Annotated in this window: 85 protein-coding genes, 5 tRNA genes and 1 pseudogene; 66 read left to right on the top strand and 25 right to left on the bottom strand. The window is 70.6% G+C overall.

Annotated elements, in window-relative coordinates; genetic code table 11:
• Positions 1-136: 136 nt before the first annotated feature.
• The 8 genes from ACWC5O_RS37290 to ACWC5O_RS37255 all read right to left on the bottom strand — a co-directional run bounded on the left by ACWC5O_RS37290 (position 137) and on the right by ACWC5O_RS37255 (position 10,664).
• Entirely contained in the window at positions 137-718 is a 582-nt protein-coding gene (locus ACWC5O_RS37290; RefSeq protein WP_071369867.1) for a GTP-binding protein, read from the bottom strand.
• On the bottom strand, positions 699-1,268 hold the full coding sequence (locus ACWC5O_RS37285) for a DUF742 domain-containing protein (RefSeq protein ID WP_450592453.1): 570 nt from the start codon (positions 1,266-1,268) through the stop codon (positions 699-701). Before ACWC5O_RS37285 ends, ACWC5O_RS37290 begins: the two co-directional genes overlap by 20 nt.
• 96 nt (positions 1,269-1,364) lie before the next feature.
• On the bottom strand, positions 1,365-1,778 hold the full coding sequence (locus ACWC5O_RS37280; protein WP_004983065.1) for a roadblock/LC7 domain-containing protein: 414 nt from the start codon (positions 1,776-1,778) through the stop codon (positions 1,365-1,367).
• A gap of 10 nt (positions 1,779-1,788) precedes the next feature.
• The gene (locus ACWC5O_RS37275; RefSeq protein ID WP_450592454.1) at positions 1,789-5,061 is read right to left on the bottom strand and encodes a sensor histidine kinase; all 3,273 of its coding nucleotides are present in this window, start codon (positions 5,059-5,061) and stop codon (positions 1,789-1,791) included.
• Positions 5,062-5,438: 377 nt separating this feature from the next.
• Positions 5,439-6,014 (bottom strand): GTP-binding protein, encoded by a 576-nt coding sequence (locus tag ACWC5O_RS37270; protein WP_067301226.1) that lies wholly within the window; start codon positions 6,012-6,014, stop codon positions 5,439-5,441.
• Entirely contained in the window at positions 5,995-6,393 is a 399-nt protein-coding gene (locus tag ACWC5O_RS37265; RefSeq protein WP_019058642.1) for a DUF742 domain-containing protein, read from the bottom strand. The genes ACWC5O_RS37270 and ACWC5O_RS37265 overlap by 20 nt, the downstream gene beginning before the upstream one ends.
• A gap of 110 nt (positions 6,394-6,503) precedes the next feature.
• Positions 6,504-6,917 (bottom strand): roadblock/LC7 domain-containing protein, encoded by a 414-nt coding sequence (locus tag ACWC5O_RS37260; protein ID WP_003973453.1) that lies wholly within the window; start codon positions 6,915-6,917, stop codon positions 6,504-6,506.
• A gap of 9 nt (positions 6,918-6,926) precedes the next feature.
• Positions 6,927-10,664, bottom strand: coding sequence for a nitrate- and nitrite sensing domain-containing protein (locus ACWC5O_RS37255; protein WP_450590924.1), 3,738 nt, complete (start codon positions 10,662-10,664; stop codon positions 6,927-6,929).
• A 570-nt stretch (positions 10,665-11,234) separates the two neighbouring features.
• Between ACWC5O_RS37255 and ACWC5O_RS37250 the strand changes: the two genes are divergently transcribed.
• The 3 genes from ACWC5O_RS37250 to gltX all read left to right on the top strand — a co-directional run bounded on the left by ACWC5O_RS37250 (position 11,235) and on the right by gltX (position 13,865).
• Positions 11,235-11,429, top strand: coding sequence for a hypothetical protein (locus ACWC5O_RS37250; RefSeq protein ID WP_450590926.1), 195 nt, complete (start codon positions 11,235-11,237; stop codon positions 11,427-11,429).
• Positions 11,430-11,602: 173 nt separating this feature from the next.
• Positions 11,603-12,388 (top strand): fumarylacetoacetate hydrolase family protein, encoded by a 786-nt coding sequence (locus tag ACWC5O_RS37245; protein WP_450590928.1) that lies wholly within the window; start codon positions 11,603-11,605, stop codon positions 12,386-12,388.
• Positions 12,381-13,865, top strand: a complete 1,485-nt coding sequence (gene gltX / locus ACWC5O_RS37240) for a glutamate--tRNA ligase (protein ID WP_450590929.1) — start codon at positions 12,381-12,383, stop codon at positions 13,863-13,865. The genes ACWC5O_RS37245 and gltX overlap by 8 nt, the downstream gene beginning before the upstream one ends.
• Before the next feature lie 64 nt (positions 13,866-13,929).
• On the opposite strand, the gene ACWC5O_RS37235 is transcribed toward gltX, so the two are convergent.
• Positions 13,930-14,214 (bottom strand): hypothetical protein, encoded by a 285-nt coding sequence (locus ACWC5O_RS37235; protein ID WP_450781168.1) that lies wholly within the window; start codon positions 14,212-14,214, stop codon positions 13,930-13,932.
• 257 nt (positions 14,215-14,471) lie between these two features.
• Here ACWC5O_RS37235 and ACWC5O_RS37230 point away from each other — a divergent pair, with 257 nt between their 5' ends.
• The 6 genes from ACWC5O_RS37230 (at position 14,472) to ACWC5O_RS37205 (ending at position 15,756) form a co-directional block, all read left to right on the top strand.
• Positions 14,472-15,203 carry an HAD family hydrolase gene (locus tag ACWC5O_RS37230; RefSeq protein WP_450590931.1) on the top strand — a complete coding sequence of 244 codons (732 nt, stop codon included), beginning with the start codon at positions 14,472-14,474 and terminating at the stop codon, positions 15,201-15,203.
• Between the two features lie 91 nt (positions 15,204-15,294).
• A tRNA-Gln gene (locus ACWC5O_RS37225) sits at positions 15,295-15,366 on the top strand.
• Positions 15,367-15,387: 21 nt separating this feature from the next.
• Positions 15,388-15,460 (top strand) — tRNA-Glu (locus ACWC5O_RS37220).
• A gap of 29 nt (positions 15,461-15,489) precedes the next feature.
• A tRNA-Glu gene (locus ACWC5O_RS37215) sits at positions 15,490-15,562 on the top strand.
• 21 nt (positions 15,563-15,583) lie between these two features.
• A tRNA-Gln gene (locus ACWC5O_RS37210) sits at positions 15,584-15,655 on the top strand.
• 28 nt (positions 15,656-15,683) lie between these two features.
• A tRNA-Glu gene (locus ACWC5O_RS37205) sits at positions 15,684-15,756 on the top strand.
• A gap of 53 nt (positions 15,757-15,809) precedes the next feature.
• On the opposite strand, the gene ACWC5O_RS37200 is transcribed toward ACWC5O_RS37205, so the two are convergent.
• Complete coding sequence (locus tag ACWC5O_RS37200; protein ID WP_450590932.1) at positions 15,810-16,454, bottom strand: MerR family transcriptional regulator; 645 nt, start codon at positions 16,452-16,454, stop codon at positions 15,810-15,812.
• Between the two features lie 83 nt (positions 16,455-16,537).
• Here ACWC5O_RS37200 and ACWC5O_RS37195 point away from each other — a divergent pair, with 83 nt between their 5' ends.
• Positions 16,538-17,047: a DUF4188 domain-containing protein gene (locus tag ACWC5O_RS37195; RefSeq protein WP_450590933.1), complete on the top strand. Its 510-nt coding sequence runs from the start codon at positions 16,538-16,540 to the stop codon at positions 17,045-17,047.
• 88 nt (positions 17,048-17,135) lie between these two features.
• On the opposite strand, the gene ndgR is transcribed toward ACWC5O_RS37195, so the two are convergent.
• Positions 17,136-17,852, bottom strand: a complete 717-nt coding sequence (gene ndgR, locus ACWC5O_RS37190) for an IclR family transcriptional regulator NdgR (RefSeq protein ID WP_009320373.1) — start codon at positions 17,850-17,852, stop codon at positions 17,136-17,138.
• A gap of 207 nt (positions 17,853-18,059) precedes the next feature.
• On the opposite strand from ndgR, the gene leuC reads away from it, so the two are divergent.
• The 4 genes from leuC (at position 18,060) to ACWC5O_RS37170 (ending at position 21,354) form a co-directional block, all read left to right on the top strand.
• Complete coding sequence (gene leuC / locus ACWC5O_RS37185) at positions 18,060-19,484, top strand: 3-isopropylmalate dehydratase large subunit (protein WP_450590934.1); 1,425 nt, start codon at positions 18,060-18,062, stop codon at positions 19,482-19,484.
• A gap of 5 nt (positions 19,485-19,489) precedes the next feature.
• Positions 19,490-20,083 carry a 3-isopropylmalate dehydratase small subunit gene (gene leuD, locus ACWC5O_RS37180; RefSeq protein ID WP_450590935.1) on the top strand — a complete coding sequence of 198 codons (594 nt, stop codon included), beginning with the start codon at positions 19,490-19,492 and terminating at the stop codon, positions 20,081-20,083.
• A gap of 265 nt (positions 20,084-20,348) precedes the next feature.
• Positions 20,349-20,579 carry an SCO5555 family protein gene (locus ACWC5O_RS37175; RefSeq protein WP_386576520.1) on the top strand — a complete coding sequence of 77 codons (231 nt, stop codon included), beginning with the start codon at positions 20,349-20,351 and terminating at the stop codon, positions 20,577-20,579.
• A gap of 136 nt (positions 20,580-20,715) precedes the next feature.
• Positions 20,716-21,354, top strand: coding sequence for an HU family DNA-binding protein (locus ACWC5O_RS37170; RefSeq protein WP_145883470.1), 639 nt, complete (start codon positions 20,716-20,718; stop codon positions 21,352-21,354).
• 69 nt (positions 21,355-21,423) lie between these two features.
• On the opposite strand, the gene ACWC5O_RS37165 is transcribed toward ACWC5O_RS37170, so the two are convergent.
• Together ACWC5O_RS37165 and cofC are read right to left on the bottom strand one after the other, a co-directional pair.
• Positions 21,424-21,627 (bottom strand): hypothetical protein, encoded by a 204-nt coding sequence (locus ACWC5O_RS37165; protein WP_450590936.1) that lies wholly within the window; start codon positions 21,625-21,627, stop codon positions 21,424-21,426.
• A gap of 203 nt (positions 21,628-21,830) precedes the next feature.
• Entirely contained in the window at positions 21,831-22,469 is a 639-nt protein-coding gene (gene cofC, locus ACWC5O_RS37160; RefSeq protein ID WP_450590937.1) for a 2-phospho-L-lactate guanylyltransferase, read from the bottom strand.
• A 199-nt stretch (positions 22,470-22,668) separates the two neighbouring features.
• On the opposite strand from cofC, the gene ACWC5O_RS37155 reads away from it, so the two are divergent.
• The 3 genes from ACWC5O_RS37155 (at position 22,669) to ACWC5O_RS37145 (ending at position 25,764) form a co-directional block, all read left to right on the top strand.
• Entirely contained in the window at positions 22,669-23,529 is an 861-nt protein-coding gene (locus tag ACWC5O_RS37155; RefSeq protein ID WP_450590938.1) for a lysophospholipid acyltransferase family protein, read from the top strand.
• Positions 23,526-24,536, top strand: a complete 1,011-nt coding sequence (locus tag ACWC5O_RS37150; RefSeq protein ID WP_450590939.1) for an NAD(P)H-dependent glycerol-3-phosphate dehydrogenase — start codon at positions 23,526-23,528, stop codon at positions 24,534-24,536. The genes ACWC5O_RS37155 and ACWC5O_RS37150 overlap by 4 nt, the downstream gene beginning before the upstream one ends.
• A 70-nt stretch (positions 24,537-24,606) precedes the next feature.
• Positions 24,607-25,764 (top strand): D-alanine--D-alanine ligase family protein, encoded by a 1,158-nt coding sequence (locus ACWC5O_RS37145; RefSeq protein ID WP_450590940.1) that lies wholly within the window; start codon positions 24,607-24,609, stop codon positions 25,762-25,764.
• A 15-nt stretch (positions 25,765-25,779) separates the two neighbouring features.
• Here ACWC5O_RS37145 and ACWC5O_RS37140 read toward each other — a convergent pair whose 3' ends face one another.
• Positions 25,780-26,295, bottom strand: a complete 516-nt coding sequence (locus ACWC5O_RS37140) for a DUF3515 domain-containing protein (RefSeq protein ID WP_450590942.1) — start codon at positions 26,293-26,295, stop codon at positions 25,780-25,782.
• A 20-nt stretch (positions 26,296-26,315) separates the two neighbouring features.
• Complete coding sequence (locus ACWC5O_RS37135; RefSeq protein WP_450590943.1) at positions 26,316-26,549, bottom strand: Lrp/AsnC family transcriptional regulator; 234 nt, start codon at positions 26,547-26,549, stop codon at positions 26,316-26,318.
• A 207-nt stretch (positions 26,550-26,756) separates the two neighbouring features.
• Here ACWC5O_RS37135 and ACWC5O_RS37130 point away from each other — a divergent pair, with 207 nt between their 5' ends.
• Both ACWC5O_RS37130 and thiD read left to right on the top strand, forming a co-directional pair.
• Positions 26,757-27,722: a thiamine-phosphate kinase gene (locus tag ACWC5O_RS37130; RefSeq protein ID WP_393480440.1), complete on the top strand. Its 966-nt coding sequence runs from the start codon at positions 26,757-26,759 to the stop codon at positions 27,720-27,722.
• Positions 27,719-28,528 carry a bifunctional hydroxymethylpyrimidine kinase/phosphomethylpyrimidine kinase gene (gene thiD / locus ACWC5O_RS37125; protein ID WP_450590945.1) on the top strand — a complete coding sequence of 270 codons (810 nt, stop codon included), beginning with the start codon at positions 27,719-27,721 and terminating at the stop codon, positions 28,526-28,528. The genes ACWC5O_RS37130 and thiD overlap by 4 nt, the downstream gene beginning before the upstream one ends.
• Positions 28,529-28,619: 91 nt before the next feature.
• Here the strand turns inward: thiD and rpmB are convergent, their stop codons facing one another.
• Entirely contained in the window at positions 28,620-28,805 is a 186-nt protein-coding gene (gene rpmB / locus ACWC5O_RS37120) for a 50S ribosomal protein L28 (protein ID WP_009190838.1), read from the bottom strand.
• A gap of 256 nt (positions 28,806-29,061) precedes the next feature.
• Here rpmB and ACWC5O_RS37115 point away from each other — a divergent pair, with 256 nt between their 5' ends.
• The gene (locus ACWC5O_RS37115; protein ID WP_450590947.1) at positions 29,062-30,756 is read left to right on the top strand and encodes a DAK2 domain-containing protein; all 1,695 of its coding nucleotides are present in this window, start codon (positions 29,062-29,064) and stop codon (positions 30,754-30,756) included.
• A gap of 12 nt (positions 30,757-30,768) precedes the next feature.
• Here the strand turns inward: ACWC5O_RS37115 and ACWC5O_RS37110 are convergent, their stop codons facing one another.
• Positions 30,769-33,705, bottom strand: a complete 2,937-nt coding sequence (locus ACWC5O_RS37110) for a tetratricopeptide repeat protein (RefSeq protein ID WP_450590948.1) — start codon at positions 33,703-33,705, stop codon at positions 30,769-30,771.
• A complete protein-coding gene (locus ACWC5O_RS37105; protein WP_450590949.1) occupies positions 33,705-35,531 on the bottom strand; it encodes an HSP90 family protein in 1,827 nt (608 codons plus the stop codon). The genes ACWC5O_RS37110 and ACWC5O_RS37105 overlap by 1 nt, the downstream gene beginning before the upstream one ends.
• A 201-nt stretch (positions 35,532-35,732) precedes the next feature.
• On the opposite strand from ACWC5O_RS37105, the gene recG reads away from it, so the two are divergent.
• The 8 genes from recG to mutM all read left to right on the top strand — a co-directional run bounded on the left by recG (position 35,733) and on the right by mutM (position 43,011).
• A complete protein-coding gene (gene recG / locus ACWC5O_RS37100) occupies positions 35,733-37,934 on the top strand; it encodes an ATP-dependent DNA helicase RecG (RefSeq protein WP_450590950.1) in 2,202 nt (733 codons plus the stop codon).
• A gap of 104 nt (positions 37,935-38,038) precedes the next feature.
• Complete coding sequence (rsmD, locus tag ACWC5O_RS37095; protein WP_450590951.1) at positions 38,039-38,626, top strand: 16S rRNA (guanine(966)-N(2))-methyltransferase RsmD; 588 nt, start codon at positions 38,039-38,041, stop codon at positions 38,624-38,626.
• A gap of 26 nt (positions 38,627-38,652) precedes the next feature.
• Positions 38,653-39,132: a pantetheine-phosphate adenylyltransferase gene (gene coaD, locus ACWC5O_RS37090; RefSeq protein ID WP_450591010.1), complete on the top strand. Its 480-nt coding sequence runs from the start codon at positions 38,653-38,655 to the stop codon at positions 39,130-39,132.
• Positions 39,133-39,189: 57 nt separating this feature from the next.
• Positions 39,190-40,281, top strand: a complete 1,092-nt coding sequence (locus ACWC5O_RS37085; RefSeq protein ID WP_450590952.1) for a cell division initiation protein — start codon at positions 39,190-39,192, stop codon at positions 40,279-40,281.
• A 131-nt stretch (positions 40,282-40,412) separates the two neighbouring features.
• Entirely contained in the window at positions 40,413-41,057 is a 645-nt protein-coding gene (locus ACWC5O_RS37080; RefSeq protein ID WP_450590953.1) for a YceD family protein, read from the top strand.
• 2 nt (positions 41,058-41,059) lie between these two features.
• Positions 41,060-41,233: a 50S ribosomal protein L32 gene (gene rpmF, locus ACWC5O_RS37075; RefSeq protein ID WP_003951102.1), complete on the top strand. Its 174-nt coding sequence runs from the start codon at positions 41,060-41,062 to the stop codon at positions 41,231-41,233.
• A gap of 8 nt (positions 41,234-41,241) precedes the next feature.
• Positions 41,242-42,066, top strand: coding sequence for a ribonuclease III (rnc, locus tag ACWC5O_RS37070; protein ID WP_450590954.1), 825 nt, complete (start codon positions 41,242-41,244; stop codon positions 42,064-42,066).
• Between the two features lie 87 nt (positions 42,067-42,153).
• Positions 42,154-43,011 carry a bifunctional DNA-formamidopyrimidine glycosylase/DNA-(apurinic or apyrimidinic site) lyase gene (gene mutM, locus ACWC5O_RS37065; RefSeq protein WP_450590955.1) on the top strand — a complete coding sequence of 286 codons (858 nt, stop codon included), beginning with the start codon at positions 42,154-42,156 and terminating at the stop codon, positions 43,009-43,011.
• 56 nt (positions 43,012-43,067) lie between these two features.
• Here the strand turns inward: mutM and ACWC5O_RS37060 are convergent, their stop codons facing one another.
• Complete coding sequence (locus tag ACWC5O_RS37060) at positions 43,068-43,460, bottom strand: winged helix-turn-helix transcriptional regulator (RefSeq protein ID WP_450590957.1); 393 nt, start codon at positions 43,458-43,460, stop codon at positions 43,068-43,070.
• 132 nt (positions 43,461-43,592) lie between these two features.
• Here ACWC5O_RS37060 and ACWC5O_RS37055 point away from each other — a divergent pair, with 132 nt between their 5' ends.
• The 4 genes from ACWC5O_RS37055 to ACWC5O_RS37040 all read left to right on the top strand — a co-directional run bounded on the left by ACWC5O_RS37055 (position 43,593) and on the right by ACWC5O_RS37040 (position 46,102).
• A complete protein-coding gene (locus tag ACWC5O_RS37055) occupies positions 43,593-44,177 on the top strand; it encodes a flavodoxin family protein (RefSeq protein WP_450590959.1) in 585 nt (194 codons plus the stop codon).
• 317 nt (positions 44,178-44,494) lie between these two features.
• The gene (locus tag ACWC5O_RS37050; RefSeq protein ID WP_450590961.1) at positions 44,495-44,902 is read left to right on the top strand and encodes an SseB family protein; all 408 of its coding nucleotides are present in this window, start codon (positions 44,495-44,497) and stop codon (positions 44,900-44,902) included.
• A 370-nt stretch (positions 44,903-45,272) separates the two neighbouring features.
• Complete coding sequence (locus ACWC5O_RS37045) at positions 45,273-45,683, top strand: VOC family protein (RefSeq protein WP_387692121.1); 411 nt, start codon at positions 45,273-45,275, stop codon at positions 45,681-45,683.
• A complete protein-coding gene (locus ACWC5O_RS37040) occupies positions 45,623-46,102 on the top strand; it encodes a tyrosine-type recombinase/integrase (RefSeq protein WP_450781166.1) in 480 nt (159 codons plus the stop codon). Before ACWC5O_RS37045 ends, ACWC5O_RS37040 begins: the two co-directional genes overlap by 61 nt.
• Positions 46,103-46,122: 20 nt before the next feature.
• Here the strand turns inward: ACWC5O_RS37040 and ACWC5O_RS37035 are convergent, their stop codons facing one another.
• On the bottom strand, positions 46,123-47,244 hold the full coding sequence (locus tag ACWC5O_RS37035; RefSeq protein WP_450590964.1) for a CAP domain-containing protein: 1,122 nt from the start codon (positions 47,242-47,244) through the stop codon (positions 46,123-46,125).
• 187 nt (positions 47,245-47,431) lie between these two features.
• On the opposite strand from ACWC5O_RS37035, the gene ACWC5O_RS37030 reads away from it, so the two are divergent.
• The 4 genes from ACWC5O_RS37030 (at position 47,432) to ACWC5O_RS37015 (ending at position 53,834) form a co-directional block, all read left to right on the top strand.
• A complete protein-coding gene (locus tag ACWC5O_RS37030) occupies positions 47,432-47,713 on the top strand; it encodes an acylphosphatase (protein WP_450590966.1) in 282 nt (93 codons plus the stop codon).
• Between the two features lie 382 nt (positions 47,714-48,095).
• Positions 48,096-48,299, top strand: a complete 204-nt coding sequence (locus ACWC5O_RS37025) for a hypothetical protein (protein ID WP_023546484.1) — start codon at positions 48,096-48,098, stop codon at positions 48,297-48,299.
• A gap of 246 nt (positions 48,300-48,545) precedes the next feature.
• Complete coding sequence (locus tag ACWC5O_RS37020; protein ID WP_450590967.1) at positions 48,546-52,214, top strand: AAA family ATPase; 3,669 nt, start codon at positions 48,546-48,548, stop codon at positions 52,212-52,214.
• A 201-nt stretch (positions 52,215-52,415) separates the two neighbouring features.
• On the top strand, positions 52,416-53,834 hold the full coding sequence (locus ACWC5O_RS37015) for a sugar porter family MFS transporter (RefSeq protein WP_450590969.1): 1,419 nt from the start codon (positions 52,416-52,418) through the stop codon (positions 53,832-53,834).
• Between the two features lie 196 nt (positions 53,835-54,030).
• Here the strand turns inward: ACWC5O_RS37015 and ACWC5O_RS37010 are convergent, their stop codons facing one another.
• Together ACWC5O_RS37010 and ACWC5O_RS37005 are read right to left on the bottom strand one after the other, a co-directional pair.
• Positions 54,031-55,002 (bottom strand): LLM class flavin-dependent oxidoreductase, encoded by a 972-nt coding sequence (locus tag ACWC5O_RS37010; protein ID WP_450590971.1) that lies wholly within the window; start codon positions 55,000-55,002, stop codon positions 54,031-54,033.
• A gap of 53 nt (positions 55,003-55,055) precedes the next feature.
• Positions 55,056-55,855, bottom strand: a pseudogene (locus ACWC5O_RS37005) (cytosine permease); the annotation flags it as partial.
• 305 nt (positions 55,856-56,160) lie between these two features.
• Between ACWC5O_RS37005 and ftsY the strand changes: the two are divergent.
• Complete coding sequence (ftsY, locus tag ACWC5O_RS37000) at positions 56,161-57,372, top strand: signal recognition particle-docking protein FtsY (protein ID WP_450590973.1); 1,212 nt, start codon at positions 56,161-56,163, stop codon at positions 57,370-57,372.
• 90 nt (positions 57,373-57,462) lie between these two features.
• Here ftsY and ACWC5O_RS36995 read toward each other — a convergent pair whose 3' ends face one another.
• Positions 57,463-58,125, bottom strand: coding sequence for a bifunctional DNA primase/polymerase (locus tag ACWC5O_RS36995; RefSeq protein ID WP_450590974.1), 663 nt, complete (start codon positions 58,123-58,125; stop codon positions 57,463-57,465).
• A gap of 457 nt (positions 58,126-58,582) precedes the next feature.
• Here ACWC5O_RS36995 and nsdA point away from each other — a divergent pair, with 457 nt between their 5' ends.
• The 6 genes from nsdA (at position 58,583) to ftsH (ending at position 68,276) form a co-directional block, all read left to right on the top strand.
• Positions 58,583-60,067: a transcriptional repressor NsdA gene (gene nsdA, locus ACWC5O_RS36990; RefSeq protein ID WP_450590976.1), complete on the top strand. Its 1,485-nt coding sequence runs from the start codon at positions 58,583-58,585 to the stop codon at positions 60,065-60,067.
• Between the two features lie 343 nt (positions 60,068-60,410).
• The gene (locus ACWC5O_RS36985; RefSeq protein ID WP_450590978.1) at positions 60,411-61,754 is read left to right on the top strand and encodes an ammonium transporter; all 1,344 of its coding nucleotides are present in this window, start codon (positions 60,411-60,413) and stop codon (positions 61,752-61,754) included.
• Positions 61,751-62,089, top strand: coding sequence for a P-II family nitrogen regulator (locus ACWC5O_RS36980; protein WP_030990174.1), 339 nt, complete (start codon positions 61,751-61,753; stop codon positions 62,087-62,089). Before ACWC5O_RS36985 ends, ACWC5O_RS36980 begins: the two co-directional genes overlap by 4 nt.
• A 26-nt stretch (positions 62,090-62,115) precedes the next feature.
• Entirely contained in the window at positions 62,116-64,617 is a 2,502-nt protein-coding gene (locus ACWC5O_RS36975) for a [protein-PII] uridylyltransferase (RefSeq protein WP_450590980.1), read from the top strand.
• Positions 64,618-64,700: 83 nt separating this feature from the next.
• The gene (ffh, locus tag ACWC5O_RS36970; protein WP_450590982.1) at positions 64,701-66,251 is read left to right on the top strand and encodes a signal recognition particle protein; all 1,551 of its coding nucleotides are present in this window, start codon (positions 64,701-64,703) and stop codon (positions 66,249-66,251) included.
• Between the two features lie 90 nt (positions 66,252-66,341).
• Complete coding sequence (gene ftsH / locus ACWC5O_RS36965; RefSeq protein WP_450590984.1) at positions 66,342-68,276, top strand: ATP-dependent zinc metalloprotease FtsH; 1,935 nt, start codon at positions 66,342-66,344, stop codon at positions 68,274-68,276.
• Here ftsH and ACWC5O_RS36960 read toward each other — a convergent pair.
• On the bottom strand, positions 68,273-69,133 hold the full coding sequence (locus ACWC5O_RS36960) for a class I SAM-dependent methyltransferase (protein WP_450590986.1): 861 nt from the start codon (positions 69,131-69,133) through the stop codon (positions 68,273-68,275). The two genes, ftsH and ACWC5O_RS36960, sit on opposite strands and share 4 nt — an antisense overlap.
• A gap of 522 nt (positions 69,134-69,655) precedes the next feature.
• Here ACWC5O_RS36960 and ACWC5O_RS36955 point away from each other — a divergent pair.
• From ACWC5O_RS36955 to ACWC5O_RS36875, 17 genes are all read left to right on the top strand, one after another.
• Entirely contained in the window at positions 69,656-70,258 is a 603-nt protein-coding gene (locus tag ACWC5O_RS36955) for a hypothetical protein (RefSeq protein ID WP_450590987.1), read from the top strand.
• Positions 70,259-70,603: 345 nt separating this feature from the next.
• Positions 70,604-71,023, top strand: coding sequence for a 30S ribosomal protein S16 (gene rpsP / locus ACWC5O_RS36950; protein WP_030649062.1), 420 nt, complete (start codon positions 70,604-70,606; stop codon positions 71,021-71,023).
• Between the two features lie 5 nt (positions 71,024-71,028).
• Positions 71,029-71,268, top strand: a complete 240-nt coding sequence (locus tag ACWC5O_RS36945; RefSeq protein WP_003973401.1) for an RNA-binding protein — start codon at positions 71,029-71,031, stop codon at positions 71,266-71,268.
• Between the two features lie 82 nt (positions 71,269-71,350).
• Positions 71,351-71,893 (top strand): ribosome maturation factor RimM, encoded by a 543-nt coding sequence (rimM, locus tag ACWC5O_RS36940; RefSeq protein WP_450590989.1) that lies wholly within the window; start codon positions 71,351-71,353, stop codon positions 71,891-71,893.
• A complete protein-coding gene (trmD, locus tag ACWC5O_RS36935; protein ID WP_450590990.1) occupies positions 71,893-72,726 on the top strand; it encodes a tRNA (guanosine(37)-N1)-methyltransferase TrmD in 834 nt (277 codons plus the stop codon). Before rimM ends, trmD begins: the two co-directional genes overlap by 1 nt.
• 135 nt (positions 72,727-72,861) lie before the next feature.
• Positions 72,862-73,212, top strand: a complete 351-nt coding sequence (gene rplS, locus ACWC5O_RS36930; RefSeq protein ID WP_055704359.1) for a 50S ribosomal protein L19 — start codon at positions 72,862-72,864, stop codon at positions 73,210-73,212.
• A gap of 45 nt (positions 73,213-73,257) precedes the next feature.
• A complete protein-coding gene (lepB, locus tag ACWC5O_RS36925) occupies positions 73,258-73,953 on the top strand; it encodes a signal peptidase I (RefSeq protein ID WP_450590991.1) in 696 nt (231 codons plus the stop codon).
• The gene (gene lepB / locus ACWC5O_RS36920) at positions 73,946-75,097 is read left to right on the top strand and encodes a signal peptidase I (RefSeq protein ID WP_450590992.1); all 1,152 of its coding nucleotides are present in this window, start codon (positions 73,946-73,948) and stop codon (positions 75,095-75,097) included. The genes lepB (ACWC5O_RS36925) and lepB (ACWC5O_RS36920) overlap by 8 nt, the downstream gene beginning before the upstream one ends.
• Positions 75,021-75,911, top strand: a complete 891-nt coding sequence (gene lepB / locus ACWC5O_RS36915; protein ID WP_450590993.1) for a signal peptidase I — start codon at positions 75,021-75,023, stop codon at positions 75,909-75,911. Before lepB (ACWC5O_RS36920) ends, lepB (ACWC5O_RS36915) begins: the two co-directional genes overlap by 77 nt.
• A 65-nt stretch (positions 75,912-75,976) precedes the next feature.
• Positions 75,977-76,759: a signal peptidase I gene (lepB, locus tag ACWC5O_RS36910; RefSeq protein ID WP_450590995.1), complete on the top strand. Its 783-nt coding sequence runs from the start codon at positions 75,977-75,979 to the stop codon at positions 76,757-76,759.
• Complete coding sequence (locus ACWC5O_RS36905; protein ID WP_450590996.1) at positions 76,749-77,273, top strand: NUDIX hydrolase; 525 nt, start codon at positions 76,749-76,751, stop codon at positions 77,271-77,273. Before lepB (ACWC5O_RS36910) ends, ACWC5O_RS36905 begins: the two co-directional genes overlap by 11 nt.
• Positions 77,274-77,329: 56 nt before the next feature.
• Positions 77,330-77,638 carry a DUF2469 domain-containing protein gene (locus tag ACWC5O_RS36900; protein ID WP_003965949.1) on the top strand — a complete coding sequence of 103 codons (309 nt, stop codon included), beginning with the start codon at positions 77,330-77,332 and terminating at the stop codon, positions 77,636-77,638.
• A 58-nt stretch (positions 77,639-77,696) separates the two neighbouring features.
• Complete coding sequence (locus ACWC5O_RS36895) at positions 77,697-78,092, top strand: YraN family protein (protein ID WP_450590997.1); 396 nt, start codon at positions 77,697-77,699, stop codon at positions 78,090-78,092.
• A gap of 1 nt (position 78,093) precedes the next feature.
• A complete protein-coding gene (locus tag ACWC5O_RS36890) occupies positions 78,094-79,719 on the top strand; it encodes a YifB family Mg chelatase-like AAA ATPase (RefSeq protein WP_450590998.1) in 1,626 nt (541 codons plus the stop codon).
• Complete coding sequence (gene dprA / locus ACWC5O_RS36885) at positions 79,716-80,876, top strand: DNA-processing protein DprA (RefSeq protein WP_450590999.1); 1,161 nt, start codon at positions 79,716-79,718, stop codon at positions 80,874-80,876. The genes ACWC5O_RS36890 and dprA overlap by 4 nt, the downstream gene beginning before the upstream one ends.
• Positions 80,877-81,139: 263 nt before the next feature.
• Positions 81,140-81,982: an RNA polymerase sigma factor WhiG gene (whiG, locus tag ACWC5O_RS36880; protein ID WP_145883421.1), complete on the top strand. Its 843-nt coding sequence runs from the start codon at positions 81,140-81,142 to the stop codon at positions 81,980-81,982.
• 64 nt (positions 81,983-82,046) lie between these two features.
• Positions 82,047-82,604 carry a TetR/AcrR family transcriptional regulator gene (locus tag ACWC5O_RS36875; RefSeq protein ID WP_450591012.1) on the top strand — a complete coding sequence of 186 codons (558 nt, stop codon included), beginning with the start codon at positions 82,047-82,049 and terminating at the stop codon, positions 82,602-82,604.
• Between the two features lie 155 nt (positions 82,605-82,759).
• Here the strand turns inward: ACWC5O_RS36875 and ACWC5O_RS36870 are convergent, their stop codons facing one another.
• Positions 82,760-83,323, bottom strand: coding sequence for a murein hydrolase activator EnvC family protein (locus ACWC5O_RS36870; RefSeq protein WP_450591000.1), 564 nt, complete (start codon positions 83,321-83,323; stop codon positions 82,760-82,762).
• A gap of 271 nt (positions 83,324-83,594) precedes the next feature.
• Here ACWC5O_RS36870 and rpsB point away from each other — a divergent pair, with 271 nt between their 5' ends.
• The 6 genes from rpsB to ACWC5O_RS36840 all read left to right on the top strand — a co-directional run bounded on the left by rpsB (position 83,595) and on the right by ACWC5O_RS36840 (position 88,969).
• Complete coding sequence (gene rpsB, locus ACWC5O_RS36865) at positions 83,595-84,485, top strand: 30S ribosomal protein S2 (RefSeq protein ID WP_450591002.1); 891 nt, start codon at positions 83,595-83,597, stop codon at positions 84,483-84,485.
• A gap of 175 nt (positions 84,486-84,660) precedes the next feature.
• Positions 84,661-85,497 (top strand): translation elongation factor Ts, encoded by an 837-nt coding sequence (gene tsf / locus ACWC5O_RS36860; RefSeq protein ID WP_450591003.1) that lies wholly within the window; start codon positions 84,661-84,663, stop codon positions 85,495-85,497.
• Positions 85,498-85,700: 203 nt separating this feature from the next.
• The gene (gene pyrH, locus ACWC5O_RS36855; RefSeq protein ID WP_450591005.1) at positions 85,701-86,459 is read left to right on the top strand and encodes a UMP kinase; all 759 of its coding nucleotides are present in this window, start codon (positions 85,701-85,703) and stop codon (positions 86,457-86,459) included.
• Between the two features lie 184 nt (positions 86,460-86,643).
• Entirely contained in the window at positions 86,644-87,201 is a 558-nt protein-coding gene (gene frr / locus ACWC5O_RS36850) for a ribosome recycling factor (protein WP_450591006.1), read from the top strand.
• The gene (locus ACWC5O_RS36845) at positions 87,201-88,364 is read left to right on the top strand and encodes a phosphatidate cytidylyltransferase (protein ID WP_450591007.1); all 1,164 of its coding nucleotides are present in this window, start codon (positions 87,201-87,203) and stop codon (positions 88,362-88,364) included. Before frr ends, ACWC5O_RS36845 begins: the two co-directional genes overlap by 1 nt.
• Before the next feature lie 155 nt (positions 88,365-88,519).
• Positions 88,520-88,969, top strand: a complete 450-nt coding sequence (locus ACWC5O_RS36840; RefSeq protein WP_450591008.1) for an SRPBCC family protein — start codon at positions 88,520-88,522, stop codon at positions 88,967-88,969.
• Positions 88,970-89,096: the final 127 nt, after the last annotated feature.

Below are 89,096 nucleotides of genomic sequence, written 5' to 3'. Positions count from 1 at the left end.
AAAACGCTCGGCTGGGAAACCCCAGCCGAGCGCCTCGCTAAGCTCCTGGCCACAGCCAGTTGATCACTGTGTTGCAACGACCCCTGGAATTCGCCGTGCGGGGAGGGCCCTTCGGCAAGGCAGTCGGCCGGCTCGGCTAGCGCAGGCGCGCCATCAGCGCGTGCTCCACGAGGGTGATCAGCGCACTCTTGGCGTCCGCGCGGTGGCGGGCGTCCGTCGTGATGATCGGGGTGTCGGGGCCGATCTGCAGCGCCTCGCGCACCTCGTCCGGCTGGTACGGCTGGTTGCCGTCGAAGCCGTTGAGGGCGATGACGAAGGGCAGGCCCGAGTTCTCGAAGTAGTCGACCGCGGGGAAGCAGTCGGCGAGGCGGCGGGTGTCGACCAGGACGATCGCGCCGATGGCGCCGCGCACCAGGTCGTCCCACATGAACCAGAAGCGGTCCTGACCGGGCGTACCGAAGAGGTACAGGATCAGGTCCTGGTCCAGGGTGATACGGCCGAAGTCCATGGCCACCGTGGTGGTGGTCTTGTCTCCGGTGTGGGTGAGGTCGTCGATGCCTGCCGAAGCGGACGTCATGACGGCCTCTGTGCGCAGCGGGTTGATCTCCGAGACGGCGCCGACGAACGTGGTCTTGCCCACGCCGAAGCCGCCCGCCACCACGATCTTCGCGGAGGTGGTGGAGCGGGAAGGACCGCCGCTAGAGCTTGCGAAGTCCACTGAGCACCCTTTCGAGCAGTGTCACGTCTGGCTGGCCACCGGCGTTCTCGTCGCCGCCGGGCTGATGGATGGCGACCAGGCCCGCCTCCGCCAAGTCGGCGACGAGGATCCTGGCCACGCCGAGGGGGATCGTGAGCAGGGCCGAGACCTCGGCCACCGACTTGATCTCACGGCACAGGTTGCAGATCCGCTGATGCTCGGGCAGCTGGCCCTGCATCTGGTGCGGCTGCGCGGTGGTGTGCACCAGTGCCTCGATGGCGAGCTGGTAGCGCGGGCGGGTCCGGCCGCCGGTCATGGCGTACGGACGCACCAGGGGGTTGTTGGAAGCCGTGGCCGGCGCCGGCTCGGGGCGGCGCTGGGGCTGTACCGGCTGGATACGCGGGGCCGGCGGCTGGTCGTACGGCGACGGACCGGGGCCCTGCGGCGCGTACGGCTGCCGGTGGCTCGGGGCGGAGGGGAAGTTGTACCGGTTCGCGGAACCGTCGCCCTGCCCCTGGGCAGGGCCGTACGACCAGTTGCCGCTATTCGAACCGCCTGGGGGTGTTGCCACTTTCTCTCCTCCTCCGACCGTGCCGGGCACCCATCCCTGTGGAGCCGCGTCCCGAAACCTTACGGCCCCGGGACGCGTATACGCACCGTTCGTCTGTTAGTTGAGAAGGCTTCCCTGGAGCTCCGCACGGAGATCCGGGGTGAGGACCGTGCCCGCGCGGTCCACCAGAAGGGCCATCTCGTACCCGATGAGGCCGATGTCCGCCTCCGGGTGGGCCAGAACCGCGAGTGACGAACCATCAGAGATGGACATGATGAACAGGAATCCCCGCTCCATCTCCACAACCGTCTGGTTCACGCTGCCCCCCTCGAAGATCCGGGAGGCGCCTGCCGTCAGAGACGTCAGACCGGAGGCGACGGCCGCGAGCTGGTCGGCGCGGTCGCGGGGGAAGCCTTCGGACATCGCCAGAAGGAGTCCGTCGGCGGAGACCACCACCGTGTGGGACACCCCCGGGGTGTTGTCCACGAAGTTGGTGATCAACCAGTTCAGGTTCTGTGCCGCCTGGCTCATCGGGCTCACACTAACGCTCCTGGTTGTAGGTGCTGTCAGGACCACTGTGTTGATTTCTAGTGGCCTGGCCGTTCGTTTCACTGCCTGCGCTGCGTCCGCGCTGGACGCCCCGACGCAGGTTGCTCAGCCTGCCCCGGACGTCCTCCGGGGCGCGGGAGACCTGTGGGCCTCCCTGAGGGGTGCTCTCGGCGGTGCCCTCGACCAGGTTGGCCTTGGGTACCCGCCGCGGCAGGCCGGAGGCGGTGACCCCGCCTGCCTTGGGCTTCCGGAGCTGCGCGGCCTGCTGCCAGCGCTCGTCGTTCGCCGAACGCCAGCCGCTGTCGCCGTTCTGTCCCGGGGAGTTGCCCGGTGCGGGAGTCGGCGCTTCCTGCTGCACGCGTGCCGTGCCGTTGGTGGCGCTCGAGCCGTTGGAGCCGCTCGCGGCGGATCCGCGGCGGGGCAGCCCGGCGTCGGTCAGCTGGTGGGCGGCGGGAGTGGCCGGTCCCGGACGGTCGAAGCCTACGCGGTTCCGCTCATCTGCGTCACCGGCCTGCGCGGATTCCGTTTCCGGAGCGTACTGGGCCGGATAGCCGTTCTGGTAGGCGTCCTGCTGCGGCCAGTCGTCCTGGTAGGACGGGCTCTCGTAGGAGTCGAACCCGTCGGACGCGGAGGCGTGCGCGGGCGCGTGCTCGTCCTGAGCGGGCTCCGAATACGCGGGCTCGGGGTAGCCGCCGCCGTTCTGGGCGAAGCCGTCGCGCTGCGGCAGACCGCCGTTCGGCGCGTAGTACTGGTCGTCGTACTGCTCCTCGTACGAGGTGTGCTGCTGCTCCTCGTACGTCTGCTCCTGGTACGCCTGCTGCGGCTGCTCCTGGTACGCCGGCTGCTCGGTGTAGCCCGTGCTGCTGCCGTCGTAGCCCTGCTGCGCGTCGAACTCGTCCTGGTACGCGGACTGCTCGGTGGTCTCCTGCGGCTGGCCGTGGTTCTGGGACTCCAGAGCCGCCCGGCGCCCCTCGCGCATCAGGGAGCGGCCGACGGGGTCCAGCCCGCGGATGTCGTCGGGGACGTCGACGTAGCGGCTGTCGTCGAAGCCCAGCTCGGCAGCGGTGCGCATGGGCGCCACCTGGCCGAAGTTCTCACCCCCGAACTGCTGCTCCGGGATGATCTGGGAGACCGTGAACTCCTCGCGGTCCAGCGGCGCCTCGCCGCCACCGCCGTGCGTGATCGCGTCCGGCAGCATGACCAGGGAGGTGGTACCCGCCTGCTCGCCCGAGGGACGCAGCTGCACGCGGATGCCGTGCCGGTCGGACAGCCGGCCGACCACGAACAGGCCCATGCGCTGCGAGATCGCGGCGTCCACGGTCGGCGGGTTGGCCAGCTTGTGGTTGATGTCCGCGAAGTCCTCGGCGGTGAGGCCGATGCCCTTGTCGTGGATCTCGATCATCACGCGGCCGTCGGGGAGACGGGTCGCGGTGACGCGGACCTTGGTCTGCGGAGAGGAGAACGTCGTGGCGTTCTCCAGCAGCTCGGCCAGCAGGTGCACGAGGTCGGTCACGGCGCGGCCGTGGATCTCGGCCTCCGGGACGCCGGACAGCTCGATGCGCTCGTACTGCTCCACCTCGGAGGAGGCGGCGCGCAGGACGTCGACCAGCGGGACCGGCTGGTCCCAGCGGCGGCCGGGCTCCTCGCCGGCGAGGACCAGGAGGTTCTCGCCGTTGCGGCGCATACGGGTCGCCAGGTGGTCCAGGCGGAAGAGGTTCTCCAGCTGGTCCGGGTCGGCCTCGTTGTTCTCCAGGTCGGTGATCAGGGTCAGCTGGCCCTCGATCAGTGACTGGTTGCGGCGCGACAGGTTGGTGAAGATCGCGTTGATGTTGCCCCGTAGCAGGGCCTGCTCGGCGGCGAGCCGGACAGCCTCGCGGTGGACCTGGTCGAAGGCGCGGGCGACCTCGCCGATCTCGTCGGTCGAGTTGATCGGGATCGGTGCGACGCGGGTGTCGACGCGGCCGGGGTCGGTGCGCGAGAGCTGGTCGACCAGCATCGGCAGACGCTGCTCGGCGATGCCGAAGGCGGCATTGCGCAGCTGGCGCATCGAGCGGCTCATCTGGCGGGCGACGGTACCGGCCAGGATGAACGCGAGGAGCAGGGCGACGACGACCACGGCGCCGGTGATGATCGCGGAGGTCTTGGCGTCGTCGGCGATGCTCGACGCCTCGCTCACGGCCTTGTCGGCCATGTCCGACTCGATCGTGCGGTAGGCGTTGAACTTGAGGGTGTTGACCGCCCACCAGTTCTCCGCGCTGATGCCGCGCAGAGCGAGCTGCTGGCGCGCGGCGGGAGCCGTGGAGTCCAGCATGGCGAGCGCCGCGATCATCTTCTTCGGGTCCGGCGGCGGCACGTAGTTCGGGTTCTTGGCCTTGGCCTGCTGGGCCATGGTCGCGGCCTTGGTCTGGATGTCCTTCTTCAGCTGGTCGAGCTTGTCCGCGTCGGCCTGGGTACCACCGCCCAGGTACTCCTCGACGGCGATGCCCTCGAGGTAGGCGTACGAGGACAGGGACACACGCTGGCTCGCCAGGTTCGGGGCGTCCGGACCCGGTTTCTCCAGGATGTGCATGCCGATGGAGCGCTCCAGCGACAGTGCCGCCTTGGTGAGCGAGATGGCGTAGACCGTACGGCCGTAGGAGGTGATGTTTCCGGTGCCGAGACCCAGCTCGTTGGCGAACTCCATGAGCGGGTGGGCGACCTTGACATAGCCCTCCTCGGTCTGCACACCGGTGAACTTGGAGGTGTACGCACCGGCGCGCAGCGTCTGCAGGAAGGGCTCGGCCTGGCGGAACAGCGTCAGCCGGCGCTTGAGGCCGGACTTGTTCGGCATGTTCTGCGCCGCGTCGTCGAAGGCCTGGGCGGCGCGGTCGGTGGCGGCGCGGGCCTGCTTGACGGTCGGGGACTGGCTCTTGCCCCTCAGCAGGGGAGTGGCCGTGATGTCCCGCTCGTTGTAGAGAGCGTCGGCGTACGACAGCGAGGCCCGGACCAGACGGGCGGTGTTCTCCGCGTCCTGAGCGTCCTGCCAGGTGTCGATCGAGTTCTTCACCTGGAAGCCGCCCATGACGAGACCCACCGCCACGGGTATGAGCAGAATCGCGTTCAGCCTGGTCGGCACGCGCCAGTTGCGCGGGGAGAAACGGCTGCCGCTCTTCGCGGGAGTGGCCGCCGGCTCCGAGCCGGGCACAGGGGTGGGCGCCGCAGCGCGCGGCGGCGGGGTGAAGTTGCCCCGCGCCGACGGCTCGGGACCGTTCTTGCTTCGCCTCACTCGACCAACAACCTCTCGGCGGTCGGCACCTTCGTCGTGCCGCAGTCTCTCAGAGCCCCGTTCGTCATCGACCACTAGGTACGTCTTTGACTATTGGGCAGTTCAGGCATTCCAGCACGTGGACCAGCGCACTTCCAAACAGTGGAAACCTCCGAACGGTGCTCTTGTAAGCCCTAGATAAAACGGTCATAAAGAGCGAGCCCCGCCAAAAGGCGGGGCGTTTGTGAGCACAGTGGTACCGCTCGACCGCGTCGCGTGGTGATACCGGGTGATTCCTCTGCCGAACTGTTATGAACAGCGGAGCCGACCGTGTCAAAGGCCACAGTCGGCTCCGATGGCATTACGACAACTGCCGTACGGCACGTTGTACTTGGGTGCTACCGCAGGCGGGCCATCAGGGCGTGCTCCACGAGCGTGATCAGCGCACTCTTGGCGTCCGCGCGGTGGCGGGCGTCCGTCGTGATGATCGGTGCGTCCGGTCCGATCTGCAGGGCCTCGCGCACCTCGTCGGGGGTGTACGGCTGCTGGCCGTCGAAGCCGTTGAGGGCGATGACGAACGGCAGACCGCTGTTCTCGAAGTAGTCCACGGCCGGAAAGCAGTCCGCGAGGCGCCGGGTGTCCACGAGCACCACCGCGCCGATCGCGCCGCGCACCAGGTCGTCCCACATGAACCAGAAGCGGTCCTGGCCCGGCGTACCGAAGAGGTACAGGATCAGGTCCTGGTCCAGGGTTATACGGCCGAAGTCCATGGCCACCGTGGTGGTGGTCTTGTCCCCGGTGTGGGTCAGGTCGTCGATGCCCGCCGAAGCGGACGTCATGACGGCCTCCGTGCGCAGCGGGTTGATCTCCGAGACGGCGCCGACGAACGTGGTCTTGCCCACGCCGAAGCCGCCCGCCACCACGATCTTCGCCGAGGTGGTGGCCCGGCCCGCGTCAGAGCTTGCGAAGTCCACTGAGCACCCTTTCGAGCAGCGTCACGTCCGGAGCGCCGCCGTTGTTCTCGTCGCCACCCGGCTGGTGAATGGCGACCAGGCCGGCCTCGGCGAGGTCGGCCACCAGGATCCGGGCCACGCCGAGCGGCATGGCCAGCAGCGCCGACACCTCCGCGACCGACTTGACCTCACGGCACAGGTGGCAGATGCGCTGGTGCTCCGGGAGCAGTCCCATGAGCGCTGCCGGGTCGGCCGTGGTGCTGATCAGCGCCTCGATGGCGAGCTGATAGCGCGGCCGGGTCCGGCCGCCGGTCATCGCGTACGGACGTACCAGCGGCTGGTCGCCCTCATCCCCGTACGGCTCCGCGTACGGATCATGAGAGGCGGTGGGCGGGGTCATGAATCCTCCGGGCGGGACAGCAAGTCGGTCAGTCAAGCCGTCGGAAGGGGCCGGTGGGGGGATTGTGACGGCCGGACGGTGTTTTCGTGAGGTGGGTGGTGCCGGGCGGGTCAGTGGAGCAGACTGCCCTGGAGTTCGGCGCGCAGGTCCGGGGTGAGTACCGCACCCGCGCGGTCGACGAGCAGTGCCATCTCGTAGCCGACGAGGCCGATGTCGCACTCCGGGTGGGCCAGGACCGCGAGGGACGACCCGTCCGAGACGGACATCAGGAAGAGGAAACCACGCTCCATCTCGACGACCGTCTGTGCCACGTTGCCGCCCTCGAAGATCCGGGACGCCCCGGCCGTGAGGGAGGTCAACCCGGAGGCGACGGCGGCGAGCTGGTCGGCGCGGTCCCGCGGGAAGCCTTCGGACATCGCCAGCAGAAGGCCGTCGGCGGAGACCACCACCGTGTGCGACACCCCGGGGGTGTTGTCCACGAAGTTGGTGATCAACCAGTTCAGGTTCTGTGCCGCCTGGCTCATCGGACTCAACTAACGCTCCTGCTGGTGAGTGGGGTTCGGGTAGCTGCCGGTCTGGCCGTTGCCGACCTGACGACCCTGTGCGATACCCCGACGGAGATTGGTCAGCCGGCCGCGTACGTCGTCAGGCGCACGCGAGACCTGCGGACCGGCTTGGTGCTGTTGCTGCTGAGCCGTGCCCGGGACGAGGTTCGCCCGGGGCACCCGGCGCGGCAGGCCGGAGGTGGTGATGCCACCCGCCGCGGGCTGCCGGACACGCTCCGCCTGACGGACGAGTTCGTCGTTGGGCGAGGTGCGCCAGGTGCCGGTGGCGGGAGAGCGCTGCGGAGCGGGCGCGGGCGCCTGCTGCTGCGGGGCCGGGGACGGAGCCGGCGGGTTGTCCGGCTGCCGCTCCGGCTGGTTGCCGTGGAACCAGTTGGTTTCCAGCGTGTCGTACAGCGGGGTACGGCTGTCGACCGGACCGGTGGCCGGCGGCAGCGCCTCCGGCTCCCGGCGGGCCGGACGCTGCTGCGGGGCCGGCGGGCGCGAGGCACCGAAGTCGCCGCGGTTGCCCTGCTGGGGTCGCTCGGACTGGCCGGTGTTCGCCGGGCTCTGGCCGGGGCGGCCGGGCAGCGCGTGCCGGCCGGTGGAGCTGCCGTCGAAGCCGGCGTCGTAGGCCTGCGGGGCCGCGAACTGACCGGTGCTCTGCGGGTCCTGCTGCCCGGGCGCCGACGTGCCGAAGACGTCGGAGCGGACGAACCCGTTGTTGTCCTGCTGGCCGAACTGGCCGTTGCCCTGCTGGGTGCCGGGACGCTGGAACTGGCCCGTCGAGCTGCTCGTGCCGTTCAGGTCCGGGCGCGGGAACTGGCCCGTGGAGCCGTTGGCGCCGAAGTCCGGGCGGGGGAACTCGCCCGTGGCCGCCGGGCCCTGCGCGTCGATACGGGGTATCTCCGCGGTCGTGCCCGGGCTCTGCCGGTCGTCGACGCGCGGCATGCGCGAGGTCTGCGCCGGGTCCTGCTCGTCGTGGCCGCGCGGGGCGTCCAGCGAGGCGCGTGACATCGGGGCCTGGGCGTTGTCGCTCCAGCCCTGGGTGCGCGAGGGCGGGTTGCTGCCGGGCAGCTCGGCCCGCGGACCGCCGAGCGGCGGCAGCTGCGGCTGACGGCCCTGGTCGGAAGCGCCCGCGCCACCGCGCGGCTGCGCCGGACCACGGCTGCCGAAGGCGTCCTGCTGCGATCCGCCGAGGCCCGCGGACTGCGTGCCCTGCGTGGCACCCGGGCCGCCGAAGCCGCCCGCACCCGCACCGGCCGGCGTCTGCCGGCCCTGCTGCGGGGCCCCCGGACCCTGCGGACCACGCGCGCCGCCCGGCGCACCGGGACGGCCGCCCTGGCCGGCGCCGGGCAGCGCGGCCCGGGGACCCTGGGCGGAGCCGACCTGGCCGCGCGGGGAGGGACCGGCGCCGAGGAGGCCGCCACCGGACGGGGCACCACCGAGGGCACCGCCCGAGCCGTTGCCGCCGTTGTTGCGGCGGGCGGCGGCGGCACCGGCCGCGGCCTGCGCGGCGGCCGGACCACCGGTCGGCGCGGGAGCGCCGGGCTTGCCCGTGGGCTTCTTGCCGCCCTGGGCGACGTCGACGGGGAGCATGACCAGCGCGGTCGTACCACCGGAGTCGGAGGGGCGCAGCTGGATGCGGATGCCGTGGCGCTGGGACAGACGACCGACCACGAACAGACCCATGCGGCGGGACACCGAGACGTCCACGGTGGGCGGCGAGGCGAGCCGCTCGTTGATCGCCGCGAGGTCCTCGGGGGAGAGGCCGATACCGGTGTCGTGGATCTCGATCAGCACGCGGCCGTCGGGCAGCGCGTGACCGGTGACCTTGACCTTGGTCTGCGGCGAGGAGAAGGAGGTGGCGTTCTCGAGCAGCTCGGCGAGGAGGTGCACGAGGTCGTTGACCACGCGGCCGGCCACTTCGGTGGTCGGCACGGCGGCCAGCTCGATGCGCTCGTACTGCTCCACCTCGGACGCGGCGGCGCGGAGCACGTCGACCAGCGGGACCGGGCGGGTCCAGCGGCGGCCGGGCTCCTCACCGGCGAGAACGAGGAGGTTTTCACCGTTACGGCGCATACGCGTCGCGAGGTGGTCGAGCTTGAACAGCGAGGACAGCTGGTCCGGGTCGGCCTCGCGGGACTCGAGCTCGGAGATCAGCGACAGCTGGCGCTGGATCAGACCCTGGGAACGGCGCGAGAGGTTGGTGAACATCGCGTTGACGTTGCCCCGCAGCAGGGCCTGCTCGGCGGCGAGGCGGACCGCCTCGCGGTGCACGTCGTCGAAGGCCGCGGCCACCTGGCCGATCTCGTCCCGGGAGTGCACACCGACCGACTCCACGGACGTGTCGACGTCCTGCGGGTCGGACTCGGACAGCTGCTTGACCAGCTCGGGCAGACGGTCCTGGGCGACCTTGGTGGCGGTCTCCTGAAGACGGCGCAGCGAGCGGATCATGGACCGGGCCACGACGAACGCGCCGACGAGCGAGATGCCGAGGACGATCAGGATCAGCGCACCGGAGATGATCGCGTCGCGCTCGGAGGCGCTGCGCAGCTCGCGGGCCTTCTGCTCCATGTCCTCGAGCAGCGAGTGCTCGATCTTCTTCATCTGCTCGATCTTGGTCGAGCTGTCGTCCACCCAGTCGCGGTACGAGCGCGCCGGCAGGCCGTCGAGGCCGGTGGGCGACTCGAAGGTCCGCTTGGCGTACAGGTCGGCGCCCTGGATCGTCGGGTTGTTCTCCTCGATCGGCTTGAGGGTTTCGTCCGGGTTCTGACTGCTGTAGATCTTCCGGAAGATCGCGATCTCGGAGTTCTCGCTCTCGTACGCCGACTGGCCGTAGAGGCGGTCGTTCGAGGAGAGCGTGCCCTTGGTGTTGCCACTGGTCGTCAGCGCCGCGGCGATGACGGCACGCTGCACGGAGGCGTACTCCTTGGCGCTGGAGAAGGCCGCCAGGGCGCGGGTGCGCGTGATCATCTCGGGGTTGCTGGACGCCTCGGCCATGGCCTGGGAGAGGTCGATCAGCTGGGTGATCAGCCGGTGGTACGACTCGACGGTCTGCGTCGAGTTGCCCTTCGCCTGGTAGGCGGACCGGCGGATCTTGGCCAGGTCGTCCAGCTGGTTGGCGAGGCTCACCAGGGTGTCGCGGACACCCTGGAGGTTGCCGTTCTTGCTCGCCTCGTCGATCTCCTCGGAGGCGTTGAGGAAGTTCTCGCGGGCCCGGTCGGTCTTCTCCTGGTCGCCCTTGATCTGGTAGTCGGTCGCCTTCAGACCGTGCGACAGGGGACCGGCGGACTGGTCGCGCTCGTCCTGGAGTGCCATGGCCAGCTCGGTGGCCTGCTTGGTCATCTCCGTCAGCAGCTTCATGTTGTCGAGCTGCTGGATGTCGGTGATGTTCTGGTCGATACGCAGCGCGCCCAGCGAGGTGGCCGCCACCACGGGGAGCGCGAGCAGCGAGACCAGACGCGTGGAGATGCGCCAGTTGCGCAGGGCCATGCGTGAACCGGGGCCGGTGGAGCCCTTGGCGGGCTTCACGGCCGGGGTGGGGTTCCCGGTCTTCGTGGGGCCCGCCGAGGAGGACGCGCCGGGGCGCCCGGGGCGCTCACCGCCGTCTCCGGACGGGGCCGGGCCCGGGATCTGGGCGTGCTGGGGCGAAGAGCCGCGGTCGGTCCCGCCGTGCGCCTCCGGCTCCGCCGAAGCGCTGCCATCCCTCTTGAAACGTCCCTGCACTAGCGTCGCAACCTCTGGACCAGGCACCCCTCCGCGTGAACGGAGGGACACGGTGTCGGCGTATTGGAGAACGCCCTGAATGCGCTCTCCGAGTGGTCTGGAGTGACCGGCGCAGGTTCCCCCCTATCTCGCCGCCACTCGGCGCTGCGTTGCGCCCACTGCGCGCCGGCTCGATCCCGCGGCGGTCCGTGGAATTCCAGCACAGTGCCGGATCTCCAACAAGAGCCGTGCCCCGAGCTGTGACCTACGTGACGGGCTGTGAGGTGTGAGTTACCAACTGTGGAGCGTGATTTGGGTCAAAGCAGGCGTATCCCTGCGAGTCGCCCCCTGGTGTCACGTGTCCCAGTCGCCATGATCAGGAGCGGAATGAATGCTTCAGGGGGTCAATGTCCGTTTCGGCGGGCAGAGTTGTCGGCCGGAATTGACCGGTTTGCCCGTGGATTCGTGAGCAAACTCACATGCAGATCATGGGGGGTTCATGTCTGTGGCGGGGAATCGCATGTTTAGCCTGACGCTTTACAAGATGGGCGACTCTGCCAACTCCGACACGAGGCCACAGGACGTACAACGGTGAAGACGACGATGATGTTCCGCAACATAGCCAACCCGCGGCGCACGACTCTGGCGCACCTCGAGGACGCCGACGAACTGCAGACGCCCGAGCTGCCGGAGCACTCCGTCGACCTCCCCGCCCAGACGGCGAACCCGAGGCGCACGGTTCTCATGGAGGTCCCGGTGGCCGCGGCGGCCGAGGCCGGCGTGTAGCCGAGCGGGCACCGCACACGCACGTGGAGCGCGGCCCGGGAGATCGTCGCAGGCACGACGATCCTCCGGGCCGCGCTCGTCATTGCGCGTGTATCGCCTTCCCGAACGCAGCAGCCCGACCGGTTAACCTGGGGCGTCAGTACGCCGGTACTCAGTGAGGGGCGCAGGATCCCGTGCGCATCGCCAGGTTCTCCATCGACGGGAACGTAGCCTTCGGCGCGGTCGAGGGCGAAAAGCAGGACGAACTCGTCCTCGACATCATCAAGGGCATCCCGTTCGCGGACTACGAGCTGTCCGGGACGAAGGTGCCGCTGAGCAAGGTCAGACTGCTCCCGCCGGTCCTCCCCAACAAGGTCGTGGCGTTCGGCCGCAACTACGCCGACCACGCCAAGGAGCTCGGCAACGAGGTGCCCGAGGCCCCGTTCGCCTTCTTCAAGCCGTCCACCTCGGTGATCGGCCCCGGGGGCGAGATCCAGTACCCGCCCTTCTCGCAGGAGCTGCACCACGAGGCCGAGCTGGCCGTCGTCATCGGCCGCATGTGCCGCGAGGTGCCGCGCGAGCGCGTCAAGGACGTGATCTTCGGCTACACCTGCGCCAACGACGTCACCGCCCGCGACGTGCAGAAGCGCGAGAAGCAGTGGGCCCGGGCCAAGGGCTTCGACACCTCCTGCCCGCTCGGCCCCTGGGTGGAGACGGGTCTGGACCTCGACCGTGCGAACGACCTGACCATCCAGCTCACGGTCAACGGCGAACAGCGTCAGCTGGGCCGCACGAGCGAGATGATCCACCCCATCGAGGACCTGATCGTCAACATCTCCGAGGCCATGACCCTGCTGCCCGGCGACGTCATCCTCACCGGCACCCCGGCAGGGGTCGGCCCCCTGAACGTCGGCGACGAGGTCGCCGTCACCATCGAAGGCATCGGCACTCTCACCAACAAGGTTGTCAAGCGTGGCTAGCGCACCCGGCTCTCCCGTTCGCGTACGTTTCTGTCCGTCGCCCACCGGTAACCCCCACGTGGGCCTGGTCCGCACCGCCCTGTTCAACTGGGCGTTCGCCCGGCACCACCAGGGCACCCTGGTCTTCCGTATCGAGGACACCGACGCGGCCCGCGACTCGGAGGAGTCGTACAACCAGCTGCTCGACGCGATGCGCTGGCTGGGCTTCGACTGGGACGAGGGCCCCGAGGTCGGCGGCCCGCACGCGCCGTACCGCCAGTCGCAGCGCATGGACCTCTACAAGGACGTCGCCCAGAAGCTGCTCGACGCCGGCCACGCCTACCACTGCTACTGCTCCCAGGAGGAGCTGGACACCCGCCGCGAGGCCGCCCGCGCCGCCGGCAAGCCGTCCGGCTACGACGGCCACTGCCGCGACCTGAGCGCCGAGCAGGTCGAGCAGTACCAGGCCCAGGGCCGCACCCCGATCGTCCGCTTCCGGATGCCCGACGAGACGATCACCTTCACGGACCTGGTCCGCGGCGAGCTGACCTTCACCCCGGAGAACGTCCCCGACTACGGCATCGTGCGCGCCAACGGCGCCCCGCTGTACACGCTGGTGAACCCGGTCGACGACGCCCTGATGGAGATCACCCACGTCCTGCGCGGCGAGGACCTGCTCTCCTCCACCCCGCGCCAGATCGCCCTGTACAAGGCCCTGACCGAGCTGGGCATCGCCAAGCGGACCCCGGCCTTCGGCCACCTGCCGTACGTCATGGGCGAGGGCAACAAGAAGCTCTCCAAGCGCGACCCGCAGTCGTCCCTCAACCTCTACCGCGAGCAGGGCTTCCTGCCCGAGGGCCTGCTCAACTACCTGTCGCTGCTCGGCTGGTCGCTCTCGGCCGACAAGGACATCTTCACCATCGACGAGATGGTCGCCGCCTTCGACATCGCCGACGTGAACCCCAACCCGGCGCGCTTCGACCTCAAGAAGTGCGAGGCGATCAACGCCGACCACATCCGCATGCTGGATGTGAAGGAGTTCACGGAGCGCTGCCGCCCGTGGCTGAAGGCGCCGTTCGCCCCCTGGGCGCCGGAGGACTTCGACGAGGCCAAGTGGGAGGCGATCGCCCCGTACGCCCAGACCCGGCTGAAGGTGCTCTCCGAGATCACCGACAACGTCGACTTCCTCTTCCTCGCCGAGCCGGTCTTCGACGAGGCGAGCTGGACGAAGGCGATGAAGGAGGGCTCGGACGCCCTGCTGCGCACGGCCCGCGAGAAGCTGGAGTCGGCGGACTGGACGTCGGCCGAGGCCCTCAAGGAAGCCGTCCTGGCCGCCGGCGAGGCCCACGGCCTCAAGCTCGGCAAGGCCCAGGCCCCGGTCCGCGTGGCCGTCACCGGCCGCACGGTAGGCCTGCCCCTGTTCGAGTCCTTGGAGATCCTGGGCAAGGGCGAGACGCTGACCCGCATCGACGCGGCGCTGGCCAGGCTCGCGGCCTAACGAACGCCACACACCGAGGGGCGGCCACCCGGAGACTCCGGGGTGCCGCCCCTCGGCGCATCGGTCACTGTGCGTCGGCTTCGTCGATCAGATAGGCGCTCTCATCGAAGATCTCCACCACGACGACGACCATGATCGCGCCGGCCACCATGTACTCCAGCATCAATCCGGGGGCCACGTACGCCTTGCGCAGGTGCTCGTCCGGCCCCAGCTGCGCGGTCGAGGTCTTCCGGAACGGGTCGCGGGCCAGTACGCGCACGGCCTTGTCCAACAGCGCCCGGCGCTCCGCGGGCAGGGCGTCGTATGTGGCGCGGGCCTCGACAGTGAACTGGACGCGGTACTCGTTCATGGCGACCAGTGTGCCAGCCGTCCGGCGGTACGGTCGGTGCCATGACGATCAGAGCCGTGGTCTGGGACGTGGACGACACCCTCTTCGACGCCGCATCCGTCGGGGGATGACCCCCGAGCCCCCAGCCGTTCGGCGGTACGGTCGGTGCCATGACGATCAGAGCCGTGGTCTGGGACGTGGACGACACCCTCTTCGACGCCGCATCCGTCGGGGGATGACCCCCGAGCCCCCAGCCGTTCGGCGGTACGGTCGGTGCCATGACGATCAGAGCCGTGGTCTGGGACGTGGACGACACCCTCTTCGACTACACGACCGCGGACCGCGAGGGCATGCGTGCCCATCTGGCGGAGGAGGGCCTGCTCTCCGGGTACGACAGCCCGGAGCAGGCCCTCGTGCGGTGGCGGGAGGTCACCGACCGGCAGTGGGTGCGCTTCTCGGCCGGGGAGGTCTCCTTCGAGGGGCAGCGGCGCGAGCGCGTACGGGTCTTCCTGGAGCAGGAACTGTCCGACGCCGAGGCCGACGCCTGGTTCCGGCGTTACATCGCTCACTACGAGGCCGCCTGGAGCCTGTTCCCGGACGTGCTGCCCGCCCTGGACGCCCTCGCCGCCAGCCACCGGCACGGGGTGCTGTCCAACTCCAGCCTCACGGTCCAGGAGCACAAGCTGCGCACCCTCGGCGTCCGCGACCGCTTCGAGAGCGTGCTGTGCGCCGCCGAGCTGGGCGTCTCCAAGCCGGAGGCCGGCGCGTTCCTCGCGGCCTGCGAGGCCCTCGGCCTGCTGCCGCACGAGGTGGCGTACGTCGGCGACCACCCGGAGATCGACGGGCGGGGCGCGGCCGAGGCCGGGCTGCTGTCCGTCTGGATCGACCGCGGCGGGGTGTACGCGCAGGGCTCGGACACGGTGGCCGCACACCGGATCTCGACCCTCGCCGAACTCCCCGCGCTCGTGCGCTCGGATACTCGTTTTGGAGCCCCGTCCACCTTCGGGTAATGTTCTTCCTGCGCCGCCGGGGAGCGGGCCGAAAGGCCAGGAACCGGTGGAGCGAACTAGAACGAGATCCCCGCAGGGGCTTGAGTTCCAGTGGCCTATGGTGTAATTGGCAGCACGACTGATTCTGGTTCAGTTAGTCTTGGTTCGAGTCCAGGTAGGCCAGCTCGCAGAGCTCATCTGCAAAGCCCCCGTTGTGTAGCGGCCTAGCACGCTGCCCTCTCAAGGCAGTAGCGCCGGTTCGAATCCGGTCGGGGGTACTGATCTCGATCATCTCGGGATCGCTAGGGCCCCCGTTGTGTAGCGGCCTAGCACGCCGCCCTCTCAAGGCGGTAGCGCCGGTTCGAATCCGGTCGGGGGTACTGACTGGTCTAAACCATCATTGGTCTATGGTGTAATTGGCAGCACGACTGATTCTGGTTCAGTTAGTCTTGGTTCGAGTCCAGGTAGACCAGCTCGGACCTGCGGAAACGCAGTGTCCAGGCCCCCGTTGTGTAGCGGCCTAGCACGCCGCCCTCTCAAGGCGGTAGCGCCGGTTCGAATCCGGTCGGGGGTACAAGAGGAAGGCCCTTCGCTTCGGCGGAGGGCCTTCGTCGTGCCCGGCGCCGGCTACTCGAAGCCGTACCGCCGTGTCGTCTCCTCCTCCTGAGCCAGCCGGTGCAGTGCCTGCAGCACCGGCTCGTTGAGGATCGCCCCCAGGACCGCGAACTCGATCCGCTCCGCCTGCGACGGGTGCGTCTCCATGTTGTCCAGGTCGAGGACGGCAGTCCGGTGCATCAACTCGGCGTACGGCGCGAGCTGTTCGGCTCCCCAGTCGTAGCCGAGCCGGCGGAACGCGGCCACCCCCACCACCAGCGAGCGGTACGCGGGGGAGACGGTCGTGAGCTGCTTGGCGTTCTCCCAGCCGAGCCGGTCCAGGAGCTCGGAGACCTCCTGGTGTGCGGCCTGGACGTACTCGTCCTCCTCGTCCGGCTCCGGCACCTGCGGCAGTGCCCACAGCGCCGCGCCCAGGCGGATCGAGCGGCCCAGGGAGTCGTCGTCCACGTGCCCGAGCACCTCGCGCACCTTGGCCACCGGCACCCGGCCCACCTGGATCATCGCCCGCACCAGCCGCAGCCGGCGCAGATGCTCCTCGTCGTACTCGGCCGTCGTGGCGTTGATCTGGCGGCCCGGCGGCAACAGCCCTTCGCGCAGGTAGTACTTGATCGTCGCCGTGGACACACCGCTGCGCTCGCTCAGCTCCGCCAGCCGCATCTCTTGCGCTCCTTCTCGGATAACGGCACTATCCAAGCACCACTACTTGGATAGCTTTGCTCGCCAACGATGGGGGAGTGGTCATGGTGACCCGTACGACCGCCGACGCGAAGGGCGAGGTCGTCGTCCTGCTGATCGGTATGCGCATCAACCGCTTCTGGGCGGTGCACCTGTGGCTGCCGGTGATGTCCGGGATGCTCCGCATGCTGCGGGATCTGCGGAAGGAGCCCGAGCGGGGTCTGCTCAGCCGCGTCCTGCTGACGGCCTCCCCGCGGACGTACTACGTCGTGCAGTACTGGGAGTCCAAGGAGAAGCTGTACGCCTACGCGACAGCGCCGGAGGCCTTCCATCACAAAGCCTGGGCGCGCCTCAACCGCAAGGAGCGGGCCGGGAAGTTCCACGGGCAGGTCGGTATCTGGCACGAGACGTACGTCGTGCCCGAGGGGTCGTACGAGGCGATCTACGGGGACATGCCGGCGTTCGGCCTCGCGGCCGCGCACGGGCAGATCCCGCTGGAGAAGCGGGGCCGGTACGCGAAGGACAGGTTCGCCTACCGGTCGCAGCGGACATCGCCGGCCGAGAAGGCCGGCTGAACGGGGGGACGGGGACCGAGGAGGGCCTGCCGCGGCGTTGAGGCGGGCCTTCCTCGGACGCGTCCGAGGTGTTCCGGTGTTCCCGCCGTCAGCCCGAGCGGCGCAGGGCCTCCGAAAGGCGGGCTGCGGCGTCGATGACCGCCTGGGCGTGCATACGGCCCGGGTGGCGCGTCAGGCGCTCGATGGGGCCGGAGACGGACACCGCGGCCACCACGCGGTTGGAGGGGCCGCGTACGGGCGCCGAGACGGACGCCACGCCCGGCTCGCGCTCGCCGATGGACTGGGCCCAGCCGCGGCGTCGGACGCCCGACAGGGCCGTCGCCGTGAAGCGGGCGCCCTGGAGGCCGCGGTGCAGGCGCTCGGGCTCCTCCCAGGCCATCAGGATCTGCGCCGAGGAGCCCGCCTTCATGGTCAGCGTGGAGCCGACCGGGACCGTGTCCCGAAGGCCGGACAGACGTTCCGCCGCGGCCACGCAGATCCGCATGTCACCCTGGCGTCGGTAGAGCTGTGCGCTCTCGCCGGTGACATCGCGGAGGTGGGTGAGCACGGGGCCCGCCGTCGCGAGCAGGCGGTCCTCGCCGGCCGCCGCCGCCAGTTCCGCGAGGCGCGGGCCGAGGATGAACCGACCCTGCATGTCGCGTGCCACCATGCGGTGGTGTTCCAGGGCCACGGCCAGGCGGTGGGCCGTGGGTCGTGCCAGTCCGGTGGCTCCGACCAGACCCGCGAGGGTGGCCGGACCGGACTCCAGAGCGCTCAGGACGAGGGCCGCCTTGTCCAGAACGCCGACGCCGCTACTGTTGTCCATGCAACGATACTCACGTCTCACTCTGTGAAACGCAAGTTCAATTTTCCGTGGAACGCGCCACCCTGGAATCACACAGCGGCCCGCAGACCAACGGGCCTGGCGGTGGACGCCCGGAATCACGACTTCAGGGGCCCCTAAAAAGGCAGTCGCCGCTTCCTCAAGATCTCTAGTTGGGCCGGTGGACGTTTGCCGGCCGGAGGGAAAGCGATGGGTAGGACACTCGCGGAGAAGGTCTGGGACGACCACGTCGTCCGGCGCGCCGAGGGCGAGCCCGACCTCCTCTACATCGATCTGCACCTGCTGCACGAGGTGACCAGCCCGCAGGCCTTCGACGGTCTGCGTCAGAACGGTCGCAAGGTGCGCCGTCTCGACCTCACCATCGCGACCGAGGACCACAACACCCCGACCCTCGACATCGACAAGCCCATCGCGGACCCGGTCTCCCGCGCCCAGCTGGAGACGCTGCGCAAGAACTGCGCCGAGTTCGGGGTGCGCCTGCACCCGCTGGGCGACGTCGAGCAGGGCGTCGTGCACGTCGTGGGTCCGCAGCTGGGTCTGACCCAGCCGGGCACCACCGTCGTCTGTGGCGACTCGCACACCTCCACGCACGGTGCCTTCGGTGCGCTGGCGTTCGGTATCGGCACCTCCCAGGTGGAGCACGTGCTGGCCACCCAGACGCTGCCGCTGGCCCGCCCCAAGACCATGGCCATCACCGTCGAGGGCGAGCTGCCCGAGGGCGTCACCGCCAAGGACCTGATCCTGGCGATCATCGCCCGGATCGGTACGGGCGGCGGCCAGGGCTACATCCTGGAGTACCGCGGCTCGGCCATCGAGAAGCTCTCGATGGAAGCCCGGATGACCATCTGCAACATGTCGATCGAGGCCGGTGCCCGCGCGGGCATGATCGCCCCCGACGAGACCACCTTCGAGTACCTCAAGGGTCGTCCGCACGCCCCCGAGGGCGCCGACTGGGACGCCGCGGTCGAGTACTGGAAGACCCTGAGGACGGACGAGGACGCGGTCTTCGACGCCGAGGTCGTCATCAACGCCGAGGAGCTGTCGCCGTTCGTCACCTGGGGCACCAACCCCGGCCAGGGCGCGCCGCTTTCGGCGTCCGTCCCCGACCCGGCTTCGTACGAAGACGCTTCGGAGCGCCTGGCCGCCGAAAAGGCCCTGGAGTACATGGGGTTGGAGGCCGGTCAGCCGCTGCGCTCCATCAAGGTGGACACCGTCTTCGTAGGCTCCTGCACCAACGGCCGTATCGAGGACCTGCGCGCCGCCGCGGACCTGCTGCGCGGCCGCAAAGTCGCCGACGGCGTACGGATGCTGGTCGTCCCGGGCTCCGCGCGGGTCGGTCTGCAGGCCGTCTCCGAGGGCCTGGACGTGGTCTTCAAGGAGGCCGGCGCCGAATGGCGGCACGCGGGCTGCTCGATGTGCCTCGGCATGAACCCCGACCAGCTGGCCCCGGGTGAGCGCTCCGCGTCCACCTCCAACCGCAACTTCGAGGGCCGGCAGGGCAAGGGCGGCCGTACCCACCTGGTGTCGCCGCAGGTCGCGGCCGCGACCGCCGTCCTGGGCCACCTGGCCTCGCCCGCCGACCTGTCCGACGCCCCTGCGCCCGCTGGAGTCTGAGAACCATGGAAGCCTTCACCACCCACACCGGCCGGGCCGTCCCGCTGCGCCGCAGCAACGTCGACACCGACCAGATCATCCCTGCTCACTGGCTCAAGAAGGTGACCCGGGACGGCTTCGAGGACGGGCTGTTCGAGGCCTGGCGCAAGGACGAGTCCTTCATCCTCAACCATCCCGAGCGGCAGGGCGCCACCGTCCTGGTCGCCGGCCCCGACTTCGGCACCGGCTCCTCCCGTGAGCACGCCGTCTGGGCGCTGCAGAACTACGGCTTCAAGACCGTGATCTCCTCCCGCTTCGCGGACATCTTCCGGGGCAACTCGCTGAAGAACGGCCTGCTCACCGTGGTTCTCGACCAGAAGGTCGTGGACGCGCTGTGGGAGCTGACCGAGCGGGACCCGCAGGCCGAGATCACCGTCGACCTGGAGGCCCGCGAGGTGCGCGCCGAGGGCGTCACCGCCTCCTTCGAGCTGGACGAGAACTCCCGCTGGCGGCTGCTGAACGGCCTGGACGACATCTCCATCACCCTCCAGAACGAGGGCGACATCGCCGCCTACGAGGGCAAGCGGCCGGGCTACAAGCCGCGCACGCTCCAGGTCTGATCCAGATACCCCGGCCGGGTCGAGATCCGGCCACCTCAACACCCCGTCCGTACCCCCGATCGCCACGATCGGGGGTACGGCCATTTCTGCACCCGAACGGCCCCGGACGTTCCCGCAGGTCCGCTCAACTCCCCACGTTACGAAGGCCGTTGCCGGGGTACGCGAGTGTTGTGAACGCGGCTTTGGCAAGTGGCCGGAAGGCCTTTTGAGGCGGCAGTTGCACCCTGCGCAGGCGACAACTCGCCCCAGATGGCACAATCTGTGCATGGAACACGACGGCCAACTCGAGCTCTATGCGGCGGTCGCGGACCAACTGAAGGAAGCGCACACAAGAGTGCGCGCACTGCAAGTCCCGGAGGGCGTACGGATGGCGCTGAACCGGAAGCTGCTGGTCATTACGGCCGCGGCCAAGCACGACATCGCCGATGCGGCAAGGCGGCTCGAGCGGTTCACCAAGGACCTCGACGAGGGTCGGATCCCCGACGAGGACCGCTGAACAGCCCGAGACAACCGAGTCCGTTGCGGCACAAGGGTGATAAGCCCGTTTCGTGTTTGATTTGCGGTATATATCTGCCTAACGTGCGAAAAAGCTTGAACACTTTCGTTCTGGCGATGTCTCCGAAGGGGAAGACGTGAACAAGGCGCAGCTCGTAGAAGCGATTGCCGACAAGATGGGTGGCCGCCAGCAGGCCGCCGATGCTGTCGATCATGTCCTGGACGCCATCGTCCGCGCGGTCGTCGCGGGCGAGCGGGTTTCGGTCACCGGCTTCGGGTCCTTCGAGAAGGTGGACCGCCCCGCCCGCTACGCCCGTAACCCCCAGACGGGCGAGCGGGTTCGGGTCAAGAAGACCTCCGTGCCGCGCTTCCGTGCGGGCCAGGGCTTCAAGGACCTGGTCAGCGGCTCGAAGAAGCTCCCGCGCGGCGGCGAGGTCGCCGTCAAGAAGGCGCCCAAGGGCAGCCTGACCGGCGGGGCTGCCGCGACGGTCAAGAAGGCCGCGGCCAAGAAGACCACCAAGGCGGCCGCGAAGAAGGTCACGGCCAAGAAGGCGGCTCCCGCGAAGAAGGTCACGGCGAAGAAGGTCACGGCGAAGAAGACCACCGCCAAGAAGACGACGGCCGCCGCGAAGAAGACCACGGCGAAGGCCGCCGCGAAGAAGACGACGGCCAAGAAGGCCCCGGCGAAGAAGGTCACCGCCAAGAAGGCCCCGGCCAAGAAGTCGACGGCCCGCAAGACCACCGCGAAGAAGGCCACTGCCCGCAAGGCGTCGTAAGTCGCCAGGGCACTCATGCGCCGGGCCGGACTCCCCTGGGGAGCCCGGCCCGCGGCGTTTTCCGGAGCCTCAGAGCGTCTGCAGGGTCACCAGCGTGATCCGCAGGCCGTCTCCGGCACTCTCCGTCTCGATCCGCACCCGCTGTCCGGGGCGCAGCAGCCGCAGCCCGCCCGCGTCGAACGCCGCCGCGTCGAAGGGGACCGGGGTGCCGTCGTCGAGCAGCACCTGTCCGCTGCGGGTTTCGGGGTCGTACGTGTATGCGGTCGCCTGCATGACGGCCAGCGTAGTGCCTCCGTCGGTTCGTCGTCGGGCTGCGGGTCGTCCGTCGACTGCGGGCTCGTCGTGGCTGGTCGCGTCCACGCGGCGGAGCCGCATATCGGCACGGCCCCGCACCCCTGGGGAGTTGCGGTCCCGTCGGTTGCATGGTTGCCGCGGGCGAGCGAAAGGCACCCCCGCCCAGCCCTGCACCGCGCACCTCAGGACCCCGGAATCAGTAACCCCGCCGACACCGCTGCCGTGTACCAACCCACCCCCAGTGCCAGCGCCGCGCGCAGGTCCTCGCCGGTGTCCACGTCCTGGCGTACCGAATCGACCTCGGTGAGGGCGAGTTCCGTCGCGCCCGAGGTGCGGTGGCGGTACCGGGAATCCGTACCGAAAGCCGGCCGCAATTCCTGACCGGGGGCGGCGGCCAGCAGGGTGGTGCCGAGGGCGGCCGCGTCGGCGAGAAAGGAGCGCGGGAATTCGGCCGCGGCGTCCAGTACCCGGGACAATTCCAGCGGGCGCAGAGCCGGGAGATCGGCGTTCAGGGCCGCCAGCGCGGCACCGGGGCGCATTTCCCGTACGGCGGCCGCACCGTGCGCCAGCGCGGCGTTCAGGCCGCTCGCCGGAGTGTCCGGGACGATCCGGGCGCCCAGCGCCGCCAGCTCCCGGCCGGCCAGCGCGTCGTCCGTGACGACCGCCACATCCGCGACCGCGGGACACGCCAGCGCCGCGGCCACCGTGTCCTGCGCGAACGCGAGGGCCAGCCCGGGGCGCACCCCGTCGTCGGCGGTGTCGGAGAGCCTGCTCTTGGCCCGCGCCAGAGGCTTCAGGGGGATGACCAAGGTCCACTGCACCGGCGTACCGCCCCTCTCTTGTCGCGCTCATTGTCCCCCGGGGCATCCGTCACGCCGGGATCGGGGAGGGGCGCGAAGCTCCTTGGAAGGACGGTGGTGGGTGACGGGCGGGCGTACGGTGTTCTCGACAGACCGGCGGCCTGGGGCGACACTTGTGCGGCCCCCGGGCCCCGAGCAAGTCCTAGAGGAAGGTGTCCGCGTGTCCCGCCGCAGAATCGGGTTCTGGTACCGCTTCGCAGCGGTCCTCTGCAAACCGCCGCTGGTGGTTCTGATCAAGCGGGACTGGCATGGAATGGAGCACATTCCGGCCGACGGCGGATTTATCACCGCGGTCAACCACAATTCCCACGTGGACCCCTTCGCGTACGCGCACTATCAGTACAACACCGGACGGGTTCCGCGATTCCTGGCGAAGAGCGGACTTTTCAAGAAGGGATTCGTCGGCGCCGCGATGCGCGGCACCGGGCAGATCCCGGTCTACCGCGAGAGCACGGACGCGCTCAGCGCCTTCCGCGCCGCCATCGAGGCCGTGGAGCGCGGCGAGTGCGTCGCGTTCTACCCCGAGGGCACCCTCACCCGCGACCCGGACGGCTGGCCGATGACCGCCAAGACCGGTGCCGCCCGGGTGGCCCTGCAGACCAAGTGCCCGGTGATCCCGGTCGCCCAGTGGGGCTGCAACGAACTGCTGCCGCCCTACGCCAAGAAGCCCCACCTCTTCCCGCGCAAGACCCACCGCGTCCTCGCGGGCCCGCCCGTGGACCTCTCCCGCTTCTACGACAAGGAGATGACCGCCGACCTCCTGAAGGAGGCCACCGAGGTCATCATGGCGGCCATCACCCGCCAGCTGGAGGAGATCCGCGGCGAGAAGGCGCCCGAGACGCCCTACGACCCGCGCCGTGAGCGGATCGAGCAGCGGCGCAAGACCCGTGCCCAGACCGGCCAGAAGGCCGCGCAGCGGGGCGGGGAGGGCGCTGAGGAGGCCTCGCTGACCGCGACGGAGGCCGCCCAGGCCGGCACGGATGTCTCAGGGAGCGGCACGGAAGAGGAGAGCGGCAAGTGAGCAAGCCTGTCCGGGCTGCCGTCATGGGCACCGGCTCGTGGGGCACCGCCTTCGGCATGGTCCTGGCCGACGCGGGCTGCGAGGTCACCCTGTGGGCCCGCCGCCCCGAGCTGGCCGAGGCGGTCAACTCCACGCGGACCAACCCCGACTACCTCCCCGGCGTCGAACTCCCGGAGAACCTGCGCGCCACCGCGGACGCCGCCGAGGCCCTGCGGGACGCGGACTTCACCGTCCTCGCCGTCCCCTCCCAGACCCTGCGCGCCAACCTCGCCGAGTGGACCCCGCTGCTTGCGTCCGGCACCGTGCTCGTCTCCCTGATGAAGGGCGTCGAACTCGGCTCCACCATGCGCATGAGCGAGGTCATCGACGACGTCGCCAAGGTCGGCGCCGACCGTATCGCCGTCGTCACCGGCCCCAACCTGGCCCGGGAGATCGCCGCCCGTATGCCGGCCGCCGCCGTGGTCGCCTGCACGGACGAGAGGGTCGCCCAGCGGCTCCAGGCCGCCTGCCACACGCCGTACTTCCGGCCGTACACCAACACCGACGTGGTCGGCTGCGAACTCGGCGGCGCGGTCAAGAACGTCATCGGCCTCGCGGTCGGCATCGCCGACGGCATGGGCCTGGGCGACAACGCCAAGGGCTCGCTCATCACCCGCGGCCTCGCCGAGACCACCCGGCTCGGCATGGCGCTCGGCGCCGACCCGCTGACCTTCTCCGGCCTCGCGGGCCTCGGCGACCTGGTGGCCACCTGCTCCTCGCCGCTGTCCCGCAACCACACCTTCGGCACCAACCTCGGCAAGGGCATGACCCTGGAGGAGACCATCGCGGTCACCAAGCAGACCGCCGAGGGCGTCAAGTCCTGCGAGTCCGTGGCCGATCTGGCCCGCCGGCACGGTGTGGAGATGCCCATCACCGAGACGGTCGTGGACATCGTGCACGAGGGCAAGCCGCCGGTGGTCGCCCTCAAGGAGCTGATGTCGCGCAGCGCGAAGCCCGAGCGACGCTGAGCGACGCCCCTTGTTCGGCGGCCCGTCGACGCTGTATCCGGGCTCTACCAACGGGTACTCTCAACGCGATATGAGCACCGAGAACCTCCCCCAGAGCCCTGAGCAGCCGTCCCGCAAGCCGCGCGTGGCCGTCGTGTTCGGCGGGCGCAGCTCCGAACACGGGATCTCCGTGGTCACCGCCGGCGCCGTCCTCAAGGCCATCGACCGGACGAAGTACGACGTCCTGCCGATCGGCATCACCGCGGACGGCCGCTGGGCCCTGACGGCGGACGAGCCGGAGCGGATGGCCATCACCGACCGCCGTACCCCCAACGTGGCGGAACTGGCGGAGTCCACCGAGGGCGGCGTGGTGCTCCCCGTCGACCCCGCCAGCCGCGAGGTCGTCTACACCGAGCCCGGCTCGGTGCCCAAGGCCCTCGGCGAGGTCGACGTGGTCTTCCCGGTGCTGCACGGCCCGTACGGCGAGGACGGCACCCTCCAGGGCCTCCTGGAGCTGTCCGGCATCCCGTACGTGGGCGCGGGTGTGCTCGCCTCGGCCGTCGGCCAGGACAAGGAGTACATGAAGCGGGTGTTCACCTCCTTCGGGCTCAAGGTCGGCCCGTACGTGGTGATCCGGCCCCGCGAGTGGGCGCAGGACGAGTCCGCCGCCCGCAAGAAGATCATCGACCTCGCCGGCGAGCACGGCTGGCCGCTGTTCGTGAAGCCCGCGCGCGCGGGTTCGTCGATCGGCATCACCAAGGTCGAGGACCTCTCCGGCCTGGACGAGGCGATCGCCGAGGCACAGCGGCACGACCCGAAGATCCTGGTGGAGGCCGCGGTGCGCGGCCGCGAGATCGAGTGCGGCGTCCTGGAGTTCGAGGACGGGCCGCGCGCCTCCGTCCCGGCCGAGATCCCGCCGCCGGACGCGCACGCGTACTACGACTTCGAGGCCAAGTACATCGACTCCACGCCCGGCATCGTCCCGGCCCCGCTCACCGACGAGGAGACCGCCGAGGTGCGGCGTCTCGCGGTCGAGGCGTTCGAGGCGGCCTCCTGCGAGGGCCTGGTCCGTGCGGACTTCTTCCTCACCGAGGACGGCGAGTTCGTCATCAACGAGATCAACACCATGCCCGGCTTCACGCCCATCTCGATGTACCCGCAGATGTGGCAGGCCACCGGCATCAGCTACCCGGAGCTGGTGGACCGCCTGGTGCAGGCCGCGCTGCGCCGCTCGACCGGGCTTCGCTGACCCGCACCACCGCTGTCACCGCATGGAGGCGATCCCCTTGGGGATCGCCTTCTTCACGGCCGACGCGAGTCCGGTGAGCACCGGAGTGCCGTCCGGCCCCGACATCCCCTCGGGCAGCCTCACCTGCACATAGGCCAGGCGGCCCGCCGTGGTGAACCGCCAGGTGCCGTCGCCCTGCTTCTCCATCAGCCAGTCGACGCCGTCCACCCCGCCCGCCATGGCGTCCCGGTCCCCGCCCTCGGCCACCTTCGGGTCGACCATCTTCGGCGGCCGTACGACACCGCAGCGCAGTATGATCGCCGGGCTTCCCCAGCCCGCCGTGTAGGCGGACCGGGGCTCGGGGTCCTGACGGCCCCGTCCGTCCAGCTTCTCGGGCAGCACCCGGTGCAGATCCCGGCACACCTTCGCCGTCCTCGCGTCGGGGCTGGGAACCGCCACCGTGGCGCTGTCGTCTGCGTTTGAGCAGCCCGCGACCGCGATCAGCAGCACGGGCGTGAGCAGGCCGAGAGGCCGGTGACGGAAGATGTTCACCGGCCAAGCGTAGACGGGGGCTACAGATGCACGACCGGGCAGGTCAGGGTGCGGGTGATGCCGTCCACTTGCTGGACCCTCGCGACCACCATGCGACCGAGGTCGTCGACGGTGTCGGCCTGAGCGCGCACGATGACGTCGTACGGACCCGTCACGTCCTCGGCCTGGATCACTCCAGGGATCTTGCCGATCGTCTCGGCGACGGTCGACGCCTTGCCGACCTCCGTCTGGATCAGGATGTACGCCTGTACCACGGAACCTCCAGGGCGGCCACGAGGATCATGTGGGGAAAAGGAACGCCACGGTATCGCGTCGCCGCTCCCCGCGGGGAGACCTGCGGGAACCGGGCTTGCGCGCCAGGGTGCAGGCACGACAGAAGTTGACGGTCACCTCGACCGTATCGGGGACACTGATGACGCGCGACCGGGCACACGGCAAGGGACAGAAGGGGAGCAAGGGTCATGAAGGGCACTGTCGGTGAGCTAGGGGAGTTCGGGCTCATCAGGGAGCTCACCTCCCGTCTCACCACCACCCCGGCGGTCCGGATCGGCCCCGGCGACGACGCCGCGGTGGTCGCCGCGCCCGACCGCCGGGTGGTGGCGAGCACCGACATCCTGCTGGAGGGGCGGCACTTCCGCCGTGACTGGTCCACGGCCTACGACGTCGGCCGCAAGGCGGCGGCGCAGAACCTCGCGGACATCGCCGCGATGGGTGCCGTACCGACCGCGCTGCTGCTCGGCCTGGTCGTCCCGGCCGAACTCCCGGTCACCTGGCCCAGCGAGCTGATGGACGGCCTGCGCGACGAGTGCCAGGTCGCGGGCGCCTCCGTGGTCGGCGGGGACGTCGTACGCGGGGACACGATCATGGTGTCGATCACCGCGCTCGGCGATCTGCGCAACCAGGAGCCGGTGACCCGCGCCGGAGCCCAGCCCGGCGACCTCGTGGCCGTCACGGGCTGGCTGGGCTGGTCCGCGGCCGGCTACGCGGTGCTCTCCCGCGGCTTCCGTTCCCCGCGCGCCTTCGTCGAGGCCCACCGGCGCCCCGAGCCGCCGTACCACGCGGGCCCGGCCGCCGCCGCGCTCGGCGCGACCGCGATGTGCGACGTGAGCGACGGGCTGATCGCCGACCTCGGGCACATCGCCGAGGCCAGCAAGGTCCGCATCGACATCCGCTCCGGCGCGATCGACATCCCCACGCAGATGAACGACATCGGGCAGGCCGTCGGCGTGGACCCGCTGCAGTGGGTGCTGACCGGGGGAGAGGACCACGCGATCGTGGCGACCTTCCCGCCGGACGCCAAGCTGCCGGCCCGCTGGAAGGTCATCGGCGAGGTCCTCAACCCCTCGGCGCTGCCCCAGGTGACGGTCGACGGGGCGCCCTGGACCAGCAAGGGCGGCTGGGACCACTTCGGGGACATGGAGTCGTGAGCACCGTCGGAACACCGCCGAGGGTGCTCACGGTGGCCGGTTCGGACTCCGGCGGCGGCGCCGGCGTCCAGGCCGACCTGAAGACGATGCTCATGCTCGGCGTGCACGGGATGAGCGTGATCACGGCCGTGACCGCGCAGAACTCCCTGGGCGTGCAGGGCGCCTGGGAACTGCCGGTGGAGGCCGTACGGGCGCAGTACCGCGCTGTCGTGGACGACATCGGCGTACAGGCCGTGAAGACCGGGATGCTGGCCTCGGCCGAACTGGTCGAGGCGGTCGCCGAGTTGATCTCCGGCACGGACGCGCCGGCCGTGGTGGACCCGGTGGGCGTCTCCAAGCACGGCGACCCGCTCCTGGCCGCTTCCGCGCTGGACTCCGTACGCACCAAGCTGCTTCCGGTGGCGACGGTGGCCACCCCGAACCTCGACGAGGTCACCCAACTCACGGGGGTGCGGGTCGAGTCCGAGGGCGATCTACGACGGGCCGCCGAGGCCGTGCTGGCGTACGGGCCGCGGTGGGTGCTGATCAAGGGCGGGCATCTGCCCGGGGACACCGCTGTGGACCTGCTCACGGACGGCACCGACGAGTACCGGCTGCGCTTCCCCCGCCAGGAGAACCCGCACACCCACGGCACGGGCTGCACCCTGGCGTCCGCCGTCGCGGCAGGGCTGGCGAAGGGAGTCTCGGTGCCGTTGGCGGTGGCGGGGGCCAAGGACTACGTCACCGAGACGATCAAGGCGGGATTCCCGCTGGGCAACGGGATCGGGCCGGTGGACCACGGGTGGTGGCTGCGGAATCGGGAGTGATGCGACCGGGCGCGGCAAAAAGCCGGCCCACCCGGGGGTGGACCGGCTCTGTGCAGCGAACCAGGCAGTGGCCGCGCGCTCAGCTGTTGCGTCAGCGCGAGACCTTGCCGGCCTTGATGCACGAGGTGCAAGCGTTCACGCGCTTCGGCGTCCCGCCGACCACGGTACGCACACGCTGGATGTTCGGGTTCCAGCGACGGGACGTACGGCGGTGCGAAAACGAGATGTTGTTGCCGAAGCCCGGCCCCTTGCCGCAGACGTCGCAGTTGGCAGCCACGGGTCACTCCAAAGACTTCAGATGCACTTACGGATAATCCCGGCATGCCGGGATCGAGATCGCAGGATCAGAGATCTGAGTGGCGCTGCCAGGGGAACGGCCCGATCTGGATCGGGCAACCGGAGCAGCATACAACGACTGCGCCAGCACAACGAAACTACCATGGCTGCTCAGGGGCCCGCTCCCGGCCCTCTTCCGGAGCACACCACTCCGGGGTCTACGCTGCGTCCACGTCCAGCCAGTCAGGGAGGCGCAGGTGGCGCAGGTGCCGCAGACATTCTTCGATGCTCTCGCGGTGCGCACCTGGTGCGGTCTGGCGCTGGGGGCGCTGGGACGGGCGCGCGAGGAGATCGACGCGATCAACGTCTATCCCGTGGCCGACGGGGACACCGGGACCAACCTCTATCTGACCCTGGAATCGGCGGCGACCGCCGTGGAGGCCGTGTTCGCCGGGTACGGAACGGGGGCGCAGGAGCCCTCGCTCGCGGACACCGTGCACGCGATGGCCCACGGGGCGCTCATCGGGGCCCGGGGCAACTCCGGGACGATCCTCGCCCAGCTGCTGCGGGGCATGGCCCAGGTCCTCGCCGAGGCGGAGGCCGGTGACGGGTCCCGCATCGACGGCGTGGGGCTGCGGCTGGCCCTGCGGCAGGCCGCCGACTCCGCCCGCCAGGCCGTGGCCCACCCGGTCGAGGGCACGGTGCTGACGGTCGCCTCCGCCGCGGCGGACGCCGCCGAGGGAGCCGAGGGCGACTGCGGGACGGTCGTGCGGGCTGCCTACGAGGGCGCCAGAGCGGCCCTGGCGGCGACTCCGGGGCAGCTGGCCGTGCTGGAGCGGGCCGGGGTGGTCGACGCGGGCGGCCGAGGGCTCGTGGCCGTGCTGGGGGCGCTGGTGGAGGCGTGCACGGGGGAGGCGGTACGCGAGGCCCCGAAGGGGTCGGAAGCCGTCCCGGTGGCCGTCTCCGACGCACGCGCGCGGGTGAAGGCCGTTGCCGGGGCGGACCCGTGCGCCGAGGGCGCCGAGGACGGCGGACCCGCCTACGAGGTGATCTATCTCCTGGAGGCCGACGACGAGGCCGTGGCCCGGCTGCGGGAGCGGCTCGACGCCCTCGGGGACTCCCTCGTCGTGGTCGGCGGCGACGGGCTGTGGAACGTCCACGTGCACGTCGACGACGCGGGCGCGGCCGTGGAGGTGGGCGTCGAGGCCGGGCGGCCGTACCGGATCCGGATCACCCACTTCAGGCTCGGCGACGTGCACACCGGCGGCGAGCGACCGCCGCGGGAGCGCGCCCAGCGGGCGGTCGTCGCCGTCGTGCCCGGCGAGGGCCTGGCAGGGCTGTACACCGAGGCCGGCGCGACCGCCGTCCTGGCGCGCCCCGGGGAGCCGCCCGCCAGCGGGGAGCTGGTGCAGGCCGTACGGCGGGCCCACGCGCGCGAGGTCGTGCTGCTGCCCAACGACGCCGAGCTGCGCCACACGGCCGCCGCGGCCGCCGAGCAGGCCCGCACCGAGGGCATCCGGGTCGCTCTGATCCCGACCCGCTCGGCGGTGCAGGGCATCGCCGCGCTCGCCGTGCACGAGCCGCAGCGCCGCTTCGACGAGGACGTCGTCCAGATGACCTCGGCGGCGGGCGCCACCCGGTACGCCGAGGTCGTCGTCGCGGAACGGCAGTCCTGGACGACGGCCGGCATCTGCCAGGCCGGGGACGTCCTGGGCCTGATCGACGGGGATGTGGCGGTGATCGGTGCGGACGTCGCCGCCACCGCCGAGACCGTCCTGGACCGCATGCTCCAGGCCGGCGGCGAACTGGTCACCCTCGTCGTGGGCGACGAGGCGCCCGAGAGCGTCGCCGACCGCCTGGAGGCTCGCGTGCGCGAGTCCTACCTCGCGGTGGACACGGTGGTGTACCGGGGCGGCCGGCAGGGGGCGCTGCTGCTCATCGGCGTGGAGTGAACCGGCGCCGGGTCATTTCCCGGCCCGGTCCAGCTGGAGCATCTGCGTCGCCTCCACCCGCCGCGCCTGCACGGTCTCGTCCGTGTCGCCGGCGCCTTCGTAGGCCGCGAGCACGCCACGTGCGCGTGCCACCGCCTCGGCGGAGCGGCCGAGGTCGGCCTCCAGCCAGCCCGCGGCGAGTTCGGCACCGGTACGGCTGTGCAGCCCCTCCGTGCCGAGCGCGCCGAACACCGCCGCCGCGCGGTCCAGCTGGGTCACCGCGGCCTCGAACGCGCCCTGGATCACGTCGTCCCGCTCTTCGTCCACCTCGGCCGCAGAGCGGGCCAGCAGGTCGCCGAACTGGCGGTGGGTGTTGCCGAGTTCCGCGGAGAGCTGCTCCCGGGCCGCCGGGTCCGCCGCGGCCTCCCGCGCACGCTCGCACGTGCGCACCGCCTCCGCCATCAGCTCTCGCGCGCCCTCCGCTCCGGCCTCCCCGCGCAGCGCCAGCCAGCCGCGGGCGCGCAGCGAGCGGACGAGGAAGTGCGGATTGCCGAGCGAGCGCCACAGCTCGCCCGCGCGCGCGTAGGCCTGATCGGCCTCCTCCAGCAGCCCGGCGTTGCTCAGCGACTCGGCGGCGAGATGGGCGAGCGTGGCGTGGTCCTGCTGCTCGGGCCAGTGCCGGGCGATCTCGGCCGCCTGCAGCCGCCGTTCGGCGGCCTCCCGGTGCTCACCCAGCTCGCTCAGGCAGTCCCCGAGCCACCACCGCGCCTGTACGACGGCCCCGTCGCCGTGCGTCTCGGCGGACAGGTCGGGCAGCGCCGACTCCAGCACCTCGGCCGCCTCCGCGCACCGCCCCTGGCGCAGCAGGAAGCCGCCCAGCTGGTGCCGTGCCCAGGCGCCCAGGGTGGCGCTCTCGCCCGCCTCGTCGGCCCAGTGCGCGGCCTCCAGGGCGTGCTCCGCCGCCTCCACGACCTCGTCCCGGAGACCGAGCAGCTCGGCGAGCTGGAGATGCAGCTGCGCCCGCCCGACGGGCTCCACGTACGGCCCGCCGTGCTCCAGGGCGGCCCGCAGCGCCCGCTCGGCCCCGGTCTGATCGCCGAGCCGCTGCGCCAGCGCCGCGACCTGCACCTCGTACTCCACCGCGAACCACGGCAGCCCGGCCGCCACGTACTCCGTGGCGGCCTGCCGGAACAGCTCCGCCGTCCGCTCGACGTCCCCGGACTTCCCGGCCAGCTCGGCGAGCATCGCCCGCGCCTCGGCGGCCCGCGCGGCCAGGCGCACGTCGTCGCCCGCCCGCCCGTCGACGAGCGCCAGCACCTCGAGCACGGCCCGCTCGGCCGCCGCCCGCGCCTCCGGGCTCGCCGCGCCCTCGGCGCCGTCGTGCACCCGCCGCATCAGGACCCGCGCCCGGCTCATCACCACCGACGCCGTCTGCCGTACCCCGGTGGCGCCCTCGGCGTACAGCGCGAGGGCCTGGTCGTACAGCGCGGCGACCGTTGTCAGGGCCTCGTCCACCTCGCCCGTCAGCGCGCGTACGTACGCCCCGCGCGCGCGTGCCGCCAGGGCCTCCCCGGGGTCGCCCGCCTCCGCGTACAGCCCGGCGGCCCGGTCGAACAGGGCGATGCCCTCGGGGCCCTGGGCCATCGCCTCGTGGTCGGCGATCTGCGCGCGGTCGCGGGCGTCCAGCTCGGCCCCCTCGGCGGCCCGTGCGACCGCCGCCCAGGCCTCCAGGGCGTGCGGCTGCAGGGTGTCCGACAGCCGGCGTGCCTCGGCCAGCAGGGCGGACAGGTCCGGCTGTCCGGGAACCTCGGGCGCCGGGGGCGGTACCAGGGGCTGCGGCGTGGAGCGCACCGTGCGCACGCCCAGCGGCAGCCGGTCCACCAGCGGGCGCTGGGCCATGCGCGCGCGGACGCGGTCGCCGACGTACGACGTGCCGTTGCGCCGGTCGAACTGCCCGGCCAGGTCCAGCGCCTCCGCGCGCGCGTGGGCGGCCAGTTCCCGTGCCGTCCAGGACCGTCCGGCAGGGCCCGGCACCTGCCGCTCGCCGAGCCCCAGCCCGGTCAGCCGGTCCGTCAGCAGCGTCACCACGGCCATGAAGTCCAGCCGGCTGCGCGGATGCCCGGTGTCCGTGAAGTACGCCGGCCGCTGCGCGAGCAACTCCAGACCGCGCGCCTCGTTGCCGGTGAGCGCGCAGAACTCCACGTGGTCCGCGTAGGCGCCCCGCATGCTCTCCATGGGGCGTACGAGCCGGAAGCCCCGCAGATGGTGGGTGCGGGCGTCGTCCAGGCGGCCCAGGCGCAGCAGGGGAGTCAGCGAGGAGGCGAGGACCGTGTGCGGCTCGTGGGCGCAGCTGTACTCGCCCTCCAGCACCGGCCGCCACAACTCCAGCGCGTCCGCGTCCCGGCCGCGCTTGACCTGCCAGATGCCCTGCCCGTGCAGCTCGCAGGCGTGGCAGTCGGCCATCCGGTCCCGGTCCGCGGCCAGCCAGGCCGCGTACGCCCGCTCCGCGCGCTCCAGGTCGCCTATGTGTGCCGCGACACTGAACTCTGCGCTGCGCACCGCCCGTTCGGAGTGCCCCGCGAGCCGGTAGCGGTTCTCCATCTCGCCGAGCCACTTCTCGATCGAGGCGAGCGGGATGTGCGGCTGGTCCAGCATGCCCGCCGACACCCACTTGAAGACCCAGTGCAGCGAGTGCGCCTCGTACTCGTCGAAGTCCTCCGGCCGTTCGTCCCACAGGCGCAGCAGCCGCGCGAACGGGACGAACATCCGGTCCTTCTCGGAGCTGTAGTTGTAGACCTTCAGCTGGTGCCCGAGCGCCTCGATCACGGCGAGCGGGATGTTCAGCTTCTCGGCCTCGGCGAGCAGCTGCTCCGCGCGCGCGTTGCGTGCGGGGCCCTCCGGCTGCTCGGAGTTCTCCGCCATCGCCCGGCGCAGCGCGTCGAAGTCCGCGATCCCGTCGATTCCACCCATCAGCGACCGTTCTCCCCGTGTGTGGCCCACTCCAGGAGGCCGATGAACGCCCGGTTGAGCAGCGCAGAGTCGGCCGGCCTCAGCGGACGCTGCGCCATCAGCAGCGCCTGCCCGTACAACGACTCCGTGGCGGTGCCGATCAACTCCGGGTCCCGCAGTGAACTGATCCTGCGGATCAGCGGGTTGAGATGGTTGAGCACCAGACGCGCGCGCGGAGCGCTGCCGCGCAGCGAGCCCAGGATGCCCGCCCACAGGTCGTCGGCCTGCTCCTCGGCCTCGGCCCGCGCCTGCTCGTGCCGGGCGGCCCGGTCGTCCAGGTGCAGCGCGGGCACGGACAGCGGGTGGAATGCGCGCAGCACGACGTCACAGCCCAGCGGGTCGAGCTTCGCGCGCGCGGCCGCCAGGAAGCCCGACAGCGCCAGCTCCTCTGCAGGGTCCACCGCGTCCAGGTGCGCGGTCACGGTGTCCGCGTCCAGCTCGGCGACCACCGTGCCCGGCCGCACCGACGGCAGCGCCTCGACCAGCTCGCTGTCGTACGTGTAACCGCCGTTGACCACGCCGACGCCCTGTGCCGAGGCGATCGGCGCCACCTGCCGGTACTCCTCGACCGTCCGCGTGAAGTGCACCACCGGGTGCCGCTGCGCGAACTCCTCCAGGGACAGCTGCCCGTCGGTCGTCTCGAACGGCAGCCATGGCAGCATCGTGCGCAGCATGTCGCCGTCGTGCCGGGCCAGCGACTTCACACCCAGGTGGTGCACGGCGAGGAACGCGGCCAGCCGCTCCGGATCACCGGCCGCCAGCCCCGTGAGCCAGGACCGGATCCGCTCCCCGAGCGCCTCCCGCACGGCCGCCAGGGTCTCGTCCTCGTACAGCGACTCACGCGAGGCCGTGGGCCGCAGGCTGTCGGTGTCCAGGACGCAGCGCACGAAGAAGGCCCAGTCGGGCAGCAGCTGTTCGGCCCGCTCGGTCAGCAGCATGCCCTTCAGGTGCACGCGGTGCGTGGCCCGCTGCGCCGGGCTGACCGCCGATGGCAGCACGTACGCCACCCCGCGGATCCCGGCCAGTGGCACGTCCAGGTCGATCGAGTCCAGCGGGGTGAAACCGAACAGTTCGTGGCAGTGCCGGGCCAGCGCCACCCGGCGCGTCGCGGGAGTCGGATAGGCGCGGTCCCAGGGCGCCGGGAGGTCCGTGACCTCCTCCTCGCCCACCCGGACGTCGTACGGCAGCAGCGAGCCGAAGTCCCGGGCCAGGGTGCGGACCCGCTCGGGCGACAGCCACTCGGCCGCGCCGGCCCGCGCCACCAGGTGCACGGTGGTGCCCGGCTCGGGCCGCTCGGCGTCGGGCAGCGTCCGCACGGTGTACGAGCCGTCGTCGCGGGCCGTCCACTCCACGGGCGGCGCCCCGGGCGTACGGGCGCTGCGGCTGACCACCCGGATCCGCTCGGCGACCACGAAACAGGCCAGCAGGCCGATGCCGAACTGGCCGAGGAAGTCGGACCGGGCCTCCTGCAGGCCGTCCGCCCGCTTGGAACTGCGGCCGATCGTCGCCAGCAGGCTGTGCACGTCCGACTCGGTGAGCCCGATGCCGCTGTCCTCCACCCGCAGGGCGCCGTCCGCGGCATGCAGACGCACCCGGGCCGGGGCGCCCGGATCCTCGGTCCGACGGGCGGTGATCGCGTCCACCGCGTTCTGCAGCAGCTCGCGCAGGTAGACCTTGGGGCTGGAGTAGAGGTGATGGGAGAGCAGGTCCACCAAACCACGCAGGTCGACCTGGAACGTATGAGGTGACTGGGATGCCTGGGATGACTGTGAGGTCTGGGAGTCCATCGTCGCAGCGCCGGTGGGGGGAGCCTGCCTTCGGCGCGGGGTCGGGCGGTCCCGGATGGGGCGGTGACCGCGGGGGATGGCCGGAGCGCGCCATCCTAGGCCCGGAACAGGGCCCCTGACCAGCGCTTCCGGGGACGAATACGGCACGAGGGCACCGACCTGACGGGCATGTCTTCGGCATTGTCAGTGCCGTGGTGTGCAATGGATCTCGTGCCCGCACTGGAAGAACCACTGAAGAAGGTGCTCGGCCCCGCCACCGCGAAGGTGATGGCCGAGCACCTCGGCCTGCAGACCGTCGGCGACCTCCTGCACCACTATCCGCGCAGATACGAGGAGCGCGGCCAGCTCACGCACCTCGCCGACCTCCCCATGGACGAACACGTCACGGTGGTCGCCCAGGTCGCCGACGCCCGCCTGCACACCTTCGCCTCCGCCAAGGCCCCGCGCGGCAAGGGCCAGCGCCTGGAGGTCACCATCACGGACGGCAGCGGCCGGCTCCAACTGGTCTTCTTCGGCAACGGCGTTCACAAGCCCCACAAGGAGCTGCTGCCGGGCACCCGCGCGATGTTCGCCGGCAAGGTCTCCGTCTTCAACCGCCGCCTCCAACTCGCTCACCCTGCCTACGAGTTGCTGCGCGACGACAGCGGCGAGACCGTCGAGTCCTGGGCCGGCGCCCTCATCCCCATCTACCCGGCCACCGCCAAGCTGGAGTCCTGGAAGATCGGCAAGGCCGTCCAGACGGTGCTGCCCAGCGCCGAGGAGGCCCTCGACCCGCTGCCGCCCTCCCTCCGCGAGGGCCGGGGCCTGGTCCCCCTCCCCGAGGCCCTCCTCAAGATCCACCGCCCGCACACCAAGGCCGACATCGCCGACGCCCGCGCCCGCCTGAAGTGGGACGAGGCCTTCGTCCTCCAGGTCGCCCTGGCCCGCCGGCGCCACGCCGACGCCCAACTCCCGGCCGTGCCCCGCCGACCGAAGCCCGACGGCATCCTCACGGCCTTCGACGACCGCCTGCCCTTCACCCTCACCGAGGGCCAGCAGAAGGTCTCCAAGGAGATCTTCGACGACCTGGCGACGGAGCATCCGATGCACCGGCTGCTCCAGGGGGAGGTCGGCTCCGGAAAGACCCTGGTCGCGCTCCGCGCCATGCTCGCCGTCGTCGACGCGGGCGGGCAGGCCGCCATGCTCGCGCCCACCGAGGTGCTCGCCCAGCAGCACCACCGGTCGATCGTCGAGATGATGGGCGAGCTGGCCGAGGGCGGCATGCTGGGCGGCGCCGAGCACGCCACCAAGGTCGTGCTGCTCACCGGCTCCATGGGGGCCGCCGCACGCCGTCAGGCGCTGCTCGATCTCGTCACCGCGGACGCCGGGATCGTGATCGGCACGCACGCGTTGATCGAGGACAAGGTGCAGTTCCACGACCTCGGCCTGGTCGTGGTCGACGAGCAGCACCGCTTCGGCGTGGAGCAGCGCGACGCCCTGCGCGGCAAGGGCAAGCAGCCCCCGCACCTGCTGGTCATGACGGCCACCCCCATCCCGCGCACGGTCGCGATGACGGTCTTCGGCGACCTGGAGACCTCCGTCCTGGACCAGCTCCCGGCCGGCCGCTCCCCGATCGCCACCCACGTGGTCCCCGCCGCCGACAAGCCGCACTTCCTGGCCCGCGCCTGGGAGCGGGTGCGCGAGGAGGTGGGGAACGGCCATCAGGCGTACGTCGTCTGCCCCCGGATCGGCGACGACGAGGACGACCCGAAGAAGGCGAAGAAGTCCCCGGAGGACGAGGCCGAGAAGCGCCCGCCCCTGGCCGTCCTCGACGTGGCCGGCCAACTGGCCAAGGGCCCCCTCCAGGGTCTCAAGGTCGAGGTCCTCCACGGCCGTATGCACCCCGACGACAAGGACGCGGTCATGCGCCGCTTCGCCGCCGGCGAGACCGACGTCCTGGTCGCCACCACGGTCATCGAGGTCGGCGTGAACGTCCCGAACGCCACCGCCATGGTGATCATGGACGCGGACCGCTTCGGCGTCTCCCAGCTCCACCAGCTCCGCGGCCGCGTGGGCCGAGGCTCGGCCCCAGGCCTGTGCCTCCTGGTCACCGAGATGCCCGAGGCCAGCGCCGCCCGCCAGCGCCTGAACGCCGTGGCCTCCACCCTCGACGGCTTCGAACTCTCCCGCATCGACCTGGAACAGCGCCGCGAGGGCGACGTCCTCGGCCAGGCCCAGTCCGGCGCCCGCACCAGCCTCCGCGTCCTGGCGGTCATCGAGGACGAGGAGGTCATCGCCGAGGCGAGAGAGGAGGCGGCGGCGGTAGTGGCAGCCGATCCCGACTTGGAGGACCTTCCCGGCCTGCGCACGGCGTTGGAAGCGCTTTTGGACGAGGAAAGGGAGCAGTACCTGGAAAAGGGGTGAGGGAGACTCCCCAAGGGGCGCGGGACAATATCGATATGCGGCTCCGCCGCGTGGGCACGACCAGCCACACTGAACCTGCACACACCCACAACCGAGGACCGAAGATGACCCGCGTGATCGCCGGCGCAGCCGGCGGACGTCGCCTCGCCGTGCCGCCCGGTACCGGCACCCGCCCCACCTCCGACCGCGCCCGCGAAGGTCTCTTCTCCACCTGGCAATCCCTCCTCGGCGGCCCCCTGGACGGCGAACGGGTCCTCGACCTCTACGCCGGCTCCGGCGCCGTGGGCCTGGAGGCGCTGTCCCGAGGCGCGAGCCACACCCTCCTGGTCGAGGCGGACGCCCGCGCAGCGAAGATCGTCCGTGAGAACGTGAAAAACCTGGACCTGCCCGGCGCAGAGGTAAGAGCAGGCAAAGCGGAACAGATCATCAGAACGGCACCCCCTGCGGAGCCGTACGACCTCGTCTTCCTGGACCCCCCGTACGCCGTTGGAGACGACGATCTTCGGGAGATTCTGCTCACACTCCGCTCGGAGGGCTGGCTCGCCGAGGAAGCCCTCGTCACCGTGGAGCGCAGCACCAGAGGCGGCGAATTCCACTGGCCGGACGGTTTCGAGGCGCTCCGGTCCCGTCGTTACGGCGAGGGAACGTTTTGGTACGGTCGCGCCGCCTCTACGTGCGAAGACGCACGATGACCGGACCGGAGAGCGAGGGATCACAAGTGCGCCGCGCCGTCTGTCCCGGGTCGTTCGACCCGATCACCAACGGACATCTCGACATCATCGCCCGCGCTTCCCGTCTGTATGACGAGGTCTACGTCGCGGTGATGATCAACAAGTCCAAGAAGGGCCTGTTCGAGATCGACGAGCGGATCGAGCTGATCCGCGAGGTCACCGCCGAGTACGGCAACGTGATCGTCGAGTCCTTCCACGGCCTCCTCGTCGACTACTGCAAGCAGCGCGACATCCCGGCCATCGTGAAGGGCCTGCGCGCGGTCAGCGACTTCGACTACGAGCTCCAGATGGCCCAGATGAACATCGGCCTGACGGGAGTCGAGACGCTGTTCGTGCCGACCAACCCGACCTACAGCTTCCTGTCCTCCTCGCTCGTCAAGGAGGTCGCGGCCTGGGGCGGCGACGTCTCCCACCTGGTGCCGCCTTCCGTCCTCGAGGCCCTCAACGGGCGTCTGCGCAAGGACTGAACGGGCTACAGTCGTCCCGTCCGTCTCCAACACAGCTGTAGAGAGTGGCGAGCACAGGTGGACGTCCAGAAGAAGCTCGACGAGATCGTCTCCACGGTCTCCGGCGCCCGGTCCATGCCCATGTCGGCGTCGTGCGTGGTCAACCGCGCCGAGCTGCTCGCGATGCTCGAAGAGGTGCGCCAGGCCCTGCCCGGCTCCCTCGCGCAGGCGCAGGAGCTGATCGGCGACCGCGACCAGATGGTCGAGCAGGCCCGTCAGGAGGCCGAGCGGATCATCGGGAACGCGCACGCCGAGCGGGGCTCGCTGATCTCCGACACCGAGATCGCCCGCCGCTCCCAGGCCGAGGCCGAGCGGATCCTCGCCGAGGCCCGCACGGAGGCCGAGGAGGTCCGCGCCGAGGCCGACGACTACGTCGACTCCAAGCTCGCCAACTTCGAGGTCGTCCTCACCAAGACCCTCGGCTCGGTCGGCCGCGGCCGCGAGAAGCTGCTCGGCACGGGGCCCGGCCTGGACGAGAACGGCTACGAGGACGAGGACGCCCCCGAGCGCAGCCAGGACCCGGAGACCCTGCGCCACAACGCGGACGCCTACGTCGACGCCAAGCTGGGCGCCTTCGAGGCGGTCCTCGCCAAGACCCTGGAGGCCGTCGGCCGCGGCCGGCAGAAGCTGCACGGCCGGATCGCCACGGACGACCTCGGCGTGCTCGCCGACGACACCACGACCTTCCAGCACTCCAGCGACGCCGACTACCTCGCCGACCTCGCGGCCGTCGCCGACACCCCGGCCGAGCGCCCGGCCCAGCCCCAGCCGCCCCAGCCGCCGCAGCCGTCGTACGAGCCGCAGCCGGCCTACGGCTACCAGCAGCAGCCGGACCCGTACGCGGGCTTCCCGCAGCAGTCCGACTACGCCCAGCAGGACCCGTACGGCTACCAGCAGGCCGATCCCTACGCCCCCACCTCGGGCTACGCTCCGGCGGGAGATGCGCCCTTCCAGGGCTACGACGCCCAGCAGGCCGCCTACGAGTCCCAGCAGCCCCAGCAGCAGCCCCAGTCCCATCAGGGCTACGCTCTCGACGAGACCAGCCTCTTCGACACGAGCATGATCACTGCGGAGCAGCTGCGGGCCTACGAACAGGGCCGGGGTCTGTAGCCGGGTACCGGATTGGGCCCTGAGCGAAAGGTCCAGTATCCTGGCTCTTCGGTCGCGCGTACGTCCGCGATCAACGCTGCCCGGGACACCGACGGGTGGCGTCCCTCCGAGTTCGAAGATCGAAAGCAGGAATGGCTCCCAACGCCCGCCTCGACCACCGCAACCCCCTCGTGTTCGACACGCACGAGCTGGGTCGGCGTCCTGGCGCGCTGCAGCGCCTGACTCGCGAGATCGACGCCCCCGCGGATCTCGGTATCCAGGGAGTCATCGGAGTACCGGAAGGCGCCCCGGTGGAACTCGAACTCCGGCTCGAGTCGGTCATGGAAGGGGTGCTCGTCACGGGCACCGCCCGTGCACAGGCCGAGGGGGAGTGCGTAAGGTGTCTGGAGCCGGTCGAGCTGGAGCTCGAAGCGGACTTCCAGGAGCTGTTCTCGTACCCTGACGCCGACGACCGGGGCCGCGTGATCGCGGAACCGGGCGACGACGCCGAGGACGACGAGGACAGGTTCTTCCTCGAGGACGGACTCTTCGACCTCGAGCCTCTGCTGCGTGATGCGGTGGTGCTTGCACTGCCGATGCAGCCGGTGTGCCAGGACGACTGCGCGGGCCTGTGCTCCGAGTGCGGAGCGCGACTCACGGACGACCCGGACCACCACCATGACGCCGTCGACATCCGTTGGGCGGCACTGCAGGGACTCGCCGGTTCGCTCGAACCCGGCGAGAAGGACGAGATGAGCGGCGCCGAAGCGGGCGTCGACGAGAAGCAGGAGAAGTAGCCGTGGCTGTTCCGAAGCGGAAGATGTCGCGCAGCAACACGCGCCACCGCCGGTCGCAGTGGAAGGCTGCGGTCCCCACCCTGGTTGCGTGCGAGCGCTGCCACGAGCCCAAGCAGCAGCACATTGCGTGCCCGTCTTGCGGCACCTACAACAAGCGCCAGGTCCTCGAAGTCTGAGCGGGCTGGTGAGAGGCACTGTGTCCAGTCCCAAGAAGGCGGAAGACGCCAAGGCGGACTCATCCGTCAAGAAGAAGACGGACAACACGGCCTCGTCCCACACGCTTCTGGAAGGGCGGCTCGGCTACCAGCTCGAGTCCGCCCTTCTGGTGCGTGCGCTGACCCACCGTTCCTACGCGTACGAGAACGGCGGTCTGCCGACGAACGAGCGGCTGGAGTTCCTCGGGGACTCCGTGCTCGGCCTCGTCGTCACGGACACGCTGTACCGCACCCACCCCGACCTGCCCGAGGGCCAGCTGGCCAAGCTGCGGGCCGCGGTGGTCAACTCGCGTGCGCTGGCGGAAGTGGGCCGCGGCCTCGACCTGGGCGCCTTCATCCGGCTCGGCCGGGGTGAAGAGGGCACGGGCGGCCGGGACAAGGCGTCCATCCTCGCCGACACCCTCGAAGCGGTGATCGGTGCGGTCTATCTCGATCAGGGCCTCGACGCGGCGTCCGAGCTGGTGCACCGGCTCTTCGACCCGCTGATCGAGAAGTCCTCGAACCTCGGAGCCGGCCTGGACTGGAAGACCAGCCTCCAGGAGCTGACCGCGATCGAGGGGCTCGGCGTGCCCGAGTACCTGGTCACGGAGACCGGCCCCGACCACGAGAAGACCTTCACTGCTGCCGCCCGCGTCGGGGGCGTCTCGTACGGCACCGGCACCGGCCGCAGCAAGAAGGAGGCGGAGCAGCAGGCCGCCGAGTCCGCCTGGCGGTCCATCCGGGCCGCGGCGGACGAGCGCGCCAAGGCGGCCAAGGAGGCCGCGAAGGACGACACGTCGTCCGCCACCGCCTGACCTGCAAGAGCACAACACCGAGCGCCCGTCCGAAGTCTGTCTCCGGGCGGGCGCTCGGCTCATCCACCGGTCCGTACGGGGGTCCAGATGCCCGAGTTGCCTGAGGTCGAGGTCGTCCGGCGGGGCCTTGCGCGGTGGGTCGCCCATCGCACCGTCGCCGACGTCGAGGTGCTCCACCCGCGCGCCGTGCGCCGGCACATCGCGGGGGCCGACGACTTCGCGCACCGCCTCAAGGGCCACCACATCGGCACCCCCAGCCGGCGCGGCAAGTACCTGTGGCTGCCGCTGGAGGAGACGAACCAGTCCGTCCTGGCCCACCTCGGCATGAGCGGCCAGCTGCTGGTGCAGCCGCACGAGGCGCCGGACGAGAAGCATCTGCGCATCCGCGTCCGTTTCGCCGACTCCCTGGGCACCGAGCTGCGCTTCGTGGACCAGCGCACCTTCGGCGGCCTCTCGCTGCACGACAACACCCCCGAGGGCCTGCCCGACGTCATCGCGCACATCGCCCGCGACCCCCTCGACCCGCTGTTCGACGACGAGGCCTTCCACCTGGCCCTGCGGCGCAAGCGGACCACCATCAAGCGGGCTCTGCTGGACCAGTCGCTGATCAGTGGGGTCGGCAACATCTACGCGGACGAGGCCCTGTGGCGCGCCCGCATCCACTACGAGCGCCCCACGGCCAACTTCACCCGCCCGGTCACGACGGAACTGCTCGGCCACGTCCGCGACGTGATGAACGCGGCCCTCGCCGTCGGCGGCACCAGCTTCGACAGCCTGTACGTCAACGTCAACGGCGAGTCGGGCTACTTCGACCGGTCCCTGGACGCGTACGGCCGTGAGGGCCTGCCCTGCAAGCGGTGCGGCACCCCCGTGCGCCGCCGCCCCTGGATGAACCGGTCCAGCTACTTCTGCCCGAAGTGCCAGCGGCCACCGCGGAAGGGCTGAACGGAACCCCCGTGGCGCTGCCCGGGTACGGCGACGAGGACTGACTCCCGGTCGGGCTACGACGGCTGCCGGGTGTCGTACGCCGCGCGGGCCGCGAGGACGTCGTCCATCGAGCCCTCCACACAGTGGATGAGGGCGAGCAGCCGCTCGGCGACCCGGCGGCCGAGGGGCGTCAGGTCGTAGTCCACGCGGGGCGGGTTGGTCGGCTGGGCCTCGCGGTGCACCAGGCCGTCGCGTTCCAGCGCGTGCAGGGTCTGGGACAGCATCTTCTCGCTCACGCCGTCGACGTGGCGGCGCAGCTCGTTGAAGCGCAGCGAGCCCTCGTACAGCGCGCCGAGCGTCAGGCCGCCCCAGCGGCCCGTGACGTGCTCCAGCGTGCCGCGCGACGGGCATGCCTTGGCGAACACGTTGTATGCGAGATCGTCCTGCTCCTGGGTCATGCCGGTCATACCGCAAGGGTACGCGAGCGCAGCGCTAACCAACAGGTTGCACTATCCAGAAGTTAGTGCTTTCCTGTGGTTACCGCTTATGAGCTGCCCGTTCGGGCTGTTCGAGTGTTTGGCTTGCCTAGAGGAGCAATCATGACCACCCCCGTTGTGTCCATCGCCTACCACTCCGGCTACGGCCACACCGCCGTGCTCGCCGAGGCCGTCCGCGCCGGTGCCGCGGAGGCCGGTGCCGAGGTGCACCTGATCAAGGTGGACGAGATCACCGACGAGCAGTGGGAGACCCTGGACCGTTCCGACGCGATCGTCTTCGGCTCGCCCACCTACATGGGCACCGCGTCCGGCGCCTTCCACGTCTTCGCCGAGGCGTCCTCCAAGCGCTGGTTCGGCCAGGACTGGAAGGACAAGCTGGCGGCCGGCTTCACCAACTCCGGTTCCAAGAGCGGCGACAAGCTGCACACCCTGCAGTTCTTCCAGATCCTCGCCGCCCAGCACGGCATGAACTGGGTCAACCTCGGCCTGCACCCCGGCTGGAACAACAGCGACGGCTCCGAGCACGACCTCAACCGCCTCGGCTTCTTCGCGGGCGCGGCCGCCCAGTCCAACGTGGACGAGGGCCCGGAGGCCGTGCACAAGGCCGACGTGGCCACGGCCGAGCACCTGGGCCGCCGGGTGACGGAGACGGCGAAGGTGTTCGCGCTGGGCCGCGCCGCCGCGTAACTCGCTCAGCACCCGACGGTCAGTGCCTGAGGGCCATTTCCGACGATCGGTGTCCGACGGGCTGTCTCAGTAGCCGAAGAAGTGAAGGGCCTGGTCTCTGACCTGCGGCCGTGTAATCGATCAACGCTGCGACCTGCGACTTGACTGTCGGTGGTTGTCAGCGTTGGTCGTCGTTGAGCGCCCTTGACGGCCCCGAGACGGCCCCGAGACGGCCCCGGGTCGGCGTTCGTGCGCGGACTCACCGCATGATCGGACCGATCGCGGGTAGACGATCCGTCGTCCCGGGGGGCGGCTCTGTGTAAAAAGGGTGGGGCGCTATGACTGAGATCCCGGCAGAGGTCTTCGAGTTGGTGGCGCGGAAAGCTCTGCAAGACCTGTCCACCGCGGTGGACCCACGGGCGCTGGAAGCGCTGGCCGGCTGTGACGTGCTGATTCCTGCGATCGGCGGGATCCGGTACACGCGTGACCGCAGTGAACTTGTGCGGCTTGTGCTGCCGGTGATCGAAAGCGTCGACGACGCCCCCGCGGTCATGGTCTTCACTTCGGAGGAACGGCTACTCAGGGCCTTTCCTCAGGTCCCCTGCTACAGGCGTGTCACCCTGCGGGACCTGGCCTCTCGCTGGCCGAGCGATGAGGTGGTGCTGGTGATCGACGCCGGGGACGAAGACGAGCTGACACTGTCCGCGCACAACGCGCGGTGGCTGCTCGGCCACTGCCTCGTGTGACCGCCAGGTCGGCTTGACGTCGCGGTCGGTGGGGGCCAACGCCACGCGCCGGTTCACAAGGTTTGCGGTGCGGCCTCATCCTCATCAGGTCGATCATGTGGGGTCATGGACGTCGGCCAACTCGCTCTGGTCTCGATGGATCGTCCGTCGGTGTTCGGCGCTGACCGTTGCCGTTCGCCCCTGTTGATGTCAGCCGTTGATGTCAGCGATGAGGGGCGCTCTTGACAAACCCAACACAGCCTACTAAGCGGCTCCGCCGAAGTCCGCTGCTGATCCGCACCTGCGGTACAAACCCGGCCGCCCCTGGTGAACGGGGTCTGGGGGCGAAGCCCCCAGGAAGTCGGGTGTGAGCTTGTGACAAGATCGCGAGATGCTGCGACTCACCGATTTCATTATCGACTGCCCGGACACGATGAAGCTGGCGGCCTTTTACTCCGAGGTGACGGGCCGTCCGATCAAGGAAGGCAGCTCCGAGGACTGGGCTGGCATCCAGTTCGGCGAGATCGAGCTGGCATTCATCCGGGTGGACGACTACCGCGCTCCGCAGTGGCCCGACAGTGAGCACCCCAAGCAGTTCCACCTCGACTTCGAAGTGGACGAGATCGAGTCCGAGCAGCGCCGCGTCCTCGACCTCGGCGCGACGCTAAGGCAGGACTTCATCGGCCCCAATGGCTACGGCTGGCAGGTCTACACCGACCCGATCGGCCACCCCTTCTGCCTGTGCCGCAACAAGGGCGTCATCTGGACCGACCAGGGCCCGATCTGGCCCAAGCACGACTAATTAGCCGCCTACCTCCTCACCCACCACTCTCCCCAGCTCAGCCGGGTGCCTTGGTGCTCGATGGCCCGCCGGCCACAGCGTCGCTGATCTTCACCGGTTCCAGGGGCCTCGCGCTGGACCGTAACCGGTTCAATGACCGCATGTGGCGGCCGGCTCTCCGCGCTGCGGATGTCGCGACCGGGCGGGACAACGGCATGCACGCCCTGAGGCACTTCTACGCCTCGGTCCTGCTCGACGCGGGGGAGAGCATCAAGGCACTCAGCGAATACCTGGGTCACCACGATCCCGGCTTCACGCTGCGGACGTACACGCACCTGATGCCGTCGAGCGAGACCCGTACCCGGGCCGCCGTTGACCGCGTCTTCGGGAGCGATGAACCTGCGGATGACGGCCCCGAGACGGCCCAGGGGGACGCTTAGGGACCTGACCTGCGGTTCTCTCAGTAGCCGAAGTCCTGCGTCCACCAAGGGCCGTCCGGCCCGAAGTGAACGCCGACCCCGAGCGTCTTGAAGTCGCAGTTCAGGATGTTGGCGCGGTGGCCGGGGCTGTTCATCCAGGCCTGCATCACGGCCGCCGCGTCCGCCTGGCCGCGGGCTATGTTCTCGCCGCCGAGGCCGGTGATGCCCGCCTTCGCGGCCCGGTCCCACGGGGTGGCCCCGTCCGGGTCGGTGTGGTCGAAGAAGTTCCGCGCGGCCATGTCGCCGCTGAACGCCTCGGCCAGTTCGGTCAGCGAGGAGTTCGCCGCCAGCGCGCTGCAGCCGACCTTGGCCCGCTCCTCGTTGACGAGCTTCAGCACCTCCGCCTCGGCGGCTGCCTGGGCCGACACCGTCGCCGGCGCGGAGGACGCCTTCGGCGCCTTGGTCGCCTTGTGTGACGGGGTGTGCTTCGGCTTGGCGGCCGTGGCGGCCGGCTTCGGCTTCTTCGGCGGCTTCTTCGTCGGGGTGGCGGAGGCCGATGCGGACTCCGACGCGGACTCCGAGGCGGACGGGGTCGGCGATGTCGAGGGCCCGGTGTCACGGCTCGAGGAAGAGCCGCCGACCGGGCTGTCCGCGCTGCCCGAGGTGCCGCCCTGCTCGGTGGTCGTGTTGCTGGGGGAGTCCGCGGCCTGCACCCGGTCGCCGCCGGTGGTGTGCGAACCGCCGCCGAGCTGGTAGTGCTGCAGGCCCGGCACCACGCCCGTGGTCACCGCGACCGTGCCGAGGGCGACGGCGGCGGAGACGCCGAGCAGGCCCGTGCGCACCGGTTTCGCGGCCTTCTTGCGGTGCCGGTGGCCGTGGGACGGACCGACTGCCGGGGTGAACCCGCTGCCGCCGAAGCCGTCCGGCGACGGCTCGCCGTCCATCGCGTACAGGTAGGCCGTGCTCCTGGCGTTGGCCTCGGCGTACGCCTCCGGGTTCAGGTAAGGCGCGATACCCATGGGGGCGCGGTCACCCGCGTACGAGTTCTGCGGGCCTTCGCCGCCCGTGACGGAGCGGTTCGGGTGGGTGACCCCCGTGGCGCGGCCCGGGGCGGCGCGGCCCGGGGCGGCGCGGCCGGCGGCGGAGCGTCGGTGGCGTCCCATGTCCTTGCCCTCTCCTCGTCTCGCGGGGTCGACCCGGCGCACGGCGCCGCGGTGGGCGATTGACCTCCGGTCAACCCGACTCACTCGATCGAGCGAGTTTCATATGAGATGCATTGGGTCGGGACGGTACCCCATACGGGTGAGGCGGGAAGTGTTCCGAGTGACTTTGGCCCGTTAGGTTGCATCCATGAGCGAGGATGTGCGACTGGTTGCCTGGGTCCGTGGACGCGTCCAAGGTGTGGGTTTTCGCTGGTTCACGCGGGCCAGGGCGCTGGAGATCGGCGGGCTGAGTGGTTTTGCTCTCAATCTGGGCGACGGCCGCGTCCAAGTGGTCGCGGAAGGGCCGCGTGCAGGGTGCGAGGGGCTGCTGGACTGGCTGGGGGGTAGCGACACGCCCGGGCACGTGGACGGTGTCACCGAGATCTGGGACACACCCCGCGGCGGTTACGACGGCTTCGCCATCCGCTGACCCGATCCTGTAACGCCCCGCAGGCCGGCCCGTGGCGATCTGCCCCGGGCACATGCCCGAAGCAGAAATGGGCTGGTGGTTGCCAAGAAGGGCGCGGCATGGCAGGCTCCACCGGTACAGCTGATCGTCACGCCCTGAGGGCCCCGCAGGAGCAGCAGCGCCGCCGTTCGCAGGCCGCGCGCCGCGGGTTTGCCCGCCAATACGGGGCGTGATCGTGTTGACCGTCAAACTTTTTGGTGAGACGCTGAAAGCCCCGCGCACCTTAGCTGTTTGGCATGTGAGAACTGCAGAGCAACACTCGAGTGTGTCAAGCACCGCGGGTGCGAATCCCTCACGACCCACACCGCATCGGTCGGTCACTCAGTGTGGAGGACCATCCATCATGGCAAAGGCGCTTCTCGGTTACGTCGGCGGCTCCGACCCTCGACTCCTCGCCGAGATGCGACGGCTGCAGCAGCGTGTCCAGGACCTGGAGTCCGAGCTCGTACGGATCCAGGCGGAGAACGACGCGCTGACGGCTGCCGCCTCTCAGGACAGGATCATGGAGAGCATCGACGCACACCAGGCGGAGCCTGCGCTCACCTGATCGCTGCATCAGCTCCACAACAGCAGTCGCAGCGGTTGGGCTGCCCGTAATCAACCGCAAAGTTGTCAGACGACTGAGACCCAGCCGTCAGAGTTGCAAGGGACGCTTCGGCGTCCCTTCTTTCTTTCCCCCGCGCATCCTTTCACTGTCTTTAACGTCTGGTGTGCCCTGCATGTTCAACGGCGAAACCGTGGGGTTGCGAGTGTTCGTGGAGTGAGATAGCGGCGGAAGGTAGAGTCCAGCGGCGTGCACCTCAAGGCCCTGACCCTCCGCGGGTTCAAGTCGTTCGCCTCGGCGACCACGCTCCGGTTCGAACCGGGAATCACGTGTGTCGTCGGCCCGAACGGCTCGGGCAAGTCCAACGTCGTGGACGCGCTCAGCTGGGTCATGGGCGAGCAGGGCGCCAAGTCGCTGCGCGGCGGCAAGATGGAGGACGTCATCTTCGCCGGTACCACCGGCCGTCCGCCGCTGGGCCGCGCCGAGGTGTCCCTGACCATCGACAACTCCGACGGGGCGCTGCCCATCGAGTACGCCGAGGTCACCATCACGCGGATCATGTTCCGCAACGGCGGCAGCGAGTACCAGATCAATGGCGACACCTGCCGCCTCCTGGACATCCAGGACCTCCTCTCCGACTCCGGCATCGGCCGCGAGATGCACGTCATCGTCGGCCAGGGCCAGCTCGACTCCGTCCTGCACGCGGACCCGATGGGCCGCCGCGCCTTCATCGAGGAGGCCGCGGGTGTGCTCAAGCACCGCAAGCGCAAGGAGAAGGCGCTGCGGAAGCTGGACGCGATGCAGGCCAACCTCGCGCGCGTGCAGGACCTCACCGACGAGCTGCGCCGCCAGCTGAAGCCGCTCGGCCGCCAGGCCGCGGTCGCCCGCCGCGCCGCCGTCATCCAGGCCGACCTCCGCGATGCGCGCCTGCGCCTGCTCGCCGACGACCTCGTACGACTGCGCGAGGCCCTGAAGACCGAGATCGCCGACGAGGCGGCCCTGAAGGAGCGCAAGGAAGCCGCCGAGCTGGAACTGAAGAAGGCGCTCCAGCGGGAGGCACTGCTGGAGGACGAGGTACGGCAGCTCGCCCCGCGCCTCCAGCGCGCCCAGCAGACCTGGTACGAGCTGTCCCAGCTGGCCGAGCGGGTGCGCGGCACGATCTCGCTGGCCGACGCCCGGGTGAAGAGCGCCACCTCCGCACCCCCCGAGGAGCGGCGCGGCCGCGACCCCGAGGACATGGAGCGCGAGGCCGCCCGCATCCGCGAGCAGGAGGCCGAGCTGGAGGCGGCCCTGGAGGCGGCCGAGCGGGCTCTGGAGGACACGGTCGCGCACCGTGCCGAGCTGGAGCGCGAACTGGCCGTCGAGGAGCGGCGCCTGAAGGACGTGGCCCGCGCGATCGCCGACCGCCGCGAGGGCCTGGCCCGGCTCAACGGCCAGGTCAACGCGGCCCGTTCGCGAGCCGGCGCCGCCCAGTCCGAGATCGACCGCCTGGCCGCCGCCCGCGACGAGGCGCAGGAGCGTGCCGGCGCCGCCCAGGAGGAGTACGAGGCACTCAAGGCCGAGGTCGACGGCCTCGACGCCGGAGACGCGGACCTGGCCGAGCAGCACGAGGCGGCGAAACGACAGCTCGCCGAGGCCGAGTCCGCGTTGAGCGCGGCCCGTGAGGCGGCCACCGCGGCCGAACGCAGGCGTGCCGCGACCCAGGCCCGCCACGAGGCGCTGGCGCTGGGCCTCAGGCGCAAGGACGGCACCGGCATACTGCTGGGCGCCCGGGACCGCCTCACCGGACTCCTCGGCCCGGCGGCGGAACTCCTGACGGTGACCCCGGGCTACGAGGTCCCCCTGGCCGCCGCCTTCGGCGCGGCGGCCGACGCCGTCGCCGTGACGACACCGGCATCGGCGGCCGAGGCGATCCGGCTCCTGCGCAAGCAGGACGGGGGACGCGCCGCGCTGCTGCTGGCGGGGGCGCCGAAGGAACGGGAGCCTGCGCCCCAAAGGGGCGCGGGGCTGTGTCTGACATGCGGCTGCCGCCACGTGGGCGCGACCAGCCACGACGAACCCGCGGACGACCGACTGCCCACCACGGCGCTTCCAGCAGAGCTCACGGCACCTCGCGCGGAGCGCTTCGCGGCCGACCTCGTCCGCGGCCCCGCCGAACTCATGCCCGCCGTACGCCGCCTGCTGCGCGGCATCGTCGTCGTGGACACGCTCGAAGACGCCGAGGATCTCGTCTACGCCCACCCCGAGCTGACCGCGGTCACGGCCGAAGGCGACCTGCTCGGCGCGCACTTCGCGCACGGCGGGTCGGCCGGGGCGCCCAGTCTGCTGGAGGTGCAGGCCTCCGTGGACGAGGCCGCGGCGGAGCTGGAAGAGCTGGCGGTGCGGTGCGAGGAACTCACCGAGGCGCAGCACGTGGCCACCGGACGGCGCACCGAGGCCGCCGCGCTCGTGGAGGAGCTGGGGGAGCGGCGCCGGGCCGCCGACCGGGAGAAGTCGGCCGTGGCCCAGCAGCTGGGCCGGCTCGCCGGGCAGGCGCGCGGTGCCGCCGGCGAGGCCGAGCGGTCCACGGCGGCGGCGGCACGCGCGCAGGAGGCGCTCGACAAGGCCGTACAGGACGCCGAGGAGCTGGCCGAACGGCTGGCCGTTGCCGAGGAGATGCCGGTCGAGGAGGAGCCGGACACCTCGGTGCGGGACCGGCTCGCGGCCGACGGCGCCAACGCCCGGCAGACCGAGATGGAGGCCCGGCTCCAGGTCCGTACGCACGAGGAGCGGGTGAAGGGGCTCGCCGGGCGGGCCGATTCGCTGGACCGCGCCGCCCGCGCGGAGCGCGAGGCACGCGTGCGTGCCGAACAGCGGCGGGCGCGGCTGCGGCACGAGGCGGCCGTGGCGGAGGCCGTCGCGTCCGGTGCGCGCCAGCTGCTCGCGCATGTGGAGGTGTCCCTGACCCGCGCCGAGCAGGAGCGGGCCGCGGCCGAGGCGGCCAAGGCCGCGCGGGAGCGGGAGCTGACCGCCGCGCGCACCGCCGGCCGCGACCTCAAGGCCGAGCTCGACAAGCTCACCGACTCCGTCCACCGCGGCGAGGTGCTCGGCGCCGAGAAGCGGCTGCGGATCGAGCAACTGGAGACCAGGGCGCTGGAGGAGCTGGGCGTGGAGCCCGCGGGGCTCGCGTCCGAGTACGGCCCCCATCAGCTCGTACCGCCGTCCCCGCCCGCCGAGGGCGAGGAGCTGCCGGAGGACCCCGAGCACCCGCGCAACCAGCCGAGGCCGTTCGTGCGCGGTGAGCAGGAGAAGCGGCTCAAGGCCGCCGAGCGCGCCTACCAGCAGCTCGGCAAGGTGAACCCGCTCGCCCTGGAGGAGTTCGCCGCGTTGGAGGAGCGCCACAAGTTCCTCAGCGAGCAGCTCGAAGACCTGAAGAAGACCCGGGCCGATCTGCTCCAGGTGGTGAAGGAGGTCGACGAGCGCGTCGAGCAGGTCTTCACCGAGGCCTACCGGGACACGGCCCGCGAGTTCGAGGGCGTCTTCAGCCGGCTGTTCCCGGGGGGCGAGGGACGGCTGATCCTGACCGACCCCGACAACATGCTCACCACGGGCGTGGACGTCGAGGCCCGGCCGCCGGGCAAGAAGGTCAAGCGGCTCTCCCTGCTGTCGGGCGGCGAGCGGTCGCTGACCGCGGTGGCGATGCTGGTGTCGATCTTCAAGGCCCGGCCGAGCCCGTTCTATGTCATGGACGAGGTCGAGGCCGCCCTGGACGACACCAACCTCCAGCGGCTGATCCGGATCATGCAGGAGCTGCAGGAGTCCTCGCAGCTGATCGTCATCACGCACCAGAAGCGCACGATGGAGGTCGCCGACGCGCTCTACGGCGTGTCCATGCAGGGCGACGGCGTGTCGAAGGTCATCTCTCAGCGCCTCCGCTAGGCAAACCCTCAAGATCAACTACTCTGTCTTCACTTATTGAACACAGAGCCCTTGGTCACATCTAAAAAGTCACAGCAGTTGAGCTATTGACTTCGAAACTTGAAGGCATAGTCTCTGCAACGTTGCTTTTACCTTCAGGTGTCACCACCTGAGAGGGCTCACCCCCACCCGGCAGCGTTGCCGTGGCCCGAGGAGTTTTTCGTGACCAGCACAGCGCAGGCACCTCAGCAAGGAGTCAGGACGGCTCACCCCGAACATCTCGGGCACGTCATCTTCATCGCGGCGGCGGCCGCCATGGGCGGCTTCCTGTTCGGGTACGACAGCTCCGTGATCAACGGCGCCGTCGAGGCCATCCGCGACCGCTACGACATCGGTTCCGCGGCCCTCGCCCAGGTCATCGCCATCGCCCTGATCGGCTGTGCCATCGGCGCCGCGACCGCCGGCCGCATGGCCGACCGGATCGGCCGTATCCGCGTGATGCAGATCGCCGCCCTGCTGTTCACGGTCAGCGCCGTCGGCTCGGCCCTGCCCTTCTCGCTGTGGGACTTCGCCCTCTGGCGCGTCGTCGGCGGCTTCGCCATCGGCATGGCCTCGGTCATCGGCCCCGCCTACATAGCCGAGGTCGCCCCGCCGGCGTACCGCGGCCGCCTCGGCTCCTTCCAGCAGGCCGCGATCGTCATCGGCATCGCCATCTCGCAGCTGGTCAACTGGGGTCTGCTCAACGCCGCAGGTGGCGACCAGCGCGGCAAGCTGATGGGCCTGGAGGCCTGGCAGGTCATGCTCGGTGTGATGGTCGTCCCGGCCGTGCTGTACGGCCTGCTCTCCTTCGCGATCCCCGAGTCCCCGCGCTTCCTGATCTCCGTCGGCAAGCGTGACCGCGCCCGCGAGATCCTCGCCGAGGTCGAGGGTCAGGGCCGTGACCTGGACGCCCGCGTCGCCGAGATCGAGCACGCGATGAACAGCGAGCACAAGTCCGCCTTCAAGGACCTGCTCGGCGGCGGCTTCTTCTTCAAGCCGATCGTCTGGATCGGTATCGGCCTCTCGGTCTTCCAGCAGTTCGTCGGCATCAACGTCGCGTTCTACTACTCCTCGACGCTGTGGCAGTCGGTCGGTGTCGACCCGACGGACTCGTTCTTCTACTCCTTCACGACGTCGATCATCAACATCGTCGGCACCGTGATCGCGATGATCTTCGTGGACCGCATCGGCCGCAGGCCGCTCGCGCTCATCGGCTCGGTCGGCATGGCCGTCGGCCTCGCGCTGGAGGCCTGGGCGTTCTCCCACCACCTGGTCGACGGCAAGCTGCCCGCGACGCAGGGCTGGATCGCCCTGGTCGCCGCCCACGTGTTCGTCCTCTTCTTCGCCCTGTCCTGGGGTGTGGTCGTCTGGGTCATGCTCGGCGAGATGTTCCCGAACAAGATCCGCGCCGCCGCCCTGGGCGTGGCCGCCGCCGCGCAGTGGATCGCCAACTGGGTTATCACCGCGAGCTTCCCGTCGCTGGCCGACTGGAACCTGTCCGGCACCTACGTGATCTACACGGTCTTCGCCGCGCTCTCCATCCCGTTCGTCCTGAAGTTCGTCAAGGAGACGAAGGGCAAGGCGCTGGAGGAGATGGGCTAGGCCCCCACAGTCCCGAGGAGACGGGCCAAGTCCCCGCTGCCCGGCTCCTCGTACCGTCCGCCGCCCCCGCTCGGCCACTGCCCGAGCGGGGGCGGCGGTGTCATGTCCGGAGCTCACCAGATGAGGACGCCCCGCCGGTCTCCACGGCCTTGTGGGCGCATCGATCCCCACACCGTCGTGCGCCACGACTCGAAGCTCAGCCCCCCAGCGCCGGAAGTACCCGCTCCGCGAACAACCGCAGGCTGCGCCACGCCTCCTCCAGCGGCATCCCGCCCGCCAGCGGATGCAGGACGAGACTGTCCAGACCCAGCGTCACGCACTGCTCCGGCGTGAGGATCCGGTACACGCCCTCGGCGCGCAGCTCCTCGACCGTCGTGGCCGCCGACCGCACCGCCGAGCGGATGTCGCCGGACTGCCAGGAGGCGTAGGTCCGGGCCTCGTGCAAGAAGTGCTCGCCGTACTCGGACCACGCCCGGTCCGGGTCCTCGGCGACGTGCAGCAGCGGGGTCTCGGCAGCCGGCATCATCGTCCAGCCCTCGGTGCCGAACACGGTGAGCTGTTCCTTGTAGTACGCCTCCAGCTCCGGCAGATGCGCGCTCGGGAAGAACGGCAGGCCGAACCGGGCGGCCCGGCGGGCGGCGGCCTTCGAGGAGCCGCCGACCAGCAGCAGGGGATGCGGATCGGTGTAGGGGCGCGGGGTGAGCCGCACCTTACGGCCCCGGTACGTGAACTCCTCGCCGGTCCACGCCTTCAGCAGGGTCTCCAGCAACTCGTCCTGCAGACGGCCGCGCCGCTTCCAGTCCACGTCGAACAGGGCGTACTCCTCGGGCCGGTAGCCGATCCCGGCCACCGTCACCAGCCGCCCGCCGCTGAGCAGATCCAGCACCGCCATCTCCTCGGCCAGCCGCAGTGGATCGTGCAGCGGGCCGATCACCGCCGACACCGTCACCGCGATGTTCCGGGTCGCCCCGAACACCGCGCCCGCGAAGGCGAACGGCGACGGCAGCCAGTTGTTGTCGGCGCCGTGGTGCTCCTCGGTCTGGATGGTGGCGATCCCGTGCTCGTCCGCGTACGCGGCCATCTCCAGGGCGGCCCGGTAGCGGGCGGCGAGGGCGGCGGGAGTGGCGCCGGGAGCGACGAGGTTGAAACGCACGACCGTGACGGGCATGGGAAGTCCCCCTCCGGTACTGCTCGGTGGAGGGGACGGTAGCTGACGGCGCGTCAGACGGCCAGAGGCCTGGCTTCCCCGGTCTCCTCCGCCGTCGCCTGCGGCGCGACCACCGCCGGGTTCGGCAGGGCCAGGTACAGCAGGCCGGAGATCACGATCGTGGCGACCCGGCCGAGGCCGTACTCGCCGATGACGTTGTTCTTCGCCGGCGGGCCGGTGAACCAGTCCGAGGCGGTGAACATCAGGCCCGCCACCAGGCCGATCGCGCAGGCGGCCACCGCGGCCGGGGAGAGGCCGCCCCGGTACCGGTAGGCGCTGGTGCGGGTGGTCTCGGTCATGGCCTGGCCGTAGTACTCGGTCCGGCGGAGCATGTCCGCGCCGAACACGCCGACCCACGCGGGGAAGGTCATCGGGAGCAGGCAGAGGAAGGCGATGAGGGAACCCAGGAAGCTGGTCGCCACCAGCGTCAGCACCCCGCCGAAGACCGGCGAGATCACGGCGTTGCCCGAGACCGTCCAGTGTCGCGGCACCTTGAAGCCGAGGGTCTGCGCGGTGAAACCGGCCGAGTACATCGACATGGAGTTGATCAGCAGCAAGCCGATCAGCGCGATCAGCAGGTACGGCACCGCGATCCAGGTCGGCACGATCTCGCCGAGGAGGAGACCGGGTCGGAGACCGAGGCCAGGTCCGGGGTGGAGGCCGCCGTCACCGCGCCCATCAGCACCATCGGCAGCACGACGATGCCGGCGCCGCGCACCGCCGTGCCCGCGATCGCCTTCGACGACGCCGTGCGCGGCGGGTAGCGGGTGAAGTCGGGCGCCGACGGACAGCGCCATGCCGGGCGCCCCGCCGCGCTTGCCCGCGATGCCGATCAGCCCGACCAGGCCGTACGACACGACCGGCGCGCGGCCACCGCGAGCGCGCTGCGCTTCGGTGGCGAGGGCGGGTCGCGGCCCACGGAACGGGTCGTGACACGCCCCGGGTGTGCCTCCGCTGACCCCACCCGCGCCAGCTGATACTGGACGGGTTGTGACCTCCACCCTCAAGGGCTTCCCGCAGGCTTGAAGCCGGGCGGGCGGGCCGGCCCGGTCCGGAGGGCACGCGGCCCCACCGCAGAACGACGGACCGAGCAGGGGGGTCACGCATACTGGAGCCGTTATGGAAACCGTCATCCTTGCTGTAGTCATCGCCGTGGTCGTGCTCGGCGCGCTCGGCGGGCTCATCGTCAGCAGCCGGCGCAGGAAGCCGCTGCCCCCGCCGCCGCCCGCCGCGCCCGACATCACCGCGCCCCCGGCCGAGCCGCACGTCGGCGACGAGGCCGAGACGCCGCGCGACGAACCGCGCCGGACGATAGAGGAGGTGGATCTCCCCGGCGGCTCGGCACCGGTCGCCGTGGAGGAGCCTCCCGCTGGCCCCGCCCTCGAGGTTCCCGAGCTCGAGATCCCGGAGCCCACCGCCGGGCGGCTGGTCCGCCTGCGCGCCCGCCTGTCCCGCTCGCAGAACGCCCTCGGCAAGGGCCTGCTCACGCTGCTGTCCCGCGAGCACCTCGACGAGGACACCTGGGAGGAGGTCGAGGACACGCTGCTCACCGCCGACGTCGGCGTGCAGCCCACGCAGGAGCTGGTCGAGCGGCTGCGCGAGCGCGTGAAGGTGCTCGGCACCCGCACCCCGGAGGAGCTGCGCGGCCTGCTGCGCGAGGAGCTGCTCAAGCTCGTCGGTACCGACGTCGACCGCACGGTGAAGACCGAGCCCGAGGACCGCAAGCCCGGCATCGTGATGGTCGTCGGCGTCAACGGCACCGGCAAGACCACCACCACCGGGAAGCTCGCCCGCGTCCTGGTCGCCGACGGCCGGACCGTCGTCCTCGGCGCGGCCGACACCTTCCGTGCCGCCGCCGCCGACCAGCTGCAGACCTGGGGCGAGCGCGTCGGCGCGTACACCGTGCGCGGGCCGGAGGCCGGTGACCCCGCCTCCGTGGCCTTCGACGCGGTCAAGGAAGGCAAGGAGATGGGGGTCGACGTCGTCCTCATCGACACCGCAGGGCGTCTGCACACGAAAACTGGCCTGATGGACGAGCTTGGCAAGGTCAAGCGCGTGGTCGAGAAGCACGCGCCGCTGGACGAGGTGCTGCTCGTCCTCGACGCCACCACCGGCCAGAACGGTCTGGTGCAGGCCCGGGTGTTCGCCGAGGTCGTGGACATCACCGGCATCGTGCTGACCAAGCTGGACGGCACGGCCAAGGGCGGCATCGTGGTCGCGGTCCAGCGCGAGCTGGGCGTGCCGGTCAAGCTGGTCGGCCTCGGCGAGGGCGCGGACGACCTGGCGCCGTTCGAGCCGGAGGCGTTCGTGGATGCCCTTATCGGTGACTGACCGCCGGGGGAGTGAAAACACCCCCGCTGCAAAGAAGCGCCCGCTCCCAAGGTGCAGTTGGGGACGGGCGCTTCGCCTTGTGCGGCTCGGCTAGGCGCGGGCCCGCGACCGGTGTGCCACATACGCCAGCGTGCCCAGCAGCAGCCGGGCCGCCGGCGGCCGGGTCGCCGAGTCCAGGGCCGGCGGGCGCAGCCAGCGCACCGGACCGAGGCCGCCCCGGTCGGAGGGCGGGGCGGTGACGTAGGTGCCCGGGCCGAGGCCGCGCAGGTCCAGGGCGGACGGGTCGTCCCAGCCCATGCGGTAGAGCAGCTGGGGGAGCTCGGCGGCGGCGCCGGGGGCGACGAAGAAGTGGGCGCGGCCGTCCGGGGTCGCGGTGACCGGGCCGAGCGGAAGGCCCATGCGTTCGAGACGGACCAGGGCGCGGCGCCCGGCGGGCTCGGCGACCTCGACGACGTCGAATGCGCGGCCGACGGGCAGCATCACGGACGCCCCCGGGAACTCGGCCCAGGCCTTGGACACCTCGTCGAGCGTGGCCCCGGCCGACACCTGCGGCGAGAAGTCGAGCGGGTGCGCGCCCGGCGCCGGACAGTCAGGGTGCCCGCAGGAGCAGGTGCCCGCCGCGGCCCGCGCGCCCGGCACCACGTCCCAGCCCCACAGCCCGGTGAACTCGGCGACGGCGGTGCACTCCGACGAGCGGCCGCGTCGGCGCGTGCCGGAGCGGATCTCGCGGATGCCGCCGATCGTGAAGCCCATGCCCCCTCCAACGGGTCCAGCGCGCCGGTGGTTACGACACGGAGCGAGACGGAAGCGGAACGTGACGCTACGGCTCCGCCTTCCCTCGCTCCCGCGAGGCCAAGGCGGCGCTTTGCAGCGCCACGGGTGGTGCGTGGGAGTTCGCGCGCCCTTGTGCGCATCACTCCGCCCACTTCCGGCCGTCCTGTGTCAAGTGAATCGCGAGGAGGCCATCGTGAGTTCATTCGAAGGGGTGGCGAATGGTGGCGTTTCAGGGATCGCCATGGCTGGACGGGTGATCGTAGGATTACTGTGAGTGCGCGAGTCCTGGGGGCATATGCACCCATGGGTATGCCGGAGGCGAGTCGTCAGCTCGTTCGAAGGGTGAGAATCGGCGGACGAGAAGCCGTATTTACCGGCATTCTGATAGGGCTTGGCGCATTCGGCGACAAGTGGTCTCAGGGATGGGGGCGTTCCAGTGGGCGGCAACGGCGGTAGCGGGACGAACGCTGACAAGCGCCCCAACGAGCTGCTCGGTTCGTGGTTCGTGCGCAGCGGCTGGTCCAAGGGCGAGCTGGCCCGTCAGGTGAACCGCAGAGCACGCCAGTTGGGTGCCAACCACATCTCCACGGACACCTCACGGGTACGCCGCTGGCTGGACGGGGAGAACCCGCGCGAGCCGATTCCGCGGATCCTCTCCGAGCTGTTCTCGGAGCGCTTCGGCTGTGTCGTCTCCATCGAGGACCTCGGTCTGCGCGCCGCCCGTCAGTCACCCTCCGCGTCCGGCGTCGACCTGCCCTGGACGGGTCCGCAGACGGTGGCCCTGCTCAGCGAGTTCTCGCGCAGCGACCTGATGCTGGCGCGGCGCGGCTTCCTCGGGACCTCGCTGGCCCTGTCCGCGGGCCCGTCCCTCATCGAGCCCATGCAGCGCTGGCTCGTGCCGGCCCCCTCCTCGCCGCTCCCGCTCGAGTACGAGCCCGAGCCCGTCTACGAGTCCCGCAGGCCCGGCCGGCTGTCCAGGCCCGAGCTGGACCTGCTGGAGTCCACCACCCGGATGTTCCGCCAGTGGGACGCCCAGTGCGGCGGCGGCCTGCGCCGCAAGGCGGTCGTCGGCCAGCTGCACGAGGTCACCGACCTGCTCCAGGAGCCCCAGCCCGAGGCCACCGCCCGCAAGCTCTTCAAGGTCGCCGCCGAGCTGGCCGAGCTGGCCGGCTGGATGTCGTACGACGTCGGGCTCCAGGCCACCGCGCAGAAGTACTTCGTCCTCGCCCTGCACGCCGCCAAGGAGGCCGGCGACAAGCCGCTCGGCTCCTACATCCTCTCCAGCATGAGCCGCCAGATGATCCATCTCGGCCGGCCCGACGACGCCCTGGAGCTGATCCACCTGGCCCAGTACGGCAGCCGTGACTGCGCGAGCCCGCGCACCCAGGCCATGCTGTATGCGATGGAGGCCCGCGCATACGCCAACATGGGCCAGCCCGGCAAGTGCAAGCGGGCCGTCCGGATGGCCGAGGACACCTTCGCCGAGGCCGATGAGTGGGACGAGCCGGATCCCGACTGGATCCGCTTCTTCTCCGAGGCCGAGCTGTACGGGGAGAACTCCCACTCCTTCCGCGACCTCGCCTACGTCGCCGGACGCAGCCCCGCCTACGCCTCGCTGGCCGAGCCACTGATGCGGCAGGCGGTGGACCTGTTCGCCAAGGACAGCGAGCACCAGCGGTCGTACGCCCTTAACCTGATCGGAATGGCCACCGTGCACCTGCTCCAGCGCGAGCCCGAGCGCAGCACGGAGTACGCCTCGCAGGCCATGGCCATCGCCAAGAAGGTCCGCTCCGAGCGTGTGAACACTCGTATTCGAAAGACGGTCGACACGGCCGCGCGTGACTTCGGCGATCTCAGCGCCGTCGTCGACCTCACCGACCAGCTCGCCGTCGACCTCCCGGAGACCGCCGAGGCCGTCTGACACCGCAGGACACGCATGCCCCGGCCGCGGCCGGTCCTCCCGAACTGCCCGACTCGGCTCCCCCATGCCAGGTCATCGGAAGGCCGCCGCGGCCGGCCCCTTTTCCTCCGCAGGGATCCTCCGGAGAAGGTTGCGCCACGATAACGATCCCGCGGCCAGACATCTCGCACTTCATCTACGCGTAACACACAGGGCGCCTTCGTCACCCCGGCGAAACAACGAGGGGCTTCCACCGAAACCGCGCTGCGCCAATCTCATGGCGCATAACCGGCCCACCCCTCAACTGACCGGACCGCTCAGGCACCGCCCGCACGGGGCCGTACCAACCGACGAGGAGACGCCGATGGCACCAGCCATCACGCTTGCCGCGGAGGCACCCAAGCTGTCATCCGCGAACACAGGCTTCATGCTCATCTGTTCCGCCCTGGTCCTGCTCATGACCCCGGGCCTGGCCTTCTTCTACGGAGGCATGGTCCGCGTCAAGAGCACCCTCAACATGCTGATGATGAGCTTCATCAGCATGGGCATCGTCACCATTCTCTGGGTGCTCTACGGCTTCTCCCTCGCCTTCGGCACGAACAACAGCCTGATCGGCTGGAACTCCGACTGGTTCGGCCTCAGCAACATCGGACTGACGGAGCTGTGGGACGGCTACAACATCCCGATCTTCGTCTTCATGGTCTTCCAGATGATGTTCGCGATCATCACGCCGGCCCTGATAAGCGGCGCCCTCGCGGACCGCGTCAAGTTCTCGGCCTGGTCGCTCTTCATCGCCCTGTGGCTCACGATCGTCTACGTGCCGGTCGCCCACTGGGTCTGGGGCGCCGACGGCTGGGCCTACAAGCTCGGCGTGATCGACTTCGCCGGTGGTACCGCGGTCCACATCAACGCGGGTGCCGCGGCGCTCGGCGTGATCCTGGTCATCGGCAAGCGCGTCGGCTTCAAGAAGGACCCGATGCGCCCGCACAGCCTCCCGCTGGTCATGCTCGGTGCCGGTCTGCTGTGGTTCGGCTGGTTCGGCTTCAACGCCGGCTCGTGGCTCGGCAACGACGACGGCGTCGGCGCGCTGATGTTCGTCAACACGCAGGTCGCGACCGCCGCCGCCATGCTGGCCTGGCTCGCCTACGAGAAGATCCGGCACGGCGCGTTCACCACGCTGGGTGCCGCCTCCGGTGCGGTCGCCGGTCTGGTCGCGATCACCCCGTCCGGTGGCGCGGTCTCCCCGCTCGGCGCGATCGCCGTCGGCGCCATCGCCGGTGTCGCCTGCGCCGCGGCCGTCGGCCTGAAGTTCAAGTTCGGCTACGACGACTCGCTCGACGTCGTCGGCGTCCACATGGTCGGCGGCATCATCGGCTCCCTGCTGATCGGCTTCTTCGCCACCGGCAAGGGCCAGTCCACCGCGACCGGTGTCTTCTACGGCGACCACACCTGGACCCAGCTGTGGAAGCAGTGCGCCGGTGTGGGCGCGGTCCTCGCCTACTCCCTGATCGTCTCCGCGGTCCTCGCCTTCCTCCTCGACAAGACCATCGGGATGCGGGTCACCGAGGACGAGGAGGTCTCCGGCATCGACCAGGCCGAGCACGCCGAGACCGCATACGACTTCAGCGGCGCCGGCGGCGGTGTCATCGGATCGGTCGCAGCCTCCCCGGCCCTGGCCGGCACGCAGAGCAAGAAGGTGGACGCATGAAGCTCATCACCGCCGTCGTCAAGCCCCACCGGCTGGACGAGATCAAGGAGGCCCTGCAGGCCTTCGGCGTCCACGGGCTGACGGTCACCGAGGCAAGCGGTTACGGTCGTCAGCGGGGCCACACCGAGGTCTACCGCGGTGCCGAGTACACCGTCGACCTGGTCCCCAAGATCCGCATCGAGGTGCTGGCCGAGGACGACGACGCCGAGCAGCTGATCGAGGTCATCGTCAAGGCGGCCCGCACCGGCAAGATCGGTGACGGCAAGGTCTGGTCCCTGCCGGTCGAGACGGCCGTACGAGTCCGTACCGGCGAGCGCGGCCCGGACGCGCTCTGAGACGACAGAAGGACAGGAGTCGCTGGGTGACGGGTACGGATGTGCGGAACGAAGCGGATGACTCGGGACCCAGCGGCTACGCGGCGGCCCGGCTGCGCCTCCTCACCGAGGAGGCGCGGTCCGGGCCGCCGCGCCGTGCCGCCCTCGCCGAACTGACCGACGACTGGCTCGCCGGACTCTTCACGGCGGCGGCCGGAGAAGGAGAGGGAGCGGAGCGACTCCCTCAGCAGGGCGGTGGTGGGCGACGGGAGGGCCTCAAGGGCGTCTCGCTCGTCGCCGTCGGCGGCTACGGCCGCGGCGAGCTGTCTCCGCGCAGCGATCTCGACCTCCTGCTGCTGCACGACGGGAGCGACCCGGGCGCGGTCGCCGCCCTGGCCGACCGCCTCTGGTACCCCGTCTGGGACCTGGGCCTCGCCCTCGACCACTCCGTCCGCACCCCCGCGGAGGCCCGCAAGACGGCCGGAGAGGATTTGAAAGTCCAACTCGGTCTCCTGGACGCCCGCCACCTCACCGGCGACCTCGGCCTCACCGCCGGACTGCGCACGGCCGTCCTGGCCGACTGGCGCAACCAGGCACCCAAGCGCCTCCTCGAACTCCAGGAACTCTGCGCCGACCGCGCCGAACGCCAGGGCGAGCTGCAGTACCTCCTGGAGCCCGACCTCAAGGAGGCCCGCGGCGGCCTCCGGGACGCCACCGCCCTGCGCGCCGTGGCCGCCTCCTGGCTGGCCGACGCCCCGCGCGAGGGCCTCGCCGACGCACGCCGGCGCCTGCTCGACGTCCGGGACGCCCTGCACCTGGCCACCGGCCGGGCCACCGACCGGCTCGCACTGCAGGAACAGGACCAGGTCGCGGCCGAGCTGGGCCTGCTGGACGCCGACACGCTGCTGCGGCAGGTCTACGAAGCGGCGCGCGTGATCTCGTACGCCAGCGATGTCACCTGGCGCGAAGTGGGGCGCGTGCTGCGCTCGCGCGCCGTCCGTCCGCGCCTGCGCGCCATGCTGGGCGGCGGCAAGCCGGTCGCCGAGCGCTCCCCGCTGGCCGAGGGGGTGGTGGAGCAGGAGGGCGAGGTGGTGCTCGCCCGGACCGCACGCCCCGAACGCGACCCCGTGCTTCCGCTGCGCGCCGCGGCCGCCGCCGCGCAGGCCGGACTCCCGCTCTCCCTGCACGCCGTACGGCGCATGGCCGCCACCGCGCGCGCCCTGCCCACGCCCTGGCCCGCCGAGGCCCGCGAACAGCTGGTGACCCTGCTCGGCTCCGGCCGCCCGACCGTGGACGTCTGGGAGGCCCTGGAGGCGGAGGGCCTGATCAGCCGCCTCCTGCCGGACTGGGAGCGGGTCCGCTGCCGCCCGCAGCGCAACGCCGTCCACATCTGGACCGTGGACCGGCACCTGATCGAGACGGCGGTCCGCGCCTCCGAGCTGACCCGCCGCGTCAGCCGCCCCGACCTGCTCCTCGTCTCCGCCCTGCTGCACGACATCGGCAAGGGCTGGCCCGGCGACCACTCCGTGGCCGGCGAGATCATCGCCAAGGACGTGGCCGGCCGGATCGGCTTCGACAGCGCCGACGTGGCGGTGCTGTCCACGCTCGTGCGGCACCACCTCCTGCTCATCGAAACGGCCACCCGGCGCGACCTGGAGGACCCCGCGACCGTCCGCTCGGTCGCCGAGGCCGTCGGCACGCAGAGCACGCTGGAACTCCTGCACGCCCTCACCGAGGCGGACGCCCTCGCCACCGGACCCGCCGCCTGGTCGTCCTGGCGCGGCTCCCTCGTCGCCGACCTCGTACGGCGCGTCGCCGCCGTCCTCGCCGGGGACACCCCCGACGAACCCGAGCCCGCCGCGCCCACGGCCGAGCAGGAACGCCTCGCCATCGAGGCCTTCCGCACCGGCAGCCCGGTCCTCGCCCTGCGCGCGCAGAGGGAGCCGGTGCCGGAGGAGGAGGCCTCCGGCGCGCCCGAGCCGCTCGGCGTGGAGCTGCTCATCGCCGTACCGGACCAGCCCGGCGTGCTGCCCGCGGTCGCCGGTGTCCTCGCCGTGCACCGCCTGACCGTCCGCACGGCCGAGCTGAGCGCCCTGAGCCTGCCCGACGTCGACGACGGCTCGGTCCTGCTGCTGAACTGGCGGGTCGCGGCCGAGTACGGCTCCCTGCCGCAGGCCGCCCGGCTGCGCGCCGACCTCGTCCGCGCCCTCGACGGTTCCCTCGACATCGCGGGCCGCCTCGCCGAGCGCGACGCGGCCTACCCGCGCCGCCGCGGCTGGGTGGCCCCGCCGCCCCGTGTGACGGTCGCCTCGGCGGCCTCGCACCACGCCACGGTGATCGAGGTGCGGACCCAGGACGCCCCCGGACTGCTGCACCGGATCGGGATGGCCCTGGACAAGGCCGGGGTGCGGGTGCGCAGCATGCACGTCAGCACCCTGGGCGCCAACGCCGTCGATGCGTTCTACGTCACCACCGGCGCGGGCGCACCCCTGCCGGGACAGGACGCGAACTCGCTGGCCCGGGTGCTCGAGGAGACCTTGCGGGGGTGACCTTTCCCCGATGAGTTCACCGCCGGGATACCCTGGAGGGCGATTCCCAGCAGCCACCACCGACCCCGAGGACCGCGAGCGCCGTGTTCGACACTCTCTCCGATCGCCTGTCAGCGACTTTCAAGAACCTGCGCGGCAAGGGACGGCTCTCCGAGGCGGACATCGACGCCACCGCGCGCGAGATCCGGATCGCGCTCCTCGAAGCGGACGTGGCCCTGCCCGTCGTCCGCACGTTCATCAAGAACGTCAAGGAGCGCGCGCTCGGCGCCGAGGTCTCCAAGGCGCTGAACCCGGCCCAGCAGGTCCTGAAGATCGTCAACGACGAACTCGTCACCATCCTCGGTGGCGAGACCCGGCGGCTGCGCTTCGCCAAGCAGCCCCCCACCGTGATCATGCTGGCGGGTCTGCAGGGTGCCGGTAAGACCACCCTCGCGGGCAAGCTCGGCAAGTGGCTCAAGGAGCAGGGCCACTCGCCGCTGCTGGTCGCCGCCGACCTCCAGCGCCCGAACGCCGTCAACCAGCTGAGTGTCGTCGCCGAGCGCGCCGGTGTCGCCGTCTACGCCCCGGAGCCGGGCAATGGCGTCGGCGACCCGGTCAAGGTCGCCAAGGACTCCATCGAGCACGCGCGGACCAAGGTCCACGACATCGTGATCGTGGACACCGCCGGCCGTCTCGGTATCGACCAGGAGATGATGCAGCAGGCCGCGGACATCCGCGACGCCGTCTCTCCGGACGAGATCCTGTTCGTCGTCGACGCGATGATCGGTCAGGACGCCGTCAACACCGCCGAGGCCTTCCGCGACGGCGTCGGCTTCGACGGTGTGGTGCTCTCCAAGCTCGACGGTGACGCCCGCGGTGGTGCCGCCCTGTCGATCCGCCAGATCACCGGCAAGCCGATCATGTTCGCGTCGAACGGCGAGAAGCTCGACGACTTCGACGCGTTCCACCCGGACCGGATGGCCTCCCGCATCCTCGACCTGGGCGACCTGCTCACCCTGATCGAGCAGGCGGAGAAGACGTTCAGCCAGGAAGAGGCCGCCAAGATGGCCTCCAAGCTGGCGTCGAAGAAGGGCCAGGACTTCACCCTGGACGACTTCCTGGCCCAGATGGAGCAGGTCAGGAAGATGGGCTCCATCTCCAAGCTGCTCGGCATGCTCCCGGGCATGGGCCAGATCAAGGACCAGATCAACAACCTGGACGAGCGGGACGTCGACCGCACGGCCGCGATCATCAAGTCGATGACCCCGGGCGAGCGCCAGGACCCGACGATCATCAACGGCTCGCGCCGCGCCCGTATCGCCAAGGGTTCCGGCGTCGAGGTCAGCGCGGTGAAGGGCCTCGTGGAGCGGTTCTTCGAGGCCCGCAAGATGATGTCCCGCATGGCCCAGGGCGGCGGCATGCCGGGCATGCCGGGGATCCCGGGCATGGGCGGCGGCCCCGGCCGGCAGAAGAAGCAGCCGAAGCAGGCCAAGGGCAAGCAGCGCTCCGGCAACCCGATGAAGCGCAAGCAGCAGGAGCTGGAGGCGGCCCAGCGCCGCGAGGCCGCCGCTCAGAACGGCGGCGCCTTCGGGCTGCCGCAGCAGGGCGGTCAGGACTTCGAGCTCCCGGACGAGTTCAAGAAGTTCATGGGCTGAGTGCCGTAGTACGGCCTTGGGGGCGGCTCCTCTCAGAGGGAGTCGCCCCCAGCGCGTGCCGGGGTCCGTTGTGTGCCGTAACGTCCAGATATGAGCAATGCGGCGCCCCCGCGCAAGGCCCCTGACCAGCCGTGGCGCGCCGAGGGCACACCGGACGAGTCGCCCCGGCGGACCGGCGGACGCAGGGGTGGCAAATGGTGGGGCCTGCTCGTCACCGCGGTGATCGTCTTCCTGCTGGCCTACGTCGGGCTGAACTACCTCGGCCAGGGCAACCAGCCGACGATCTCGTACACGGAGTTCAGCAAGCAGGTCGGCGACGGCAACGTCGCCACGATCTACTCCAAGGGCGATGCGATCCAGGGGCAGCTCAAGACCGCTCAGAACAATCCGGACGGCGGCGGCAGGTACACCAAGTTCAAGACGCAGCGACCGGCCTTCGCGGACGACAAGCTGTGGCAGAACCTGAGCAGCCGCGGCGTCACGGTGACGGCGCGGCCCGTCGTCCAGGAGCGCAGCTTCCTGTCCAACCTTCTGATCTCCTTGATCCCGATCGTGATCGTGGTCGCGGTGTGGATCTTCTTCGCACGGCGGTTCGGTGCGGGTCTGGGCGGCGCGGGTGGCATGTTCGGGCGCAAGGCGCCGCCCAAGCCGGTCGAGCTGAGACCGGGCACCGGGCGCACGACGTTCGCCGACGTGGCCGGGATCGACGAGGTCAAGGGTGAGCTGGACGACGTCGTCGACTTTCTGAAACACCCCGACACCTACCGCAGGATGGGCGCGAAGATGCCCCGGGGCGTGCTGCTCGCGGGTTCGCCCGGCACGGGCAAGACCCTGCTGGCACGAGCGGTGGCGGGTGAGGCCGGCGTGCCGTTCTTCTCGGCCTCGGCGTCCGAGTTCATCGAGATGATCGTCGGTGTCGGCGCGTCCCGCGTCCGCGAGCTGTTCGCCGAGGCCCGAAAGGTGGCACCGTCGATCATCTTCATCGACGAGATCGACACCATCGGACGGGTGCGCGGCGCCGGCGCCTCGGTCAGCGGCCACGACGAGCGCGAGCAGACGCTGAACCAGATCCTCACGGAGATGGACGGCTTCTCGGGTTCGGAGGGCGTGATCGTCATCGCCGCGACGAACCGCGCGGACATCCTGGACCCGGCGCTGACCCGGCCCGGCCGTTTCGACCGGGTGGTCAGCGTGGCCCCACCGGACCGTACCGGCCGCCAGGCGATCCTGCGGATACACACCCGGGACATCCCGCTCGGCTCCGACGTGGACCTGCCCCAGCTGGCGCGTGTCACCCCCGGCATGACGGGTGCGGATCTGGCCAACCTCGCCAACGAGGCCGCTCTGCTCGCGGTCAAGCGCAAGCAGGAACAGGTGACCCAGGCCGACCTGTCCGAGGCCCTGGAGAAGGTCCAGCTGGGCGCTGAGCGCACCCTCGTGATGCCCGAGGAGGACCGCCGCCGCACCGCGTACCACGAGAGTGGCCACGCTCTGCTCGGCATGCTGCAGCCCGGCGCCGACCCGGTCCGCAAGATCACCATCGTTCCGCGGGGCCGGGCGCTCGGGGTGACGATGTCCACGCCCGAGGTGGAGCGCTACGCGCACTCGGAGGAGTACCTGCGGGGTCGGATCATCGGCGCCCTGGGCGGCATGGCGGCCGAAGAGGTCGTCTACGGAGTCGTCACCACGGGCGCGGAGAACGACCTCGAGCAGGTCACCAACATCGCGCGCGGGATGGTGGCCCGCTGGGGCATGAGCGAGCGCGTCGGCCGTCTGTCCGCCCTCCCGAGCGATGCCCAGCAGGCGTACGGGCTGTCGGCCGCTCCACAGACCCTCGACGTGATCGACGCCGAGATGCGCCGGATCGTCGACGAGTGCTACGAGGAGGCCTGCGGCAAACTCCGCGACCACCGTAGCCAGCTGGACGCCCTGGCCCAGGCCCTGATGGAGAACGAGACACTGGAGGAGGTGGACGCCTACCGGATAGCCGGGATCACACGCCTCACCAAGGATTCGGAGGCCTAGGGCACGCGGGCGATCAGGTATCGGAAGACGTTCGGCATCCACACGGTGCCGTCCGGGCGCCGGTACGGATGCAGCGCCTCCGCCAGCTCCTTGTCCACCTGCTTGCGGTCGGTCGCCGCGACCGCCGCGTCGAACAGGCCCGTCGACAGCAGACCGCGTACGGCGCTGTCGAGGCCGGCGTACCCGAACGGGCAGGCCACCCGCCCCGAGCCGTCCGGCTTCAGACCGGCCCGCTGGGCGACCTCCTCCAGGTCGTCGCGCCGGGCGGGGCGCCAACTGTTCGCGCTGCGCAGGGGGTCGGCCAGCTTCGTCGCCACCCGTAGCACCGAGGAGGTCGCGCAGCGCTCCGGCGGGCCCCAGCCGGCCAGCACCACGGCCGCGCCGCGCTCGGCCAGCGGCAGCGCTGCCGCCAGCAGCTCGCCGAGCCCCTCGGAGTCCCCCGCCAGACAGCCGATCGGCTCGAAGACGGTCACCAGGGTGTACGGGGGCGTCTCCGCGTCGGCCGGGTCCCCGGGCGTGCCCTCGACGAGCCTCGTGCGCGTACGCGCGGGCGTGCCGCGCGGAACGTCCGGCAGCAGGCGCTCGCGTGCGAGGGCGAGTCGCTCGGGGGAGGAGTCGACACCGGTGACCGCGGCCCCTCTGGAGGCCGCCATCAGCAGGGCGAGCCCGGAACCGCAGCGCAGGCCCAGCAGCCTCGTGGCAGGGCCCACTTCAAGTCGCTCGTAGACGGTCTCGTAGAGCGGCACCAGCATCCGCTCCTGGATCTCGGACCAGTCACGCGCGCGTGCGCACAGGTTCAACCGGGGCGGTACGGAGCCCGGATGAGACAGGTGTTCCCGCACGAGCGTAGGTGTCATAGGTAAGCGCCCCATTCCGCCGACAGTTCGCCGCAGTGCCCGATTGCGTGGCCCCCCGTGCCGTGCGCTCGCACTATCCACGTATGCCAGGTAACTCCCGGCTCGCGGTGCCGTCCAGGGGTCGTGGGTCCCGGCTTGGGGACCGGTGCCGAGTGTGGCGAGATTTCACATCCACGCAATCTGGGGGACCGTACGGTGTCCACTCACCCGGGGCGGCCGGTGGCCAAGGGCGCGTACGGACCCGGTAACGTCACGGGCGTCGCGGACGCTGACTGAGGTGACGGCCTCGTGCGAGAGCGACCGAAACACCTCTTGCGCATCCGCCCCCCGCCGCCGTCCCGCGGCTACATGGTGGTTCGTACGTCAGACTACGCACCGGCTTGGTACGAGCTGGGTGGCTTCTCCGCAGATCAGCGCACCCGCCCTCGTCAGGACGCATCAGTGCCAACTGACGGGTAAGTGCAAATTATTTGGGATGGCCCGGAATAGGAACACAGCGGCACCCCCGCTCGTTGTCATTACGTGAGCACGACACAGACACCACCTGTTCTCGCCGCAGAGCTGGCGCAGGCGTGGGCCGACATTCAGCGGTACCACCCCGAGCTGCCGGACCTTGCCGCGCCAGAGTCCCTGATCGGGGAGTCGTCGTCCGCGTGCGGTCACGAACTCTCCTTCGAGCGACTGCTCCATGAGGCAGTCCACGGCCTCGCCGCCGCCCGCGGCGTGCGCGACACCTCCCGGGCCGGCCGCTACCACAACCGCAGATTCCTCGCGATCGCCGAGGAGCTGGGCCTGGACCACCCCGAGGAGCCGCACCCCAGCAGCGGCTTCTCCCTGGTCACGCTCAACCCCGAGGCCAAGCGCCGCTACCGTCCGACCATCGAGCGGCTCCAGCGCGCACTGAAGGCCCACACGGTGGCCACCTCCGCCGACACCTCCCGCACCTTCCGCGGCCCGGCAGCCCGGCACGGCTCCTCGGGCGGCGGCGTCCGCGTGAAGGCGGTCTGCGACTGCGGGCGCAACGTCCGGGTGGTCCCGTCGGTCCTGGCCCAGGCCCCCATCGTGTGCGGCGGCTGCGGCAAGCCGTTCCGCATCCCGGAGGTCGTGGGAGCGGCGGCGAGCTGAGACTGCGACTGCTCGTGGCAGCCGCAGTCCGCTCGCAACGCACACCGCGGGCACCTGTGCCGCAGGGCGGCACGGGTGGGCGCGGCCGGCGACTTGCCGGTGCCGAGTGGCGCACCCGACGTACGGTCACCTCCACGCCGGGTGCCCCTCAGGCATGCCCAAGATCACCCGACCCCCTCGGCCGAGAGCGACCCGCAGGGTGTGGCACAATGGCTAGCTGTACTCGACAGCCGCACAGGACCCCTCTCTCCTCCGGCTGACGCGTCCATCGGGCATTCGGGTACCGCAACCCCACGCGGCAGCTCGCCGTGCCCAACCACGTCAATTCCAGGAGAATCCACTCCCGTGGCAGTCAAGATCAAGCTGAAGCGTCTGGGCAAGATCCGTTCGCCTCACTACCGCATCGTCGTCGCCGACTCCCGCACCCGCCGTGACGGCCGTGCGATCGAGGAGATCGGCAAGTACCACCCGACCTACAACCCGTCGGTCATCGAGGTGGACGCCGAGCGTGTGGCGTACTGGCTGGGTGTCGGCGCGCAGCCGACCGAGCCCGTCCTCGCCATCCTGAAGAAGACCGGCGACTGGCAGAAGTTCAAGGGCGAGCCGGCCCCCGCGCCGCTGCTCGTCGCCGAGCCGAAGGCCGGGCGTCCGTCGTTCGAGGCTCTCGGCGGTGACGACGAGGGCAAGGGTGAGGCGATCACCCAGAAGAAGAAGGCTGAGAAGAAGGACGAGGCTGCGGCTGAGTCCGAGTCGACCGAGGCCTGAGCAGCATGCTCGAAGAGGCGCTTGAGCACCTCGTGAAGGGCATCGTCGACAACCCTGACGATGTGCAGGTCGCCTCGCGCAACCTGCGCCGCGGGCGCGTGCTGGAGGTCCGGGTCCACCCCGACGACCTCGGCAAGGTGATCGGCCGCAACGGTCGTACCGCGCGCGCTCTGCGTACCGTCGTGGGCGCCATCGGCGGCCGCGGTGTCCGCGTCGACCTCGTCGACGTGGACCACGTCCGCTGACGCTTCATCGCAACCGGCTCGGGCCGGGGAGGGCCACTGGGCCGTCCCCGGCCCGCAGTCGTATGACAGGAGATCTGTACACGTGCAGCTGGTAGTCGCACGGATCGGCCGCGCCCACGGCATCAAGGGCGAGGTCACCGTCGAGGTACGTACCGACGAGCCGGAGCTGCGGCTCGCCCCGGGCGCCGTTCTGGCCACCGACCCGGCCTCCGCCGGGCCCCTCACCATCGCCACCGGCCGCGTCCACAGCGGCCGCCTGCTCCTGCGCTTCGAGGGCGTCAGCGACCGCAACGCCGCCGAGGCCCTGCGCAACACCCTGCTGATCGCCGAAATCGACCCCGAGGAACTCCCCGAGGGCGAGGACGAGTACTACGACCATCAGCTCATCGACCTGGACGTGGTCACCGAGGACGGCACGGAGGTCGGCCGGATCACCGAGATCTCCCACCTGCCCTCCCAGGACCTCTTCATCGTGGAGCGCCCTGACGGCAGCGAGGTGCTGATCCCCTTCGTGGAGGAGATCGTCACCGAGATCGACCTGGAGGAGCAGAAGGCGGTCATCGCCCCTCCGCCGGGCCTGATCGACGACCGTGCGGTGATCGACTCGACCCGGGACGAGTCCTGATGCGCCTCGACGTCGTCACGATCTTCCCCGAGTACCTGGAGCCCCTGAACGTCTCCCTGGTCGGCAAGGCACGCGCGCGCGGACAGCTGAACGTGCACGTGCACGATCTGCGGTCCTGGACGTACGACCGGCACAACACCGTCGACGACACGCCGTACGGCGGTGGCCCCGGCATGGTCATGAAGACCGACCCCTGGGGCGACGCCCTGGACACGGTCCTCGCCGACGGCTACGAGACCGGCGCCCAGGCCCCCGCACTGATCGTGCCCACCCCGAGCGGCCGCCCCTTCACCCAGGAACTCGCGGTCGAACTCTCCGAGCGCCCCTGGCTGATCTTCACCCCGGCCCGCTACGAGGGCATCGACCGGCGTGTCATGGACGAGTACGCCACCCGGATGCCCGTCTACGAGGTCTCCATCGGCGACTACGTGCTCGCCGGCGGCGAGGCGGCCGTCCTGGTCGTCACGGAGGCCGTGGCCCGGCTGCTGCCCGGCGTCCTCGGCAACGCCGAGTCCCACCGGGACGACTCCTTCGCACCCGGCGCGATGGCCAACCTCCTGGAGGGCCCCGTCTACACCAAGCCGCCCGTCTGGCGCGGCCGGGACATCCCGGAGGTGCTGCTCAGCGGCCACCACGGCAAGATCGCCCGCTGGCGCCGCGACGAGGCCCTGAAGCGCACGACGGCCAACCGGCCCGACCTGATCGAGCGCTGCGACCCCAAGGCCTTCGACAAGAAGGACCGCGAGATGCTCTCCATCCTGGGCTGGGAACCGGACCCGGACGGGAAGCCGTACGGCCGATTTTGGCGCCGGGCCGAGGGCGTGGAAGAATAGACCGCTGTTGTGCGTCCGTCCGGCGTGCGCCCCTGCCACAGGGGGACACGACGCCCGTCCCGACCCGCACACGGCTTCATGCAAACACCTAGCTCCCGTTGATGACCTGTGGCATCAGCGAAGAAAGCAGACGAAATGTCTCACCTGCTCGACTCCGTCGACGCCGCGTCGCTGCGCAGCGACATCCCGGCCTTCCGCCCGGGCGACACCGTCAACGTCCACGTCCGCGTCATCGAGGGCAACCGCTCCCGTGTGCAGCAGTTCAAGGGCGTTGTGATCCGTCGCCAGGGCTCCGGTGTCCGCGAGACCTTCACGGTCCGCAAGGTCTCGTTCTCCGTCGGCGTCGAGCGCACCTTCCCGGTGCACACCCCGATCGTCGAGAAGATCGAGCTGGTCACCAGGGGTGACGTGCGCCGCGCCAAGCTGTACTACCTCCGTGACCTGCGCGGCAAGGCCGCGAAGATCAAGGAGAAGCGCGAGAGCTGAGCGCTTTCCCGGGGTCACAGCGGGGCCGGATAACATCTGGCTCCGATGGACACCGAAGCACAGCCGACGGAACGCGACCGCTCCTCCCACCCCGGTACTCCGGGGACGGAGGGCCGGTCGCGTTTCGCGTTGGTGTCGCGGCTCGCCGAGTGGCTGCCGGGCGGCAGGATCACCCTCACTCTCTTCGCCTGCCTGGCGTTTTTGCTGCTCCTCAACGCTTTCGTGGTGCAACCGTTCCAGATTCCGAGCGGATCCATGGAACAGGGATTGAGGATCGGCGACCGCGTTCTCGTAAATAAGTTGGCGTACCGTTTCGGTTCCGAGCCACGCCGCGGCGACGTGGTTGTCTTCGACGGGACCGGGTATTTCGGGGACGCCGACTACATCAAGCGCGTTGTAGGGGTGGGGGGAGACCATGTGGTCTGCTGCGACAAGGAGGGGAGGCTCGAGGTGAACGGCCGGCCGGTCGACGAGACGGCGTTCCTCCATCCCGGGGACACCCCGTCCTCCGTCCCCTTCGACGTCGTCGTGCCCGCGGGCCGCCTGTTCGTCCTCGGGGACCACCGCAGCGACTCCAGCGACTCCCGCGACCACCTCGGCTCGCCCGGCGGCGGCATGGTCCCCGTCGGCGACGTCATCGGCCGGGCCGACTGGATCGCCTGGCCGTACGCCCACTGGACGCACCTGACGCGGCCGCCCGCGTACGCGCGCGTGCCCGCTCCGGACGGTGCACATGGGTAACCGCGGAAAACCGCGCGGAGTGCCCGGCACGCCCGCGGACAACCTGCTGCCCACCGGTTCGCGGCGCACCTCCGCGTCCGGCGGCGGCCGCACGCGCGCGGAGCGGCGCAAGCTCCAGCGCAAGGTGAAGCGCAAGCGCAGGCGGTCGGCTGTTCGGGAGATCCCCCTTCTGGTCGGTGTCGCCGTCCTCATAGCGCTGGTCCTGAAGACCTTCCTCGTCCAGGCGTTCGTGATCCCGTCGGGCTCCATGGAGCAGACGATCCGGATCGGCGACCGCGTCCTGGTCGACAAGTTCACCCCGTGGTTCGGCTCCAAGCCGCAGCGCGGGGACGTCGTCGTCTTCCACGACCCGGGCGGCTGGCTGGCCGACGAGCAGACCGCCAAGAAGCACGACCCGGTCGTCGTCAAGCAGCTCAAGGAGGGCCTCACCTTCATCGGCCTGCTGCCCTCCGACAACGAGAAGGACCTGATCAAACGGGTCATCGGGGTCGGCGGCGACCACGTCAAGTGCTGTGACGCGCAGGGCCGGGTCACCGTCAACGGCGTTCCGCTGACCGAAGCGGACTACCTGTACCCGGGCAACTCCCCCTCCTCCACGCCCTTCGACATCACCGTGCCCAAGGGACGTCTGTGGGTGATGGGCGACCACCGGGACAACTCCGCGGACTCCCGCGTCCACCAGAACACCCCGTACGGCGGCACGGTCTCCGAGGACTCCGTGGTCGGCCGTGCCATGGTCATCGGCTGGCCCGTCGGCCACTGGACCAGCCTCGACGAACCTAAAACCTTCGCAAGCGTTTCCAACTCCGTGTCGGGGTCGTCCGCGGCCCCTCCGCCGTCGCATAGGGTTGCCTCCGACGATCCGAACGCATTGACCCGACTCCCGACCCCTGCGGAACTCCCGCTCGTTATGGGAGTGGTGGGCCTGCACCGTGGATGGCGCAGGCGGCGGCACAGAGTAAGGAGTTGGCGTGGGGGATGTGGCGGTTGGCGCACGGTCGGGACACGACGGCGAGGAGCACCGCGGTCACCCCGTGGACGGGAACGTCCCGGCTCCGGACGGGTCCGTGACCCCCGGGACCTCCGAGTTCTCGGCGGCCGACGACGGCGCGCCCGAGGATCGGCAGCCTCAGACCGGGAGTGACGGCACGGACGAGGCCGCACGCCCGCCGAAGAAGCCGCGCTCCTTCTGGAAGGAGCTGCCGATCCTGATCGGCATCGCGCTGGTCCTGGCGCTGCTGATCAAGACGTTCCTGGTGCAGGCGTTCTCGATCCCGTCCGACTCGATGCAGAACACCCTCCAGCAGGGTGACCGCGTCCTGGTCGACAAGCTCACCCCGTGGTTCGGCTCCGAGCCCGAGCGCGGCGAGGTCGTCGTCTTCCACGACCCGGACAACTGGCTGGCGGGTGAGCCGGCGCCCAACCCGAACGCGGTGCAGAAGGTGCTCAGCTGGATCGGCCTGATGCCGTCCGCGGAGGAGAAGGACCTGATCAAGCGTGTGATCGGGGTCGGCGGCGACACCATCCAGTGCAAGGGCACCGGCCCGCTGACGGTCAACGGCAAGGCGCTGAACGAGCCGTACGTCTACCCCGGCAACACGCCGTGCAGCCAGGACGACCAGGGCGGCCAGTTCAAGGTGACGGTCCCCAAGGGCCACATCTGGGTGATGGGCGACCACCGCCAGAACTCCCGCGACTCCCGTTACAACCAGTCCGACAAGAACCACGGCATGGTCCCCGTCGACAAGGTCGTCGGCCGCGCCATCGTCAAGGCCTGGCCGATCAACCGCTGGGGCACCCTGCCGGTCCCGGACACCTTCGACCAGGGCCTGGACCAGAAGTCCTCCGCGGCCGCGTCCCTGTCGGTGGCGCCCGAGGGTGTCGCGGTGGCCGCGGTCCTGCCGGTCGCGGTGTGGCGGCGCAGGCGGGCGGACCGCCCGGAGCCCAAGAAGCGGTAAGCAGCGGCTCAGGCCGCGAAAGAGGGGCTGCCCCTGCTCGGTACTGCCGGGTAGGGTGCGGGTCCATGGGTGGCGAGAGCACGACGCGTACGGCCCCGCGCAGCGCGGGCGCAGGCACGGCACAGGCCGGCGGCAGCCGGATCGGGAACCGGCTGTCCGGGGTGGCCATGGCACTGGGCCTGGTGCTGTTCCTGGCCGGCTTCGGCTGGGCGGCGCTGGTCTACCGGCCGTACACCGTGCCCACCAGCTCGATGAGCCCGACGATCGCCATCGGCGACCGGGTGCTGGCCCAGCGCGTCGACGGCACCGACGTCCGGCGCGGTGACGTGGTCGTCTTCCGCGACAAGAGCTGGGTCACCAACGCCAACGTGGTCAAGCGGGTCGTCGCGGTCGGCGGCGACACCGTCTCCTGCTGCACGAACGGCAAGCTCACCGTCAACGGCAAGCAGATCGACGAGCCCTACCTGCCCGCAGGCAGCCTGGCCGAGATCCAGAACTTCCCGACCGTGACCGTCCCCAAGGGCCGGCTCTTCCTCCTCGGCGACGAACGCCAGGGCTCCCTGGACTCCACCGCCCACCTCACCGACGCCGCCAAGGGCACCGTGTCCCGGGACGCGGTCGCCGCCCGCGTCGACGCCGTCGTCTGGCCCATGAAGGGCATGCTCAAGCGCCCCACCGGCTTCGAGACGCTGGGCACCCTCTCCCAGCCGGGCCCGCTCCGGACCATCGAACTCATGATCGTCGCCGGCGCCGTCCTGGTGCTCGGCGGCGGCGCCTACGGCCCCATCGCCAAGCGGCTGGGCCGCTCCCGCAGCCGTACCGGCGCGGAGCCCGCCAGTGCCCGCTGAGACCACGCGGACGGACGAGGACACCTACGAGGGCGGTCTGCGCAAGGTCGCCCGGGTGGTCCTGCTCGACCCCCAGGACCGCGTCCTCCTGCTGCACGGCCACGAGCCGGAGGACCCGGCCGACGACTGGTGGTTCACCCCCGGCGGCGGCCTGGAGGGCACCGAGACGCGCGAGGAGGCGGCGCTCAGGGAACTCGCCGAGGAGACCGGCATCACCGAAGTCGAACTCGGTCCCGTTCTGTGGCGTCGGCGGTGCTCCTTCCCGTTCGCGGGCCGCCGCTGGGACCAGGACGAGTGGTACTACCTGGCCCGTACGACCCAGACGGAGACCGAAGCCCAGGGACTGACGGATCTTGAGCGGCGCAGCGTCGCCGGAGCGCGCTGGTGGACGTGTCAGGAACTGACCCGGGCACGTGAGACGGTGTATCCGACCAGACTCGCCGAGCTGCTGCGCACGCTGCTCGACGAAGGTCCCCCGGCCAGGCCCGTGACCCTTGACACGGAAATCGTCTGAAGGCTCGTCGGACTGGCGCACAATGGTGGGACCGCACGGCTGAAGGGGAACATGCCATGAGCGCCGAGGACCTCGAGAAGTACGAGACCGAGATGGAGCTGAAGCTCTACCGGGAGTACCGAGACGTCGTCGGTCTGTTCAAATACGTGATCGAGACCGAGCGGCGCTTCTACCTCACCAACGACTACGAGATGCAGGTGCACTCGGTCCAGGGCGAGGTGTTCTTCGAGGTGTCGATGGCGGACGCCTGGGTCTGGGACATGTATCGGCCGGCCCGTTTCGTGAAGCAGGTTCGCGTCCTCACGTTCAAGGACGTGAACATTGAGGAGCTGAACAAGAGTGACCTGGAGCTCCCGGGCGGGTGAGGGAGTTTTCCACAACCGCTGAGTAATCCACCAAGATCCACTTCTCCGGGCGGGATGCGTGACGGTTGGCGCCGGAGGTGGTGCCGACATGAGCAAGGCACGCAGTGGACTCGGCAGGTACGGCGAGGATCTGGCCGCACGGCGGCTGGCCGAGGCCGGGATGACGATCCTGGAGCGCAACTGGCGCTGCGGACGGTCCGGCGAGATCGACATCGTGGCCCGGGACGGGAGCACGCTGGTCGTCTGCGAGGTGAAGACGCGCAGGGGCGGCGCTTTCCAGCACCCGATGGCCGCCGTCACACCCGAGAAGGCACAACGGCTGCTGACCCTGGCCGAACGCTGGATCCAGGCCCACGGAGGAGCCCCGCCCGGAGGCGTCCGCATCGACCTGATCGGCGTCCTCCTGCCCCGCCGGGGCGCCCCGTCCGTCGAGCACGCGCGGGGGGTGGCCTGAGATGGGATTCGCCCGTACGTGCTCCGTGGCCCTGGTCGGTGTCGAGGGCGTGGTCGTCGAGGTCCAGGCCGACCTGGAACCCGGAGTGGCCGCCTTCACCCTGGTGGGCCTCCCGGACAAGAGCCTGACGGAGAGCAGGGACCGGGTTCGGGCGGCCGTGGCGAACTCGGGCGGTGAGTGGCCGCAGAAGAAGCTCACCGTCGGACTCAGCCCGGCGTCCGTGCCCAAGGCCGGCTCCGGCTTCGACCTGGCCGTCGCCTGCGCGGTGCTCGGCGCCGCCGAGCGCATCGACCCACGGGTCCTCGCCGACATCGTCATGATCGGAGAACTCGGACTGGACGGCCGGGTGCGGCCGGTGCGGGGCATCCTCCCCGCGGTCCTCGCGGCCGCCGACGCGGGCTACGAACAGGTGGTCGTACCGGAGTGCGCCGCCGCCGAGGCCTCGCTCGTTCCCGGCGTGTCGGTGCTCGGCATCCGCAGCCTGCGGCAGCTGATCGCCGTGCTCACCGACGAGCCCGTGCCCGAGGAACAGCCGGACGACCAGAAACGCCCGGACCCCCTGCTGGCCGGCCTCCGGGTGCCGGGCACGGGCGCCGCCACAGGCATGCACGGCGTCGGTGCCGCACAGCACGAACAGGACCACGACCTGGCCGATGTCGTGGGCCAGACCTCGGCGCGTACGGCCGTGGAAGTCGCCGCGGCCGGAGGGCACCATCTGTTCCTCGAGGGCCCGCCGGGCGCGGGCAAGACCATGCTGGCCGAGCGCCTGCCCGCCGTGCTTCCCCGGCTCACCCGCGACGAGTCGCTGGAGGTCACCGCGGTCCACTCGGTGGCCGGGCTGCTGCCACCCGGCAAGCCGCTCATCGACGCCGCGCCCTACTGCGCCCCGCACCACTCGGCCACCATGCAGTCACTCGTCGGCGGCGGCCCGGGCATCGCACGGCCCGGTGCGGTCTCCCTCGCCCACCGGGGCGTGCTGTTCCTCGACGAGGCACCCGAGTTCCACAGCCAGACGCTGGACGCCCTGCGACAGCCCCTGGAGTCCGGACACGTGGTGATCGCGCGCAGTGCCGGCGTGGTCCGGTTCCCGGCGAGGTTCCTCATGGTCCTGGCCGCCAACCCCTGCCCCTGCGGACGCTTCTCGCAACGGGACTCCCTGTGCGACTGCCCGCCGTCGGCGATCCGCCGCTACCAGGCCCGGCTGTCCGGCCCGCTGCTGGACCGGGTCGACCTGCGGGTCGAGGTCGACCCGGTCACCCGCGCCCAGCTCACCGAACCCGGCGCCCGGGGCGAGTCCACCGCGACCGTCGCCGACCGGGTCAGGTCAGCCCGCGAGCGGGCGGCAGTCCGGCTCGCCGGAACCCCCTGGCGCACCAACAGCGAGGTGCCCGGACGGGAGCTGCGCAGCCGCTTCCATGCCGCCGCCGGCGCGATGGACGAGGCCGAACGCAACCTCGAGCGGGGCGTGCTCACCGCCCGCGGGATCGACCGGGTGCTGCGCGTCGCCTGGACGGTCGCGGACCTCGTCGGCCACGACCGCCCGGACGCCGCCGACGTCTGCCTCGCCCTGCAACTGCGCACCGGAGTGCCGCGGGGCGTGCCCATGGCCCTCGGGGCCCTGACATGACCCCAGGACCCGACCCGAACGGGGAGCTGCTCGACCGGGTCTTTCTCGCTCGGGTCATCGAGCCCGGGGACGAGGTCGGTGGGCGGTGGTTGCGGGAGTTCGGGGCGGGGGAGGTGGTGCGGCGGTTGCGGGATGGCGGGGAGCCGTTGCCAGGGGTGAGCGGGACTCGGTGGGGCGGGCTGGTCGGACGGGCCCGGCGGGCCGAGCCGGAGCGGGATCTCCAGGTGGCGCGGGCTGCCGGGGTGCGGTTCGTCTGTCCGGGGGACGTGGAGTGGCCCGGACAGCTCGATGACCTCGGGGACGGGCGGCCGACGGGGCTGTGGGTGCGGGGGCGGGCCGGCCTGCGGATGTGGGCGCTCAGGTCCGTGGCCGTCGTGGGGGCACGCGCCTGCACCGAGTACGGCGCCCATGTCGCGGCCACCCTCGCCTCGGGTCTGGCCGAGCGGGGCTGGGTCGTCGTGTCGGGCGGTGCGTACGGGATCGACGGAGCCGCCCACCGCGGCACCCTCGCCGCCGGCGGAGCCACCGTCGCCGTCCTGGCCTGCGGCGTCGACCGGCCCTACCCCCGCGGCCACACCGCCCTGATCAACAGAATCGCGGAACAGGGTCTGGTGGTCGGGGAGTTGCCTCCCGGTGATCACCCCACTCCGAGCCGGTTCATCCTGCGGAACAGAGTGATCGCGGCGCTCACCAGGGGCACCGTCGTCGTGGAGGCCGCCTGCCGCAGCGGTTCGCTGGTCACGGCCCGGGCCGCCGCCCGCCTCGGGAGGTTCACCATGGGCGTGCCCGGGCCCGTCACCAGCGGGCTCTCCGCCGGCGTGCACGAACTGCTGCGCGGCGAGGGCGTCCTGGTCACCGACGCCGCGGACGTCGTCGAGCTCGTGGGCGACATCGGTGAGCTGGCCCCGCCCCGGAGAGGCCCCGTACTCCCGCGTGACCTGCTGGAACCGGCCGCCCGGGCCGTCCTCGCCGCCCTGCCCGGAAGCCGTGCGGCCCCTGTCGGGGAGATCGCGTGCGGCGCGCGCACCACGCCGGACGACGCGATCGCGAGGCTGTACGAACTCCGAGCACTTGGTTACGTCGAACGACACGGCGACGGCTGGAAGTTGACACGCCAGGCGATGATCTCGGCCCGGAGCTGTCACGGTCCGTGCTGACGGAGGGGGTTCGGCCGTCCGGGGGAATCCCCTAAGCCCTTGGGATTTCCCGGAGTTGACCCCTTTGCCCGGTCACGCAGAGCGAGCTGCGGAGTGCGGTGGTACGGACACCGGAAGGGGACCGCGCAGGGGTGGACCCTCAGTGTTCGCGCACCGCGACTCCTCAGTCACGCTACGCTCACGAAAGCCCGGGCGCAGACCGCGCCAACTCGACATCAGACCGACAGCTCACCCAGGTACGGCAGAACGGCACAAGGCGACGAATGCCCCAGCACACCTCCGGGTCCGACCGGACGGCGATCCCCGCGGCCGCCCGCGACGGTGGCAGCGTGCGACCGCCCGCTCCCTCGACGCTCGACGAGTTGTGGCGGTCGTACAAGGAGACGGGGGACGACCGGCTGCGGGAGCAGCTGATCCTGCACTACTCGCCGCTCGTCAAGTACGTGGCCGGCCGGGTGAGCGTCGGCCTGCCGCCCAACGTGGAGCAGGCCGACTTCGTCTCCTCCGGGGTGTTCGGGCTGATCGACGCGATCGAGAAGTTCGACATCGACCGGGAGATCAAGTTCGAGACGTACGCGATCACCCGGATCCGGGGCGCGATGATCGACGAGCTGCGGGCGCTGGACTGGATCCCCCGGTCCGTCCGGCAGAAGGCGCGGAACGTCGAGCGGGCCTACGCCACCCTGGAGGCGCGGCTGCGGCGGACACCGACGGAAGGGGAGGTCGCCACCGAGCTGGGCATGGAGGTCGACGAACTCCATGCCGTGTTCAGCCAGTTGTCGCTGGCCAACGTGGTCGCCCTGGAAGAGCTGCTGCACGTCGGAGGCGAGGGCGGGGACCGGCTCAGCCTCATGGACACGCTGGAGGACACCGCCGCCGACAATCCGGTGGAGGTGGCCGAGGACCGGGAGCTGCGGCGGTTCCTGGCGCGGGCGATCAACACGCTGCCCGAGCGGGAGAAGACCGTCGTCACGCTCTACTACTACGAGGGGCTCACCCTCGCCGAGATCGGCAATGTGCTCGGCGTCACCGAGAGCCGGGTCAGCCAGATCCACACCAAGTCGGTGCTGCAACTGCGGGCCAAGCTGGCGAGCTTCGGGCGCTGAGTCCTCCCTTCCGGGGTGGGGTGTCCGTAAAGTGGTTGACGTGCCAAGGATTCGAGCGGCCTCCGTGGCCGAGCACCGGTCGATGCAGCGAGCCGCCCTGCTGGACGCGGCGCGGTCCCTGCTGTCCGAGGGCGGGACGGAGGCGCTGACCTTCCCGGCCCTCGCCGAGCGGACGGGGCTGGCGCGGTCGTCCGTGTACGAGTACTTCCGCTCGCGGGCCGCCGTGGTCGAGGAGCTGTGCGAGGTCGACTTCCCCGTGTGGGCGGCGGAGGTCGCGGCGGCGATGGAGCGTGCGGCGTCGGCCGAGGGCAAGGTCGAGGCGTATGTGCGCCAGCAGCTGGCGCTGGTCGGGGACCGGCGGCACCGGGCTGTGGTGGCGATCTCGGCGAGTGAGCTGGACGCGGGGGCGCGGGAGAAGATCCGGGCCGCGCACGGCGGGCTGGTCGCCATGGTCGTCGAGGCGTTGGGGGAGATGGGGCACGGGCAGCCCCGGCTGGCGGCGATGCTGCTGCAGGGGATTGTGGATGCGGCTGTGCGGCGGATCGAGCTCGGTGCCGCCGAGGATCCCTCTGTGGTGACGGACGCTGCGGTGGCCATGGCGCTGCGGGGTGTGCAGGGCTGAGGTCGGCTGTCGCTGGGAGAGGGTGGGTTGCTGTCTGCGGCTGCGTGGCTGCGGCGCCGACGCAGCCGACCGCACCGCAACTCCCCAGGGGCGCGGGGCTGTATCGATATGCGGCTCCGCCGCGTGGGCGCGACCAAGCCCCCACCGGCCCGCAGCTACGCAGGCACTCCCAGCACCGGTAGCAGCCTCGACGGCCCCCTGTGCAGCAGCCACGGCGGCAGCAAGGACAAAGGGTCCAGGTACGTCTCGTCTCTCAGCAGGCCCCAGTGCACGCACGTGCCCGAGCAGTGGGAGCCTGTTGCCTCGACCGTGCCCACCACCTCGGCCGCTTCCACCGCGTCCCCCTTCCGCACCGAGGGGCTGACCGGCTCGTACGTCGTGCGCAGGTTCGTGCCCGTCAGTCGGATCGACACCACGCCACGCCCGGCCACGCGGCCCGCGAAGGTCACCCGGCCGGCCGCCACCGCGCGTACCGGGGCGCCGGGTGATGCGGCCAGGTCCACGCCCCGGTGGCCGGGGCCGTACGCCGTCGCCGGGGGCTGCCAGCCCCGTAGCACCAGTGGGCGGAGGCCCACCGGCCAGGCGCGGGCGATGGCCGGAACCCGTTCCTCTCGGGCAGGTGGGGGCAGGGAGGCCCAGGCCGGGGGAGTCGGCGCCGTCGCCGCCGAGGCCAGCAGCAATCCCGCCCACACGCCCACGCATCGCATCACTCGTCGCATGCGAAGACCCTCCCGCACCCCCGCCGATCATGGCCGGGATCTGTGGACTACTCCCCGGTTGTGGAGAGCGGCGTCACCCGGTGCCCCCACGGTCCCGTACACTTCTTCTGGCGATCCGGGTCACCGGGTCGACTTCGCACGCCCCGACACCTGGTGATCACAAGCCGGTGTCAGCGCTCCTCGGTCCTTCGTGGCACGGCGCAGGTGGGCGTCAGGCGCGGGAGCCGTCCGGCATCCGCGGCACAACCGAGAATTTCAAGGAGATACGGCCATGGCCGTCGTCACGATGCGGGAGCTGCTGGAGAGCGGCGTCCACTTCGGTCACCAGACCCGTCGCTGGAACCCGAAGATGAAGCGCTTCATCTTCACCGAGCGCAACGGCATCTACATCATCGACCTGCTCCAGTCGCTGTCGTACATCGACCGCGCCTACGAGTTCGTCAAGGAGACCGTGGCCCACGGCGGCACGGTCATGTTCGTCGGCACGAAGAAGCAGGCGCAGGAGGCCATCGCCGAGCAGGCCACCCGCGTCGGCATGCCCTACGTCAACCAGCGCTGGCTGGGCGGCATGCTCACCAACTTCTCGACCGTCTACAAGCGTCTGCAGCGCCTCAAGGAGCTCGAGCAGATCGACTTCGAGGACGTCGCGTCCTCCGGTCTGACCAAGAAGGAGCTCCTGGTCCTCTCCCGCGAGAAGGCCAAGCTGGAGAAGACCCTCGGTGGTATCCGCGAGATGCAGAAGGTGCCCAGCGCCGTCTGGATCGTGGACACCAAGAAGGAGCACATCGCGGTCGGCGAGGCCCGGAAGCTCAACATCCCGGTCGTCGCCATCCTCGACACCAACTGCGACCCCGACGAGGTCGACTACAAGATCCCGGGCAACGACGACGCGATCCGCTCCGTCACCCTGCTCACCCGCGTGATCGCCGACGCCGTCGCCGAGGGCCTCATCTCCCGCTCTCGCGTCGCCACCGGCGAGAAGGGCGAGAAGGCCGCGGGCGAGCCGCTCGCCGAGTGGGAGCGCGACCTGCTCGAGGGTGAGAAGAAGGACGAGGCTCCGGCCGCCGAGGCTCCGGCTGTCGAGGCTCCGGCTGTCGAGGCTCCGGCCGCCGAGGCTGCTCCCGCCGAGGCCGAGAAGGCCGCCGAGGGCGAGCAGGCCTGACGTCAGCGTTGACGGCGGGGGCGGCACTGCAACCAACAGCGCCTCCGGCGCGGTGAAGTCCGCCCCCGCTGTTCACCCGTAGGTCGGCGCGTAGTCCGCGATCCGCGCTCACATGTGGACCGCAGACCGTACCGATCTCCGATCTCCCAAGACTTCGAGAAAGACTCACAGACTCATGGCGAACTACACCGCCGCCGACGTCAAGAAGCTCCGTGAGCTCACCGGCGCCGGCATGATGGACTGCAAGAAGGCGCTGGACGAGGCCGAGGGCAACGTCGAGAAGGCCGTCGAGGCGCTGCGTATCAAGGGCCAGAAGGGCGTCGCCAAGCGCGAGGGCCGCTCCGCCGAGAACGGCGCCGTGGTCTCCATCATCGCCGACGACAACTCCTCCGGCGTCCTCGTCGAGCTGAAGTGCGAGACGGACTTCGTCGCCAAGGGCGACAAGTTCCAGGCCGTCGCCACGGCGATCGCCGGGCACGTCGCCAAGACCTCCCCGGCCGACCTCGAGGCCCTGCTCGCCTCCGAGATCGAGGCCGGCAAGACCGTCCAGGCGTTCGTGGACGAGGCCAACGCCAACCTCGGCGAGAAGATCGTCCTGGACCGCTTCGCGCAGTTCGCCGACGGCTTCGTGCTCGCCTACATGCACCGCACCATGCCCGACCTGCCCCCGCAGATCGGTGTCCTGGTCGAGCTGGACAAGCCGAACGCCGAGGTCGCCAAGGGCATCGCCCAGCACATCGCCGCCTTCGCGCCGAAGTACCTCTCCCAGGAGGACGTCCCGGCCGAGGTCGTCGAGTCCGAGCGCCGCATCGCCGAGGAGACCACCCGCGCCGAGGGCAAGCCCGAGGCCGCGATCGCCAAGATCGTCGAGGGTCGCGTCAACGGCTTCTTCAAGGACGCCACGCTGCTCGGCCAGCCGTACGCGCTCGACAACAAGAAGTCGGTCCAGAAGGTGCTGGACGAGGCCGGTGTCACCCTGAAGCGCTTCACGCGCATCAAGGTCGGCATCTGAGTCCGTACCGCGATCGACGCGCGACCCGAGGAGAATTCTCGATAGGGTCGACAGCAGTCGTCCGCGCACACCGCCACACCCAGGCACGTGGCGGACGGCAGCAGATCTGACGAGGAGGCCATTGCCGCGCATGGGAGCGAAAAGCGACCCCACCGGCAATGGCCTTCTTCGTATGTGCAACACGTGAAAGAGGCGGGATCTCCATGACCACCAAGGCCCAGAAGAGCGACGACGGCAAAGTACGCGGGCGGTTTCTGCTGAAGCTGTCCGGAGAGGCCTTCTCCGGTGGCGGGGGCCTGGGCGTGGACCCGGACGTGGTGCACAAGATCGCCCGCGAGATCGCCGCGGTCGTCCGCGACGGCGCCGAGATCGCGGTCGTCATCGGCGGCGGCAACTTCTTCCGGGGCGCCGAACTGCAGCAGCGCGGTATGGACCGCGCCCGCTCCGACTACATGGGCATGCTCGGCACCGTGATGAACTGCCTCGCCCTCCAGGACTTCCTGGAGAAGGAGGGCATCGACAGCAGGGTGCAGACCGCCATCACGATGGGCCAGGTCGCCGAGCCGTACATCCCGCTGCGCGCCGTGCGCCACCTGGAGAAGGGCCGCGTGGTCATCTTCGGCGCCGGTATGGGCATGCCGTACTTCTCCACCGACACAACCGCCGCCCAGCGCGCCCTGGAGATCGACGCCGAGGCGCTGCTCATGGGCAAGAACGGTGTGGACGGGGTCTACGACTCCGACCCCAAGAGCAACCCCGACGCCGTCAAGTTCGACGCCCTCGGCTACGGCGAGGTCATCACCCGCGACCTCAAAGTCGCCGACGCCACCGCCATCACGCTGTGCCGCGACAACAAGCTGCCGATCCTCGTGTTCGAGCTGCTCGCGGAGGGCAATATCGCGCGGGCCGTCAAGGGTGAGAAGATCGGCACGCTGGTGAGTGATCAGGGCAGCCGGGCCTGACCGGCACACCCCCGTCACCCGGGGTACGACACCTGTCCGGGGGACGGACGGGACGCACCCTGGCCGGGGGATGGACAATGTCCTGCCGGTCGGGAACCGTGCAGGAAGAAGACGCGACGCAGCCGGCCGCCGCCCCGACGAGGAACCGCAGCCGGGCCTTACTCAAGACACGCAGGAGCAAGTGGTGATCGAAGAGACCCTCCTCGAGGCCGAGGAGAAGATGGAGAAGGCCGTCGTGGTCGCCAAGGAGGACTTCGCCGCGATCCGCACCGGCCGTGCGCACCCGGCGATGTTCAACAAGATCGTGGCCGACTACTACGGCGCGCTGACGCCGATCAACCAGCTGGCCTCGTTCTCCGTGCCGGAGCCGCGCATGGCGGTCGTGACCCCGTTCGACAAGAGCGCCCTGCGCAACATCGAGCAGGCGATCCGCGACTCCGACCTGGGCGTCAACCCGAGCAACGACGGCAACATCATCCGTGTGGTGTTCCCGGAGCTCACCGAGGAGCGTCGCCGCGACTACATCAAGGTGGCCAAGGCCAAGGCCGAGGACTCCCGCGTCTCGATCCGTTCCGTGCGCCGCAAGGCCAAGGACGCCATCGACAAGCTGATCAAGGACGGCGAGGTCGGCGAGGACGAGGGCCGCCGTGCCGAGAAGGAGCTGGACGACACCACCGCGAAGTACGTCGCTCAGGTGGACGAGCTCCTGAAGCACAAGGAAGCGGAGCTGCTCGAAGTCTGATGAGCGACTCTTCCTGGGGGGCGCCGCCGATGGCGGGGCAGGCCGGGTACTGGGGGCCCACCGAGGGTGGGCCTGTCCAGGGGGCTGCCCCGGCGGGTCCCGCGTACGATGCGCCTGAGGCGCAGCACACTCGCCCCATGCCCATCGTGCCCGACGTACCCGCGTATGGCGGAGACCAGGACGACGACCGGGGGGCCGCTCACCTGAACGGCCCCCTGTTCCGAGATGAGACGTTCCAAGACAGCGCGTTTCAAGGCCACACGTTCCAAGGCAACACGTTCGAACACGAGACGCAGAATCCGGAGCCCATGCCCGACGCCCCGCAGCCGGCGCCCGCGCCGCAGAAGAAGAGCGCGGGCCGCGACCTGAGCGCCGCCATAGGGGTCGGCGTCGGGCTCGGTGTGGTGATCATCGCGTCCTTGTTCATCTACAAGGCCGTGTTCGTCGGTGTGGTCGCGGTCGCCGTGGTCGTGGGTCTGTGGGAGCTGACCAGCAGGCTGCAGGAGCGCAAGGCCATCAAGGCGCCGCTCGTGCCGCTCGCGCTGGGCGGTGCGGCGATGGTGGTCGCCGGGTACGTGCGGGGTGCCGAGGGTGCCTGGGTCGCGATGGCCCTGACGGCGCTGGCCGTCCTGGTCTGGCGCATGACCGAGCCGCCGGAGGGCTATCTCAAGGACGTCACGGCCGGTGTCTTCGCCGCGTTCTACGTGCCGTTCCTGGCGACGTTCGTCGCGATGATGCTCACCGCCGACGACGGCTCCTGGCGCGTGCTGACCTTCCTGCTCCTGACAGTCGTCAGCGACACCGGTGCGTACGCCGTCGGCTGGCGCTTCGGCAAGCACAAGCTCGCCCCGCGCATCAGCCCCGGCAAGACCCGTGAGGGCCTCCTCGGCGCGGTGCTGTTCGCCATGGTCGCGGGTGCGCTGTGCATGCAGTTCCTGATCGACGGCGGCAGCTGGTGGCAGGGCCTGCTGCTGGGCCTCGCGGTCGCGGCCAGCGCCACTCTGGGCGACCTGGGCGAGTCCATGATCAAGCGTGACCTGGGCATCAAGGACATGGGCACCTTGCTCCCCGGGCACGGCGGCATCATGGACCGCCTGGACTCCCTGCTGCCGACGGCTCCGGTGGTGTGGCTGCTGATGGTGGTGTTTGTCGGTTCGGCCTGAGCCACGCGCGATACGGCTTCCGGGCCTCGTCCTGAACGCAGGGCGGGGCCCGTCGTCGTACCCGGCGGGAATGGTCGGCGTGGGATGGTCGTACGCACGCCCGAGTGGGACGATTTCGCATATAAGGGACCGGACGCAAGGGAAAGGAGGGCGCCATGTCCGCCTTCCACGAGGAGATCGACGTCGACCGGAGCCCCGGTGATGTCTGGGCCTACCTCAGCGACCCCTCCCATTTGCCCGAGTGGCAGGCGAGCGCGGTCTCGGTCGAGCAACTGGACGAGGGCCCGTTCGGCCCCGGCTCCCACATCCGGGTCATCCGGCACGTCGGCAGCCGGGAGGTCCCGATGACCATGGAGGTCACCGAGTTCGAACCGCCGCACACCTGGGGCATGCGCGGCATCGACGGACCCGTCCGGGGCAGCGTCCACGGCGAGGTCATCCCGCTCGCCGAGGGCCGTACCCGCGTGACCATGGATCTCGGCTTCGAGGGCCGGGGCATCGGCAAGGTCCTGCTGCCCCTCGTCGTGCGGCCGCAGCTGCGCAAGGAACTCCCGCGCAACGAGCGGCTGCTCAAGGAGCGGCTGGAGCACACGGCCGTCCGGTGACGCCTAGGGGGTGTCGTTCGGATCATCCCGGCGCCGCGGGGCCTGGCACGCACATCTGCGGCGTTGTCGTCACTCGCCGACGCTCCGCGTCGCCTCCCTCCTCCGCCTTGCAGCTGCACGCACCAGG

The organism is Streptomyces sp. NPDC001450, from assembly GCF_053597295.1.
Note: the sequence above shows the minus strand (reverse complement) of the source record. Positions and strands in the feature narration are given on the sequence as shown.

Bases quoted from the DNA above. Each gene is read 5' to 3' on its own strand.
- ACWC5O_RS37280 (WP_004983065.1), bottom strand. From the start codon at position 1,778: ATGAGCCAGGCGGCACAGAACCTGAACTGGTTGATCACCAACTTCGTG.
- ACWC5O_RS37265 (WP_019058642.1), bottom strand. From the start codon at position 6,393: ATGACCCCGCCCACCGCCTCTCATGATCCGTACGCGGAGCCGTACGGG.
- ACWC5O_RS37260 (WP_003973453.1), bottom strand. From the start codon at position 6,917: ATGAGCCAGGCGGCACAGAACCTGAACTGGTTGATCACCAACTTCGTG.
- ACWC5O_RS37235 (WP_450781168.1), bottom strand. From the start codon at position 14,214: ATGAACGAGTACCGCGTCCAGTTCACTGTCGAGGCCCGCGCCACATAC.
- ACWC5O_RS37230 (WP_450590931.1), top strand. From the start codon at position 14,472: ATGACGATCAGAGCCGTGGTCTGGGACGTGGACGACACCCTCTTCGAC.
- ACWC5O_RS37200 (WP_450590932.1), bottom strand. From the start codon at position 16,454: ATGCGGCTGGCGGAGCTGAGCGAGCGCAGCGGTGTGTCCACGGCGACG.
- ACWC5O_RS37195 (WP_450590933.1), top strand. From the start codon at position 16,538: ATGGTGACCCGTACGACCGCCGACGCGAAGGGCGAGGTCGTCGTCCTG.
- ndgR (WP_009320373.1), bottom strand. From the start codon at position 17,852: ATGGACAACAGTAGCGGCGTCGGCGTTCTGGACAAGGCGGCCCTCGTC.
- leuC (WP_450590934.1), top strand. From the start codon at position 18,060: ATGGGTAGGACACTCGCGGAGAAGGTCTGGGACGACCACGTCGTCCGG.
- leuD (WP_450590935.1), top strand. From the start codon at position 19,490: ATGGAAGCCTTCACCACCCACACCGGCCGGGCCGTCCCGCTGCGCCGC.
- ACWC5O_RS37175 (WP_386576520.1), top strand. From the start codon at position 20,349: ATGGAACACGACGGCCAACTCGAGCTCTATGCGGCGGTCGCGGACCAA.
- ACWC5O_RS37165 (WP_450590936.1), bottom strand. From the start codon at position 21,627: ATGCAGGCGACCGCATACACGTACGACCCCGAAACCCGCAGCGGACAG.
- ACWC5O_RS37145 (WP_450590940.1), top strand. From the start codon at position 24,607: ATGAGCACCGAGAACCTCCCCCAGAGCCCTGAGCAGCCGTCCCGCAAG.
- ACWC5O_RS37130 (WP_393480440.1), top strand. From the start codon at position 26,757: ATGAAGGGCACTGTCGGTGAGCTAGGGGAGTTCGGGCTCATCAGGGAG.
- ACWC5O_RS37110 (WP_450590948.1), bottom strand. From the start codon at position 33,705: ATGGGTGGAATCGACGGGATCGCGGACTTCGACGCGCTGCGCCGGGCG.
- ACWC5O_RS37105 (WP_450590949.1), bottom strand. From the start codon at position 35,531: ATGGACTCCCAGACCTCACAGTCATCCCAGGCATCCCAGTCACCTCAT.
- recG (WP_450590950.1), top strand. From the start codon at position 35,733: ATGGATCTCGTGCCCGCACTGGAAGAACCACTGAAGAAGGTGCTCGGC.
- rsmD (WP_450590951.1), top strand. From the start codon at position 38,039: ATGACCCGCGTGATCGCCGGCGCAGCCGGCGGACGTCGCCTCGCCGTG.
- ACWC5O_RS37080 (WP_450590953.1), top strand. From the start codon at position 40,413: ATGGCTCCCAACGCCCGCCTCGACCACCGCAACCCCCTCGTGTTCGAC.
- mutM (WP_450590955.1), top strand. From the start codon at position 42,154: ATGCCCGAGTTGCCTGAGGTCGAGGTCGTCCGGCGGGGCCTTGCGCGG.
- ACWC5O_RS37060 (WP_450590957.1), bottom strand. From the start codon at position 43,460: ATGACCGGCATGACCCAGGAGCAGGACGATCTCGCATACAACGTGTTC.
- ACWC5O_RS37055 (WP_450590959.1), top strand. From the start codon at position 43,593: ATGACCACCCCCGTTGTGTCCATCGCCTACCACTCCGGCTACGGCCAC.
- ACWC5O_RS37050 (WP_450590961.1), top strand. From the start codon at position 44,495: ATGACTGAGATCCCGGCAGAGGTCTTCGAGTTGGTGGCGCGGAAAGCT.
- ACWC5O_RS37045 (WP_387692121.1), top strand. From the start codon at position 45,273: ATGCTGCGACTCACCGATTTCATTATCGACTGCCCGGACACGATGAAG.
- ACWC5O_RS37035 (WP_450590964.1), bottom strand. From the start codon at position 47,244: ATGGGACGCCACCGACGCTCCGCCGCCGGCCGCGCCGCCCCGGGCCGC.
- ACWC5O_RS37030 (WP_450590966.1), top strand. From the start codon at position 47,432: ATGAGCGAGGATGTGCGACTGGTTGCCTGGGTCCGTGGACGCGTCCAA.
- ACWC5O_RS37025 (WP_023546484.1), top strand. From the start codon at position 48,096: ATGGCAAAGGCGCTTCTCGGTTACGTCGGCGGCTCCGACCCTCGACTC.
- ACWC5O_RS37010 (WP_450590971.1), bottom strand. From the start codon at position 55,002: ATGCCCGTCACGGTCGTGCGTTTCAACCTCGTCGCTCCCGGCGCCACT.
- ftsY (WP_450590973.1), top strand. From the start codon at position 56,161: ATGGAAACCGTCATCCTTGCTGTAGTCATCGCCGTGGTCGTGCTCGGC.
- ACWC5O_RS36995 (WP_450590974.1), bottom strand. From the start codon at position 58,125: ATGGGCTTCACGATCGGCGGCATCCGCGAGATCCGCTCCGGCACGCGC.
- ACWC5O_RS36985 (WP_450590978.1), top strand. From the start codon at position 60,411: ATGGCACCAGCCATCACGCTTGCCGCGGAGGCACCCAAGCTGTCATCC.
- ACWC5O_RS36980 (WP_030990174.1), top strand. From the start codon at position 61,751: ATGAAGCTCATCACCGCCGTCGTCAAGCCCCACCGGCTGGACGAGATC.
- ftsH (WP_450590984.1), top strand. From the start codon at position 66,342: ATGAGCAATGCGGCGCCCCCGCGCAAGGCCCCTGACCAGCCGTGGCGC.
- ACWC5O_RS36960 (WP_450590986.1), bottom strand. From the start codon at position 69,133: ATGACACCTACGCTCGTGCGGGAACACCTGTCTCATCCGGGCTCCGTA.
- ACWC5O_RS36945 (WP_003973401.1), top strand. From the start codon at position 71,029: ATGCTCGAAGAGGCGCTTGAGCACCTCGTGAAGGGCATCGTCGACAAC.
- trmD (WP_450590990.1), top strand. From the start codon at position 71,893: ATGCGCCTCGACGTCGTCACGATCTTCCCCGAGTACCTGGAGCCCCTG.
- rplS (WP_055704359.1), top strand. From the start codon at position 72,862: ATGTCTCACCTGCTCGACTCCGTCGACGCCGCGTCGCTGCGCAGCGAC.
- lepB (WP_450590991.1), top strand. From the start codon at position 73,258: ATGGACACCGAAGCACAGCCGACGGAACGCGACCGCTCCTCCCACCCC.
- lepB (WP_450590992.1), top strand. From the start codon at position 73,946: ATGGGTAACCGCGGAAAACCGCGCGGAGTGCCCGGCACGCCCGCGGAC.
- lepB (WP_450590995.1), top strand. From the start codon at position 75,977: ATGGGTGGCGAGAGCACGACGCGTACGGCCCCGCGCAGCGCGGGCGCA.
- ACWC5O_RS36900 (WP_003965949.1), top strand. From the start codon at position 77,330: ATGAGCGCCGAGGACCTCGAGAAGTACGAGACCGAGATGGAGCTGAAG.
- ACWC5O_RS36890 (WP_450590998.1), top strand. From the start codon at position 78,094: ATGGGATTCGCCCGTACGTGCTCCGTGGCCCTGGTCGGTGTCGAGGGC.
- dprA (WP_450590999.1), top strand. From the start codon at position 79,716: ATGACCCCAGGACCCGACCCGAACGGGGAGCTGCTCGACCGGGTCTTT.
- whiG (WP_145883421.1), top strand. From the start codon at position 81,140: ATGCCCCAGCACACCTCCGGGTCCGACCGGACGGCGATCCCCGCGGCC.
- ACWC5O_RS36870 (WP_450591000.1), bottom strand. From the start codon at position 83,323: ATGCGACGAGTGATGCGATGCGTGGGCGTGTGGGCGGGATTGCTGCTG.
- rpsB (WP_450591002.1), top strand. From the start codon at position 83,595: ATGGCCGTCGTCACGATGCGGGAGCTGCTGGAGAGCGGCGTCCACTTC.
- tsf (WP_450591003.1), top strand. From the start codon at position 84,661: ATGGCGAACTACACCGCCGCCGACGTCAAGAAGCTCCGTGAGCTCACC.
- pyrH (WP_450591005.1), top strand. From the start codon at position 85,701: ATGACCACCAAGGCCCAGAAGAGCGACGACGGCAAAGTACGCGGGCGG.
- ACWC5O_RS36845 (WP_450591007.1), top strand. From the start codon at position 87,201: ATGAGCGACTCTTCCTGGGGGGCGCCGCCGATGGCGGGGCAGGCCGGG.
- ACWC5O_RS36840 (WP_450591008.1), top strand. From the start codon at position 88,520: ATGTCCGCCTTCCACGAGGAGATCGACGTCGACCGGAGCCCCGGTGAT.